98 protein-coding genes and 1 tRNA gene (2 of these 99 cut by a window edge) are annotated in these 112585 nt (G+C 72.1%); 51 read left to right on the top strand and 48 right to left on the bottom strand.

The features are described 5' to 3' along the window. Positions 1-490, top strand: the 3' portion of a protein-coding gene (locus tag AB0J71_RS06280; RefSeq protein ID WP_352318409.1) for an aspartate-semialdehyde dehydrogenase. The gene continues 572 nt to the left of window position 1, outside the view; 490 of the gene's 1062 nt are visible here — the last part of the coding sequence; the start codon falls outside the window, past its left edge; it ends in the stop codon at positions 488-490. 145 nt (positions 491-635) lie between these two features. Here the strand turns inward: AB0J71_RS06280 and AB0J71_RS06275 are convergent, their stop codons facing one another. Next, positions 636-1385 carry a hypothetical protein gene (locus AB0J71_RS06275; RefSeq protein WP_352318407.1) on the bottom strand — a complete coding sequence of 250 codons (750 nt, stop codon included), beginning with the start codon at positions 1383-1385 and terminating at the stop codon, positions 636-638. A gap of 319 nt (positions 1386-1704) precedes the next feature. Here AB0J71_RS06275 and AB0J71_RS06270 point away from each other — a divergent pair, with 319 nt between their 5' ends. The 4 genes from AB0J71_RS06270 (at position 1705) to AB0J71_RS06255 (ending at position 5255) form a co-directional block, all read left to right on the top strand. Further along, positions 1705-2373, top strand: a complete 669-nt coding sequence (locus tag AB0J71_RS06270; protein ID WP_352318405.1) for a TetR family transcriptional regulator — start codon at positions 1705-1707, stop codon at positions 2371-2373. Between the two features lie 79 nt (positions 2374-2452). Continuing rightward, positions 2453-3418, top strand: a complete 966-nt coding sequence (locus tag AB0J71_RS06265; protein ID WP_352318403.1) for an LLM class F420-dependent oxidoreductase — start codon at positions 2453-2455, stop codon at positions 3416-3418. Further along, positions 3418-4836: an amidase gene (locus tag AB0J71_RS06260; RefSeq protein WP_364413074.1), complete on the top strand. Its 1419-nt coding sequence runs from the start codon at positions 3418-3420 to the stop codon at positions 4834-4836. The genes AB0J71_RS06265 and AB0J71_RS06260 overlap by 1 nt, the downstream gene beginning before the upstream one ends. Positions 4837-4901: 65 nt before the next feature. Beyond that, positions 4902-5255, top strand: a complete 354-nt coding sequence (locus AB0J71_RS06255) for a YkvA family protein (RefSeq protein ID WP_352318399.1) — start codon at positions 4902-4904, stop codon at positions 5253-5255. Here AB0J71_RS06255 and AB0J71_RS06250 read toward each other — a convergent pair. The 4 genes from AB0J71_RS06250 to AB0J71_RS06235 all read right to left on the bottom strand — a co-directional run bounded on the left by AB0J71_RS06250 (position 5252) and on the right by AB0J71_RS06235 (position 8731). After that, the gene (locus tag AB0J71_RS06250; RefSeq protein ID WP_352318397.1) at positions 5252-6448 is read right to left on the bottom strand and encodes an amidohydrolase family protein; all 1197 of its coding nucleotides are present in this window, start codon (positions 6446-6448) and stop codon (positions 5252-5254) included. The genes AB0J71_RS06255 and AB0J71_RS06250 overlap by 4 nt on opposite strands. A gap of 158 nt (positions 6449-6606) precedes the next feature. Then, positions 6607-7350: a tyrosine-protein phosphatase gene (locus AB0J71_RS06245; protein WP_352318395.1), complete on the bottom strand. Its 744-nt coding sequence runs from the start codon at positions 7348-7350 to the stop codon at positions 6607-6609. Between the two features lie 10 nt (positions 7351-7360). After that, complete coding sequence (locus tag AB0J71_RS06240; protein ID WP_364413072.1) at positions 7361-8182, bottom strand: SURF1 family protein; 822 nt, start codon at positions 8180-8182, stop codon at positions 7361-7363. Between the two features lie 69 nt (positions 8183-8251). Further along, positions 8252-8731, bottom strand: coding sequence for a helix-turn-helix domain-containing protein (locus tag AB0J71_RS06235; protein ID WP_352318391.1), 480 nt, complete (start codon positions 8729-8731; stop codon positions 8252-8254). A 58-nt stretch (positions 8732-8789) separates the two neighbouring features. Here AB0J71_RS06235 and AB0J71_RS06230 point away from each other — a divergent pair, with 58 nt between their 5' ends. The 3 genes from AB0J71_RS06230 to AB0J71_RS06220 are packed head-to-tail and all read left to right on the top strand — an operon-like array spanning position 8790 to position 10909. Then, a complete protein-coding gene (locus tag AB0J71_RS06230) occupies positions 8790-9302 on the top strand; it encodes a GNAT family N-acetyltransferase (RefSeq protein WP_352318389.1) in 513 nt (170 codons plus the stop codon). Then, entirely contained in the window at positions 9299-9898 is a 600-nt protein-coding gene (locus tag AB0J71_RS06225) for a TetR/AcrR family transcriptional regulator (protein WP_352318387.1), read from the top strand. Before AB0J71_RS06230 ends, AB0J71_RS06225 begins: the two co-directional genes overlap by 4 nt. A 33-nt stretch (positions 9899-9931) precedes the next feature. Further along, complete coding sequence (locus AB0J71_RS06220; RefSeq protein ID WP_364413070.1) at positions 9932-10909, top strand: NAD(P)-dependent oxidoreductase; 978 nt, start codon at positions 9932-9934, stop codon at positions 10907-10909. Here AB0J71_RS06220 and AB0J71_RS06215 read toward each other — a convergent pair. Then, entirely contained in the window at positions 10881-11183 is a 303-nt protein-coding gene (locus tag AB0J71_RS06215) for a hypothetical protein (protein ID WP_352318383.1), read from the bottom strand. The two genes, AB0J71_RS06220 and AB0J71_RS06215, sit on opposite strands and share 29 nt — an antisense overlap. Positions 11184-11307: 124 nt before the next feature. Between AB0J71_RS06215 and AB0J71_RS06210 the strand changes: the two genes are divergently transcribed. Next, positions 11308-12720, top strand: a complete 1413-nt coding sequence (locus AB0J71_RS06210) for a methyltransferase (protein ID WP_352318381.1) — start codon at positions 11308-11310, stop codon at positions 12718-12720. A gap of 256 nt (positions 12721-12976) precedes the next feature. Here AB0J71_RS06210 and AB0J71_RS06205 read toward each other — a convergent pair whose 3' ends face one another. The 3 genes from AB0J71_RS06205 to AB0J71_RS06195 all read right to left on the bottom strand — a co-directional run bounded on the left by AB0J71_RS06205 (position 12977) and on the right by AB0J71_RS06195 (position 18309). Then, positions 12977-15982, bottom strand: a complete 3006-nt coding sequence (locus AB0J71_RS06205) for a BTAD domain-containing putative transcriptional regulator (protein WP_364413068.1) — start codon at positions 15980-15982, stop codon at positions 12977-12979. A gap of 254 nt (positions 15983-16236) precedes the next feature. Continuing rightward, on the bottom strand, positions 16237-16881 hold the full coding sequence (locus AB0J71_RS06200; RefSeq protein WP_352318377.1) for a GNAT family protein: 645 nt from the start codon (positions 16879-16881) through the stop codon (positions 16237-16239). 141 nt (positions 16882-17022) lie between these two features. Beyond that, the gene (locus AB0J71_RS06195) at positions 17023-18309 is read right to left on the bottom strand and encodes a pyridoxal phosphate-dependent aminotransferase (protein ID WP_352318375.1); all 1287 of its coding nucleotides are present in this window, start codon (positions 18307-18309) and stop codon (positions 17023-17025) included. 79 nt (positions 18310-18388) lie between these two features. On the opposite strand from AB0J71_RS06195, the gene AB0J71_RS06190 reads away from it, so the two are divergent. From AB0J71_RS06190 to AB0J71_RS06180, 3 genes are read left to right on the top strand one after another with little or no spacing between them, the layout of a single operon-like run. Then, entirely contained in the window at positions 18389-19324 is a 936-nt protein-coding gene (locus AB0J71_RS06190; RefSeq protein ID WP_352318373.1) for a LysR family transcriptional regulator, read from the top strand. Between the two features lie 10 nt (positions 19325-19334). Beyond that, on the top strand, positions 19335-20006 hold the full coding sequence (locus AB0J71_RS06185; protein ID WP_352318371.1) for a ribonuclease HII: 672 nt from the start codon (positions 19335-19337) through the stop codon (positions 20004-20006). A 17-nt stretch (positions 20007-20023) separates the two neighbouring features. Further along, on the top strand, positions 20024-21004 hold the full coding sequence (locus tag AB0J71_RS06180; protein WP_364413065.1) for an LLM class flavin-dependent oxidoreductase: 981 nt from the start codon (positions 20024-20026) through the stop codon (positions 21002-21004). 35 nt (positions 21005-21039) lie between these two features. Here the strand turns inward: AB0J71_RS06180 and AB0J71_RS06175 are convergent, their stop codons facing one another. The 3 genes from AB0J71_RS06175 to AB0J71_RS06165 form a co-directional block, all read right to left on the bottom strand. Then, positions 21040-21426: an SCO5389 family protein gene (locus AB0J71_RS06175; protein ID WP_352318367.1), complete on the bottom strand. Its 387-nt coding sequence runs from the start codon at positions 21424-21426 to the stop codon at positions 21040-21042. Between the two features lie 77 nt (positions 21427-21503). Further along, on the bottom strand, positions 21504-22433 hold the full coding sequence (locus AB0J71_RS06170; RefSeq protein ID WP_352318365.1) for an ATP-binding protein: 930 nt from the start codon (positions 22431-22433) through the stop codon (positions 21504-21506). A gap of 98 nt (positions 22434-22531) precedes the next feature. After that, on the bottom strand, positions 22532-23911 hold the full coding sequence (locus tag AB0J71_RS06165; RefSeq protein WP_352318364.1) for an LCP family protein: 1380 nt from the start codon (positions 23909-23911) through the stop codon (positions 22532-22534). Positions 23912-24038: 127 nt separating this feature from the next. Here AB0J71_RS06165 and AB0J71_RS06160 point away from each other — a divergent pair, with 127 nt between their 5' ends. Continuing rightward, complete coding sequence (locus tag AB0J71_RS06160; RefSeq protein WP_364413062.1) at positions 24039-24767, top strand: class I SAM-dependent methyltransferase; 729 nt, start codon at positions 24039-24041, stop codon at positions 24765-24767. A gap of 41 nt (positions 24768-24808) precedes the next feature. Then, positions 24809-26239, top strand: a complete 1431-nt coding sequence (locus AB0J71_RS06155; protein WP_352318361.1) for an MFS transporter — start codon at positions 24809-24811, stop codon at positions 26237-26239. Here AB0J71_RS06155 and AB0J71_RS06150 read toward each other — a convergent pair. The 3 genes from AB0J71_RS06150 to AB0J71_RS06140 form a co-directional block, all read right to left on the bottom strand. After that, the gene (locus AB0J71_RS06150; protein WP_352318359.1) at positions 26217-26777 is read right to left on the bottom strand and encodes a hypothetical protein; all 561 of its coding nucleotides are present in this window, start codon (positions 26775-26777) and stop codon (positions 26217-26219) included. The two genes, AB0J71_RS06155 and AB0J71_RS06150, sit on opposite strands and share 23 nt — an antisense overlap. Positions 26778-26825: 48 nt before the next feature. Continuing rightward, on the bottom strand, positions 26826-27500 hold the full coding sequence (locus AB0J71_RS06145; RefSeq protein ID WP_352318357.1) for a hypothetical protein: 675 nt from the start codon (positions 27498-27500) through the stop codon (positions 26826-26828). An 84-nt stretch (positions 27501-27584) separates the two neighbouring features. Continuing rightward, a complete protein-coding gene (locus AB0J71_RS06140) occupies positions 27585-28568 on the bottom strand; it encodes a polyprenyl synthetase family protein (RefSeq protein ID WP_364413059.1) in 984 nt (327 codons plus the stop codon). A gap of 124 nt (positions 28569-28692) precedes the next feature. Between AB0J71_RS06140 and AB0J71_RS06135 the strand changes: the two genes are divergently transcribed. Further along, the gene (locus AB0J71_RS06135) at positions 28693-29643 is read left to right on the top strand and encodes a serine hydrolase (protein ID WP_364413056.1); all 951 of its coding nucleotides are present in this window, start codon (positions 28693-28695) and stop codon (positions 29641-29643) included. 5 nt (positions 29644-29648) lie between these two features. On the opposite strand, the gene AB0J71_RS06130 is transcribed toward AB0J71_RS06135, so the two are convergent. Further along, positions 29649-30602 (bottom strand): zinc-binding dehydrogenase, encoded by a 954-nt coding sequence (locus AB0J71_RS06130; protein WP_364413053.1) that lies wholly within the window; start codon positions 30600-30602, stop codon positions 29649-29651. Between the two features lie 84 nt (positions 30603-30686). On the opposite strand from AB0J71_RS06130, the gene AB0J71_RS06125 reads away from it, so the two are divergent. Continuing rightward, positions 30687-31274 (top strand): helix-turn-helix domain-containing protein, encoded by a 588-nt coding sequence (locus AB0J71_RS06125; RefSeq protein ID WP_352318352.1) that lies wholly within the window; start codon positions 30687-30689, stop codon positions 31272-31274. 119 nt (positions 31275-31393) lie between these two features. After that, entirely contained in the window at positions 31394-36220 is a 4827-nt protein-coding gene (locus AB0J71_RS06120; RefSeq protein WP_364413050.1) for a hypothetical protein, read from the top strand. On the opposite strand, the gene AB0J71_RS06115 is transcribed toward AB0J71_RS06120, so the two are convergent. After that, positions 36148-37017, bottom strand: a complete 870-nt coding sequence (locus AB0J71_RS06115) for a LysR family transcriptional regulator (protein WP_364413047.1) — start codon at positions 37015-37017, stop codon at positions 36148-36150. The two genes, AB0J71_RS06120 and AB0J71_RS06115, sit on opposite strands and share 73 nt — an antisense overlap. Positions 37018-37088: 71 nt before the next feature. On the opposite strand from AB0J71_RS06115, the gene AB0J71_RS06110 reads away from it, so the two are divergent. Further along, the gene (locus AB0J71_RS06110) at positions 37089-37967 is read left to right on the top strand and encodes a 4-hydroxy-tetrahydrodipicolinate synthase (protein ID WP_364413044.1); all 879 of its coding nucleotides are present in this window, start codon (positions 37089-37091) and stop codon (positions 37965-37967) included. Here AB0J71_RS06110 and AB0J71_RS06105 read toward each other — a convergent pair. After that, positions 37929-38078 (bottom strand): hypothetical protein, encoded by a 150-nt coding sequence (locus AB0J71_RS06105; protein ID WP_352318346.1) that lies wholly within the window; start codon positions 38076-38078, stop codon positions 37929-37931. The genes AB0J71_RS06110 and AB0J71_RS06105 overlap by 39 nt on opposite strands. A gap of 195 nt (positions 38079-38273) precedes the next feature. Between AB0J71_RS06105 and AB0J71_RS06100 the strand changes: the two genes are divergently transcribed. Together AB0J71_RS06100 and AB0J71_RS06095 are read left to right on the top strand one after the other, a co-directional pair. Beyond that, positions 38274-38714 carry a MarR family transcriptional regulator gene (locus AB0J71_RS06100; protein ID WP_352318344.1) on the top strand — a complete coding sequence of 147 codons (441 nt, stop codon included), beginning with the start codon at positions 38274-38276 and terminating at the stop codon, positions 38712-38714. Between the two features lie 158 nt (positions 38715-38872). After that, the gene (locus tag AB0J71_RS06095) at positions 38873-40576 is read left to right on the top strand and encodes an ABC-F family ATP-binding cassette domain-containing protein (RefSeq protein WP_364413041.1); all 1704 of its coding nucleotides are present in this window, start codon (positions 38873-38875) and stop codon (positions 40574-40576) included. 152 nt (positions 40577-40728) lie between these two features. On the opposite strand, the gene AB0J71_RS06090 is transcribed toward AB0J71_RS06095, so the two are convergent. The 3 genes from AB0J71_RS06090 to AB0J71_RS06080 are packed head-to-tail and all read right to left on the bottom strand — an operon-like array spanning position 40729 to position 48192. Next, positions 40729-45543, bottom strand: coding sequence for a DNA repair ATPase (locus AB0J71_RS06090; protein WP_364413038.1), 4815 nt, complete (start codon positions 45541-45543; stop codon positions 40729-40731). 1 nt (position 45544) lies between these two features. Continuing rightward, complete coding sequence (locus AB0J71_RS06085; RefSeq protein ID WP_352318339.1) at positions 45545-47641, bottom strand: flotillin family protein; 2097 nt, start codon at positions 47639-47641, stop codon at positions 45545-45547. Further along, positions 47641-48192: a hypothetical protein gene (locus AB0J71_RS06080; RefSeq protein ID WP_352318337.1), complete on the bottom strand. Its 552-nt coding sequence runs from the start codon at positions 48190-48192 to the stop codon at positions 47641-47643. The genes AB0J71_RS06085 and AB0J71_RS06080 overlap by 1 nt, the downstream gene beginning before the upstream one ends. A 155-nt stretch (positions 48193-48347) precedes the next feature. Here AB0J71_RS06080 and AB0J71_RS06075 point away from each other — a divergent pair, with 155 nt between their 5' ends. Then, the gene (locus AB0J71_RS06075) at positions 48348-49262 is read left to right on the top strand and encodes an NADP-dependent oxidoreductase (protein ID WP_364413137.1); all 915 of its coding nucleotides are present in this window, start codon (positions 48348-48350) and stop codon (positions 49260-49262) included. 78 nt (positions 49263-49340) lie between these two features. On the opposite strand, the gene AB0J71_RS06070 is transcribed toward AB0J71_RS06075, so the two are convergent. Then, on the bottom strand, positions 49341-49862 hold the full coding sequence (locus tag AB0J71_RS06070) for a CGNR zinc finger domain-containing protein (RefSeq protein ID WP_364413035.1): 522 nt from the start codon (positions 49860-49862) through the stop codon (positions 49341-49343). A 97-nt stretch (positions 49863-49959) separates the two neighbouring features. On the opposite strand from AB0J71_RS06070, the gene AB0J71_RS06065 reads away from it, so the two are divergent. Then, a complete protein-coding gene (locus AB0J71_RS06065) occupies positions 49960-50820 on the top strand; it encodes an alpha/beta hydrolase (RefSeq protein WP_364413032.1) in 861 nt (286 codons plus the stop codon). Between the two features lie 12 nt (positions 50821-50832). After that, the gene (locus AB0J71_RS06060) at positions 50833-51480 is read left to right on the top strand and encodes an HPP family protein (protein WP_352318333.1); all 648 of its coding nucleotides are present in this window, start codon (positions 50833-50835) and stop codon (positions 51478-51480) included. A 4-nt stretch (positions 51481-51484) separates the two neighbouring features. On the opposite strand, the gene AB0J71_RS06055 is transcribed toward AB0J71_RS06060, so the two are convergent. Genes AB0J71_RS06055 through AB0J71_RS06045 form a run of 3 tightly spaced genes read right to left on the bottom strand, consistent with a single transcriptional unit; the run spans position 51485 to position 53838 of the window. Continuing rightward, the gene (locus AB0J71_RS06055; protein ID WP_364413029.1) at positions 51485-52402 is read right to left on the bottom strand and encodes an aminoglycoside phosphotransferase family protein; all 918 of its coding nucleotides are present in this window, start codon (positions 52400-52402) and stop codon (positions 51485-51487) included. A 34-nt stretch (positions 52403-52436) separates the two neighbouring features. Continuing rightward, positions 52437-53315, bottom strand: a complete 879-nt coding sequence (locus AB0J71_RS06050) for a 1,4-dihydroxy-2-naphthoyl-CoA synthase (protein ID WP_352318330.1) — start codon at positions 53313-53315, stop codon at positions 52437-52439. Between the two features lie 10 nt (positions 53316-53325). Next, complete coding sequence (locus tag AB0J71_RS06045; protein ID WP_352318329.1) at positions 53326-53838, bottom strand: PadR family transcriptional regulator; 513 nt, start codon at positions 53836-53838, stop codon at positions 53326-53328. 76 nt (positions 53839-53914) lie between these two features. On the opposite strand from AB0J71_RS06045, the gene AB0J71_RS06040 reads away from it, so the two are divergent. Continuing rightward, positions 53915-54478 carry a hypothetical protein gene (locus AB0J71_RS06040; protein ID WP_352318327.1) on the top strand — a complete coding sequence of 188 codons (564 nt, stop codon included), beginning with the start codon at positions 53915-53917 and terminating at the stop codon, positions 54476-54478. Here AB0J71_RS06040 and AB0J71_RS06035 read toward each other — a convergent pair. Next, positions 54471-54803, bottom strand: coding sequence for a metalloregulator ArsR/SmtB family transcription factor (locus tag AB0J71_RS06035; protein WP_090938046.1), 333 nt, complete (start codon positions 54801-54803; stop codon positions 54471-54473). The two genes, AB0J71_RS06040 and AB0J71_RS06035, sit on opposite strands and share 8 nt — an antisense overlap. A gap of 86 nt (positions 54804-54889) precedes the next feature. Between AB0J71_RS06035 and AB0J71_RS06030 the strand changes: the two genes are divergently transcribed. Beyond that, entirely contained in the window at positions 54890-55060 is a 171-nt protein-coding gene (locus tag AB0J71_RS06030; protein ID WP_352318325.1) for a DUF3073 domain-containing protein, read from the top strand. 188 nt (positions 55061-55248) lie between these two features. On the opposite strand, the gene AB0J71_RS06025 is transcribed toward AB0J71_RS06030, so the two are convergent. Then, positions 55249-56076: an alpha/beta hydrolase gene (locus AB0J71_RS06025; RefSeq protein WP_352318323.1), complete on the bottom strand. Its 828-nt coding sequence runs from the start codon at positions 56074-56076 to the stop codon at positions 55249-55251. A gap of 115 nt (positions 56077-56191) precedes the next feature. Between AB0J71_RS06025 and AB0J71_RS06020 the strand changes: the two genes are divergently transcribed. After that, complete coding sequence (locus AB0J71_RS06020) at positions 56192-56758, top strand: NAD(P)-binding domain-containing protein (RefSeq protein WP_352318322.1); 567 nt, start codon at positions 56192-56194, stop codon at positions 56756-56758. Positions 56759-56839: 81 nt separating this feature from the next. Here AB0J71_RS06020 and AB0J71_RS06015 read toward each other — a convergent pair whose 3' ends face one another. From AB0J71_RS06015 to AB0J71_RS06005, 3 genes are all read right to left on the bottom strand, one after another. Next, positions 56840-58249 (bottom strand): LCP family protein, encoded by a 1410-nt coding sequence (locus AB0J71_RS06015; RefSeq protein ID WP_364413026.1) that lies wholly within the window; start codon positions 58247-58249, stop codon positions 56840-56842. A 135-nt stretch (positions 58250-58384) separates the two neighbouring features. Beyond that, positions 58385-59056, bottom strand: a complete 672-nt coding sequence (locus AB0J71_RS06010; protein ID WP_352318318.1) for a response regulator transcription factor — start codon at positions 59054-59056, stop codon at positions 58385-58387. Continuing rightward, on the bottom strand, positions 59053-60183 hold the full coding sequence (locus AB0J71_RS06005; RefSeq protein ID WP_364413023.1) for a sensor histidine kinase: 1131 nt from the start codon (positions 60181-60183) through the stop codon (positions 59053-59055). The genes AB0J71_RS06010 and AB0J71_RS06005 overlap by 4 nt, the downstream gene beginning before the upstream one ends. Positions 60184-60349: 166 nt before the next feature. Between AB0J71_RS06005 and AB0J71_RS06000 the strand changes: the two genes are divergently transcribed. Next, the gene (locus AB0J71_RS06000) at positions 60350-61387 is read left to right on the top strand and encodes a carboxymuconolactone decarboxylase family protein (protein WP_364413020.1); all 1038 of its coding nucleotides are present in this window, start codon (positions 60350-60352) and stop codon (positions 61385-61387) included. Here AB0J71_RS06000 and AB0J71_RS05995 read toward each other — a convergent pair. After that, positions 61376-61858, bottom strand: coding sequence for an MSMEG_6728 family protein (locus AB0J71_RS05995; RefSeq protein ID WP_352318311.1), 483 nt, complete (start codon positions 61856-61858; stop codon positions 61376-61378). The genes AB0J71_RS06000 and AB0J71_RS05995 overlap by 12 nt on opposite strands. Positions 61859-61946: 88 nt before the next feature. Here AB0J71_RS05995 and AB0J71_RS05990 point away from each other — a divergent pair, with 88 nt between their 5' ends. Further along, complete coding sequence (locus AB0J71_RS05990) at positions 61947-64226, top strand: xanthine dehydrogenase family protein molybdopterin-binding subunit (protein WP_352318309.1); 2280 nt, start codon at positions 61947-61949, stop codon at positions 64224-64226. Positions 64227-64287: 61 nt separating this feature from the next. Beyond that, entirely contained in the window at positions 64288-64971 is a 684-nt protein-coding gene (locus AB0J71_RS05985) for a DUF2267 domain-containing protein (RefSeq protein WP_352318307.1), read from the top strand. Here the strand turns inward: AB0J71_RS05985 and AB0J71_RS05980 are convergent. Then, positions 64968-65255 (bottom strand): hypothetical protein, encoded by a 288-nt coding sequence (locus AB0J71_RS05980; RefSeq protein WP_364413017.1) that lies wholly within the window; start codon positions 65253-65255, stop codon positions 64968-64970. The genes AB0J71_RS05985 and AB0J71_RS05980 overlap by 4 nt on opposite strands. Before the next feature lie 195 nt (positions 65256-65450). Between AB0J71_RS05980 and AB0J71_RS05975 the strand changes: the two genes are divergently transcribed. The 4 genes from AB0J71_RS05975 (at position 65451) to AB0J71_RS05960 (ending at position 73925) form a co-directional block, all read left to right on the top strand. After that, the gene (locus AB0J71_RS05975; protein ID WP_352318303.1) at positions 65451-65918 is read left to right on the top strand and encodes an ATP-binding protein; all 468 of its coding nucleotides are present in this window, start codon (positions 65451-65453) and stop codon (positions 65916-65918) included. A 74-nt stretch (positions 65919-65992) separates the two neighbouring features. Next, the gene (locus AB0J71_RS05970) at positions 65993-69256 is read left to right on the top strand and encodes a BTAD domain-containing putative transcriptional regulator (protein ID WP_364388807.1); all 3264 of its coding nucleotides are present in this window, start codon (positions 65993-65995) and stop codon (positions 69254-69256) included. A 67-nt stretch (positions 69257-69323) separates the two neighbouring features. After that, a complete protein-coding gene (locus AB0J71_RS05965) occupies positions 69324-71048 on the top strand; it encodes an acetolactate synthase large subunit (protein ID WP_364413014.1) in 1725 nt (574 codons plus the stop codon). 90 nt (positions 71049-71138) lie between these two features. Next, positions 71139-73925, top strand: a complete 2787-nt coding sequence (locus AB0J71_RS05960; RefSeq protein ID WP_352318488.1) for a BTAD domain-containing putative transcriptional regulator — start codon at positions 71139-71141, stop codon at positions 73923-73925. Positions 73926-73995: 70 nt separating this feature from the next. Here the strand turns inward: AB0J71_RS05960 and AB0J71_RS05955 are convergent, their stop codons facing one another. Continuing rightward, positions 73996-75375, bottom strand: coding sequence for an MFS transporter (locus AB0J71_RS05955; protein ID WP_364413012.1), 1380 nt, complete (start codon positions 75373-75375; stop codon positions 73996-73998). An 85-nt stretch (positions 75376-75460) separates the two neighbouring features. On the opposite strand from AB0J71_RS05955, the gene AB0J71_RS05950 reads away from it, so the two are divergent. Next, positions 75461-76441, top strand: a complete 981-nt coding sequence (locus tag AB0J71_RS05950) for an Lrp/AsnC family transcriptional regulator (RefSeq protein WP_364413009.1) — start codon at positions 75461-75463, stop codon at positions 76439-76441. Between the two features lie 60 nt (positions 76442-76501). Beyond that, positions 76502-77476, top strand: coding sequence for a zinc-binding dehydrogenase (locus AB0J71_RS05945; protein ID WP_364413007.1), 975 nt, complete (start codon positions 76502-76504; stop codon positions 77474-77476). A 175-nt stretch (positions 77477-77651) separates the two neighbouring features. Here the strand turns inward: AB0J71_RS05945 and AB0J71_RS05940 are convergent, their stop codons facing one another. The 6 genes from AB0J71_RS05940 to AB0J71_RS05915 all read right to left on the bottom strand — a co-directional run bounded on the left by AB0J71_RS05940 (position 77652) and on the right by AB0J71_RS05915 (position 83847). Beyond that, positions 77652-79790 carry a peptidase domain-containing ABC transporter gene (locus AB0J71_RS05940; protein ID WP_352318496.1) on the bottom strand — a complete coding sequence of 713 codons (2139 nt, stop codon included), beginning with the start codon at positions 79788-79790 and terminating at the stop codon, positions 77652-77654. After that, a complete protein-coding gene (locus tag AB0J71_RS05935; RefSeq protein WP_364413004.1) occupies positions 79790-80023 on the bottom strand; it encodes a hypothetical protein in 234 nt (77 codons plus the stop codon). Before AB0J71_RS05935 ends, AB0J71_RS05940 begins: the two co-directional genes overlap by 1 nt. A 155-nt stretch (positions 80024-80178) precedes the next feature. Then, positions 80179-80865 carry a hypothetical protein gene (locus tag AB0J71_RS05930; RefSeq protein WP_364413001.1) on the bottom strand — a complete coding sequence of 229 codons (687 nt, stop codon included), beginning with the start codon at positions 80863-80865 and terminating at the stop codon, positions 80179-80181. Positions 80866-81016: 151 nt separating this feature from the next. Next, entirely contained in the window at positions 81017-82219 is a 1203-nt protein-coding gene (locus tag AB0J71_RS05925) for a cytochrome P450 (protein ID WP_352318501.1), read from the bottom strand. A gap of 9 nt (positions 82220-82228) precedes the next feature. Continuing rightward, the gene (locus AB0J71_RS05920; protein WP_352318503.1) at positions 82229-82888 is read right to left on the bottom strand and encodes a helix-turn-helix domain-containing protein; all 660 of its coding nucleotides are present in this window, start codon (positions 82886-82888) and stop codon (positions 82229-82231) included. Positions 82889-82968: 80 nt separating this feature from the next. Next, positions 82969-83847, bottom strand: a complete 879-nt coding sequence (locus AB0J71_RS05915) for an NAD(P)H-binding protein (RefSeq protein WP_364412999.1) — start codon at positions 83845-83847, stop codon at positions 82969-82971. Between the two features lie 111 nt (positions 83848-83958). Here AB0J71_RS05915 and AB0J71_RS05910 point away from each other — a divergent pair, with 111 nt between their 5' ends. The 3 genes from AB0J71_RS05910 (at position 83959) to AB0J71_RS05900 (ending at position 86888) form a co-directional block, all read left to right on the top strand. Next, complete coding sequence (locus tag AB0J71_RS05910) at positions 83959-84837, top strand: LysR substrate-binding domain-containing protein (RefSeq protein ID WP_364412996.1); 879 nt, start codon at positions 83959-83961, stop codon at positions 84835-84837. A gap of 81 nt (positions 84838-84918) precedes the next feature. Next, positions 84919-86250, top strand: coding sequence for a histidine kinase (locus AB0J71_RS05905; RefSeq protein ID WP_352318509.1), 1332 nt, complete (start codon positions 84919-84921; stop codon positions 86248-86250). Then, the gene (locus tag AB0J71_RS05900; protein ID WP_352318511.1) at positions 86235-86888 is read left to right on the top strand and encodes a response regulator transcription factor; all 654 of its coding nucleotides are present in this window, start codon (positions 86235-86237) and stop codon (positions 86886-86888) included. The genes AB0J71_RS05905 and AB0J71_RS05900 overlap by 16 nt, the downstream gene beginning before the upstream one ends. A 17-nt stretch (positions 86889-86905) precedes the next feature. On the opposite strand, the gene AB0J71_RS05895 is transcribed toward AB0J71_RS05900, so the two are convergent. The 4 genes from AB0J71_RS05895 to AB0J71_RS05880 all read right to left on the bottom strand — a co-directional run bounded on the left by AB0J71_RS05895 (position 86906) and on the right by AB0J71_RS05880 (position 91750). Next, the gene (locus AB0J71_RS05895) at positions 86906-88351 is read right to left on the bottom strand and encodes an MDR family MFS transporter (RefSeq protein ID WP_352318513.1); all 1446 of its coding nucleotides are present in this window, start codon (positions 88349-88351) and stop codon (positions 86906-86908) included. A gap of 875 nt (positions 88352-89226) precedes the next feature. Continuing rightward, positions 89227-90879 (bottom strand): transporter substrate-binding domain-containing protein, encoded by a 1653-nt coding sequence (locus AB0J71_RS05890; protein WP_364412993.1) that lies wholly within the window; start codon positions 90877-90879, stop codon positions 89227-89229. After that, positions 90869-91261, bottom strand: a complete 393-nt coding sequence (locus AB0J71_RS05885; protein ID WP_352318517.1) for a hypothetical protein — start codon at positions 91259-91261, stop codon at positions 90869-90871. The genes AB0J71_RS05890 and AB0J71_RS05885 overlap by 11 nt, the downstream gene beginning before the upstream one ends. Before the next feature lie 327 nt (positions 91262-91588). Further along, positions 91589-91750: a hypothetical protein gene (locus tag AB0J71_RS05880; RefSeq protein WP_352318519.1), complete on the bottom strand. Its 162-nt coding sequence runs from the start codon at positions 91748-91750 to the stop codon at positions 91589-91591. 152 nt (positions 91751-91902) lie between these two features. Here AB0J71_RS05880 and AB0J71_RS05875 point away from each other — a divergent pair, with 152 nt between their 5' ends. Both AB0J71_RS05875 and AB0J71_RS05870 read left to right on the top strand, forming a co-directional pair. After that, positions 91903-92529 (top strand): ATP-dependent Clp protease proteolytic subunit, encoded by a 627-nt coding sequence (locus AB0J71_RS05875; protein ID WP_352318521.1) that lies wholly within the window; start codon positions 91903-91905, stop codon positions 92527-92529. Continuing rightward, the gene (locus AB0J71_RS05870) at positions 92526-93116 is read left to right on the top strand and encodes an ATP-dependent Clp protease proteolytic subunit (RefSeq protein WP_091081201.1); all 591 of its coding nucleotides are present in this window, start codon (positions 92526-92528) and stop codon (positions 93114-93116) included. The genes AB0J71_RS05875 and AB0J71_RS05870 overlap by 4 nt, the downstream gene beginning before the upstream one ends. 26 nt (positions 93117-93142) lie before the next feature. Here AB0J71_RS05870 and AB0J71_RS05865 read toward each other — a convergent pair whose 3' ends face one another. Continuing rightward, positions 93143-93505, bottom strand: a complete 363-nt coding sequence (locus AB0J71_RS05865; protein WP_352318523.1) for a helix-turn-helix transcriptional regulator — start codon at positions 93503-93505, stop codon at positions 93143-93145. A gap of 539 nt (positions 93506-94044) precedes the next feature. After that, positions 94045-94130 (bottom strand) — tRNA-Leu (locus AB0J71_RS05860). 319 nt (positions 94131-94449) lie between these two features. On the opposite strand from AB0J71_RS05860, the gene AB0J71_RS05855 reads away from it, so the two are divergent. Together AB0J71_RS05855 and AB0J71_RS05850 are read left to right on the top strand one after the other, a co-directional pair. Further along, entirely contained in the window at positions 94450-95031 is a 582-nt protein-coding gene (locus tag AB0J71_RS05855; RefSeq protein WP_352318525.1) for a hypothetical protein, read from the top strand. Positions 95032-95283: 252 nt separating this feature from the next. Then, a complete protein-coding gene (locus tag AB0J71_RS05850; RefSeq protein ID WP_352318526.1) occupies positions 95284-97395 on the top strand; it encodes a chaplin family protein in 2112 nt (703 codons plus the stop codon). A 122-nt stretch (positions 97396-97517) separates the two neighbouring features. Here the strand turns inward: AB0J71_RS05850 and AB0J71_RS05845 are convergent, their stop codons facing one another. Next, on the bottom strand, positions 97518-97703 hold the full coding sequence (locus AB0J71_RS05845) for a DUF5703 family protein (protein WP_125641854.1): 186 nt from the start codon (positions 97701-97703) through the stop codon (positions 97518-97520). A 189-nt stretch (positions 97704-97892) separates the two neighbouring features. On the opposite strand from AB0J71_RS05845, the gene topA reads away from it, so the two are divergent. The 7 genes from topA to AB0J71_RS05810 all read left to right on the top strand — a co-directional run bounded on the left by topA (position 97893) and on the right by AB0J71_RS05810 (position 108632). Continuing rightward, positions 97893-100577: a type I DNA topoisomerase gene (gene topA / locus AB0J71_RS05840; RefSeq protein WP_352318528.1), complete on the top strand. Its 2685-nt coding sequence runs from the start codon at positions 97893-97895 to the stop codon at positions 100575-100577. 13 nt (positions 100578-100590) lie between these two features. Next, positions 100591-101820, top strand: coding sequence for a metallophosphoesterase (locus tag AB0J71_RS05835; protein WP_352318530.1), 1230 nt, complete (start codon positions 100591-100593; stop codon positions 101818-101820). Between the two features lie 72 nt (positions 101821-101892). Then, positions 101893-102465 (top strand): helix-turn-helix transcriptional regulator, encoded by a 573-nt coding sequence (locus tag AB0J71_RS05830; protein ID WP_352318531.1) that lies wholly within the window; start codon positions 101893-101895, stop codon positions 102463-102465. A 142-nt stretch (positions 102466-102607) separates the two neighbouring features. Continuing rightward, positions 102608-104644: a dTMP kinase gene (gene tmk / locus AB0J71_RS05825; RefSeq protein ID WP_352318532.1), complete on the top strand. Its 2037-nt coding sequence runs from the start codon at positions 102608-102610 to the stop codon at positions 104642-104644. A 9-nt stretch (positions 104645-104653) separates the two neighbouring features. Then, the gene (locus tag AB0J71_RS05820) at positions 104654-105832 is read left to right on the top strand and encodes a DNA polymerase III subunit delta' (protein ID WP_352318533.1); all 1179 of its coding nucleotides are present in this window, start codon (positions 104654-104656) and stop codon (positions 105830-105832) included. A 264-nt stretch (positions 105833-106096) separates the two neighbouring features. After that, complete coding sequence (gene ricT / locus AB0J71_RS05815; RefSeq protein WP_352318534.1) at positions 106097-106954, top strand: regulatory iron-sulfur-containing complex subunit RicT; 858 nt, start codon at positions 106097-106099, stop codon at positions 106952-106954. Between the two features lie 502 nt (positions 106955-107456). Next, positions 107457-108632, top strand: a complete 1176-nt coding sequence (locus AB0J71_RS05810; protein WP_364412990.1) for an AI-2E family transporter — start codon at positions 107457-107459, stop codon at positions 108630-108632. Positions 108633-108794: 162 nt separating this feature from the next. Here AB0J71_RS05810 and AB0J71_RS05805 read toward each other — a convergent pair whose 3' ends face one another. Next, positions 108795-109088 carry a hypothetical protein gene (locus AB0J71_RS05805; protein WP_364412989.1) on the bottom strand — a complete coding sequence of 98 codons (294 nt, stop codon included), beginning with the start codon at positions 109086-109088 and terminating at the stop codon, positions 108795-108797. 654 nt (positions 109089-109742) lie between these two features. Between AB0J71_RS05805 and AB0J71_RS05800 the strand changes: the two genes are divergently transcribed. Both AB0J71_RS05800 and AB0J71_RS05795 read left to right on the top strand, forming a co-directional pair. Further along, positions 109743-110261, top strand: coding sequence for a hypothetical protein (locus tag AB0J71_RS05800; protein ID WP_352318540.1), 519 nt, complete (start codon positions 109743-109745; stop codon positions 110259-110261). Between the two features lie 278 nt (positions 110262-110539). Continuing rightward, entirely contained in the window at positions 110540-111925 is a 1386-nt protein-coding gene (locus AB0J71_RS05795) for an MFS transporter (RefSeq protein ID WP_364412987.1), read from the top strand. A 14-nt stretch (positions 111926-111939) separates the two neighbouring features. Here AB0J71_RS05795 and AB0J71_RS05790 read toward each other — a convergent pair whose 3' ends face one another. Next, on the bottom strand, positions 111940-112585 hold the end of the coding sequence (locus AB0J71_RS05790; RefSeq protein ID WP_364412985.1) for a glycoside hydrolase family 15 protein. Its footprint extends 1187 nt past the window's final position; the window shows 646 of its 1833 coding nt (coding positions 1188-1833); its start codon lies off the right edge, out of view — the gene reads right to left on this strand; its stop codon occupies positions 111940-111942.

Genomic DNA, 112585 nt, shown 5'->3' with positions numbered 1-112585 from the left:
GCGCAAGGCGCTGGCCGGCAAGCTGCCCGACGAGTCGCCGTTCCCGGCGCCGATCGCCTTCAACGTGGTGCCGTGGGCGGGCTCGTACAAGGACGGCGGCTGGGCGTCCGAGGAGCTCAAGCTGCGCAACGAGTCGCGCAAGATCCTCGGCATCCCCGACCTGAAGGTCTCGGCGACCTGTGTCCGGGTGCCGGTGATCACCACCCACTCGCTGGCCGTGCACGCCCGCTTCGAGCGTGAGATCACGGTCGAGGACGCCCACCGCGTGCTCTCGGCGGCGCCGACGGTGGTGCTGATGGACGACCCGGCCAACGGCGTCTACCCGACGCCGCTCGAAGTGGTCGGCAACGACCCGACCTACGTGGGCCGCGTCCGCCAGGCGATCGACTTCCCGAACACGCTCGACCTGTTCGTCTGCGGCGACAACCTGCGCAAGGGCGCCGCGCTCAACGCGGCTGAGATCGCCGAGCTGGTGGCCTCCGAGCTGTAGCCCGGCCCGACTCCGTGGGGACGCCGTGCCTGTGTGCGGCGTCCTTCGCGTTTCCCGGAGAGTTCTGTCGCCTTCTCCGAGGAGCCGCGTTTCCCGGCGATTCGTGCATTCCCGGCGGATCACGTTCTCCCGCGGGCGGGGCCTGTCACCGGAAGAGGATGTCCCAGTGGCTGCTCTCGTTGGCGAAGACGGTTCCGGTGGCGGAGCGGTAGAGCGCGGCGCCGTCGCCGCGGACGCCCGCCTTGCGGTGGTGCCGGGTGATGTAGCGGTCGATGCACGCGTTGTGCGTGATGTCGAGCTTGTAGCCGTTTCCGTGGCTGTACTGGCCGGGCGCGTGACCCGCCTCGGTGCCGCCGGTCACCATGACCGGGCAGCCGCTGTCATGCTTGAGGTCGATGATCCGGGCGATCGTGCCGGCCCTAACGGAGTCGAGCGAGGTGCAGTGGTGCATGTGGCGGCTCGTACAGTGGCCCGACGACTTCGTGCGCAGGCCCGAGCTCTTGAGCCAGCGGGCGGCCAGGGCGTGGGTCATGTGCATGGCGGCCTGCCTGGGCAGCACCCGTGCCAGATCAAGCTGAGATCGCTGCTGCGACCTCTGCGGCCGGCTCCGGGGCCTCATCGCCTCCTCGACGCTCGCGGGCCTCGTGACGGCTTCTGGGCGCTCCGCGAGCTCCTGCGTGTCCGGCTGCGCGACGAACGCGTCCTCGGCCTCGGCCCAGGCGTCCTCCGTCTCCTCGGAGTCCTCCTTCGACAGCTGCGACTTGGCGGCCGCGGGGTCCGCCTGGTGCTGCTCGACCTGGTATGTCTCCGCCAGGGCCGCCGCGACGGCGGCCTGCCGGATGTTGGTCCACGGTCCGTCGATCCCCTCCGGGAACCACAGGGACAGGTCGAGCATCCCCCCGGTCTCGTCAGGACGGTTGAACGGTGTTGGCGCCTGAGCCCGCTCTCCACCTGATGGGTGGGAGGCGGCGGAAGCGGCCGACGCCAGCGCGATTATGGTGATCTGAATGCCGAGGAGCGCCACCACGAAGGTGCGCGCTGTTCCACGTATCCACATGTCGATGCCTTTTCGCGGAAAAGAGCCCTTCCGCCTGAAACGACAATCCCACCATTCCCAGGAGATAACTCATGTCTCATAGTCATCTTTGCCCTGTGGCGGCGATCACCGTGCCACTCCATGACCCACCACGCTTTCAAGACGTAAAGTGACGAACGTGTCCGAAGCCCGAAACAGAGGATCGGAGAGCACCCGAGAGGTCATCGTCGAGACGGCCTTGCGACTGTTCCGTGAGCGTGGCTTCGACGCGACGACCATGCGCGCCATCGCCGCCGAGGCAGGGGTGTCAGTGGGCAACGCCTACTACTACTTCGAGAGCAAGGAGGCGCTGATCCAGGCCTACTACGACCGCGCGCAGGCCGAGCACGAGCAGGCCTGCCGGGAGTTCCTGGCCACGGAGAGGTCGTTCGCCGCGCGGCTGAGCGGGGTGTTGCGGGAGTGGGTGCGCGTGTCGGAGCCGTACCACGAGTTCGCGGTGAAGTTCTTCAAGCACGCGGCCGAGCCGACGAACCCGCTGAGCCCGTTCAGCGCGCAGTCGTCGCCGGCGCGGGAGGCGTCCATCGGGATCTACCGCGAGGTGGTCGAGGGGTCGAAGGACCGGATGAACGCCGAGCTGCGGGCGGAGCTGCCCGAGCTGCTGTGGTTGTTGTCGATGGGCATGGTGCTGTTCTGGGTGCACGACACCTCGCCGGGGTGCGTGCGGACGTACCGGCTGATCGAGGTCACGGTGCCGCTGGTGGACCGGTTGGTGGGGCTGTCGCATCTGCCCGGGTTGCAGGGGATCACGAAGGACTTCATCGCGGCGGTGCACGAACTGCGGGCCTAGGGGGCTCCTTGCGGTGACATACCGCTTGGTATGGCCGCTTGGTATGGTCGGCTCACCGTCGCCGAACCGGAGGCCATGAATGACGCCGAACTGGGGCATGACCATCCCCTTCTACGACCGTTCCCTGGCCAGGTCGCAGGAGCTGATCGCGCAGCTGCCGGGCCTCGGCTACACCGACGCCTGGTCGGCCGAGGTCAACGGGAACGACGGCTTCGTCCCGCTGGCGATGGCCACGCAGTGGGCTCCGGGGATGCGGCTCGGGAGCGCGATCGTCCCGGTCTCCACGCGGGGGCCGGGGCTGCTGGCCATGTCCGCGGCCACCCTGGCCGACCTGGCCCCCGGCCGGTTCGTGCTCGGCATCGGCTCCTCCTCGCCGGCGATCGTCGAGCGGTGGAACGCCGTGGAGTTCGCCAAGCCGTACGCCCGCACCCGCGACACGCTGCGCTTCCTGCGGAGGGCGCTGGCGGGGGAGAAGGTCTCCGAGCGGTACGAGACGTTCGAGATCAAGGGCTTCAAGCTGGAACGGGCGCCGAAGACCGCCCCCAGGATCGTGCTGGCCGCCCTGCGGCCCCGGATGTTGCGCCTGGCCGCCGAGGAGGCCGACGGCGCGATCACCAACTGGCTCGCCCCCGAGGACGTGCCCAAGGTGCGCGCCGAGATCGGCCCCGACACCGAGCTCATCGCCCGCCTGTTCGTCTGCGTGAGCGAGGACGCCGACAAGGTGCGCGAGATGGCCAGGTGGATGCTGGCCAGCTACCTGACCGTGCCCGCCTACGCCGCCTTCCACGACTGGCTGGGCCGGGGCGAGGTGCTGCGTCCTATGCACGAGGCGTGGGCGGCCGGCGACCGCCAGGCCGCGCTCAAGGCCATCCCCGACGAGGTGGTCGACGCCCTCGTCGTGCACGGCGACGCCGCCACCTGCCGGGCCAGGATCCGCCAGTACGTCGACAACGGGCTCGACACGCCGGTGCTCGCGCCCATCCCCGGCGGCGAGGTGCCGATCGAGCAGGCCGTGCGCGACCTGGCCCCGGTCCGGGAGGGCTGATGGACGACGTGCTGCGGCTCGACGCCGTCGGCCAGGCCCGGGCGGTCAGGGACGGGCAGGTGTCGGCCCGCGAGCTGACCGAGGCCGCCATCGCCGCCGTCGAGGCCCACGACGGCGAGCTCAACGCCGTCGTCCACCGGCGGTTCGAGCGGGCGCTGGCCGAGATCGACGACCTCCCGGTGGACGCGCCCTTCCGCGGCGTGCCGATCCTGCTGAAGGACCTGGGCTGGCGGCAGGCCGGCGAGCCGTACGCCGCGGGCTCGCGGGTGCGCGACGACCTGGACGCCGCCGAGGACGGCCATGGCGTGGTCCGCCTGCGCCGGGCCGGTTTCGTGCTGCTGGGCCGGACGAACACCCCCGAGTTCGGCAGCACGATCACGACCGAGCCGGTGGCGTACGGCCCCACCCGCAACCCCTACGACCCGGCGTACTCGGCGGGCGGGTCGAGCGGCGGGTCGGCGGCGGCGGTGGCCGTGGGCATGGTCGCGCTGGCCACGGCGAGCGACGGCGGCGGCTCGATCCGCGTCCCGGCCTCGCTGTGCGGCCTGGTGGGGCTCAAGCCGACGCGCGGCCGGCTGAGCCACGGCCCGTCCATGGGCGAGGGCTGGAGCGGCTTCTCCTGCCCCGGCTTCGTGAGCAGGACCGTGCGCGACACGGCGGCCGCGCTCGACGCGGTCTCCGGCTACGAGCCGGGCGACCCCTACGACGCCCCCGCGCTGCCCGGCCCCCTGACCGCCGAACTGCACGCCGACCCGGGACGGCTGCGCATCGGCTTCCTGACCGCCCACCCGAGGCCGGACGTGCCCGCCGATCCCGACCTGGCCGAGGCCGTCACCCGGGCGGCGGCGCTGCTGGAGAGCCTCGGTCACGACGTGACCCCGGGCGGCCCGGCGGCGCTCGCCGAGCCGGAGTTCGCCCGGCATTTCGCCGCCATCGTCGCCAACAACCTCGCCGCGCACGTCGTGAGCCTGGGCGCGGCCCGCGGCAGGCTGGTGGAGCTGCACGAGCTCGAACCGCGCAACGCCGCCATGGTCGCCGCCGCCCGCGCCAACAGCGCGGCCGATCACATCCTGGCCACCCAGTGGGTGGACGGCTTCCGCCGCCGCATGGCCTCCTGGTGGGCCGGGGGCAACGACCTGCTGCTGATGCCGTCGTCGGGGGCGGCGCCGTTCCCGCTCGGCTGGATCCCGCCCGCCGACCTGAGCTCCGCCTTCGGCAGGACCGCGCAGGTGGTGGCCTACACCTCGCCGATCAACGCGACCGGCCAGCCCGCCGTCTCGCTGCCGCTGCACAGGAACGCGGCGGGCATGCCGGTCGGCGTGCAGCTCGTGGCGGCGGCCGGACGCGAGGATCTGCTGATCCGGGTGGCCGCGCAGATCGAGCAGGTCAGGCCGTTCGAGCACGCCGCCATGCGCTGATCGTCAGGAACCCCTCACCCGGCTGACGCGTTATGTCGTGAGAAGCCGGGGGTAGGAGGATCGTCATGATGGCGAAGGCAGCACGGGCAGCGGCGGCGTGGCGGACGTACCGCGAGGTGACCAAGCCTGGCACGCCGGGGATGATGACCAGGGTGCGGGCGATCCCGCGCATGATCGGCGCGGTCACCCGCGGCCGCTACGACGGCATGGGCAAGGGCAAGCTCGCCCTGATGGCGCTCGGCGTGGTCTACATCCTGTCGCCGGTCGACGTCATCCCCGACTTCCTGGTGCTGATCGGGGTGGCCGACGACTTCGGCGTGTTCCTCTGGCTGATCGCCTCGTTGCTCGGCGAGAGCGGTCGCTACGTCGAGCACGAGCGCAAGATCATCCAGGCCAGGCTGGTCGAGGACGAGCGTTAGATCTCCTCCATCCGCAACCAGGCGCGCGAGGGCAGCGGGTGCCCGAACAGGCGGGCGGCGTTGCCGTAGGCGACCCTGGCGATGTCGGCGGGCGGCAGCGCGCCGAGGTTCGCGGCCACGGCCTTCTGGGTGTCGGGCCACGTCGAGTCGGAGTGCGGGTAACCGCTCTCCTGGAGCACATGGTCGAGGCCGACCGCGAGGCGCACGCCGGACAGCGCGTGGTCGTCGAGCGTGCCGAAGAAGAAGTTGCGGCGCAGCACCTCGCTGGGCTTGAGTCCGCCGTCCCAGGCGGCCTCGCCGGCGACCGGGTGGTCGAGCGCGTAGTCGGCGCGCTCGGCCAGCATCGGCAGCCAGCCGACCCCGCCCTCGACGATGAGGATGCGCAGCCCGGGGAAACGCAGCGGCAGGCCCGACCAGAGCCAGTCGGCGCAGGCGAACATGGCGCTGGTGGGCATCAGCGTGGTGATCGCCTCGATGGGCGTGTCGGGCGAGGGCACGGGCGACCAGGAGGAGTCGCCGGTGTGCAGGGCCACGACCGTGCCGGTCTCCTCGCAGGCGGCGAAGAACGGGTCCCAGTGGCCGGTGTGGATCGACGGCAGCCTGAGCCTGGTCGGGAACTCGGGGAAGACCACGGCCTTGAAGCCGCGGGCGGCGTTGGCCCTGATCTCCTTGGCGGCGACGTCGGGATCGGGCAGCCAGGGCAGCTGCAGGCCGATGATCCGCTCGGGGTAGGTGCCGGCCCAGACGTCGATGTGCCAGTCGTTCCACGCCTTGACCAGGGCGAGGCCGAGCTCCTGGTCGCGGGTGCGGGCGAACGGCATGCCCGCCTGGCCGGCCAGCATGCCGGGGAAGCACAGCGCGGCCCAGATGCCGGCGACGTCCATGTCCTGGACGCGGGCCTCGATGTCGTGGCAGCCGGGACGCATCTGCTCGAACCTGACCGGATCCAGGGTCCACTGCTCGCGCGGCAGCCCGGCGCCCACGTCGATGCCCGCGCACGGGTACGTGGCACCGCCGTAGCGCCAGACCTGGTGACCGGCGTCCGTCTCCACGACCTTGGGCGCGACGTCGGCGTATTTCTCCGGGAGCCTGTCCTCGAAGAGGTCAGGAGGCTCGATCAGGTGATCGTCGGCAGAGATGATCACATAGTCGCGCCGCCGGGGGTCAGGGTCGGGGAGCAGCGGCGTAGTCACGCAGGTAACCGTACGACGGCGGCATAACGTCGAACAAGCTGCGACGTATCCGTTGGGTATCCATGCATTCGAACCCGGGACCGCCTGGAGGGGGATGAGGGCGATCCCGGGCTTGTGGGGTCCTTGAGGATGCTGCCCCTTGCGGACCCCGGCGGCTTCTACCCGCGGGAGATCGAATCAGTCAGGAGATTTTCGCGAAGTTCGGCGATGGTGGCCCGGTCGACCTGGAGCACGCCCGTGACGTAGCCCTCGACGGAGCCGTGCCGGTCGATCAGGTCGTCCAGGAACAGGCGCATGGCCCGGGCGGGGGCGCGGCCGAACCCCGGCCACAGCGGGGTGTCCGGGTGCCTCGTGCGCTGGTCGGCGATGAAGCGCTCGGTCGCCAGGCCGGTCAGGGCGTAGTCGGCGACGATGTCGTCCTCGGCGACGCCGACGAGCGAGAGGATCAGCGCGGTGAGCAGGCCGGTGCGGTCCTTGCCCACCGCGCAGTGGATGACGACCGGCGCGTTTTCCGCGACGGCGACCGTCTCCACGGCGGCGCGCAGGTTCTCCACGCCGTCCTCGGTCACCTCCAGGTACCGGTCGGCGAGGTAGCGCTCGACGCCGATCTCCTCGGTGAACCGGGCGATGTCCCAGGGGCGGCCCTCGATCGGCAGGTTGCGGTAGCGCAGCCCCTCGGTCTCCGGCACCCGGCCGGCCCGCTCGACCTCGGCGGGATGCCGCAGGTCGATCACGGTGCGCACGCGCAGCGCGTGGAAGGCCCGCAGGTCGTCGCCGGCCAGCCAGCCCAGGGAGTCGGCCCGGTAGAGCCGCTGCCATCGGACGGTGCGCCCGTCCTCGGTGGCATATCCACCTACGTCACGAAAATTGCGGAGATTGGCGAACTCAATGTGGCGGATCACCCTTCACACCTTAATTGGCGGCGGTTTCCGTCTCCTGGGCCGCCACCGTCTCACCGGCGGGCTTCCCCGACTTCTGCTCGGCCACCTCGCGCCGGATCAGCAGGATCCAGCCGCCGATCGCGATGCCGATGAACAGCCACCACTGGACCCCGTAGGCCAGGTTGAGGCCGCCGCCGGAGCCGACGTCGGGGGCGGGCACCAAAGCGGGCGCGGCGGCGGCCTGCGGCTGCTGCCCGGTGAGCTCGACATAGCCGCCCACCAGCCGGTACGGCATCCGCTGCCCGATCTTGGCCGCGTCGATCAGCAGCACCTGGCCGTCCGGCAGCCCGGACCGCTCGCGGATGCCGGTGGAGTCTTCGGTCTCGCTCTGACGTAGCCGCCCGGTGACAGTTACCTGTCCGGTGGGCGGGGCGGGGACCTCGGGAGCCGCGTCGGCGCTGGCGGCGGCCGGGATCCAGCCGCGGTTGACGATCACGGCGGTGCCGTCGCCGGTGACCAGCGGGGTCAGGACGTAGAAGCCGTTACGGCCCTCCTGCGGCCGGCGGCGGACGAGCAGGCCGTGGGCGGCGTCGTACGTGCCGGACGCGACGACCGTGCGGAACCGGTCGCCCTCGCCGACCTGCCGGCCGGGAGCCGCGAGCCGGTCGAGCGGGACGGCGGCGGCCTCGATGTTGGCCGTCACCCTGTCCTTGTTGTCGGACCGCTCCTCGAAACGCCCGAACTGCCACCTGCCCAGGAACACGAAGGCGGGGATGACCAGCAGCACCACGACGTGGAGCGCCAGCCATCGGGGCGTCAGCAGGAACCGGTACACGCCTTCAAGGTTAGGCACCGGGTCGGGTGCTCCCTCACGCGGCTCGCCCGCTCAGGGGTCGGGTGCTCCCTCACGCGGCTCGCCCGCTCAGACGGTGCGCAGCCCGGGGCCCGGGCCGGGGACCGGCGTGACCTCGCGCGGCCCGGCCACCTCGTGGCCCTCGGCGCAGCGGAAGCGCAGCTCGATGGGGGCGCCGCAGTCGCGGTGGGTGAGCAGCACCGGCGGGCCCTCCTCGTCGGCCAGGTATTTGTCACCCCAGTGCATGAGCGCGACGAGCAGCGGATAGAGGTCGCGGCCCTTGTCGGTCAGCCGGTATTCGTCGCGCTGGCGCTGGCCGGGCTCGCGGTAGGGCACCTTGCGCAGCAGGCCCTCGTCGACCAGCCGGGCCAGGCGCGCGCTGAGCACCTGGCGGGGGGCGCCGGTGACCGCCTGCATGTCGGCGAACCTGCGCACGCCGCTGAACGCCTCGCGCAGCACCAGGAAGGTCCACTTCTCCCCGACGATGTCCAGGGTGCGCTCGATCGAGCAGTTGTCCACCCGGAAGCCCAATCGGAACGGCACGCTCATCTTCGTATTATATCTGAGTTCGATTGACAGACTCAGCCCTGAGGGGCAGGCTGGGTCTATGCACGGAACCCAGATCCGCCCGGTCCGCCCGGACGACGAGGAACGGATCAGACGCTTCCTGACGGGGTTGTCGCTGCACACCCAGACGCTGCGGTTCTTCACCGCCCTGACCGTCCCGGCCGCCCACCTCGTCCGCGCCCTGCTGACCCTGGACGAACGCCGCGACGCGCTCGTCGTCACCGCCGGGGACGAGATCGTCGGGCACGCCATGAGCTACCGCGGCGGCTGCGCCGACGTCGAGGTGGCCGTCGTCGTGGCCGACCGCTGGCAGGGGAACGGGCTCGGCCCGCGGCTCGTCGACACCTTGCTGCTCAGGGCCGCCGTGCGGGGGGCGCGTACGGTCGGGATGGACGTGATGGGCGAGAACCGGCGGGTGCTCAGGCTCGTCCGCAGGCTGTGGCCGGACGCCGAGATGAAGGTCGCGTCGGGGACGGTCGAGGTGACCGCTATGATCGATCTGGCCGGAGTATTTGCGGAACAAGGTTCTGGTAGCACACCATTGACAGTGTGAAGAGTGTCAAGAACGGACGCGACGGCCGCACCCGCATCATCGAGGGCGCCCTCCGCCGCTTCAGCCAGGACGGTGTCTCGGCCACCACGCTGGCCAGTCTGCGCGAGGAGAGCGGTGTAAGCGTCGGCAGCTTCTACCACCACTTCGCCAGCAAGGAACACGTCTACGGCGTCCTGTACGCCGAGATCCTCGACGCCTACCAGCAGGAGTTCCTCGCCGAGCTGGTCCGGCACGACGACGCCCGCGCCGGCATCGAGGCCGTGGTCGCCTTCCACATGCGCTGGGCCGGCGAGCACCCCGAGCGGGCCAGGATCCTGGTCAGCGAGCGCCCGCCGCGCAAGCACGAGCCGGGCGGCGCCGAGGTGGCCGAGGCCAGGCGCGCGTTCTTCCGCCAGGTCTCCGACTGGTGGAAGCCGCACATGAAGAACGGGCAGCTCCAGCCCGTCCACGCCACCATGTGCTACGTCCTGTGGCTCGGGCCGGCGCAGGAGATGTGCCGCCTGTGGTTCGCCGGGGCGCACACCCCGACCGAGGAAGAGATCAAGGGCCTGGGCGAGGCGGCCTGGCAGAGTCTCCGCCAGCGCGGGGAGCAATGATCTGAGCACCGTCTGTGGTGTTATTGTCCAAATGTGAGAAGACCTCGGGCGCTCGTGCTGCCCGACCTGCCGGAGAGCGCGCTCGCCCGTCTGGGCGAGGTCGCCGACGTGGCCGAGGCTCCTCCCCGGCCGAGCGTCGGCTTCACCGACGAGCAGCTCGCCGACCTGGTCATCGAGACCGGCGCGAACGTGCTCATCACCGACGGCGACCAGGTTCGCACCTCGGTGCTCGGACTCCACATCGACATCGTGGCCAGCCTGGGCGCCCCCACGGGGGTCGACCTGCGCCTGGCCGCCGAGCGCGGGGTCACCGTCCTGCACGCCCCCGACCGCGACCCCGAGGCGGTGGCCGAGCTGACGCTCGCGCTGCTGTTCGCGGTCAGCAGGAACATCGTCACCGCCGACCGTGAGGTGCGCAGGGGCCGTGCCCATCGCGGCAGGGTGCCCCCCGCCCAGCGCCACCGCGGCAGACGGCTCACCGGACGCACGTTCGGCATCGTCGGCCTGGGCCGGGTGGGCCGGGCCATGCGCTGGCGCTGCCAGGGGCTGGGCATGCGGGTGGTCACCTGCGACCCGTACGTCCCCGAGGCCACGCACACCCTGCCCGCGCTGCTGGCGGAGGCCGACGTGGTGTCGCTGCACGTGCCGCTGACCCCGGACACGAGGGGCCTGTTCGGCTACAGCGAGTTCGGCGCGATGCGCCAGGGCGCGATCTACCTCAACACCTCGCGCGGCGCCCTGCACGACCTGACCGCCCTGGTGGACGCGCTGCGCCAGGGCCAGGTGGGCGGCGCCGGGCTCGACCACTTCGAGGGCGAATGGCTCGATCCGGCCCACCCGCTGACCAGGCTGCCGAACGTGGTGCTCACGCCCAGGCTCGGCGAGGCCACCGGGGAGAGCCTGGAGGAGCTGGCGGAGGCGCTGGTGGAGGACATCGCGCGACTGCTGCGGGGCGAGCCGCCCGCGTACGCGTGCGCGCCGGTCAGGCCGGTTGCCGGATCCGCGTCCTGACCTGCCAGCGGGAGCGGTCGAGGGAGATGTCCAGCCGCAGGTCGCCGCGCTGCCTGCGCAGGCCGGGCACGCGCAGCCGGTCGTGCACGTCGAACCTGCCGCGCGAGGGGTAGCCGAACCCCAGCTCGCCGGGCAGCACGCGCAGGTCGTCGCGGTTGCCGCAGCGCGGGCAGGTCCACGAGACCAGGTCCAGGCCCCGGTTGTAGTCGGAGCAGGCGTTGAAGTACTCGTCGGGCCCGAATCGCGACTCGCAGGCCAAGCAGGGGATCAGCATGGGGGCGCGCTCCTCGGTACGGCGTCTTGCACCCCTAGAGATACCGCCACCCACTTGTCCATGGCTTGCAGAACACTTGGGCGCGTAAGTAACAGTATGAGCACTGTCGGTGGCTGGTGAAAGGATGGTGTCCGTGGAACGACTGCGCCATCACCTCCTCGAAACCGGCTACACGATCGACGGCGTCCGCGACCGGCTCGGCGCCATGGCGGCCTCGGCCCTGGCGCGGGAGGAGCTCGTCCCGGCCCTGCGGGCGACCGCCGACGGCGACCCCTTGGGCACCCTGATCAGGCTCTGGTGGCTCGGCGTGCCGGTGCCGGCCAGATCCGTGCCGGCCGCCGTCCTGGAGTCGGGGCTGGTGTCGGCCGACGGCGACCTGATCAGGGCGACCGTGCACCTGCAGCCGTGGGAGACCGGTGGCTACGTGGTCTCCGACCGCAAGGTCAGGCCCGGCGACCCGGCGCTGCGGGCCGACCACGTCGTGGGGGCCGGGGGCGCCTCGGCCAACCTGGCCCAGCTCGTCAGCCGCCGGCCCGTCACGCGCGCGCTCGACCTCGGCACGGGCTGCGGCGTCCAGGTGCTCCACCTCGACGGGCGGGCCGAGCAGGTGGTGGCCACCGACCTCAACCCGCGCGCCGTGGAGCTGGCCCGGCTGAGCTGGCAGCTGTCCGGCGTGAGCGGCGTCGACGCGCGGGTGGGGTCGATGTTCGAGCCGGTCGAGGGCGAGCTGTTCGACCTGGTCGTCAGCAACCCGCCGTTCGTCATCGCCCCCGGGGCCGAGCGCACGCTGACCTACCGCGAGTCCGGCGGCGAGGCCGACGACTTCTGCCGCGACCTGGTCCGGCGCACCCCGCGCCACCTCGCGCCCGGCGGGCAGGCCCACTTCCTGGCCAACTGGCTGCACGTCGAGGGCGAAGACTGGCACGACCGGGTCGGCGGCTGGCTGCGCGAGACCGGCTGCGACGCCTGGGTCGTCCAGCGTGACGTGCAGGACCCGGCCGAATACGTCGAGCTGTGGCTCAAGGACGCGGCCGAGCAGGGCACCAAGGGCTACACCGACCACTACGACCGGTGGCTGGCCTGGTTCGACGAGCGCAAGGTCGAGGGCATCGGCTTCGGCTGGATCACCATGCGCAACTCCGGCACCCTCGACCCGGTCGTGCGCGTGGAGCACCTGCCCCACCAGGTGGCCCTGCCGGTCGGCGACTACGTCGACGACGTGCTCGACTCCATCGCCGCCGCCCATCGCGCCGCCGACCTCGACGCGGCGCTGCTGCGCACGGCCGAAGGCGTGCTGGACGAACGCGTCGGCCTGCCCGGCGCGGAGGACCCGATCCGCATCGTGCTGCGCCAGACGCAGGGGCTGCGGCGCAGCAGGGAGGTCGGCACCGTCGAGGCCGCCCTGGCCGGCGTGTGCGACGGCGAGCTGGCGCTCGGGCCGCTGCTCAACGTGATCGCCGAGCTGGTCGGCGACGGCGAGATCCCCAACGCCGACGCGGTCCGGCCGCTCATCGCCGAGGGTTATTTCCTGCTTTGATTCACCGTTGATCCGACGTTGACCGCGCCGGTGGAGGCTTCTGACCGAGACGCGGGCCTGGGGGGTTCGAAGGTCCGCGTCGAGTCCCGGCCGGTCGTCCGTGTGAGGCGGCTAGCCGTCACGCGAAGCATCCGGATGACCGGGCCCCCTGGCGACGCGTGGCGGTCAGGATGACCGGCCGGGCTGCCATCGGCATTGACTAAGGACAGCCTTGATCAACCATGTGTGGATGACACGTCTGGACGACGAGCTGTACTCAGGACTCGACGACGGACCGTTCGACGGCGACGCTGTCCAGCAGGAGCTTCAGGTCGCCGGCCTCGGGGGCGCCGAGCCGGGTGAAGACGTCGTAGGCCTGCCTGAGGCAGTCGAGGCTCCGGGCGGAGCTGCCCAGTCCGCGTAGCGCCCGGCCGAGCACGGTGAGCGAGAGCGCCTCTCCGTAGGGATGGCCGATCTCGCGCGAGACCAGGAGCGCCTGCTCGGCGTGGCGTACGGCGTCGGGGTAGCGCCCGGCGGCGATGAACGTCTCGGCCAGCCGGGAGCACACGCGCTGCTCCCAGACCCGCTGCTTGCTGGAGCGGAAGAAGGCCAGGCACTCGGCGTGGTGGTGCACCGCCTCGGTGAGCCGGCCGACCCGGCTGAGCACGATGCCCAGGTGGTAGCGGGCGCGGGCGGTGCCGGCGCCGCTGCCGATCTCGGTGAAGATGGCCAGGCCCTTCTCCGCCGCGGCGATGGCGTCGTCGGCGTGGCCGAGGCCCAGGTGGTCGCGGGCCGAGTAGCTGAGCACCAGGGCCTCGCCGGCGGGGACGCCGTTCTCACGGTAGTAGCGGGAGGCGGCGTCGAACAGGGTGAGAGCCTCGGTGTGGCGGCGTTGCCGGCCCACGACGACGGCCAGCGCGTTGAGCACCTCGCCGGTGACGATCTTCTCGCCGCGGGCGTCGGAGAGCTCGTACACGCGGCGGAAGTGGGCCTCGGACTCCGAGAGCTGGTTGCCGGCGAACAGCACCCGGCCCAGCACGTACCGGGAGCGCAGCTCGCTCGCCTCGTCGTCCAGGCCCAGCGCGGCGGCGAGCACCGCGCGGGTGCCCTGGTCGAACTCGCGGGTGTGGGTACCGGCCTCCAGCAGCGGTTCCATGGCCACCAGCATGTCGGCGGCGGGCAGGAGCTGCTCTCCGGCCGTGGACGTGGTCGCGGCCTGGTTGATGGCCGCGAACAGCGAGTCGCCCTCGGAGATCAGCCAGGCCACGGCCTCGTCGACGGTGGTGAAGGTGAGCCCGCTGCCGACCACCGCCAGGTTGTCGGGGATCATGCTGCCCTCGTAGGCCAGCCGGTGGGCCGACCGGGACGAGGCCAGGTAGAAGCCGAGCAGCCGGCGCAGCGCCAGCGTCTTGTCCTGCGGGCGCTCGGTCTTGTCCAGGACGCGCCTGGCGAACAGCCTGAGCAGGTCGTGGAAGCGGTAGCGGCCGGGCGCGGTGGCCTCCAGGAGGCTCATGTCGACCAGCGACTCCAGCAGCTCCTCGGCCTCGTACACGTTCATCGCCAGGACGGCCGCGGCGGCCCCGATCGAGATGTCGGGGCCCTTCGGCAGGGACAGCAGGCGGAACGCGCGGGCCTGGGCCGGTTCGAGCTGGCCGTAACCGAGCGCGAAGGTGGCCTCGACCGCCAGGTTGCCCACGCGCAGCTCGTCGAGGCGGCGCTGCTCGTCGGCCAGCCTGGGCACCAGCGAGGCAACCGTCCAGGAAGGGCGGGCGGCCAGGCGGGCGGCCACGATCCGGACGGCCAGCGGCAGGAAACCGCAGGCGGCGACCACGTCCATGGCGGCGCCGTGCTCGGCGGCCACCCGCTCGGGCCCGGCGACGGAGGCGAACAGCGACAGCGCCTCGTCCGGCTCCATGACGTCGAGGTCGATCAGCCGGGCCGCGGGCAGGTCGGCCAGCTTGGCCCGGCTGGTGACGATCGTCGCGCAGCCCGGCGAGCCCGGCAGCAGCGGGCTGACCTGGTCGGCGTCGCGGGCGTTGTCCAGCAGCACGAGGATGCGCCGGTCGGACAGCAGCGAGCGGTAGAGCGCCGACCGTTCGGCCAGGCCGTCGGGGATGACGTCGGGCGGGATGCCGAGCGCGCGCAGGAAGCCGCCGAGCGCCGACTCCGGAGCGGTCACCTCGTCGCTGTGACCGCGCAGGTCGGCGTAGAGCTGGCCGTCGGGGAACAGGTCGTCGGCCGCGTGCGCCACGTGGACGGCCAGCGTGGTCTTGCCGACGCCGCCGATGCCGCACAACGCCACCACCGGCACGCCCTCGGCCGACGACTGCGCGGACAGCAGGGTGTGGACGCGGACGGCCACCTCCTTGCGCCCGGTGAAGTCGCCGACGGCGGCCGGGAGCTGCGCCGGACGGGGCAGATCGAGCGCGGGCGGCTCCTCCTCGGCCGAGGGCTCGCCGGCGGCCTGCTCGGCCGGGACGGCGGGCGGCGGCACGAGGGTGAGCGCCGGGTCGGCGGCCAGGATGCGCTGGTGGAGCGCGGTCAGCTCGCTGCCGGGCTCGATGCCGAGCTCGTCGATCAGCGCCTGGCGGGTCTCGGTGAACACGTTGAGGGCGTCGCCCTGCCGTCCGCAGCGGTAGTAGGCGAGCATGAGCTGGGCGCGCAGGCGTTCGCGCAGGGGGTGCTCGGCGGTGAGCGCGATCAGCTCGGACACGACGGCGGCGTGCCCGCCCAGCTCCAGGTCGAGGTCCATGAGCGTCTCGATGACGCTGACGCGGCGTTCGGCCAGACGGTCGCGCTGGTGCTCGGCGTACGGGCCGACGGCGCCGGCCAGCGGCTCGCCCTCGAACAGGGTCAGCGCGGCCCGCATGCCCTCGGCGGCGGCGGAGAGCCGGCCGGCCTTGCGGGCGGCCTCGGCCTCGGCGATGCCGCGTTCGAAGCGGGTCAGGTCGAGGGCGTCGTCGGGCAGGCGGAGCGCGTAGCCCCGGCCGATGGAGGTCAGCAGCTCCGGACGGGAGCGGGCGGGCCTGTCGGGTTCGAGCACCGTGCGCAGGCGGGAGACGTAGGTGCGCAGCGCGCCCAGGGCGCGGGGCGGCGCGTCCTCGCCCCAGACGGCGTCGATCATCTCGGCGGGGGTGACCGCGCGGCCCTCCCGCAGGAGCAGCATGCCGAGGATCGAACGTTGCAGCGGGGTGCCCAGGTCGAGTTCCTGCCCCTCGCGCCACGCGCGGACGGGACCGAGCACGGCGAACCGCAGCCCGCCCTCAACGCTCTGACCAGCCATGCCGTCTGTCTCCCGGGCAATGGAACGATTTGTGTCCAAATGATAGATCCAGTACCGCTTACCACCTAGAACTGGGCTGATCGCCGGAACGAACCGTTGATCCGCCTTTGATCAGGTGTTGACCGTGCCTCCGCATGCTGATGGCAGGCCGTACATGGCGCACCGACACGGGGGCGTGTCATGTAGAGCCGATGGGGACGCAGAAAAATACAGGCCCCGCCCGGAAAGTATGGGCGGGGCCGTTGCCGATGTTCCTACGCTGCCTCTACCAGTCCGAGCCGCATGGCCAGCCGTTCTCGGACGAGCGGCCATTCGGAGTTCAGGATCGAGTAGAAGGCCGTATCTCGGACCGTGTTGTCGGCGCCTCGGCTATCCGCTCGCCGCACCCCGTCGAAGTGTGCGCCGAGGGCCTCGATGGCGGCCCGGGATCGGACGTTCCTGACATCTGCCTTGAGTGTGATGCGGTGGACGTTCCAGGTCTCGAAGGCGAGTGAGAGCATGAGGAACTTGCTCTCCCGGTTGACGCCGGTGCCCTGGGCGCAGGCGCCCAGCCAGGTGTAACCGATGTCCGCCACGGACGGGATGTCGCCCACCGCACCCCGTGTACCCGGAGGCCAGGGCATGGGGCCCTGCCAGTACTCCAGGTGCATGAGACGGGTGGCACCGACCACGCGGTCGGTGTTCAGCCACCGGATGGCGAAGGGCAGCGTGCGGCCCTCCGCCTGCTCAGCCATGGCGGCCTCCACATAGGAGACCATCTCGTCCCGGCCGTCCGGGACGCGAGTGAAGGCGTAAGTGGAGCGGTCTTCACTCGCCGCGGCGACGAGATCGTCGATCACCGCGTGGCTGAGAGGTTCCAGGCGCACGGAGCGCCCGGACAAGGTGACAAGAGCGGGCATGAGCACATGATGAGGCTCGCGCGGCGCGCGCGTAACCAGGCTCTCGAAGCCATCTTTCCCGGGTTTCTGGATGTGCGGTGTTTCCGCAGGTCAGAGGGCTGATTTGGTGGATGGTAAACCAGCTCTTGGGGAAAGATTCGCCTAACCGTGACATGGTGCCGGCACCAGCGCCGGGTGACGTTCACCCACGACGCCGTGACGGACCAGAGCGAGCTCCTTCAGGCCCATGGACAGATGGTTCAGATTCGCTGCGATCCATGGCAGTTGAAGGGGATCTGCGCTGTTCAGCGCGGTCAGTCGTTCTTCGGGTGAGTCGCCGTAGAGCAGGCTCACCGCCACGCGCACCCGGGCGGCCGACGGGTCGTCGCCGAAGGCGTGTCCGGGAAGGACGCCGATGCCGTGCTCGTCCAGCAGGATCCGGGTGATCTCGGCGGAGCCGCCGAGCCTGAGGTGGCTCAGGTCGGGATAGAGGTAGAAGCCTCCCTGAGGTCGCGGCACCGAGGCGCCGATCTCCGTGAACCGCTCGTGGACGGCCCGCGCCACGATGCCGTGCAACCTCCGGCTGCCGGCGACCCGGTCGGTCAGCTCACGCGGCTCGTCGAAGGCGTAGGACGCGGCCTCCTGGACGGGCGCGGCCGGCGCCGACCAGATCTCGCTGGCCACCGCCAGCAGCCGGGTGCGCAGCGCGTGCGCGCCCTCGGGCAGCCGGGCCACGCCGATCCGCCATCCGCCGAGCGCCAGGCTCTTGCTCAGCCCGGTGGTGATGATCGTGCGCTCGGGCGCGAGGTCGGCAGGCGAGGTGTAGCCGGCCGACTCGTCGTGGACCAGGTCGCGGTAGATCTCGTCGGAGATCACGATCAGGTCCAGCTCGCGCGCCACGGCCGCCAGGCGGGCGACGGTCTGCGGCGTGGCCAGCCGGCCGGTCGGGTTGTCGGGCAGCGTGACCAGCAGGGAGCTGACCGTCCTGCCCGCCGACCGGGCCCGGCGGACCGCCGCGACGACCAGGTCGGGGTCGGGCACCCCGCCCTCTCCTGGCGGTGCGGGCACCAGGATGGGACGGGAGCCCACCAGATCGGCCTGCGCGGCGTAGCTGACCCAGCTGGGCATGGGCAGGACGATGTCGCCGCCGATCGCCAGGAGCAGGCCGTACAGCAGCGACTTGCTGCCAGGTCCGCAGACGACCAGCTCGGGGTCGGTCAGGAGCCCCCGTCGTGCCCAGTAGCCCGCCGCCGCGGCCCGCAGCCCGGACGCGCCCGCGACCGGCCCGTAGCCGTTGCGCTCGGAAGCGGCGGCCAGCCTGTCGCGCAGCGCCGGGTGGACGGGCAGACCGGCCTCACCGAAGGCCAGGTGCAGCACGCGTTCCCCGGCGCGCCGTCTTCGTTCGATGTCTTCGTTCGCCGCCAAGGTGGCGGACAAGGTCACGGTCATGTTTGTCACGTTCCCAGGGTGGTTGTATGAAGGCATCAGTACAAGCGAGGCTTTTTGTGGGTAGGTGTAAGGAAGTCTGATGCTCGAATTCCGGCGTCTGGCGCTGATCTGTGAGTTCGCTCGCCGGGGCAGCATCGCGGCCGCCGCCGAGTCGCTGGGCTACAGCCCCTCGGCCGTCTCCCAGCAGCTCGCGGCGCTGGAACGGGAGACCGGCACCGCGCTGATCGACAGAACCGCGCGCAGCGCGGAGCTGACCGACGCCGGACGCCGGCTCGTCCAGCACGCAGAACGCATCCTGTCAATGGTCGAGGAGGCCGAGTCCGACCTCTCCGCCCATGCGGGCACCCCCTCGGGGCGCGTCGTCGTCACCGCCTTCCCCACAGCGGCCGTGGCATTCGCGCCCGCGCTGGCGCGTTCGCTGCGCCGCCACACCGAGCTGACGCTCCGCCTGGGCCAGAGCAGGTCGGGGCGGGGCATGCGGGAGGTCCAGTCGGGCGAGGTGGACATCGCCCTCGTCGACGACTGGTACGGGTCGGTCCGGGAGAGCGAGAGCCTGCGGGCCTTCCCCCTGCTGCGCGACCCCATCGTGCTCGTCGTGCCGCGCAGGCACCGGCTGGCCGACCCCGGCGTGCCGCTCGACCTGCGCGAGCTGCGCGACGAGCCGTGGATGGCCACCCCCGACGGCGAGCCCTCGCGCCTGGCCGTGGACCGGCTGTTCGTGGACGTCGGCGGCACCCGGCCGACGCCCTGGGAGTTCGAGGGGCTGGGGACGATCCTCTCCCTCGTCGCCAAGGGCATCGGCATCGCCGCGGTGCCCGCGCTCGCGCTGGCCGCCGGGGTGCGCGGCCTGGCGGTCAGGGAGTTCCCCGGCAACCCGGTCGGCCGCGACGTGATCGCGGTCGCCCGCAGGTCCAGCGTGCACCGGCCGTCGGTGTCGGTGACGTTGCGGGCGATCCACGTGGCCGCCCGGTACATCGCCGGCGATCTGGAGCCGGTGACCCCGGCCGAGCGGTAGCGTCTCGCCCATGGCGCCGACGTACGAGATCGAGCAGCTCCTGCTGTCCATGCCGAGCACCCGCACGGTCGCGGGCGTCGACGAGGTCGGCAGGGGCGCGTGGGCGGGGCCGGTGACGGTCTGCGCCGTCGTGACGGATCTGTCCGAGCCGCCGCCCGGCCTGACCGACTCCAAGCAGGTCTCGGCCGCCAAGCGCGGCCCGCTGGCCGGCGAGCTGACCGCGTGGGCGGCCGGCATCGGGTTCGGCGAGGCGAGCCACGCCGAGATCGACGCGCTCGGCATGACCGAGGCGCTGCGCAGGGCCGCCCGCCGGGCGCTCGAAGCCCTGCCGGTGCGCCCCGACGCCGTGATCCTCGACGGCAAGCACGACTACATCGGCGCTCCCTGGCCGGTCCGCCTGGAGATCAAGGGCGACGCGGCCAGCGTCTCGGTCGCGGCGGCCTCGGTCCTGGCCAAGGTCCGGCGGGACGCCTACATGGGCACGATCGGGCATGAGGAGTACGGCTTCGCGGAGAACGCCGGATACCCCTCGCCCGCGCACCAGGACGCCCTGGCCCGGCTCGGCCCCACACCGCACCACCGGCTCTCCTGGTCCTACCTGGACGACCTGCCGCAATGGCGGCATCTGAAGCAGGTCAGGGATCCGCTCGTGGGTGAAGGGCAGGCCGCGCTGTTCGGCTGAGCCGTAGGATCGGGGGAGTGCGGATCGGGATCTTCGTCATCGCGGCCTGCTTTCCCGGCCAGGATCCAGGGCAGGTCCTGCGGAACTCGGTGGAGCTGATCGAGGCCGCCGAGGCGGCCGGGTTCCACGACGCCTGGATCGCCGAGCACCACTTCATGTCCTACGGCGTGTGCCCGTCGGCGGTCACGCTGGCCGCCGTGGCGGCGGGGCGTACCAGCCGGATCGGGCTCGGCACGGCGGTCAGCGTGTTGTCGTCCCAGCATCCCGTGGCGCTGGCCGAGCAGGCGGCCATGCTGCACCACCTGTCGGGCGGGCGGTTCACGCCCGGCGTCGGCAGGGGCGGCCCGTGGGTCGACCTGGAGGTGTTCGGCACCGGGCTCGACCGGTTCGAGCGGGGCTTCGCCGAGTCGCTGGACCTGCTGGTCGAGGCCCTGTCCGCGGGGTCGGTGGCGGCCGAGGGGGAGTTCTTCCGGTTCAGGGAGGTCGCCCTGGTGCCGCGGGCCCCGCTGCGGCCCGTGGTGGCGTGCACGTCGGGCTCGACGGTGGCGCTGGCGGCCGAGCGCGGGCTGCCGATGCTGCTCGGCATGCACATCGGCGACCACGACAAGGCCCTGCTGGTCGCCGAGCACGTCGCGCGCGGCGGGAGCCCGGCGGGGCACCTGGCGGCCGGGGTGGCGCACGTGGCCGACTCGACGGAGGCGGCCGTCCGGGAGCTCAAGGAGTCGATGCCCGCGTGGCTGGGCCCCGGGCTGGCCGGATACCTGCCGGTGGACGGCCGGCCGCGCCCCTCGCGGGACGTCGCCGCCTACGTCGACCTGCTGACGCGCATCCATCCGGTCGGCTCGCCGGCCCACTGCGCCGAGGTGCTGCTGCGCACGGCCGAGAGCACCGGGATCGAGCACGTCATCCTGACCGTGGAGGGCATCGGCGACCACCGGCGGGCCCTGGAGGACGTGCGCCGCATCGGCGCCGAGGTCCTCCCCCTGTTGACGGGCTGAGGGGCGAGCCGGGACGGCCCGGCTCGCCCGTGGGTTCAGCAGTCGACCAGCTCCGGTTTCTGGTTGAGGATCTGGGCCCGTGGGGTGACGAACTCGTCGAGGGCCTTGGTGGCCGACGGGTCGAAGACGGCGACCCGGTGGCAGTTCTGGAAGGCCAGCCGTACGCCGAAGTGGCGTTCGAGCGCGCCGCGCATCGCGTCGCTCGCCAGACACCGCAGGAGCTGGCCGCGTGCCTCCTCGGACGGCGGTGGCACCTGGTTGTCGGCGAACTCGGCTCCGCTCTGCGCGCGCTCGGCGACCAGATCGCTGATCAGCGACCACGCGTAGGGGAGTGAGTCGCGGACGCAGGCGACGAACGCGGCGTCGTCCACGTCTCCGGCTCGGGCCTGGTCCAGCAGATCGTTCGGGACGGTCAGCGACATGCTGTCTCCTCTCGAAGGGGATCGAATCTGACGTTATGTGGGGGAAGTGGGTAGCTCCAGAGGCCTGGAGGTGCGTTTTAGGGGCCGTAGACGAAGTCAGGATCGATCTGCTCGGCCAGGTCGGCTCCCGTTCGGGCGTTGGCCCACGCGCGGGCGTTGCGCAGGTGGAACTCGGCGGTCTGGCGGCCGAAGCGCGGCCAGTCCTTCTCCTGCGCGTCGAGGGTCTTGCGCAGGACGGCCAGCGCCTCGGTGTTGGCCGGCTCCAGGTCGTCGAGCGTGAAGTGGCGGCCCTGCTCCATGGCGCGCACCGCCGAGGAGTGCTCCATCCAGGTCAGCAGGTCGTCGCCCACGTGCGCGCGGAGGAACTCCACGTCGGACGGGCCGTGGACCTTGTTGCCGACCACGGCGAGCGCGACGTCGTACTTGGCGGCGTGGTCGCGGTACTGCTGGTAGACGCTCACGCCCTGCCTGGTCGGCTCGGCGACGAGGAAGGTCAGGTCGAACCGGGTGAACAGCCCGGAGGCGAAGGAGTCGGAGCCGGCGGTCATGTCGACCACGACGTATTCGCCCTGGCCGTCGACCAGGTGGTTGAGCAGCAGCTCCACCGCGCCGACCTTCGAGTGGTAGCAGGCCACGCCGAGGTCGTCGTCGTCGAACGGGCCGGTGGCCAGCAGGCGCAGGCCATGGGGGGTGGTCACGGCGTAGTCGAGCGCGGCCAGGTCGTCGAAGCTCAGCAGGCGCGAGCCGCGGCCCGGCGGGGTGGTCTTGACCATGGTCTCGGCCGAGGCGATGCGCGGGTTGTCGCCGCGCAGCAGGTCTTTGATCTCGGTGAGGTGGGCCCCGAGCGGCTCGGGCTGGGCGTCGAGGCCGAGCACCAGGGCCAGGTGCTGGTTGATGTCGGCGTCCATGACGACCACCGGGTCGCCCTGGGCCGCCACGTGCCGCGCGAACAGCGCCGAGATCGTCGTCTTCCCGCTGCCGCCCTTGCCGACGAATGCCACTCTCACGTGCGCTCCTGAAATGACGATGAAAATCGTTTCCGTTGGGCTCGCGCACCATCATGCCACACTCCGTGCTCGGGAGATGGCTGTCGGGAAAGTGAGAGTCAGCCGCAGGCGGCGTCCAGGTTGACCGGGGTCTCCGGGTCCTGGGTCGGGGCGGCGGAGTGGTGCGCGCTCGCCGACCGGTTGGCCGGGCGCTCGTCCAGGGCCTCGGAGACCTTGCGCCTGATCAGGTACCAGTCGGGCGTGACGGTGCTGATCAGCGGCGGCACGAAGCTGAGGCTCCGGATCCTGGTGTCCTTCACCTTGTCCGACAGCTCGATCAGGGCGGGCAGCAGGTCCTGGGGCACGTCGCTGGAGATGGCCCGCTTGGTGGCCGCGGCCAGCTTCTCGAAGCTCTTGAGCACGGTCATCGGATCGGCCTGCTTGGCCACCGCGTTGAGCAGGCACTTCTGGCGGCCCATGCGGACGTAGTCGTCGCTGTCGGTGCGGGAGCGGCCGTACCAGAGGGCCTCCTCGCCGGACAGCTTGCGGGTGCCGGCTGGCAGCAGGCCCTCGCGGTACCTGCCGTACACGATGGGGTCCTTGACGGTGACCCGGACGCCGCCCATCGCGTCGACGATCTCGGCGAAGCCCTTCATGTCGACCATGGCGTAGTAGGTGACCGGGATGCCGAGGATGTCGCTGACCGTGCGCTTGAGCAGCGACGGGCCGCGCTTGCCCTTGCCCGCGCCGGGGACCATCTCCGGGTGGTCCTCGGCGTACTGGAAGATCTCGTTGAGCAGGCCGGGGGTGCTGGGGCCGTCGCCGGTGAAGCCGAAGGGGAAGCGGCTCCTGGCCGGGCCGTGCGGGAGCTGGACCCGCTGCAGGTTGCGCGGCAGGCCGAACAGGGTGGTGGCACCGGTCTCGGTGTCCACGCTGGCCACGGTCATGCTGTCGGTGCGCACGCCGGGGCGGCCGGGGGCGGCGTCCGCGCCGATCAGCAGGAAGTTGACGCGCTTCGCGCCGTTCCACGGGTCCTGGGCGACGACGGGGGCGCTGCCGGTGGTGGTGGCGAAGACGTGGCTGACGACGTCGCGGGACAGGTAGGCCATGCGGGTGGCGTACGCGGTGGGGGCCAGGACGAGCGCGCAGAGGGCGGCCGCGAGCGTGGTGGTCAGGAAACGTCCGGCCGTGTCGGAGGAGTCGGGACGGACGAGCAGGAACGACCGGATGATCACGGCGGTCCACGCCAGCGCGATCCCGACCAGCGCCACGGTGAGCACCGTGAGCCAGCCGGGCTGGACCGCCAGCGACAACAGACGGGTGCTGAACGCCGTGAACACCGTCAGGACGCCGGCGAGCATCAGCACGTAGGCCGCCATGAGGGCGATGCCCATCCGGTGACGGTGGGTGGCCAGGTGCGCCACCCCCCACAGCGCGGCCGACGCCACCGTCAGCGCGATGCTCGCTCCTAGGCCGAATTCGCGTTGTTTCCCTGTCATGCCTGGTCAAACCCCCAATGCCAGCCCATCCAAGTCACCATAGTTATTGCGTTGCGGGCTATTTGAGGGTGAAGGGGAAGTGTTTGCTCAATTCCCGGTCAAGACCCTCTTGAGATATAACGTGAACGTGAGCACTCGACACGGTAGCTACGGATTCGACGCACCGTGGGCCCTCGGCGGACTGCTCTTCGGGGCGATCGTCCTGCTGGCTCTCGCGGCGGTCTCCTTCGTGCTGGACATCCCCGCCGCCGGGATCGCCTTCGCCTTCGGCGGGCTCTACACGCTGGCCAGCGCGGCCAGCTACCTCTACACCACGCGCCGGGGCAAGTTCGCCGTCTGGGCCGAGCTGCTGGAGCCGCTCGAAGGCGGTGAGCGGGTGCTCGACCTCGGCTGCGGGCGCGGCGCGGTGCTGCTGGCCGCCGCCGCCCGGCTCACCACCGGACGGGCCGCCGGCGTCGACCTGTGGAGCTCGAAGGACCAGTCGGGCAACGCCGCGGCCGTCACCCTGGCCAACGCCGCGGCCGAAGGCGTCGCCGACCGGATCGACCTGGTCACGGGCGACATGCGCGACCTGCCGTTCGAGGACGGCGCGTTCGACGTCGTCGTGTCGAGCCTGGCGATCCACAACATCCCCGCCGCCGAAGGCCGCCGGCAGGCCATCGGGGAGGCCCATCGGGTGCTGCGGCCCGGCGGGCTCATGCTGATCGCCGACTTCCGGTACGCGCCCGACTACGAGGACGCCCTGCGCGACCTGGGCGTGATCGACATCCGCCGGCGCGACCTGGGCGCCCGCCTGTGGTACGGCGGCCCCTGGTTCGGCACCACCCTGGTCGAGGCCAGAAAACCTGCCTTGTAGGGAACGTTTGCCGTCCGTTTACCGGGTACCCAAGTGCCCTTATGAGCGACGTGGATACCGGCACGGTAACTACCAAGGTGCCCGCACGGCTGGACCGGCTGCCGTGGTCCCGCTGGCACTGGATGATCGTCATCGGTCTCGGCACGGTATGGGTGCTCGACGGGTTGGAGGTCACCATCGTCGGCAACCTGTCCGGGCAGCTGGCCAAGCCCGGCAGCGGCCTGGACATCACCCAGGCGCAGGTCGCCGGCCTCGCCGCGGCCCTCTACGTGGCCGGGGCCTGCGTGGGGGCGCTGTTCTTCGGCTGGCTGACCGACAGGTTCGGCAGGAAGAAGCTGTTCCTGCTGACGCTCGTGGTCTACCTCGCGGCGACGCTGATGACCGCCCTGTCCTTCGACGCCTGGTGGTTCTTCCTGTTCCGCTTCATGACCGGTTTCGGCATCGGCGGCGAGTACGCGGCCATCAACTCGGCCATCGACGAGCTGATCCCGAGCCACCACCGGGGACGCATCGACATCATCATCAACGGCAGCTACTGGCTCGGCGCGGCGGGCGGCGCCCTGCTGACCGTGCCGCTGCTGAACGACCTGCCGGTCAACATCGGCTGGCGGGTGGCGTTCGGGCTGGGCGTGGTGCTCGGCCTGGCCATCCTGCTGGTACGCAGGAACGTCCCGGAGAGCCCCCGCTGGCTGTTCATCCACGGACGCGACCGCGAGGCCGAGCAGATCGTGGACGACATCGAACGACAGATCGGCCGGGACCTGCCCGAGCCGCAGGAGTCGATGACCATCCACCAGCGCAGGTCGATCGGCTTCCTGAAGATCGCGCACACGATGGTCGCGCTCTACCCCAAGCGCACCGTGCTCGGGTTGTCGCTCTTCATCGGCCAGGCGTTCCTCTACAACGCGATCACCTTCGGCTACGCCCAGATCCTGACCACGTTCTTCAAGATCGACTCGCACACGGGCTACTACTTCGCGATCATCGCGGTCGGCAACTTCCTCGGCCCGCTGCTGCTCGGCAGGCTCTTCGACACCGTCGGCCGGGTTCCCATGATCTCGGCCACCTACATCGGCTCCGGGGTGCTGCTGCTCGGCACCGCCTGGCTGTTCAACCAGGGCGCGCTGACCGCGATGACGCTGACCCTCTGCTGGTCGGTGGTGCTCTTCGTGGCCTCGGCGGGGGCCAGCGCGGCGTACCTGACGGTGAGCGAGATCTTCCCCATGGAGACCAGGGCGATGGCCATCGCGTTCTTCTTCGCCATCGGCACGGCCGCCGGCGGCATCGCCGGCCCGCTCGTGTTCGCCTCGCTGGTGGAGAGCGGCGCGCCGGGCGACACGGCGCTGGCGTTCTCGATCGGCGCGATCGTGATGATCGTCGCGGGGCTGGTCGAGCTGGCCTTCGGGGTCAAGGCCGAGCGCAAGGGGCTGGAGGAGATCGCCGCGCCGCTCACCGCCGCGCGGGCCGCATGACGCGCAGCACCTGGGTGCTGTCGGCCAGGTACAGGTGCGGCACGTCCACGAACACCCGCATCGGCCCGCGGTCCAGGTCCAGGTCGCGGGCCATGGACGCGTGCACCTCGGCGAGCGGCAGGTAGTTGAGGTAGCTGGTGAAGGCGTTCTGTGAGCGGAAGGTCGCGGTCATGGCGAGCGCGCCGTCCCGGATCCGGAACGCCACGCCGATCAGGCAGGGCACCGCGTCGTACGGCTCGCCGGGGATGGTCAGCGAGATCCACGCGCTCTTGCTGTACGGCTTGACCCGCAGCAGGTCGGCCGCCCAGGCGAGCTGCCCCCTGATCCGGGCGCCGTAGCTGTACTTGAACGGCGGCACGATCGTGTCCTCGCTGAACTTCCTGCTGTAGAGGGCCAGCCGCTCGGCGTCGCCGTACCGCGCGATGATCGGGTCGTCGCCCCGCACCTCGGCGATCTCGAACAGCACGGACGGGGCCTCGATCACGGGGCCGCGGTCGTCGTCGGCGAGTGTGCCCGCCGTCCAGACATGTCGCATCATCCACATCCACGCCTCCCCACATGACGCCCATGACGCAGGGCCGGGCATTCAGGTCTCCTGATCCGGGTACTCGTAGGGGTCGCGCGGGCGCCGGCGCCGCCTGGTCACGTTGCAGCGCACGTAGTAGACGGCGTAGTGGACCAGCGTGACCAGGAGGATGCCGAAGGCGAGCAGGAGCAGGTTGGGCGCCTGCCCGCACAGGCCGGTCAGGCCCACCGTCAGGTAGGTCGAGTTCGCCAGCGCCAGGGTCGTCACGTTGATCCCGGGCCAGGCCAGCGGCGCGTACGTCTCCGGGAAGCGGGGGTCGATCGGCAGGTTCGGGCTCCAGCCGAGCCGGTCCTTGAGCCTGGTGGCGTACAGCAGGCGGAAGTTGTTGATCGCGCGGGCCGTCCTGGCGTGCGCGCGGACCGCCTCGATCAGCCGCAGGAACGGCAGCACGCTGAGCACCCCGAACGCCGTGACCAGGGCGAACAGGTACCACGGCACGCGCTGCCAGTCCGTGAGACTTTGCGGGTCCACCACCTTGGCGCTGGTCAGGGCGATGGCCGCCAGGAACGGCCCGGACAACAGGCTCATGGCGAGCCTGGTCATCTTCAGCCGTTCTTCCTTCGCGGCCAGGTGGACCGCATAGATGCCGGTGAAGTCCACGGCGGCGAGCTGGAGGAAGTGACTGGACTCAAGCCCGTCGTCCCGGATCATCATGCGAGGGGGGATCTTTCGCATGTGCGCTCCTGTAGTGCGTGACTCCAGTATTAGCGCGATTCGCCGGGTTGTGGAGGCGATTTCTACCAATTGTTCCAACAAATCTCAACTGACGCTCGTCAACTGCGACGACACCCCCGCGACGTGGTCGATGTAGGCCGTCGGGAGGCCGTACAGCAGGGCCGCGATCTCGCTGTCGTGGATCACCGGGAGGGCGGCCAGCGCGTCCGAGGCCAGGCCGCGGCAGAACTCCAGCGTGTTGGCCACCAGGTCGCCCGCGCGCAGCCGGCGCAGCGCCTCGTCCACCTGCTCGTCGCTCATGTCGCGGCCGAGCAGGTCGCCGAGGTCGGTGCCGGACAGGAGCAGCGGCAGGCTGTAGACGCCCTGCCGCAGGTCGTTGCCGGCCGGCTTGCCGAGCTGGGCGCTGGAGGCGGTCAGGTCGAGCAGGTCGTCCAGCACCTGGAAGATCAGCCCGAACTTCTCTCCGTACGCCGCCACGCGCGCCCGGTCCTCGGTCGAAGCCCGCGCGCAGACGGCCGCCGCCAGGCAGCCGGCCCGGAACAGCGCGGCGGTCTTGCCGGTGATCGAACGCAGCGCGCTCTCCCTGGTCCTGGCCGGGTTGAACAGGTCGCTCGTCTCCAGGTACTGGCCCTCGGCCAGCTCCACCACGGTGGCCGCGAGCACCTCGGCGACCGGCCTGGACACCGCGGTGATGGCCGCCAGCCCCGCCCTGGCCAGCATGAAGTCGCCGATCACCAGGGCCTTGCCGTCGCCCAGCTCGGCATTGAGCGTACGGGTGCCGCGCCGCTCGGTCGCCCGGTCCATGAGGTCGTCGTGCACGAGTGAGCCGGCGTGGATCAGCTCGACGCACGCGGCGGCCGTGACCACCCGGCGGTCGGGGGCCTTGCCGAGGGCGAGCGAGGTTGCCAGCGTCAGCGCCGGACGCAACCGCTTGCCGCCGGCGCTGACGATCCGACCGGCGCCCGCGTTGATCCCCGGCAGCGCCGACGAGCCGCTGAGCCGCCTGATCCTGGCCTCCACCTTGCGCAGACCTTGGGCGACGGCCGGGCTGTTCACGAGTTGCTCCATGGGGCCAAGCCTGCTCCCGCGTCGCTGTGCCGCTCCTGAGAGACGCTGAGGACGCTCTCAGCCCTTGACCCTGACATCGTGTGAGCGGGTACGAAAGGATGTCCCCCGGGCCTAGGAGGACATCATGGGAATGGCGGAGCGGGTCGAGGCGGTCCTGAAGGCCGGCACGGCGCCCAATCTGCACGCGGTCGTGGTCATGCGCGGCGGCGAGGTCGTCGTCGAGCACTACGGCGCGGGCGTCGACCAGCGGATCACCGAGGAGCCCCGGCACGTCGTGTTCGACCGCGACACGCCGCACGACGTGCGGTCGGTCACCAAGAGCGTGGTCGCGCTGCTGTACGGCGTGGCCCTGCGCGACGGGCTGGTGCCGCCGCCGGACGCGAGGCTGGTGGAGCAGTTCCCCGAATATCCGGATCTGGTGGCTGATCCGGCCCGGGCGCACCTCACCGTCGCGCACGCGCTCACCATGACGCTCGGGATCGACTGGAACGAGGACCTGCCGTACACGAGCCCGGCCAACAGCGAGATCGCGATGGAGCTCGCCCCTGACCGGTACCGGTTCGTCCTGGAACGCCCGGTGGTCGAGGAGGCCGGGAAGCGGTGGCGGTACTGCGGCGGCGCCTCGGCCCTGCTCGGCGGGCTCATCGCGCGGGGCGCCGGCGAACCGCTGGCGGAGTACGCCGCCAAGGCGCTGTTCGAGCCGCTCGGCATCACCAGAACCGAGTGGGTCAAGGGCACGGACGGCGTGGCGATGGCCGCGGCCGGGCTGCGGCTGCGGCCCCTCGACCTGGCCGCGCTCGGCCGGCTGGTGCTCGGCGGCGGGCTGGGCATCGTCCCCGAGCAGTGGGTGCGCGAGATGACGCGGCCGCGCGTCGTCATCGACGGCGACTTCCGCTACGGCTACCAGTGGTACGTCAGCACCGGCGACCGGCCGTGGACCGAGGCGATCGGGAACGGCGGCCAGCGGCTGCTCGTGCTGCCCGGCGAGGAACTGGTCGTCGCGGTGACGGCCGGCGACTACAACGCCGAGCAGGTCAGCGCCACGGCCGTGCTGGACGCCGTCCTGGACCACTGAGCCGCTCACGGCACCAGCAGGACGCGGCCCGTGACCGCGCGCGACTCCAGGAGCCGGTGGGCCTTCGCCGCCTCGGCCAGCGGCAGGGTCTCGTGGACGACGGCGCGGCTGCGTCCTGAGCCGAGCCGGGCCAGCATCTCGGGATAGTGCGTGCCGAACACCTGGCCGGCCCAGCCGGGGCCGCTGCAGCCGACGACGGTCACGCCGCGTTCCATCAGGTCGGCGGCCGTGACGGCGGCGGGCTCGCCGCTCAGCATGCCGTAGAACAACATCCGTCCGGTGCCGGGCACGAGCCGGTCGAGCACCCGCCGGGCCGACGTGCCGCCGATCGACTCGAAGGCCACGTCGACGTCCGGCAGCGCGTCCGGCCAGCCGGGGTCGCCGTGGTCCAGGACCTGGTCGGCGCCCAGGTCGAGGGCCCGCTGCCGCTTGGCGGGCGAGCCCGCGGTGGCGATCACCCGGGCCGCCCCGAACTCCTTGGCGTGCGCCACGACGTAGCCGCCGACCGCGCTGGCGCCCGCCTCGACCAGCACGGTCTCCCCGCCGCCGAGCCCCGCCCGGTGCAGCAGGGCGAGGGCGATCGCGCCGGGCGCGGCCCCGGCCAGGGCCTCCAGGGGCGGCACGTCCTCGGGGACGGGGCAGGTCAGGGCGGCGGGCATGGCCACGTACTCCGCGTAGGCGCCGAGGCCGCCGGTCACCCCCACGCGCACGGTGCCGAGCAGGCCGTCGTCCACGCCCTCGCCGAGTTCGACGACCTCGCCGACCGCCTCCGCGCCGGGCACGACGGGCAGCGGCAGCGGGAACGGCAGCGCGCCGGAGCGGATCTGCGTCTCGGCGTAGCTGACGCCGATCGCCCGCGCGCGGAGGAGGACCTGGCTGGCCTCGGGACGCGGGCGGGGCAGGTCCACCGGCCGCAGGGTCTCGGGGCCGCCGATGGCGTCGAGCTGGATGGCACGCATGGTTGTTCCCGTCTCTATGTGAACCGTTGGTCCAGTTAATATATGGACCGCTGGTCAAGTTTGTCGATGGGCAACAATGACCGGATGGAACGTCAAGAGCGGGCCGACGCCGCGCGCAACAGGCGGGCGATCCTGCGGGCGGCGGAGGAACTGCTCCGCCGCCACCCGCCCGAGCAGGTCTCCGTCGAGCGCGTGGCGGTGGCCGCCGGCGTGGGCAAGGGGACGGTGTTCCACCGGTTCGGCAGCCGTACGGGGCTGATGCGGGAGCTGATGAGCGAGCGGGCCCGCGAGCTGGACAAGGCGGTGGCCGAGGGCCCGCCGCCGCTCGGCCCCGGAGCGCCGCCCGTCGAGCGGCTGGTCGCCTTCCTGGGCGCGGTGGCCGAGCTGGCGGCGCGCAACGGCAACCTGGTGGCGGCGCACGAGCACGCGGTCGCGACCAGCAGATCCGAGCCCCGGGAGACCAACCCGATCTACACCGGCTGGCACCGGCACGTCACCGCGCTGATCACCGAGGGCCGCCCCGACGTGGACGCGGACGAGATCGCGCACCTGCTGCTCGGGTCCCTGCACATGGAGCCGATCGCGAGCCGGTTGCGGGCGGGGGACAGCGCGCGGCTCGCCCGCAGCTTCGCCGCCCTGGCCGAGGGCCTGCTCGGCAGGCCCGCCCGCTAGGCGCCCCGGCCGCCGCCCGACCGGCACAGAGCTGTCGGACGGCCTGGCGTGCAACACTTCGCGCACCTTCGCGATAACCCCGTGAGAGGCGAGAACGCGAACGGGGGTGACGAGGGTCCATGCCGGGGCGTCGAGCCAGCCGGAGGGCCGCCGCCCTGGCCGTTGCCGCGGTGGGGATGGCCGCGCTGTCCGCCCTGCTGACGAACTTCGCCACCGCCGGCCCCCCGCCGGAGCCGTTCGCCTCCCGCCCCTGGCTGACCTACGTGGCGCTGGCGGCCGTCACCGTGATCAGCGCGACGCTGGCGGTCCGCCTGCTGGCGACCGGGGAGCGGTCCCCGGCCGAGGACGGTGACCCGCCGGCGTCGAAGGCCCGTGCCCGCGCGTTGGACGACGTGCGCCGCGAGGCGTCGGAACGCCTGGAGCTCGGACTCCCGCCCCTGCGCCTGCGTTTCCGCGAGGCCCCGGAGCTGGTGCTCGCACCGGTGGAGGACGCCGGGCACCGGGCGCTTCGGCCACGGCCGGAGGCGGAGGTCGTCTCGGTGTTCGACGACCTTCGCGGGTCGATGCTGCTGGTCGGCGCGCCGGGAGCGGGCAAGACCACGGAGCTGCACCGCCTGGCGCTGGCCCTTGCCGAGCGGGCCGAGCGGGCCGAGCCCGAGGACCGGGAGCCGGTTCCGATCGTGCTGGCCCTGGCCAGCCATTCCGGGCTGCGCGGCGACGTCTGGCCCCGCCGCCGGCTGCCGGCCGTGCCGTGGTCGCGATGGCTGCGGCGGCTCTCCGGCTGGTCCCGGGGGTGGCGGCTGCGGAGGGAGGAGCGCAACAGCCGGCAGCGGCCCGCCGAACCGCCGGCGCTGACGGTGGAGGACCTGAAGGAGTGGATCGCGCGGGCCGCGCGGGCCCGCTACAAGATCCCGGCCGGCGTCACCAAGCGCTGGCTGGCCGACGGCGCCCTGGTGCTGCTGCTCGACGGCCTGGACGAGATCCCTCCCGAGGAACGGGAGGTGATGGTGCGACTGGTCAACGAACTGCACGCGGGCGATGCCGCTCCACCCGTGGTCGTGACCTGCCGCAGCGGCGAGTACGAGGGCCTGGACACGCGCCTGCGCCTGGAGGGCGCCGTCCGCATCGAAGCGCTGACCATCGAGGAGGTGCGTGCCTACGCGGAGGCGGGCGACGAGCGCTTCGAAGCGCTGCGTGCGTTGTTGCGGCGGGACAGCGACCTCGGCGCGCTGGTGACCACGCCCCTGTGGTTGCAGATCGCCGCCGACGCGAGCACCGGCGGCTCCGCCGCCGGACTGCCGGGCCGCGCGCTGCCCGGCGAGCTCCTGGCCCTGTACGAGCAGGCCATGATCGCCTCACGTCCGTCGCCGCGCATGCCGCCGGCCAGGGCGCGCCGCTCACTGCGCCGGCTCGCGGCCGTGGACGGGGAGGACGATCTGCGCACGGTGTACCGCTGGATCGTCCCGTCCCCCGAGGCGAGGGCTCTGACGCTGCTGCACGGTCTGCCCTGGGCGGGAGCGGCCCTGGCGGCGGTCGGCCTGGCACTGCCGCTGGCACGGCACCTGGGCAGCGCCGTGGGCGGCGTGGCCTACTTCGCCGCGATCGCCGTGCTGGTGGGCGCGTCCCGGGAGGTCTTCGCCGGGCTGCCGTACGCGCCCGGCTCACCGTCGGCGGGGATGCGGCACCTGATCGCGGTGCACGCGGCCGGCGCGGCGCTGGGGGTCACCTCGGGCGGCGTGCTGTGGCTGGCATCGTGGGGGTTGACCGAGCTGGCACGCCCGCTGCCCGCGCCTGTCCACTGGTTGTTGATGCTGTCGGCCCTGCTGGCGGCGGCGGGGTGGAAGGTGGTCGCCTCACCCACGCCGGCGGGCAGGGCCGTGGCGGGCGTCATCCTGGCGAGCCTGGTGACGGCGTGCTTCCTGCTGCCCGCCCCGCCCATGTCCTATGTGGAGATCTACGCGGTCCTGCTGGTGGCGTTCCTGGCCATGATGGTCCTCGTCGCCGCGGTCATCCTGCTCGTCCCGCCGGCCGGTGCGGGGGAGAGGGACGGCCCCGGGCGCGCCGCCGATCCTTTCCCCGAGGCGGTGACCAGCCGGAGCATCCTGCAGAACGCGGTGACCAAGCGGGTCGCGGTGCTGACCGCGGCGGCGGGCGCGGCGCTGATCCTGACGACGGATGCCGGCGACTTCGACGGAGAGACCGCACTGTGGTCGCTCGCGATCCTGGCGCTGGCCGCCTCCTGGCTCGCTCCGATCGCGATGACCGAGCCGAGGCCCTTGCTCAGAGCCCTGCATCACCTGATCATGCGGATCGCGTTGCCGCTCGGCGGCTGGCTGCCGTGGCGACTGATGCCGGTCCTGCGCTTCGGCGCCGAGCGCGACCTGCTGGTCGGCACGCTGGGCCAGTACCGGTTCCGCCATCCGCTGATCAAGGAGCATTTCGCCGGCGCGCTCGATCGGCGGGCCGCCGAGGACGCGGCCGGCTACCCGGCCGATCACGCGCTGCTGGCCGCCCGGGTCCGCGACCTCCTGGCGGGGCGGGAGCGGCTAGGGATGCTCGTGACGCCGCGCTCACCGGGGCGGAGGCCCGGCGAGCTGATCCCCGTGGGCGACCTGCCGACCCGGCTGGAGGCGCAGACGCTGCTGGTCGGGCCGCCCGATGGCGGCGGCCGGATCGTCCTGGCCGAACTGGCCGCCGCCCTCCTGCACCCCGCCGACGCCGCGCCCCCGGACGCCGCGGTGCCGGGCGGGTTGCCCGTCCTGGTGGATGTCGGCTCCTGGAGGCCGACGCCGGAATGGAGGCGGGGCGAGAGGGCGGGCAATCCGCTGGTGGCCTGGCTGGCGGCGCGCATCGCCGCCGACCACCGGATCCCGCGCGACATGGCCGGCCGGTGGCTGCGCGCCGGACGCCCGGCCCTGCTCATCGACGGCCTGGCCACGTTGTCCGAGCGACGCCGCAAGGCGCTGCTGGCCCTCCTCGCCGACCTGTGCGAGCGGTACGAGCTGAGCTACGCCGCCCTGTCGGCCACGGTCGTCAGGGGGCCGGCGGCGTTCGCCATCCTGCCGCTGCCCGGCCCGGTCCGTGCCGCCCACCTCACGCCGGAGCTGCTCGCCGTCGCCGCCCGCGACACCGGCGTGTGGGAGCTGCTGATCCGGCCGGACTGGCTGCTGCCGATTGCCCGGGGCGCAGGCCGGCATCCGGCGCGCTACGGCTTCCTGGCCGGTTTCGTGGCCCAGGGCCTGGCCCGCCGTCCCGGTGACGATCCCGTGCGGACGCTGCGCTCCTTGTCCCTGGCCGCCCGCGCGCCCTTCCTGTCGATCGCGCTGTCGCCGGTCAGAGCCGACCTGGTCCGGCGTCTTTGCCTGCCGGTCGTGTACGTCGCCGCGGTGCTCACCGGGCTGGGGCTGCCCCTGGCACACCGCTACGGATGGCCGGCGGCGGCCACCTGGACGCCCCTGGCGGCGCTGGCCGCCTGGCTGACGACCGCCTCCATGCTCCGGCCGCGGTCGCGCTGTCCGATCGGCACGGCGGGCCGGTGGCGGCGGATCGTGTACGGCCTGTGCGGCGTGCCGCTGGGAGTGGCGGTGGGCCTGCTGGTGGCGCCTTTGGCGCAGGGACTGGGGGTCGCGATCCCGGCCGTGACCGGGTTCCTCACGGGCGAACCCGATGTCGTCGCGCCCCTCCTGAACGTCTTCCGCACGGCCTTCGCGGCCCTCGGCTGGACGACCGCGGAGATCTCCGCCTGGACCGGCCCGGATCTTCGCGTGCTGGTCATGCTGCTGTACTGGGTCTTGGTCCAGGACTACGCCGACCTCTTCCCCGGCCGACGGAAGGATCTCGGCGCCCAACTGGCGGTGCGCCTGCTGCTGCTGGGCGCGGTCTTCCTGGTGTTCGACGGGACGTCTCCGGCGCAGCTCACGGGCACATTTTGGTGGGGTGTGGCGTTCGGCGCGTTCATGGTGCTGCCCGCTCTGTGGCTCAGGCTGGCCGAGGGCGAGCAGTCCGGAGCGTCGGACCGGCCGCGGGTGAACCGGTCCGTGCTCGCGGCGCTCCTCACGATCCCCCTGCTCGCCGGGGCCGTCGAGCTGGGGCTGCTGCCTGCCGTGCCCGGTCATGTGCGCCTGCTGCTCCTGGGCGTCCCGGTCGGCGGAGTCGTGGCGCCGGTGCTGATGGCCCCGGTCATCCTTGTCGGCGACATGATGACGGGGGGTCTACCGTGGGTGCTGTGGTTCCGGTCCAACCGGTTCGTGGCCGCGATGCACGCGGAAGGGCTGGACCTGAGCAATCCGCCGATCCACGCGTTCGTGCGGCGCATCGATCCGGACGAGGGGCTGCCGCCGCCGGACGGGCACGACACCGCCGTTCGGGAGCAGCTGATCGCGAGTGTGCGGGCCGGACTGCGGCAGGCGCCCGCCGATCCCGGCCTGGTACGGCGCTTCGACGCCGCCGGCGGCGCCCTCACCCTCACCGGCACGCGGCACGACGGGCACCAGGCGCTGTACGCGCTCGGCGCCGAGCTGCTACGGCGTGCCGAAGCCGAGCCCACCGCCCCCGTACCCGTCCTGCTGGCGCCGCGCGCCTTCCCGCACAGCGGCCCCGCGCGCCGCCGGGTCACGTCCTGGGTCGCGGGACAGTTGGCCCGCGAGCACGGCATGGACGTGGAGACCGCGATCCGGTGGCTGGGCGAGAAGCGGCTCGCGCTCCTGATCGACCTGGGCCCGTGGACGCCGATCCGCCTGCGGCGCCGGCTGCGGCTGGTCACCGAATGCGTCACGGCGCTCGACCTGCCGTACGCGCTGACCGCGGAGGCGGCCCCGCGCCGGCGACTCGGCTCACGCGAGCGGGGACTTCGGAGGGCCCGCGGGCGGGACGGTCAGAGGGGGAGGGTGGTGGCGGCGGTGTGGAAGGCGGCGACGGCCGCGCGGACCGCCGGATGGTCGCCGTAGCCGCGGCGGAAGGCCGCGCGCGTGCGGCGGCTCAGGGGCAGGCGGGTCAGCGGGACGCCGTCCGGCGGGGTGAGCGCCGCCAGCCGGGGCACGAGCGCGACGCCCTGACCCGCGGCGGCGAAGGCGAGCACGGTGTCGAAGTCGTCGATGTGGTGCCGGACCCGGGGTTCGAACCCGGCCGCCTGGCAGGCCCTGATCGCCATGGTGTGGCAGAGCGTGCCCGGCTTGCCCATGATCCACGGGTCGTCGCGGGCGTCGAGGACGCGGGCCCGGACGGTCAGGTACATCGGCTCGGTGAACAGCGGCTCGGTCTCGATGGAGGCGTCGGTGACCGGGGGCACGAAGTCGTACTCGTGCACGAGGGCGACGTCGAGCTCGCCCGCCCGCAGCGCCGCCGAGACGTCGGCGGGGTCGATCTCGGCCACCATCGGCTCCAGCCCCGGACAGTCCGCGGCCAGGCGGGCGAGCGCGGGCGGCAGCAGCACGCGGGTGGCCGTCGGGAACGCGCCGATCCGCAGCGGGCCCGACGGCCCGCCCCGGGCGGCGGCGAGCGCGGCCGAGGCGCGTTCGAGCTGTTCCAGGACGGCCTGCGCGTGCTCGACCAGCAGCAGCCCGGCCGGGGTGAGCGTGACCGTGCGCCCGGTACGTTCCAGCAGCGGCACGCCCGCCTCCCGTTCGAGGGCGCTGAGCTGCTGCGAGACCGCCGAGGGGGTGAACGTGACCGCCTCGGCCACGGCGGTGATCGTGCCGCGCCTGGCCAGCTCGCGGAGCAGGTGGAGCTTGCGTGGGTCGAGCATAAGTTCATCTTAAGCTTGAACGAAGAAATCCGAACTAGACCTAACAGGTCGGCGGGCGGCAGGCTCGAAGCATGCTGAGAGGAATCCACGTACCGCTGGTCACGCCGTTCACGTCGTCGGGGGAGGTGGCCGCCGACGCGGTCGAGAAGCTCGCCCGGCAGATGCTCGACGAGGGCGCGGCCGGGCTGGTGGCGCTGGGCACGACGGCCGAGGTGGCCGCCCTCGACCCCGGCGAGCGGGCCCTGGTGGTCGAGACCTGCGCACGCGTGTGCGCCGAGCGCCGGGCACTGCTCACCGTCGGCGTGACCGGGAACGACACCCGCACGACCGCCGCCGCGCTGCGCGAACTGCCCGCCGGGGTGGACGCGGCCCTGGTGACCGTGCCGTACTTCCTGCGGCCCGGCGAGCGCGGCGTGATCGCGCACTTCAAGGCGCTGGCCGAGGCGTCACCCGTGCCGCTGGTGATCTACCACATTCCCTACCGGACCGGGCAGGCCGTGGGTGCCGCGACGCTGCGGGCCATCGGGGAGCACCCGAACATCGCGGGCGTCAAGTACGCCGCCGGCGGCATCGACCAGGACACGGTGGACCTGCTCGCGGACCTGCCCGACGGCTTCGAGGTGCTGGGCGGCGACGACGCGTTCGTCTCGCCGCTGCTCGCGCTCGGCGCCACCGGCGGCATCCTGGCCTCGGCGCACGTGCTGACCAGGAGCTTCGTCGAGCTGGTCGACGCCTGGCTGGCCGGGGACGTGGCCACCGCGCGCCCGCTCGGGCACCGGCTGGCCCAGGTCTCCCGCGCGCTCTTCGCCGAGCCCAACCCGACCGTGATCAAGGGCGTCCTGCACGCCAGGGGCCTGATCCCGACGCCGGACGTGCGGCTGCCGCTGCTGCCCGCCTCCGCCGCCGCGGTGTCACAGGCCGACCTGGTGGCGGTACATCCAGGCCAGTGACTCCTGGCTCGCGCTCCGCTTCAGGAACATCGGCAGCATCAGGTCGCGGAGGACCCGGCCGACCGGGCCCGCGGCCTTGCTGTTGCTGATCGTCCTGGAGTAGGCCACCACCCGCTCGACCCTGGGCCGCCGCTCGGCCTCGAACCGCTCGAACGCCGCCGGCCGCCTGAAGGGCCATCGCCGTGACGGGACCGCCGATGCCGCAGCCTATGACCAGAGCCTTCATGTATCCTTTCGTTCGGTCGAACGAAATATATGAGCACGGGTGGCGGTATGTCCAGGGATATTTCGGAGCATCGAAAGAAATTGTTGGACGAACTGGTCGAGGCGGGCCGGGAGAGCAGCAACGCCGCGGTCATGTACCACAGCGCCATGGGCGAGCGGCTGGGCCTGGGGATGACCGAGGAGAAGACGCTCGACCTGCTCCAGCGCCTCGGGCCGCTGACCGCCGGGGAGCTGTCCCAGCACACGGGCCTCGCCCCGGCCTCCGTCAGCGGGCTGATCGACCGGCTGGAGGCCAAATGGCTGGTCCGCCGGGTGCGCGACACCAAGGACCGGCGCCGGGTCATCGTCGAGATCAACTGGGAGCGGCTGGCCGGCTTCGGCGAGCTGTTCGAGCCGTTCGTGGCCGCGATGTCCGGCCTGTACGACCGCTACACCGACGACGAGCTGGCCCTGATCGTCGACTTCCTCCGGCGGTCCACGGCCCTGCAACGGGAGGCCACCGCGTCGCTGCGCACCGAATAAGGGGCTGTACACAATCCCGTTTCTGGGCTACGGTGTCCGGCGCTATGGGTTACTGCTTCCTGTGATTCTCACGCCCGAGGCGCGCACGCGTTGAGCCGACCGCTCCGCCGCGCCTCGTACCGGTCATATCCGCGTTGAGACAAGGAGGTGGAGCCTCTATGCGTACCGCTGCCCAATTGGCGCTGAACGAGATCACCAAGCGTTACGACACCCGCGTCGTCCTGGACCGGGTGTCGCTCACCGTCCGGCCCGGCGAGAAGGCCGGGGTGATCGGCGACAACGGCTCGGGCAAGTCCACGCTGCTCAGGCTCATGGCGGGCGTCGAACGTCCGGACAACGGCGAGCTGACCGTGACCGCGCCCGGCGGCGTGGGGCACCTGCCGCAGTCGCTGGAGCTGCCGGCGCACGCCACCGTGGCCGACGTCGTCGATCTGGCCCTGGCCGAGCTGCGCGAGATCGAGGCGCGCATGCGCGCGCTCGCCGGCACCGACCTGGACGCCTACGCCGCCGCCGTCGCCGAGTTCGAGGCGCGCGGCGGCTACGAGGCCGACACCCGGGTGGACGTCGCGCTGCACGGCCTGGGCCTGCCCGGCCTGGACCGGAGCCGCCCGGTCGCGACGATGTCGGGCGGCGAGCGGTCCAGGCTCGCCCTGGCCGCGACGCTGGCCGCCGCCCCGGAGCTGCTGCTGCTCGACGAGCCGACCAACGACCTGGACGACCAGGCCGTCGCCTGGCTCGAACAGCACCTGCGCGAGCACCGCGGCACGGTCGTCGCGATCAGCCACGACCGCGCGTTCCTCGACCGGGTCACCACGGTGATCCTGGAGGTCTCCGACGGGCGGGTGCGCCGCTACGGCGACGGCTACTCGGGCTACCTCGCGGCCAAGGCCGCCGAACGGGCCGCGCACGTGCGGGCCCACGAGGAGTGGCGGTCCGAGCTGGCCCGGCACGCCGGGCTGGTGGCGGCCAACGCGGGGCGGCTGGCGGCCATCCCGCGCGCGATGGTGCAGGCCGGGATGGGCACCGGCGCATGGCGGGCGCGGTCGCGTACGCACGGCGCCGCCGGGCGCGTCCGGCAGTCGCGCGCGCGGATGCGGTGGCTCGAAGAGCACCCGGTCCCGCCGCCCCCCGTGCCACTCCGCTTCACCGCCGCCATCACCGCCCCGCCCCCCGCCGACGTGCACCTGCCGGAACATCCCGACGTGGTCGTCCCGGCCGATGTGCGTCTGCCGGAACGCCTCCAGGGCGGGGCCGATGCGGGCGGGGTGGGGCCGCGGTCCATGGTGGTCGTGCTCGACGGGGTGCGGGTGGCGGGGCGGTTGCGGATCGACGGGCTCGCCGTACGGCGGGGGGAGCGGCTGCTCGTCACCGGGCCGAACGGCGCGGGCAAGACCACGCTCATGCGGGTGCTGGCCGGCGAGCTGCGTCCCGACGCGGGGACCGTACGCCGGACCGGACGGGCCGGCCTGCTGCGCCAGGAGGAACGGGCGGCCCGGCTGGACCGCACCGTCCTCGCGGCCTTCGCCGAGGGGCGGCCGGGCAGCCCGGACGAGCACGCCGACCGGCTGCTCGGCCTGGGCCTGTTCCGTCCGGACGACCTGCGGCGGCGGCTGGCCGACCTCTCGTACGGGCAGCGCCGCCGGGTCGAGCTGGCCCGCCTGGTCACCGACCCGGTGGACCTGCTGCTGCTCGACGAGCCGACCAACCACCTGTCGCCGATGCTGGTGGAGCAGCTCGAGGAGGCGCTGGCTCACTACGAGGGCGCGCTGGTGGCCGTCACCCACGACCGCCGCCTGCGCGCCGCCTTCACCGGCACCCACCTGGAGCTCACCCCGGCCCCGCCCAGCGACCGGACCCGCTGACAGCCGGGCCCGCTCCGCTCAGGGAACGGGCCCGTGACGTCCGGGCCCGCTCCGCTCAGGGAACGGGCCCGTGACGTCCGGACCCGCTGCACTCAGGGCCTCCTGACGGCCGGGGCCGCTGGGCTCAGGGACCGGGCCGTTGACGGTCGCGGTCAGCGGTCCGACTCCCTGATGGCCGTGCCCACCTCGCTCACCCGGTCGGCGAGGAGGCCGAGGGCGCCCACGGCCCTGGTCATCGGGTCGTCGCCGGATCCGCCGAGCGCCCTGGCCCTGAGGTAGGCCGCCTTGATCTCCGCCCAGCGTGCCGCCTGGGCGGGGGTCAGGCGGCCGCGCAGCTCGGCCAGCTTGAGCAGGTTGGCCTCGGCGTCCTGGGTGAGGGTCTGCGCCTCGCCCAGGTAGTGGTCGTCGATCACCGCCTCCAGCTCCTCGTCGTTCATGGCGGGCACGATGCGCTCGGCCAGCTTGTTCATGTTCCGGTACGACCCCTGCAACCGGTACGGCGGCTCCGTCCTGGACGCCTCCGCCTGGGACGCCGACGCGATGTAGGCCGCGTTGTTGGCCAGCACCACCTCCTGCGCCCGCACCAGCTTGCCCAGCACGCCGAGGACCTGCTCCAGCTCGGCCTTGCCGTACGGGTGCCGCAGCTGGTCAGGGCGGACGGCCGGGTCGCCCTTGGCCAGGCGTACCAGGAGCTCGACGTCGGCCCGGTCGCGGCCTGACAGGGGGGCGAGCACCGGGTTGGAGGTCAGCGCGTTGTCCACGTAGCTCAGCGCGAACAGCTCGTCCTTGCCGGAGAGCACGTCGCCCAGGTTCCACACGTCGGCGCGGTTGGCCAGCATGTCCGGGATGCGGAAGCGCTGCCCGGACTCGGTGTACGGGTTGCCCGCCATGCACACCGCGAAGCGCTTCCCGCGCAGGTCGTACGTGCGGGTCCGGCCGTTCCAGACGCCCTCGATGCGGCGCTGGGCGTCGCACAGCGAGATGAACTTCTGCAGCAGCTCCGGCGAGGTGTGCTGGATGTCGTCCAGGTAGAGCAGGGTGTTGTTGCCGCTCTCCAGCGCGAAGGAGATCTTCTCGACCTCCTGCCTGGCCGTGGCGTCGGGGGCGTCGGCCGGGTCGAGCGAGGTGACGCCGTGGCCGAGCGCCGGGCCGTTCACCTTGACGAAGACCAGGCCGAGGCGGCTGGCGACGTACTCCATCAGCGTGGTCTTGCCGTAGCCGGGCGGTGAGATGAGCAGCAGCAGGCCCATCTGGTCGGTGCGCTTGCCCGCGCCCGCCGCGCCGAGCTGCTTGGCCAGGTTGTCGCCGATCAGCGGCAGGTAGACCTCGTCCAGCAGCCGGTTGCGGACGAACGCGCTCATGACCTTGGGCCGGTACTCCTCCAGGCGCAGCCGGCGGCGTTCCTGCTCGATCAGCTCGTTGCGGCGGCGCTGGTAGGCCCGGTAGGCCGGGACCCGGTCCTGCCTGAAGGCGCGCGCCCTGGTCAGCAGCTCGTCGAGCCTGACCCGCAGCCTGCGGTCCTGCACGCGCGGATGCGCGCCGAGCAGCCCCTCGACGGTCTCCTCGACGGCGGCGCCGGAGTCGTGGCGGGGCAGGTCGCACAGGAGCACGGCGACCGCCTCGGCCACCTCGGGGCCCTCGCGGTAGGCGCCGATCCAGGCGTGGGCGAGCTGCAGCCGCTCGGGCAGGGGCAGCGCCGCCAGCTCCTCCTCGAACTCGCGCGTCCTGGCCGGGCCGAGCGCCTGCCTGAAGCCGTCGAGGAGGTCGCGCGCCGCCTTGCCGGTCACGAAGCCGGACGGCGTCGCGCCCAGCTCCTCGACCAGGTACTCACCGGCCAGCGCGGCCGTGCTCTGCCCGGTGTCCCGGCCGATGCCCTGGGCGGGGGAGAAGGCGGCGATCCGGGCGCCGAGTTCGGCGGCCAGCGCCTCCAGGGCGGGCGTCCGGCCGAAGACCGCGCGGGCGCGGACCAGGGAGGCGGCCCTGGTGGCCAATGTTTTACGTGAAACCTCGTCCGTGCCGAAGGCCCAGAAGAGCTGCGCGGCCGCGCGGGCCTCGGGCGGGTAGCGCAGCAGGCCGGCGCCCTCCCGCAGGCGGATCAGGCTCTCCAGGACGAGGATCGCGTCGTGGTCGTGCACGCCGCGCTCGTAGCCCTCGTCGTAGCGCTGCTCGGCAGCCTGGCGTACCAGGTCGGCCAGGGCAGCGCCGGGCTCCGCGGAGTCCAGGAGCGAGGCGGCCAGGTGCTCGGCCCGGTACATCTCCGGCGTCTCCGACACCAGCAGCTGATCCCAGAACGGCCGCGTGTCGGCGAAGGACGCCGGCACGGGCGCGCGGTAGTCGGTGCCGGTGATCGCGAAGTGCATCTCGCCGTCGTGCGGGACCAGCGTCAGGTCGATCGGCTGGGTGTTGACGGCGAACAGGTGACGGCCGAGGCGCAGCGTCTCGCCGCCGTCGGTGAACAGGTCCAGCCGGTCCCGCAGGGCGCGGCCGGCCTCCTGCTGGGCCGCCTTGACCCGGCCGTCCAGCTCCTCGGCCCGTACGGCGTCGCCCAGGGAACGCAGCTCGGCCGCCGCAGTACGGACCCTGCCGACCATCGGATCGGTGGCGAAGTACGTGTTGACCTCGTCCATCGAGCCCAGCGACGCCAGCCGCCTGGTCACGCTGCCCAGGATGCGCTCGGCCGAGGCGAAGACCCGGTCGGCCCGCCGGGCCAGGCCGTCGAGCTGGGTCTGCTTCCTGGCCGAGAACGCCTCGTAGACCTCGTCCCGCTTGCCCGCGAGCTGGGCGGCGAAGTCGTCGAACTCGCCGAACCGCGCCTCCAGGTTCTCCACCTGGAGCATCAGGCGGCCGAGCTGCTCGTCGCACTTGTCCGGCGTGTCGGCCATCGCCAGCGCGCCCGAGACGGCCTGCCCGAACAGGGCGAACTCGGCGGCGAAGGCCGCGCGGCCCTCCGAGCCGAGCAGCTCGCGCCGCCGCCCGTCGAGGACGGCCCGCGCCCGGTTCACCCCGGCCAGCACCTCGGCGATCCGGCCCAGGATCGACGTGCGGACCGTGGCGTCGGCGATCTCCAGCGAGCCGACGACCTCCGTCACCACCTCCAGGCCCTCCGCCTGCTCGGCCAGCCGGTCGGCGACCGGCGCGGCCTCGGCCACGGTCGCGATCGCGGCGGCGTCGGCGGCCAGCCGCTCGACCGCCACGTGGTAGGCGGTGAACGCCTCCGCGCCCTCCAGGAAGGCGACCGCGCGCCTGCCGGTCGCGGCCAGCTCCGCGGTCACGGCGGCGGACAGCTCGTCCAGGCGGGCGAGGTCCAGGTAGCGGACGTCGCGCAAAGTCACCAGGCGGCCCTGCTGCCGGCGCAGGCCGGCCAGCGTGGTGACCCAGGCGTCGGCGCCGGCGGGGGTGTCGGCGGCGGCCGCGCGTACCAGATGGGTGGTCTCCTCGGCGGCCGCGGCCAGGGTGTCGGCGGCCTGGCGGGTGAGCTGCTCGACGTTCTCGTACTCGTCGAGCACCTGCTCGGCGGTGGCGCGCACGTCGGCGAGCGGCGCGGCGAGCCCGTGCTCGCCGAGCCAGTGGTAGGAGTCGGCGGCGCGGGTGCACGCGGCGATCAGGGCCTCGAACGTGGCCTCCGAGGCCGCCATCTCCTCGACCATGCGAGCCACGGACAGGCAGTCGGAGATGCCGCGCACCAGCTCGGCGTTGCCGATGCGCTCCAGGGGCCCGGTCCCGGCGGGCTGGGCGGCGGCGTAGGTGTCGGACACGTACGGCGTCTGCCACACCTGCATCGGGTGGACCCGGGTCGGCTCCTCGGAGAGGGCGCGGAAGACCACCATCGTGCCGTCGTCGAACAGGGAGTACCCGTGGCAGACGATGGGGTTGGCCACCTCCTTCCTGATCACGTTGTACGGCAGCAGCAGCGAGCGGCCGTCGCCGCGGGCGTGGAAGACGTACAGGACGTCCTCGCCGTTGGGCGAGCGCACGACCCGCTCGAACTCCAGGTCCGTCACGTCCGTGTCGAAGGTCTTGCTGATGCCGGTGGCCAGGTAGTAGCCGCCCGGGAAGATCAGCCCCTGGTCCTCGGGCAGCCGCTGGCAGGACTGGCCGATGCCGTCGAGCCTGGTCACCGCCTTGGTACGGGTGTTGAACACCAGATGCCGCCAGTCCGGCTCCTTGTACGGCCTGATCCGCATGAGGACGAGCGGCCCGACCCTGGCGTACTCGACGTCGGCGTCGGCCAGCGACTGGAGGCGTTCGGCGACCGGCTCGGAGTAGACGCCGGCGCCGGTCTCGGTGTTGTTCTCGACCTTGATGGTGAGGTCGCCGCCGATCGTCTCGACGAAGACCTCGCCCTCGATGGAGATGTGCGGATGGCGGCCGAGCACGTGGTCGTCGCGGGTGGTCGGCGTCCACTCGAAGTCGTGGGACGGGGGGAAGACGTGGTCCCGCTCACCCCTGTTATCCAGATATTTCGGGACACCGCCGTTGCTGACCGTCCACCTGAGCACCCGCGTGTCGGCCGGGCCCGTCCGGAACACCGCCAGCAGCTTGCCCTCGACCCGGCGCAGCTGCTGGAGCCTGGTCTCCTTGTAGTACCGGTACAGCTCGGCGAAGTCCTTCCTGAACGCCGGCTCCTCCAGCGTCTCCAGCTTCCCGGTCTCGAACGTGAACGCGTCCCCGTCCCTGGTGAAGCGGTGCACGGCGAACACGTCGGCCACGGTCGTCTCGGGCTTGAGCCCGATGAAGACGTTGTAGCCGAACAACATCACCTCGCCCAGCGAGACGATGTCCCTCGGGACGCAGTTGTTCTCGGTCCTGATCCGCTCGGTGCCGAGCAGGCGCAGCTCCGCGCCGCCGAAGACGCGCAGCCGCTGCCCGTTGACCTCCTCCGCCGCCACCGCGAGGGCCTTGGCCTGCGCCTGGAGACGGTTCCGGAGAACCTCGTAGGTCCCGGCCTCCAGCTCGGTGGTGCTCACGTCAGCCCTTCGCCGCCGCCAGCGCGGCCACGGGGGAGTCGGCCACGCCCAGCCGGCGCGCGGTCTCCAGCAGCTCGCCGAGCGCCGACGACTGGGGGCCGCCGTCCTGGATGAGCCGCATGAGCAGGGCCGAGACGGTCAGGTTCTTGATGTCCTCGGTGCGCACCCCGCCGACCACGCTCGCGATGTCCGCCGCCAGGCTGGCCGTCCCGTTGAGGTACGGCGCCGCGAGGGCCCCGGCCACGGTCGAGTGGCCGACGAAGCCGTCCACCGCCTTGCCCGTGGTGATCGAGCCGACCACCTTGTCGAAGAACATCGTGTCGCCGCCGACGATGTCGATGTTGGCCTTGGCCAGCCCCGCCGCCAGCACGCTGGCCTGCGACTCGGCCACCTGGCGGGTGACGTCGATGTGCTTGAGCCTGATCTCCTTGTCGGCCTCCAGGCGCAGGCGGTACTCCTCGTGGCCCCGGCTGGCCTCGTCCAGGGCGGCCATCGCGGCGGCCTTCTGGGTCAGGCCCTCGGCCTCGGCCTTGAGCTTCTCGCCGATCGCGGTGGCGCCGGCCAGCGCCATGGCCTGCTCGCCCTCGGCCTGCGCCTTGAGCCGGTCGCCCTCGATCAGCGCCATGGCCCGCGCGCCCTCGGCCTCGGCCCGCAGCTTCTCGCCCAGGGACAGGGCCTCGGCGCGGCCGACCTTCTCGATGGCGTCCGCGTCGCGCTCCTTGACCTGCACCTGCGCCAGCCCGGCCGCGGCGGACTCGGCCTGCACGCCCTCCGCGAGCCGGATCTTGGCCCGCGCCTCCAGCTCGGCGGCCTGCTGCCGGGCCTCGGCCAGCACCAGCTCCTCGCGGGCCCTGAACTTCGAGGCAGCCTCCGCGGCCTCGGCCGCCTTGATGTCCTTGACCAGGTTCTCCTGCGCCTCGGCCTCGGCCGCGATGATCACCTGCTGACGGGTGCGCTCGGCCTCCTCGACCACCCGCAGCCGCTTGATGCTCTCCTCCTGCTCGGCCACCGTCTTGTCGACCGCGATGCGCTCCCTGATGACCTCGGCGATCGACCGCTTCTCGGTCTCGACCTCCTTGTCCTTGGCGATGCGCGACAGCTCGGTCTCCCGCTCGCGGGCGATGACCTCCAGCAGGCGGTCCTTCTCGATGCGCTCGCTCTCGATCGCGATCACCCGCTCGCGGTTCTTCTCGGCGACCGCCACCTCGCGGGCCTGGTTCTCGCGCTGCACGCCGATCTGCTCGTCGGTCTTGATGCCGGCCGTCTGCGCGCGCAGCCGCTCCTCGGCCTGCACGCGGGCGATCTCCGCCTCCTCGCGGGCCTTGACGGTCTCGATCTCGCGGCGCTGCTTGAGCTCGGCGTCGGCCTGGCGGCGCTGGAGCTCCAGGATGGCCTCGCGGGCGTCCACGTTCTGGCGGGTGATCTCCTTCTCCTCGGCCCGCTGGAACTCGTTGGTCCGTACGTGCTCCAGCGCGGTCAGCTCGGTGATCTTCCTGATGCCCTGGGCGTCCAGGATGTTGCTGGAGTCGAGCTGGGTGAGCGCGGTCTGCTCCAGGTAGTCGATGGCGGCGTCTTCGAGGCTGTAGCCGTTCAGGTCGGTGCCGATGAGCCGGATGATCTCGTCGCGGAACTCGTCCCGCTTGGTGTAGAGGTCGACGAAGTCGAGCTGCTTGCCGGCCGTCTTCAGCGCCTCGGAGAACTTGGCGCTGAACAGCTCCTGGAGGGTGTTCTCGTCGCTGGCCCGCGCGGTGCCGATGGCCTGGGCGACCTTGATGACGTCCTCGGCGGTCTTGTTCACCCGGACGAAGAACGTGATCTTGATGTCCGCCCTGATGTTGTCCCGGCAGATCAGCCCCTCACGGCCGGTACGGGTGATCTCGATGGTCTTCACCGAGATGTCCATGGTCTCGGCCTTGTGGACGACCGGCAGCACGATGGCGCCGGTGAACGTCACGTCCACCTTGTTGACCTTCGACACGATCAGCGCCTTGCCCTGTTCCACCTTGCGGAAAAGGCGGCCGATGATGACCAGCAGGCCAATCACGATGACCAGGACGACGGCGAGAAATACGCCGAAGCCCGTGGAGATGACGTCCATCAGATCTCGCTTTCGTAGGGCATGACCCAGAAGAATTCGCCGTCTTTGTCGTATTCGAAGATGAGTGCTTTGTCGCCGCGGCCCAGGCGGTCCCGTCCGGTCGTCCGGACCTGGACGACCGCGGTCGAGCCGTCCTCGGCGGTGACCTCGGCCTGGCCGAAGTCGGGGGTGGCGGCCCCGGTGCGGATGACGCACGGGCGGCCCACGAGGTCGCCGCGCGAGTGCTGCCCGCCGTCCTGGAACGCCCTGCGCAGCGGCCTGATCAGGGCGCGCGTGGCGAGCCAGCCGCCCGCCGCCGCGGCGAACGGCACGGCGGCCAGCGCGGCGTCCGGCAGCACCTGGCTGCCGACCAGGCTCAGCAGCCACGCGACCGCGACCAGCAGGGAGATGACGATCCCGGCGGGGACGCCGCCGAACCCCAGCCATGGCGCGTCGTGGTCGAGATCCAGCAGGCCCGCGATGACGGCCAGCCAATAAGCCAGGACGGCCGCGAGGAGGAAAGTGAAAATGACGGTCGGAAAGCCCAGAGCGGCGTGGAAGAACTCGGTCATCAACCCTCGGTTTGCCCCATCCCCCGGTGTGTCCTGACGGACTATATACATATAAAGCGCGACTAAAGGGGAAAGTTCCCGACTTCATATCGAAAGTTGGCCGACTTGACCTCAAGGGCGGTTGAGGTAGCACGCTCGACGACATGACTGACGTGATGAGGGCGGCCGCGTTCGCCGAGCCGGGCGGCCCCGAGGTGCTGAAGGTGATGGAGGTGCCCGCGCCGCAGGCGGGCCGGGGACAGGTGCGCGTCCGCGTGCGGGCGGCCGGCGTGCAGCCGTTCGACACGGCCGTACGGGCGGGGTGGCTGCCGCCGTACCTGGGGGAGGTGCCCTGGCCGCGCATCCCGGGCAACGAGTTCGCCGGCGTGGTCGACCAGGTGGGCGACGGGGTCGCCGGGGTGTCGGCCGGGGACGAGGTGCTGGGGTTCTCGCGCCTGTTCGCCTACGCCGAGTACATCGTGGTCCCGGCGGCCGACGTGGCGCCCAAGCCCGCCGGGATCCCCTGGGAGGTGGCCGGCGGGCTGACCTCCGGCGTGCAGACGGCCGAGCTGGCCCTCGACGCCCTGGCGGTCGGCGCCGGCGAGACGCTGCTCGTGCACGGCGCGGCCGGGTCCGTGGGCACGGCGGCCGTGCAGATCGCCCGCATGCGCGGCGCCACGGTGATCGGCACCGCCCGCGAAGCCAACCACGACCACCTGCGCGACCTCGGCGCGATCCCGGTCGCCTACGGTGACGGGCTCGCCAACCGGGTGCGCGCGCTCGCCCCCGGCGGCGTGCACGCGGCCCTCGACGGCGCCGGCGGCCACGCCCTGGAGGTCTCGCTCGACCTGGTCGCCGACCGCGGGCGCATCGTCACGCTGGTCGAGCACGGCCGGGCGGCCGAGCTGGGCGTCAAGGTCGTCCAGGGCGAGCGCACGGCCGAACGGCTCGGCCGGTACGCCGCCCTGTACGCCGAGGGCCGCTTCGCCTTCCCTGTGCGGCGGACGTACCGGCTGGAGGAGGCCGCCGACGCCCACCGCGAGATCGAGACCGGCCACGGCCGGGGGAAGGTCGTCCTGGTGACGGACTAGAGGTCCGCCCCGATTTCCGGGCGGGCCGGTTCGGACGGCGTTCCTGTGACGCCGGTCGAGCCGGCCCGCCTTCGCGGTTCAGACGGCGTTCCTGTGGCGCTGGTTGAACCGGCCCGCCTTCGCGCGGTTGCCGCACACCTCCATCGAGCACCACCTGCGGCTGCCGTTCTTGCTCACGTCGAGGAACCACAGGACGCAGGCCGGGTTCGCGCACTTGCGCAGCCGTTCGGGACGTTCGCGCAGGAGCCGGACGAAGTCGGCGGCCCCCGTCCAGGCCGCCTCCCAGGCCGGATCGCTCACCACGACGGTCTCGCGCGGCCCGTCGTCGTCCATCCGCGGCCTGGTCGAGCCCTCGGCGAGCACCGCGTTGAGCGCGTCGTGCCCCCGGCCTTCGAGCGAGCCGCGCAGCGCGTCCCGCGTCCGGACGAGCCGGTCGCGCACCCGCTCCAGGTCGTCCTCGCCCGGCAGGCCGTGGTCGCCGAGCCAGGAGCGCACGCCTTCCAGGTCGTCGAACTGGTCGAGCAGGGCGCCGTGCTCCACCCAGACGGTGTCGACCAGGTCGAGCGCCATGGGCTCGTCGCGAAGCGGCCGTATCCTCACTGCCTCTAACCCCCCAAAGCGATTTGACCGGTTATCCATCGCCATGCTATCACTTAACCAGCAAAACGGACTTAGCCGGTTATAGCTGGAGGATGAGATGAATGTTCGGTACCGCACCGCTGTGGTGGACGGCCTCGACGTGTTCTACCGGGAGGCCGGTGACCCGTCGGCGCCCACGCTGGTGCTGCTGCACGGGTTCCCGACCTCGTCGGTGGCCTACCAGGAGCTGATCGCCGACCTGGCGGACGAGTTCCATCTGATCGCGCCCGACTACCCGGGCTTCGGCCACAGCTCGGCCCCCGCGGCCGACGAGTGGGAGTACAGCTTCGACCACCTGGCCGACGTGGTGGACACTCTCCTGGACACCCTCGGCGTCACCAGGTACGCGCTCTACGTGCACGACTACGGCGCCCCCGTCGGCTTCCGCCTCGCCGTCCGGCACCCGGAGCGCGTCACCGGCATCGTCACCCAGAACGGCAACGCGTACGAGGAGGGTCTGACGCCGTTCTGGGAGCCGCTGCGCAAGGCGTGGGCCGACCCGTCCGAGGAGAACACCTCCGCGCTGCTCGGCCTGCTCACCCCCGAGGCCACCCACTGGCAGTACACGCACGGCGTCCCCGACGCCGCCATGGTCAACCCGGACAAGGCGGCCCTCGACCAGGCCCGTCTCGACCGGCCCGGCAACCACGCCGTCCAGCTCGCCCTCTTCGTGGACTACGGCCGCAACCCGGGCCTCTACCCGCAGTGGCAGGAGTACCTGCGCACGCACCAGACGCCGGTGCTGGCCGTGTGGGGCCGGCACGACGAGATCTTCGGCCCCGACGGCGCCCTCGCCTTCGACCGGGACACCAAGCGCGCGCAGATCCAGCTCCTGGACGCCGGCCACTTCGCCCTGGAGACGCGCGGCCCGCAGATCGCGGCCCTGGTCCGCGACTTCCTCCGCCGCCTCTCCGACTGACGGGAGCCTCCGATGAGCCAGCCCCGCCGCCGCGGGAACACCACGGCCCGCACCGGCCTGTCCGCCGCCGCCGTCCACGCGCACCGATCCCTGGGCTCCCGCCCCGCCCCCGCCCCCCACGGGCGCGCGGCGGGCCCGGCGGCCGGGCCGCCGCCCTCCCGGAGGCGGGGGTGGGCCGGGACGTCGGGGGCGCCCGCCCGGCCGTCCGCCAGGGCGGTGGCCCTGGCCACCGCGGCGGCGCTGGCCGGACTGTCCTTACTGGCCCTGCTGGCCGGCCTCACCGGCATGGAGCTGTTCGCGCTGCCGTTCGCCGCCTCCGCCGGGATCGTGGCCCTGGCGCCCGCCGCGCCGTTCGCCCAGCCGCGCAGCATCCTCCTCGGCCACCTGAGCGCCGCCGCGCTCGCCCTGGCGCTCACCGCCCTCACCGGCCCCTCGGTGTGGACGGCGGTCGCCGCGGCGGCGCTCTCCACGGCCCCGATGTTGCTGCTGCGGGCCCCTCACCCGCCGGCCGGGGCCACGGCGGCGCTGGTCGGGCTCACCGCCCCCGACCCGGTGTACCTGCTCGACCCGGTCCTGGTCGCCAGCCTCGTGGTGATCGTCGCCGGGGTGGCGCTCGGAAGGGCGCTGCCGGGCCGCCGATACCCCGCCTACTGGCGGTGACCCGTCACTGGCGGCGGCGCATGGCCTCGGCGATCACCAGGGCGACGTCGTTGAGCTCGTGCTCGCCGTCCTCGACGTCCCAGAGGGCGTTCTGCAGGATCCGGCCGAGGGTCCAGCCGGCCGCCCTGGCGGGGTCGAGGCCCAGCCCGTCCGCCATCAGGTCGAACCGCCGCAGCACGCCCCTGACCGGGTCGCCGGTGGCGACGACGGCGTCCCAGCGGTTGTCCAGGGCGGGCCACAGGTCGAAGCCGGGGTCGCCGGCCAGCGGCTTGGGGTCGATGGCGAGCCACGGCTCCCGCTCGGCGGCCAGCACGTTGTCGTAGTGCAGGTCCCAGTGCAGCAGCCGGTCGCCCGGCTCGCCGACGAGCTCGGCGACCGCGTCGGCGCACCAGCGCAGCCAGTGCCTGTCCTGCTCGCGGGGCAGCGCGGCCGCCGCGCGGTCGACGTCGGCCAGCATCTGCGCGGCGATGTCGCCCAACCGGCGCAGCCCCGGCGGGGCGGGGAAGGCGGTCAACCGGCCCAGCAACCCGGTCAGGATCGTCAGCGCCTCGGTGTCGTCAGGGACGGCCGACAGCGGGCGGCCGGAGTCGAGGCGTTCCAGCAGCAGGGCGCCGGTCTCGGGGTCGTCGTCGAGCAGCAGCACCGAGCCCTTCCCGGCCCACGTGCGCAGGCCCGGCGCCTCGGTGGCGTTCTCGTCGGTGACGGGCTGGAGCTTGAGCGCCGCCCTGGTGCCGTCCTCCCGCACGACGGGCAGCACGAGGGAGACCACGCCGTGCATGGGGCGGCCCTCGTCGAGCCGCAGCCCCCACTCCTCCAGGTAACGCTCGGCCAGCGCGGGCAGGCCGGCCGACCAGGCCCGCCCCCGCTCGCCGTCGATCTTCACGTGTGATGCGGTCAACGCCTCGGGAACCATGATCCTCATCGCCCCAGTCTGCCTCCGGCCGGGGCGCCCGCGGCTAGAAGTGCCAGGGGAAGGGCGACCAGTCGGGCGCCCGCTTCTCCAGGAAGGAGTCGCGCCCCTCGGCCGCCTCGTCCGTCATGTACGCCAGCCGCGTCGCCTCGCCCGCGAACACCTGCTGCCCGACCAGCCCGTCGTCGATCATGTTGAAGGCGAACTTCAGCATGCGCTGCGCGGTGGGCGACTTGCCGTTGACCTTGCGCGCCCACTCCAGCGCCGTGGCCTCCAGCTCGGCGTGCGGGACGACGGCGTTGACCATGCCCATGCGGTGGGCGTCGGCCGCGCTGTAGGTGTCGCCCAGGAAGAAGATCTCGCGCGCGAACTTCTGCCCGACCTGCCGCGCCAGGTAGGCCGAGCCGAAGCCGCCGTCGAAGCTGGCCACGTCGGCGTCGGTCTGCTTGAAGCGGGCGTGCTCGGCGCTGGCCAGGGTGAGATCGGCCACGACGTGGAGGCTGTGCCCGCCGCCCGCGGCCCAGCCGGGCACCACGCAGATCACGATCTTGGGCATGAAGCGGATCAGGCGCTGCACCTCCAGGATGTGCAGCCGCCCGGTGGCGGGGGTGCCGTCGGCGTACTGGTAGCCGTCCTTGCCCCTGATGCGCTGGTCGCCGCCGGAGCAGAAGGCCCACCCGCCGTCCTTGGGCGAGGGGCCGTTGCCCGTGAGCAGCACGCAGCCGACGTCGGTGGCCTGCCTGGCGTGGTCGAGCGCCCGGTAGAGCTCGTCGACCGTCTGGGGCCTGAAGGCGTTGCGCACTTCGGGCCGGTTGAACGCGACCCGCACCGTGCCCTGGTCGAGGGCCCGGTGGTAGGTGATGTCGGTGAAGTCGAAGCCCTCGACTGCCTGCCACATCTTCGGATCGAACAGCTCGGAGACCATGGAGGCGAGCCTAACGGATCTGCCCCTCGGCCCACTCGGCCCACGCCTTCTGGGCGGCCCCGAGCCGCAGGCCGTACTCCAGGGCGAGCCGGCCGTAGACCGACAGGTTGTCCTGGCCGCTCTCGACGAAGCCCTTGATGGCCTCCATGTGCTCCATGTGCTTGCCCACCACCTCGGCCTGCCGGCGCAGGTAGGCGCGGGCCTGCTCGGGATCGACCTGGCCGAGGAAGAACACGCGCAGCAGCATGTCGCTGCGCCCGACCCGGACCGGCTCGACCTCGATGATCCAGCGGCGCAGCTCGGCCCGGCCCTCCTGGGTGATCGCGTACTCCTTGCGGCCGCGGGGGCCCTCGGCCGCGACGCTCACGAGCCCGGCGTCGGCCAGCTTGCCGAGCTCGGCGTAGAGCTGGCTCTGCGTGGCCGGCCAGACGTTGGACAATGAGACGTCGAAGGTCTTCAGCAGGTCGTAGCCGCTGGCCGGGCCCTCGGCGAGCAGACCAAGCACGGCGTGTCTCAAGCTCATATTCCTATATTGACATATCTCCACAGGAGGTTCTACATTCGACATGTCTACATAGGAATGTCAAAGGAGTTGCGCGATGCGCGGTCTGCTCGGTTTCCTCCCCTGGGTCGTCTACGCGGTCATCGCCACCGGCGACGAGTGGCGCTGGGGCGCCATCACCGGCCTCGTGATCGCCCTCGCCCTCGTGGCCATCGACCGCCGGTCCGGCCGGGCCTGGGACGAGATCGTCATCGAGACGAGCGCCGCCGCCTTCTTCGCCCTGCTCACGGTGCTCTCCCTGGCGGCCCCGCACTCGCCGCTCACGCCGTACGGGCCCGCGCTGGTCAACGTGTGGCTGGCCGGCACCGCCTGGGGCTCGCTGGCCATCGGCAAGCCGTTCACGCTGGGCATCGCGCGCACGATGGCGCCGAAGGAGATCTGGGAGACCCAGGCGTTCCGCCGCGTCAACGTGGTGATCACGACGGTGTGGGCGGCGGCGTTCACGCTCGCCGCCGTCTCGCTGACGTTCGTGCTGGCCGCGGCCCCCCACGCCACCACGGTCGTCATCGCGATCAAGGTGCTCTCGTTCGTCGTCCCCGCCGTCTTCACCGCCCGGTACCCGAAGGTCGTCAGGCGCCGCGCCGAGGCCGCCGCTAAGTGACCTCCGCCCGCAGCTCGGCCAGGAGCTCCCCCTGGTCGGCCAGCATGTCGGTGAGGATGCGGCGGGCGGCGCCGAGCAGGTCTGCCAGCTCGGGAGTGGCCAGGGTGTAGACCACCGTGCTGCCTTCGCGGATTGCGCTCACGATCCCGGCCCTGCGCAGGACCGCCAGCTGCTGTGAGAGGCTCGACGCCTCGATGTCGATCTGGGCCAGCAGGTCCCTGACGGGCAGTGGACCTTCCTGGAGTAGCTCCAACACTCTGATGCGAGCGGGGTGGCCGAGTGTCCGGAAGAAGTCGGCCTTGGCCTGGTGGACCTCCACGTGCATATTGCAAGACTAATCGAGCGCAGTTGCATAATTCTTCAAGTCACCATGTTGTTGGATAGCATGACAGCGGGGACTAGGGAGTAGCCATGGGCCGAGGAAGAGCCAAGGCGAAGCAGACGAAGGTCGCTCGCCAGCTGAAGTACGCCAACCACAACATCGACTACGACCGGCTGCGCGAGGAGCTGGGCGCGGACTCGCCACGCGAGGAGATGTACACGTCTACGGCGCCCGAGCAGGAGTCCGAGCGCGCGCAATGACGCGCGCCGGCTTCGCGGGGGCGTCCGCGACGTTCTCGGGCCGCCTGGCCTCCGGCGCCTGACCGGTCGCCGCGAGTTCCAGGCGGTGTTGCCGTGCCCGATGTCGTGCCTGATCCCGGGCCCGATCCCGTGCCCGCCCGGCGGCGTGCCGCAGGGTGCGGGGCGGGCCGCAGTGGTCCGGCGGGCTGCTAGCCCGTCACCGCTTCGAGCAGCCGGCGCGCGTCGGCGAGCAGGCGGCCGGTGGCGGCCTGCGACACCGGGTCGGCGTTCTGCTGGAATCCGTGCGTGAGGCCGGGCTCCCTGCGGCACGTGACCGGCACGCCCGCCTCGGCCAGCCGGCGGGCGTAGGCCTCGCCCTCGTCCCTGAGGGCGTCGTGCTCGGCGGTGACCACCAGCGTGGCGGGCATCCCGCTCAGGTCGGGCACGAGCAGCGGGCTCAGCCTCGGGTCGCCGCGCCGCGCCGGGTCGGGCGCCCACTGCCGCACGGCCCAGGCGAGGAAGCTCTCGTCGAGGCCGTGACCGGTGCCCTTCTCCCGCACGCTGGGGCAGGAGAGCGTGAGGTCGGTGTTGGGGCAGACCAGGATCTGGGCGGCGGGCAACGGGTCGCCCGCGTCCCGCAGCGCCAGGCAGGCCATCGTGGCCAGGTAGCCGCCCGCGCTGTCCCCGGCCACCGCCACCGGACGGGCCGCGCGCAGCACGTCCACGACGTCCTCGACGGCCGCCGGGTACGGGTGCTCGGGCGCCAGCCGGTAGTCCACGGCCAGCACCTCCACCCCGCACTCGCGGGCCAGCAGGCGGCAGATCCGGTCGTGCGTGTCCAGGCCGCAGAACACCCACGCGCCGCCGTGCACGTACACCACCAGCGGCCGCCGCTCCCGCGCGGGCCGGTAGTGCCGCAGCGGCAGCCCGCGCGGCCCGGCCAGGTCGCTCACCCGCGGCAGCTCGGGCCCCCGCGCACGCAGGTGCGCCCGCTCGGCGCTGCCCCTGCGCAGCTCGTGGACGTCGGGATCGTTCATGGACGACGAGTGTAGGGATCACCGGCGGGCAAAGATCTCGCGGCGCAGGCGAAAAGCCAGGCATGCGGGGAAGGCCGATGGGCAGGTGCCGATCGGCCGACAAGGAGATCCAGACATGCGCGTAGGAATCGTGGGTTCGGGCCGGCTCGGCGCGCCGCTCGGCCGGCTGTTCGCGGCGGCCGGCCACGACGTGCTCTTCAGCGACGCCCGGCCGGCCCTCGCCGAGGAGGCCGCGGCCGCCGCCGAGGGGCAGTCGGGCGTCGGTTCGCCGATCGAGTCGGCGCGCTTCGGCGAGGTCGTCGTCATGGCGGTGTGGTGGGAGGCGTTCCCGACCGTGGTCGAGGAGCTGGGCGCGGCGCTGGGCGGCAAGATCGTCATCGACCCCAGCAACCCGATCACCCGGCTCGACGGCGCCGAGGCGGTGGTGGCCGTGCCGGACGGGCTCACCAGCCCGCAGTACCAGCAGCACGTGCTCGGCCGCGAGGTGCGGCTGGTGCGCACGTTCAACACCAAGTACCCCAACGAGCTGCTGGACCTGGGCACGGCCGGGCAGCGGGGCGGCCCGCGGGCCGACATGCCCTACTGGGGCGACGACGAGGCCGCCAAGAAGGCCGTGGTGCCGCTCATCGAGGACGCCGGCTTCACCGCCATCGACGGGGGCGGCCTGGCCGACGCCCTGTGAGCCGGGCCGGGCCGAGCGGGGCTGGGCCCGGCCGGCCCTGCGTGAGCCGGGATGGGCCTGAGGGAGCCGAGGGTGGGCCGGTCAGGCCGCGCAGGTGTCGTGGGTGGCGTCGAAGCCCTTGATCGCCTCGGTGTCGTCGGCGCGCAGCGGCTTGAGCCCCTTCCAGTCGTCGCCGAGCACCAGCACCAGGTGGTTCGTCCGGGCGCCGGCGACCAGCTTCGGCGTGGCGGCGAGCAGGTCGTTGGTGAGGGTGGGCACCCGCGTCTCGGCGTTGGGGCCGTAGAGCAGCGTGGTCTTCGCCTGCGGCTTCCTGGCCGTGTCGCCGATCTTGCTGATGTGGTAGCCGCGCTGTTCCAGGAACGCGGCCACCTGCGTGCCGAGGCCGCCGCGGTAGGTGCCGTTGCGCAGCTCGACCTGGATCTTCGACCGCCCCACCTTGGCCTGGCCGCCCTTGACGCCCTGGACGCTCTGGTCCCTGGCGACGATCTGGAACAGCCGGCCCGCCTGCGGCTGCACCCACTCGACCCGGCCCGGCTGGGTCAGCGAGTAGTGCCAGGGGGTGGTGATGAACCGGATCTGCCCGGCGTTGAGGCCCTGGAGGCTGGTGGCGAGGTCCTTCATGACGCCCACCGACAGGTCGTCGTCGACGGTCACCGACTTGGTGCCGGCGTCGAGGAAGCCGAACAGCTTGGACGGGTCGGTGAGCGTCTCGCCGCTCATCACCTTCTTGAGCATCGAGGCGATGAACATCTGCTGCCGCTGGATGCGCCCGATGTCGGAGCCGTCGCCGAGGCTGTAGCGGGCGCGGACGTAGCCGAGCGCCTGCTCGCCGTTGAGCGTCTGCCGCCCGGCGGGCAGGTGGAGCAGGGCCTTCTTGTCGTTCACCGGCGAGGGCAGGCAGACCTCGACGCCGCCCACGGCGTTGACCATGCTCTTGAAGCCGGTGAAGTCGACCTTCACGAAGTGGTCGATGTGGATGCGGGTGAGCGACTCGATCGTCTTCCAGGTGCAGGCGATGCCCCCGGAGTTGAACGACTCGTTGATCATGCCCAGGTGCGGCTGCTGGCCGGGCAGGCCGCCCGTGGCCCGGCAGGCGGGCAGCTGGACCAGCGAGTCGCGCGGGAAGCTGATCACCATGGCGTTGTCCCGCTTGGACGACACGTGCGCCAGCATGATCGTGTCCGTGCGCTCGCCCGCGATGCGGCGGCCGTACCTGGCGTTCTTGCCGTCGCGCTGGTCGGAGCCCACGATCAGGACGTTCATCGCCGAGGTGGCGACCTTGGGGGGCCGCGTCTCGCCGAGGTCCTCCTTGGTGACCGTGGAGCGCTTGAGGTTGCCGCTGAGCTTGGCGGTGACGCCGACGGCCACGCCGGCGACCAGCAGGACGACGGCGACCGCGATCGCGATCACCCAGCGTAGCCAGCGCCGGCGGCGCCGCTTGGGGGCGCCGGGGTCGCTGGAGGGCGGAGCATCGACAAGCCCGCTGCTCACGTGACTCCAGAGGGACGGGGGCCGAGGGGCCACCGCCCCGGGCCAAGAGCCTCGCCGTACAAGTCTCGGCCGTTGAACGTGCCCGAGTGTACTCAGTCCGGGACGGGTATGCGGAGGGACCGTGTTCCTTGACGGTCAAGCCTCGCGTCCGCGCTCGCGCGGGGTCACCAGGCCGGACTCGTAGGCGAAGACCACGAGCTGGGCGCGGTCGCGGGCGTGCAGCTTGGTCATGGCCCGGCTGACGTGCGTCTTGGCGGTGGTCGGGCTGATCACCATCTGGGCGGCGATCTCGTCGTTGGACATGCCGCGGGCGACCAGGGCGGTCACCTCGCGTTCGCGGTTGGTGAGCACGTCCAGGCCCTGGGGTTCTGGTTCGGGGCGGCGGGCGACGTACTCGCCGATCAGGCGGCGGGTGATGGCGGGGGAGAGCAGGGCGTCGCCGCGGGCGGCCACCCTGACGCCCTGGAGCAGGTCCGCGGGCTCGGTGTCCTTGACCAGGAAGCCGCTCGCGCCGGCGCGCAGGGCGTGGAAGACGTACTCGTCCAGGCCGTAGTTGGTCAGGATCACCACGTGGACCTCGGCCAGGCGGTCGTCGGCGGCGATGCGCCTGGTGGCTTCGATGCCGTCCATGACGGGCATCTGCACGTCCACGAGCGCCACGTCGGGGCGGTGTTCCAGGGCGAGGGCGATCGCCTGCTCCCCGTTGGCGGCCTCGGCGACGACCTCGATGTCGTCCTCGGCCTCCAGCAGGGCGCGGAAGCCGCCGCGGATGAGGGCCTGGTCGTCCACCAGCAGCACGCGGATCACCGGGCCTCCTGCAGCGGCAGCTCGGCGCGCACGGTGAACCCGCCCTCGGGACGCGGCCCGGTCGCCAGCCGCCCGCCGAGGGCCGTGACGCGCTCGCGCATGCCCAGCAGGCCCACGCCGGGGTCGCAGGGGCCGCCGTTCGCGCGGCCGTCGTCGTCCACCTGCACGATCAGCTCCTCCTTGCCGTAGTCGACGCGTACCGAGGCGGTGGCGGGCCCGGCGTGCTTGGAGACGTTGGTCAGCGCCTCCTGGACGATCCGGTAGGCCGCCCGGTCGACCTCGGCCGGCAGGTCGCGGCGGTCGCCGGTAACCGTCACCGTGGCCGGGACGCCGGTCGAGCGGGCCCGTTCGACCAGGTGGGTGAGCCGGTCGAGGCCGCTGGCGGCGGGGGCGTCGTCGTCCTCGCGCAGCACCTCCAGCGTGGCGCGCAGCTCGCGCATGGCCTCGCCGCTGGCCTCCTGGATGGCCAGCAGCGCCGCCGGCACCTCCTCGCCGCGCTTGCGCGCGAGGTGCACGGCCACGCCCGCCTGCACCTTGATGACCGAGATGGTGTGGGTGAGCGAGTCGTGCAGCTCCCTGGCGATGCGCAGCCGCTCCTCGCCGGCCCGGCGCAGCGCCGCCTCCTCGCGGGTCCGCTCGGCCTCGGCGGCCCGCTGCTCGACCTGCACGAGGTAGGCCTGCCGGTGCCGGGTCACGGTCGCGGTCACCCCGGCCGCCAGGAACCAGCCGAGCAGCAGCGTCGTCTTCTGCACGATCTCCTGCGCGGTCTGCCCGTCGGGGGAGGCCAGGTTGACCGCCAGGGTCCCGCCCAGGAACAGCGCGCCGGCCGCCGTGGCGAGCGCCCGGTGACCGGCCCTGACCGTGGCGAACACGGTCACCATCACAGGGAAGGCGGCCGGCGGGCCGGGCTGCGCGTGCGCGGAGTAGACCAGCATGCACAGCGTGGTGACCAGCAGCGCCGGGATCGGCGCCCGCCGCCAGGCGACGAGCGCGAACGACCCGGCGAGCACGGCGGCGTAGTCCGCGGGCCCCGCGTCCGGCGTGGCCACCACGGTCGCCGTCAGCAGCACGGCCACCACGGCCGCGAGCGCCGCGTCCATGACGGCGGGGTGCCATCGCAAGCTCATGCCAAGCACAGTAAAGCCTGATGTGTCGATAATCGTCCTCACGTGGGCGGAATGGGGGACTACTCCCGCCGTCGTACTCCGCCCGCCTCTGCGCCCCGTGCCGTAGCCGCGGAAGTCATCCCGGGCAGGACGACTCCGGCCCGTCCCGCGCCCCACCATGGCGGCCATGAACACGACGCAGACGCCCGCAGGCCAGTTCCGCTACGTCACGCCCGTCCGGCCGCAGGACGCCACGGGCCGGGTGGCCCAGGTCTACGCGCGCCTCGCCGACGACTTCGGCATGGCCCGCATGGCGGTCTTCCTGACGTTGTCGCCCGCCCCCGCCGTGCTGGCCGGGACCTGGGCGCTGCTGCGGGAGTCGCTGCTGGCCGGGCCGGGGTCCAGGACCGGCAGGGAGGTGGTGGCGCTGGGGGTGTCGCTGGCCAACCGGTGCCCGTTCTGCGTGGCCGCGCACACGACGCTGCTGCACGCCACCGGCGACCACAGGCTGGCCGAGACCGTCGCGGCCGGGGGCGTGCCGGCGGATCCGGAGCACGCCGCGCTGCTGCGGTGGGCCAAGGACCGGCAGGTGCCCGCGCCCTTCCCCGCGGACCAGGCGCCCGCGTACGTCGGCACCGCGCTGACCTTCCACTTCGTCAACCGGATCGCCTCGTCCCTGCTCACCGAGAACCTGCTGCCGGGCAACCTGCAGAAGTCGCGCCTGGTGCGCAGCGTGGGCGGCCGGGCCATGTCCCGGACGGTGCGCAGGCAGCTGCCGCCCGGCGCGGGCCTGGACGTGCTGGACGGCCTGCCCTCGTCCGCCGAGCCCGCCTGGGCGGCCGGCACGCCGGTCGGCACGGCGTACGCCACGCTCATGGCCGTCGCGGGCACGGGCGGGGAGCTGCTCGGCGAGGCGGCCAGGACGGCCGTCACCGAGGCGGTCGCCGCCTGGGACGGCGAGCACCCGCCGATGGGCGGCGACCGGCTGTCGGGCCCGCTGGCCGGCGTGCCCGACGACGAACGGCCCGCAGCCAGGCTCGCGCTGCTCGCCGCCCTCGCGCCCTACCGGGTCACCGACGCGGACGTCGCCGCCTGGCGCGGCGCCGCGACGACGGACGAGGACCTGGTGCGGCTCGTCGCCTTCGGCGCGGCCACGGCGACGCGGCACGTGGAGGCCGCACTCACCGGGACCCGCCTGGACGCCGGAGGGCGGTCAGGTCGGTAGGCAGGCGGGCGGGCGGCCCGAGACGGGCCAGACGTATGCGAGGTCGTCGGGCTCGTCGCCGAAGAGGGGGCGGTAGTGGCCGGGGTCCTTGCGCAGGAGGGCGGAGCGGTGGCTGCGGTGGAAGGCGTCGTCGCCGAGCCAGGGCGGCAGCTCGCCGGCCGCCGCCAGCTCGTGCTGGGTGCGGATGACGGGCGTGCCGCAGGCGCGGCCCAGCTCGACGGACATCGTGGCCGCGCAGGTGTCGGCCCGGCCGGTCGAGCACCAGCGGTCGCAGACGTCGAGCCCGTAGCGCACGAGGGCCTCCTCGTAGCCGGCCCACATCTTGACGGCGGGGTGGTGGCGCCAGCCGTAGCCGGGGACGATCAGGGCGCGCAGCACCTGCAGGGCCTCCACCCGCTGCTTGCCCAGCCGCAGCGCATCCAGGACCCCAGCACTGGCCGTGAAATCCGGATATGGAAGAAAAGTCTGCATCGACGCCCCCGCTGACCTGGTCTTTCTCGCCTGCCGCCCCGCGAGATCGTATATGGACCGCACGCCTCGCGGCGCGCACAATCGGCCCATGGGCTATGTCGGCGCGCGGACGCCTCGCAGGGAAGACGCCAGACTGCTGACCGGAAAGGGGAGATACGTCGGCAACGTACGCCTGCCTGGCATGGCGTACGCGGTGGTGGTGCGCAGCCCCGTCGCGCACGGACGGCTCCTCGGCTGCGACGCCAAGGCGGCCTGGACGGTCGAGGGGGTGCTCGACGTGATCACCCCCGCCGACGCCGCGGAGCTGCTGCTGCCCTGCGTCACCCTCGCCCCCGGCCAGCGGCTGACCTCCTACCGGGTGCTCGACGACACGATCAGGTACGCCGGCCAGCCGCTCGCCGTCGTCGTGGCCGGCACCCCCGCCACCGCCCGCGACGCCGCGGACCTGCTGGACCTGGAGCTCGACCAGTCGCCCGCGACCGTCGGCGCGGAACGCGCCCTCGACGAGGACGCGCCGCTGCTCTACCCCGAGTGGGGCACGAACCTGGTCACCGACTTCCTGCTCGGCGACGCCGACTGCGCGGAGTTCGTCGAGTCCGCCGAGCACGTCGTCGAGATGACGTTCAGGATGGGCCGGATCTCGCCGCATCCCGTCGAGCCGCGCGGCGTCGTGGCCTCCTACGCCGACGACGAGCTGACCGTGCACCTCTCCTCCCAGGCCCCGCACCACGTGCGCGAGCACCTGGCCGACGCGTTCGGGCTCACCCACGACCGGGTACGCGTGATCAGCCGGGACGTCGGCGGCGGGTTCGGCGGCAAGGAGCACGTCTACCCCGACGAGGCGCTCGTCTGCCTGGCCGCGATGCGGACGGGCCGCCCGGTGAGCTGGACCGAGTCGCCCGGCGACCGGCTGTCGGCGACCCTGCCCGCGCGGGCCGCCGTCCACCGGGCCAGGCTGGCGCTCGACGGCCGGGGCAGGTTCGTCGCCCTGGACGCCGACATCCTCGGCGACCTCGGCGCCCATCCCTCGAACGTGGGCATCTCGCCCTTCGCGGTCTCGGCCACCCTGCTGCCGGGGCCGTACCGGTTCGAGCGGGTCGGCGTACGGGTGCGCGGCGTGGTCACCAACACCACCCCGACCGGCTCCTACCGCGGCTTCGGGCAGCCGGAGTGCACCTGGACCAGGGAGCGCCTGATCGACGAGGCGGCCCGGCGGCTCGGCCTCGACCCGGTCGAGCTGCGGCTGCGCAACATGCTGACACCGGACGAGCTGCCGTGCACGAGCCGCGTCTACCAGCAGTACGACTCCGGCGACTACCCCCGAGCCCTGCGCACCCTGCGCGACCTGGTCACCCCGGTCACCGGCGTGGACGACGGGCGCCGGCGCGCCATCGGCTACTCCTGCCACGTCGAGACCACCGGCCTGGGCCCGTCGATGGAGATGAAGGCGTCGGGCATCCAGGCGGGCGGCTACGAGACGGCCGTGCTGCGGATGGAGCCGGACGCGTCGGTGGTGGTGTCGGCCGGGGTGGTCTCGATCGGGCAGGGCATCGAGACCGCGCTGGCCCAGGTCGCGGCCGACCGGATGGGGGTGCCGATCGAGCGGGTGCGGGTGGTGCTGGGGGACACGGCGGCGACGCCGTACTCGTCGATCGGGTCGATCGCCAGCCGGTCGCTCGCGGTCGGCGGCGGGGCGCTCGTCCAGGCCTCCGCCCGGCTGCGGGACAAGCTGCTGGCCATCGCCGCCCACCGGCTGGAGGCGGCGCCCGGCGACCTGGAGATCGCCGAGGAGTGCGTGCGCGTCAAGGGCGACCCGCGGGCGTCGGTGTCGCTGCGGGAGCTGGCCACGTCCGCCTGGCGGGCCTGGGACCTGCCGGAAGGCGTCACGCCCGGCCTGGAGGAGCGGGTCAGCTACGACCCGGCCGCCTACACCTTCGCCTACGGCGCGCACGCCGCCGCCGTCGCCGTGGACCCCGAGACCGGCGCGGTCGAGGTGGAGCGCTACTGGGTGGTCAACGACGCCGGGACGCTGGTCAACCCGGCCGTGGTCGAGGGCCAGATCCGCGGCGGGGTCGCGCAGAGCATCGGCATGGCGCTGACCGAGGAGATCGTCCACACCGAGGACGGGCAGCCGCTCGCCGAGTACCTGCTGCCGACCACCCGCGAGGTGCCCGACATCGAGGTCGTGCTGCTGGAGACCCCCTCGCCGCTCACCCCGGGCGGTATGAAGGGGGCCGGCGAGGCGGGCACGATCGGGCCGCCCGCCGCCATCGGCAACGCGGTCGCCGCCGCCATGCCCGAGCTGGCCGGACGCCTCACCGACGTGCCCCTCACCCCCCAGGTGGTGTGGAGGTGTCGGCAGCCCTGACCTGGGCACGAGGAGCCTGAAGGTTCGGATCGGGGGACGAATCATGGAATATCGTGCACTCTTGGCGTCCATCGGCCGCATGACGGGCCTGGGCGCCGGCCCGGCCAGAGCGGCGGCGGAGGCCACGCTGACCACGCTCGCCCGCACGCTCGACGACGACGACCGGCGCGAGCTCATCGACGCCCTGCCGCCCGAGCTGACCGACGACTTCCCCATGGACCATCCGCGCAACGACGGCACCGAGGAGGGCTTCGTCCGGCAGGCGGCGCTGCTCGGCCGCCGTCCGCCCGAGCAGGCCAGGATCAGGGCCCAGGCCGTGCTGGCCGCCGTCGCCGAGCAGGATCCCGAGCTGATCGCCCGGCTGCACATCCCCGAGCAGGTACGCCCCCTGTTCGACCCGCCGGACAGCGGCGGCGGCATCACCGGCCCCAAGGGGCACGCCGCCCCGCTCACCGCCGACGAGGTCGCCGCGGCCCTCGCCACCCTGCCGCTGTGGTCGGGCGACCGCTCGGCGCTGCGCCGGGAGATCTCCCTGCCGCGGGAGAACCTGCGTGCCGTCCGCCGGGCGCTCGACCGGCTCAAGACCACCTACGGCCGGCAGCCCCAGCTCCACGACACCGCGGACGGCCTGGCCATCGTGGTCAGGACCGTCTCCGTGGGCGCGGTGACGGCCCTCGACGTCCAGCTGGCCCGGCGGGTGGACGACCTCATCGAGGAGGTGGGCGCCGGCATCGGCCGGCCCTAGCCGCGGGCCCGGCCGGTTCCGGGGCGCGGGCCGGCCCGGTGCCGGTCGGGCGCCTCGCCGGTCAGGTCCTCCAGGTGTTTGCCCGACTGCGACAGGGCCTGTTCCAGCGCCGCCTGCCCGGCGGTCCTGTGCCCCGCCGGGCTCCTCCCCGCCTCGCCCGCCTTGCCGGGCCGCCCGGCCGCACGTTCGGCCGCACGTTCGGCCGCACGTTCGGACGGACGCCTGGCCGCGTCGGGGAGCGGCTTGGCGTCGGTCTTGGGGGTGCTCTCGTCAGGACTGCTCATGGCCCTGTCCGTACCCGCTGACCTGGGGAGACATGTCGAGCTGCGAAGAAAGTCAGGATTTCTCGGAAAACGTTCGACCCGAACCGCCCTTCCGTGCGTACAGGTTTGGACAGCCGCATGTCCGACAAATCGGAGGCAGGTCTCGTGTTGACTGAAACGAGCATTCGTCGCCGCCCTTCCCAGGATGGAGAGGCCATGTCCAGGCTGCGGTCGGCCCGGCGGAGCCGGATGCAGTACGTATGGCCGTTGCGCCCGGACGCCCGGACCGTCGGCCACGCCCGGTCGATCATCCGGGAGGAGCTGTCCGGGCTCGACCTGCACGACGACGTCGTGGACGACGCCGTCCTCATGGTGAGCGAGCTGGTCACCAACGCGTTCATGTACGGCGAGGGCCCCTACGAGCTGCTGCTCCACGTGGACGCCAAAGAGGTCATGTGCGTCGTCGTGGACGCCGGGCCGCCCCTGCCCGCCCCCTCGGTCCCCGACCCGTCCGCCGAGCACGGACGGGGGCTGCGCATCGTCGCCCGGCTCTCCGACGGCTTCTACGGCTGCCATCCCCAGCGTTACCTGACCCACCCCGACCTGGTCGGCAAGGCCACCTGGTTCGCGCTGCCACGCCGCGGCGGGCCCGGCAACGTCGTGCCGATCAGGGCGGGCACGTAGAGGGCTTCCAGTCTCCTGCAAGTCGGCCCGACCATACTGTGATCAATTAGGACGAAGCCGATGAGTGGGACAACGTGGAATTCCGAGTTCTGGGACCGCTGGAGGTCCGCGACGCCGACGGGGGCGTGGTCGGTCTCGGCGGCCCCCGTCCGCGAGCCGTGCTGGCCCGGCTGCTGGTCGCGCAGGGGGCCGTGGTCCCCGCCGAGACGCTGATCGACGACCTGTACGGCGACGCCGCCCCGCCCAGCGCCCTGCCCACCCTGCACTCCTACGTCTCCAACCTGCGCCGCGCGATCGAGCCGGACCGGGGGCCGCGCGCCCGGCCCAGGACGCTGGTCGCCCGCCCGCCCGGCTACCTGCTGGCCGCCGCCGACGTGGACGCGCTCCGGTTCGCCGAGCTGGTGAACCGGGCCGAGTTCCGGTCGGCCGAGGAGGCGCTGGCCTGCCTGGAGGAGGCGCTCGGGCTGTGGCGCGGCTCGCCGTACGAGGAGTTCCAGGACGAGCCGTGGGCGATCATCGAGGTGAGCCGCCTGCGCGAGCTGCGCCTGGTCGCGGTCGAGCGGCGGGCCCGCGCGCTGCTCGACCTGGGCCGTCCCCAGGCACTGATCACCGAGCTGGAGGCCGAGACCGTCGCCAACCCGCTGCGCGAGCGCCTGTGGTGCCTGCTCGCGCTGTCCCTGTACCGCACCGGGCGCCAGGCCGAGGCGCTGGCCGTGCTGCGCACGGCGGCCAGGCGGCTGTCCGAGGAGCTGGGTCTCGACCCCGGGCCGGAGCTGCGGTCGCTGGAGTCGGACATCCTGCGCCAGGCCGGCTCGCTCGCGCCGGTGGACGACACCCCGGCGCTGGTGGCCGCGCCACGCCCGCCGGACGTCCCGCACGGGCGGGAGGCCGAGCTGGCCGAGCTGGTGGCGGTGGCCGAGCGGGCCACGCCCGCCGGGCTCGCGGTCGCCGAGGTCAGTGGCGAGCCGGGGATCGGGAAGACGCGGCTGCTGGAGGCGTTCGGCGAGCACTGCGCGCGGCTCGGCCGGCTCGTGCTGCGCGGACGCTGCCACGACGCCGAGGGCACGCCCGCGCTGTGGCCGTGGACGCAGGTGTTCCAGGCGCTGGAGCCGCACTGCCCGCCGCCGGACCGCGAGCCCCTGTCCGGCCTCCTCGACGCCCGCCCCGAAGCGCCGCCGGACGCCGGGGGACCGGCCGAGGCGTTGTTGTCGCGCCGGAACCAGGCCGCCGCCCGGTGGCTGGTCACGGCCTCGCGCGCCCAGCCGCTCGTCATCGTCCTGGACGATCTCCAGTGGGCCGACCCCGCCTCGCTCGACCTGCTCAGGCACCTGGTCATGCTGCTGCGCGGCGGCGCGGTCACGCTGGTCGCGGCCTTCCGCACCGGGACCGGCGACGTGCTCGGGCGGCTGGTCCGCTACGACCTGTCGCGGCTGCGCCTGACCGGCGTCGGCCCCGAGGCGGTCCGGGCCATCGCCGCCGACCTCGGCGTCGAGCTGGACGACGAGTCGTGCGCCAGGATGGCCGACTGCACCGGCGGCAACCCGTTCTTCCTGCGCGAGAGCCTCAGGCTGCTGGCCCAGGACCCGGATGTGAACGAGGTGCCCGAGGCGGTGACCGAGCTGGTCCGCCTGCGGCTGGACGCGCTCGCCGGGGTCACGGACGTGCTGGCGGTCGCGGCGCTGGCCGGACGGGAGTTCGACCCGGCCGTGGTGGCCCGGGTCGCCGGGGAGGAGGCGTACGGGCCGCTCGACCGGGCCGTGCGCGGCGGCCTGCTGGCGGCGCGGGCCGGCGGGCGGCTGGCGTTCGTGCACGACCTGGTGCGCGAGGCGCTCGTCAGGGATCTGCCGCCGCTGCGCAAGGCCGCGCTGCACCGGGACCTCGCCGCCGCGCTGGCCGCCCGTCCGGCGACCGACGTCGAGGTGATCGCCCACCACGCCGTGCAGGCCGGGCCGGTGGCGTACGCGGAGGCGGTGCGGTGGGCGCGGGCCGCGGCCGAGCAGGCCGAGCTGCGGCTGGGCTACGCCGAGTCCGCGTCCTGGCTGGGCCACGCGGTGACCGCGCACGACGCCTGCGGCGGCGACCCGGCCGAGCACGTGGAGCTGCTCCTGCGGCAGGTGCGCGCGCTGCTCGCGGCGGGCGAGCCGGCCGGCGCCCGCCGGGTCAGGGACCAGGCCGTGCGGGCGGCCGACCGCATCACGGAAGGGGGCGCGGCGCTCCGGGTCCGGGCACTGACCTCGTTCGACACGCCGTCGATCTGGACGCTGCGCGACCCGTACGGCGCGGCCGACCCGCTGCTCGTCCGCCGCTTCGAGGACGCGCTGCGCGAGCTGCCGGAACCGGACGGCCCCGAGCGCGCGATGCTGCTGGCCGGGCTGGCGCAGGAACTCTACGACGCCTCCGGCGACCCGCGGGCCGACGAGCTGTCCGCGCAGGCCGTGGCCATGGCCCGGCGGCTGGGCGACCGGCGGCTGCTGATGCGCGCGCTCAACGCCAGGCACCTGTCGCTGCCGCGTCCCCTGCACGTGCACGAGCTGGCCGACCTCGCCGCCGAGCTGCACGAACTGGCGGACGGCGAGCCGGCCTACCAGCTGCTGGCGAACATGATGGACACCCACAACCGGCTGGAGCTCTTCGACGTCACCGGTGCCGACCTGGCCGCGGCCCGCTGCGACGACCTGCTCGACCGGCTCCCGCTGCCCTGGCCGCGCTTCCAGCACACGCTGTGGCGGGCGGGCCGGCTGGTGCTCGGCGGCCACTTCGACGAGGCGGACGACCTGTACGCCGACGCCGCCGACCAGGCGACCGGCCTCGGCATCTGGCACGCCGCCCGCGCCGTGACCGCCGGCCGCCTGGCCCTGGACTACCACCGGGGCACGATGGCCGCCGCGGGCCCGCTCATCGATGTCCTGCGCGGCGCGAACCACGCCCTCGACCAGGCCGTGCGGACCCTCCACCGGCACGCCCAGGGCCGCATGGACGAGGCCCGCAAGCTGAACGGCCAACCGCTGCTCGACCGGTCGCGCCCGTCCACCCTGTGCCTGCGGGCCGCCGCCGCGGCGGCGCTCGGCCGGGTGCACGAGTGCCGCCTGCTCTACGAGGCGCTGCTGCCCTTCGGCGGCCGGATCACCGTCCTGTCGGCCTGCGCCTGGGTGGGGCCGGTGGACTGGCACCTCGCGCTGCTGGCCGAGGCGACCGGCCGGCACGAGAGCGCGGTCCGGCACCTGACCGAGCTCGAACGGCTGGCCGCCCGCAACGGCCTGACCTGGTGGCGCGACCGGGCGGCCGAGGCCCGCCGGGGGCCCGGCCGCAAGCACCTGCAACTGGCCACCAGCGGATGACAAGGGCTCCCTGGTCGACTCTCCTGACGATCGCCAGGGGAGCCGATCGCCGGGAGGGGAGTGCGGGATGACGGGTGCGCAGGCTTTGGTGCGGGCGCTTGAGCGGGTCGGCGTGGACACCGTGTTCGGCATCCCCGGCGGCGCCGTCCTGCCCGCCTACGACCCGCTGTACCGCTCGACCTCGATCAGGCACGTGCTGGTCCGGCACGAGCAGGGCGCCGGGCACGCGGCCGAGGGTTACGCGCAGGCCACCGGCAAGGTCGGGGTCTGCATGGCGACCAGCGGCCCGGGGGCCACGAACCTGGTGACGCCGCTCGCCGACGCCTACATGGACTCGGTGCCGATCGTCGCGATCACCGGCCAGGTGCCCAGCTCGCAGATCGGCACGGACGCCTTCCAGGAGGCCGACATCACAGGCATCACCCTGTCGATCACCAAGCACAGCTTCCTGGTCACCGACGCGGCCGACATCCCCCGCACGATCATGGAGGCCTTCCACATCGCCTCCACGGGCCGTCCCGGGCCGGTGCTGGTGGACATCACCAAGGACGCGCTCCAGGCCGAGACCGCCTTCGTCTGGCCGCCGGTCATGCGGCTGCCCGGCTACCGCCCGGTCGCCCGGCCGAACGCCCGGCAGATCAGGGCCGCCACCGAGCTCATGGCCGCGGCCCGGCGGCCGGTCCTGTACGTCGGCGGCGGCGTGCACAAGGCGGGCGCGTCCGCCGAGCTGCTGCGCCTGGCCGAGCTGACCGGCATCCCGGTCGTCACCACGCTCATGGCCCGCGGCACGTTCCCCGACAGCCACCCGCTGCACATGGGCATGCCCGGCATGCACGGCTCGGTCGCGGCCGTCGGAGCCCTCCAGCGGGCCGACCTGATCGTCGCGCTCGGCACCCGGTTCGACGAGCGTGTCACCGGCGACCTGGGCACGTTCGCGCCGCACGCCAAGGTCGTGCACGCCGACGTGGACCCGGCCGAGATCTCCAAGAACCGGCACGCCGACGTGCCCGTCGTGGGCGACTGCAAGGAGGTGCTGACCGAGCTGACGGCCGCCCTGGACGCCCTGGCCCGCCGGCCGGGCGACCGTGCGGACTGGTTGCGCACGCTGGAGGGCTACCGGCGCACGTACCCGCTGGGCTACGAGACGGTCGAGGGCACGCTCGCCCCGCAGTACGTCATGCAGCGGCTGAGCGCCCTGGCCGGTCCCGAGGCCATCTACACCTCCGGCGTGGGCCAGCACCAGATGTGGGCCGCCCAGTTCATCAACCACGAGCGGCCGGGCTCGTTCGTCAACTCCGGCGGCGCGGGCACGATGGGCTTCGCGGTCCCCGCCGCGATGGGGGCCAAGATCGGCTGCCCGGACCGCACGGTGTGGGCGATCGACGGCGACGGCTGCTTCCAGATGACCAACCAGGAGCTGGCCGTGTGCGCGCTGGAGGGCGTGCCGATCAAGGTGGCCGTCATCAACAACGGCAGCCTCGGCATGGTCCGCCAGTGGCAGACCCTCATGTACGGCGGCCGCCACTCCAACACCGACCTGCGCGCCGCCCGCCGCATCCCCGACTTCGTCGCGCTGGCCGAGGCGTACGGCTGCCACGGCCTGCGCTGCGAGCGCCCCGAGGACGTGGACGCGGTCGTCGAGAAGGCCATGGCGATCGACGACCGGCCGGTGGTGGTGGACTTCGTCGTGCACCGGGACGCGATGGTGTGGCCCATGGTGCCCGCCGGCACGAGCAACGACGACATCCGGATCGCCAGGGACCTGGCTCCGAACTGGGGAGATGACGAATGAGTCAAGTCGCAACAAAGCAGCCAAAGGTGCCGAACCTCATTTAAGCTTCCTTGACCCGGGGTGGCCCGGGCCGCGGAACCGAGGTGGAAAGTGGCGCTGCGCGTCAAGGTGCTGGGGCCCATCGTGGCCGAGATCGACGGGGTGGAGGTCGCGCTCGGCGGCCCGAGACAGCGCGCGGTGCTCGCCGTGCTGGTCGCGGCGCGCGGGCAGGTGGTCTCGGCCGAACGCGTGCTCGACGCCGCCTGGGACGAGGGCGAGCCCGCCTCGATGCCCACCCTGCACTCCTACATCACCAGGCTGCGCAAAGCCCTCGAACCCGACCGGACCAGCCGGTCGCCGGAGAGCGTGCTGGCCCGCGTCGGCAACGGCTACACGCTGCGCGTCGAGCCCGACGCCGTGGACGCCGAGCGGTTCGCCCGCAAGGTCGCCGAAGGGCAGCTCCTGCTGGAGTCGGGCGACCACAGCTCGGCGCTGGCCGTGCTGAGCGAGGCCGTGGAGCTGTGGCGCGGGCAGCCGTACGGGGAGTTCGCGGGCGCGGCCTTCGCCGTGCCGGAGATCGCGCGGCTCCAGGGGCTGTTCCTGTCGGCGCGGGAGAGCCTGTTCGCCGCGCAGCTCGCACTCGGACGGCACGCGGTCGTCGTGCCGGAGCTGGAGAAGCTCACCGCCGAGCAGCCCATGAGCGAGCGCGGCTGGGAGCTGCTGGTGCTGGCCCTGTACCGGTCGGGCCGCCAGGGCGACGCGCTGGCCGCGCTGCGCTCCGCCCGCCGCGTGCTGGCCGAGGAGCTGGGCATCGACCCGGGGCCGGGGCTGCGCGAGCTGGAGGCGGCGGTGCTGGCCCAGGACGACGCGCTGCGCCCCGGCGTCGCCGCGCCGCTGCCGGAACGCGGCGGCAACCTGCCCTTCCCCGTGACCGCGCTGGTCGGCCGGACGGCCGAGGTCGAGCAGGTGGCCGCGCTGCTCGACGGGCACCGGCTGGTCACGCTCACCGGGCCGGGCGGCATCGGCAAGACCCGGCTGGCGCTGGAGACCGCGCGGGCCAGGGACGACGCCGACGGGCCCTGGCTGGTCGAGCTGGCCGGGCTGGCCGACCCTTCGCTGGTGGCCGGGGCCATCGCCCAGGTGCTCGGGCTCACCGGGCCGGTCACCGGGCAACGCCTGGCGTACGCGCTGCGCGGCCGGAGCCCGCTGCTCGTGATCGACAACTGCGAGCACCTCGTGGCGGCCGTCCGCGACACGGTGTCCGAGCTGCTGGCCGGGACGGGCGGCGTGCGCGTGCTGGCCACCAGCCGCGAGACGCTCGGCGTGCCGGGCGAGGCCCTGTACGACGTGCCGCCGCTGTCCACGGCGGACGCCCGCGACCTGTTCCTGAGCCGGGCCAGGGCCGCCGCGCCCGGCTGGCAGCCGACGCCCGCCGAGCTGGCCAACGCCGAACGCCTCTGCCTAGGTCTGGACGGGCTGCCCCTGGCGGTCGAGCTGGCCGCCGGGCAGTGCCGCATGTTGTCGGTCGAGCAGATCCTCACCTCGATGGACGACAGGTTCAGCGTGCTCACCGACGGCGCCGGCCCGCAACGGCACCGCACGCTGGCCCGTACCGTGGAGTGGAGCTACGACCTGCTCGAACCAGCCGAACGCGAGCTGTTCCACCGGCTCGGCGCGTTCGCCTCCGGCTTCGACCTGGACGCCGCGGCCGCGGTGTGCGGGCGGCCGGTCCTGGGCGGCCTGGGCGCGCTGGTGCGCAAGTCGCTGGTCTCCGTCGAGCCCGGCACCTCGCCGCGCCGCTACCGGCTGCTGGAGACGATCAAGGAGTTCGCCCGCGCCCGGCAGGACCCGGCCGAGCTGGCCGAGGCCCAGGCCGCGCATCGTGCCTGGGTGCTGGCCCGCGCCGAGGCCGCCGACGCCAGGATCCGCGGCGAGGGGGCGACCGCCGCGATGGAGGTGCTCCTCGCCGACCAGGCCGAGCACCGGGCCGCGTTCACCTCGGCGATGCTGGCCGGGGACGGCGGGTACGCGCTGCGGCTCACCGGCCTGCTGTCGTGGTTCTGGTACCGCAGGGGCCATGTGGCCGAGGGGCTGGCCAGCCTGTCGGCGGCCATGGAGCTCTACCCCGACGCCGAGCCCGGCGTGCGCTCCCAGGCGCTGATCGGCATGGCCGGCCTGCACTACCTGGCCGGCGACTTCGTCGCCGCGAGCCGGCGGGCCAGGGAGGCGGCCGAGATGGCCCGCCTGGCCGACGACCTGGTCGCCGAGGGACGCGCCCTGACCTACCGCGCGCTGTTCGGCGGCCTGTGCGGGGCGCCGAACGCCCTGGCCGACGCCCGTGCCGCGCTCGACCTGGCCGAGGTGGCCGGCATGGAGTGGCTGCACGCCGAGGCGCTGATGGTGCTCGGCATGCTGCTGGTGTTCGCCCGGGAGACGGGCGAGGCGGCCGGCTGGCTGACCCGGTCGATCGAGGTGGCCACCAGGACGGGACACCGCTTCGTCACCGCCTCCTCGACCTGGCTGCTGATGAAGATCGACCTGCTGAACGGCCGTACCGACCGGCCGCTGGCGTCCGGGCTGCCGATCCTGCGCATGCTCGACGAGGACAAGGACGTCACGTCCTGGCTGGTCATGGCGCACACGCTGGCCGGGGTGCTCACCGCGGGCGGGCTGCCGCGCGACGGCGCCCGCCTGCTCGGCGCGGTCGAGGCGGTCGGGGCCCGGGTCGGCTTCTCGCCGCCGGAGCTGGACCCGGCCGACGGCGCCGAGCGGGAGGCGCTGATCCGGGGCGCGCTGCCCGCCGCCGAGCTGGCCGAGTGCCTGCGCGAGGGCGCCGCCCTGTCACCTGCCCAGGTGCACGGCCTGCTCGACCGGCTGATCCGGAGCCGCGTCCACTGACCGGGGATCCCGCTCTCACCTGACCGGGGATCCCGCTCTCGCCTGGCCGGCCCGCGAGCCGCCGCCCCGCTCACGCCGACCGCGCGGGCCGGACGGCGGCCAGCACCAGCAGCCCGGCGAGCAGCCCGGCGACCGCCGCGGCCAGGTAGACGGCGTTCAGCGCCGCAGGGAACGAACCCGGCCCGGTCATGCCGTCCTGGAACAGGATGCCGAAGGCGGCGACGCCGAGGGCGTACCCGAGCTGCCGGACGGTGTTGACCGCGCCCGCCGCCATCCCCGCACGGTGCGGCGGGACGTGCGCCATGGCGGCCGAGCTGAGGGCCGGGATGGCCAGGCCGACGCCGATCCCGGTCACCACCAGGCCCGGCGCGAGCGACGTCCACGTGGAGTGCTCGTCGAGCATGCCCTGCAACAACGCGCCCGCGGCGATCAGCAGCAGCCCGCCGCCGACCGCGGCGCGCGCCGTCAGCCGGGGGAGCAGGCGGGCGACGGCGACCGAGACGACCAGCGAGGTGCCGGCCATCGGCGTCAGCGCCAGGCCCGCCTGGACCGGCCCGAGCCCCAGCCCGCCGGCCTGCTGCAACCAGAGCGAGGTGAAGGCCAGGCAGGCGAACGCGGCCGGCATGAGCAGCCCGGCCCCCGCCATGATCCCGCTGAACGCCTTGTCCGCGAACAGCCGCAGGTCCACCATGGGATGCGCACTGCGCGACTCCACCAGCACGAACGCGGCGAACGCGAGCACCGCCACGGCGAGCGGCGCCAGCGTGCGCGCCGACGTCCAGCCGTGCGGCCCGGCCTCGATCAGCCCGTACGTGAGCGCGCCCGCCGCCAGGGTGAACGTGCCCATCCCGGCCACGTCCGGCCGGCCCCCGCCCGGCAGGCGGGACTCGCCGACCGTGCGCCAGGTCATCCAGGCGGCGGCCAGGCTGATGGGCAGGTTCACCAGGAAGACCGCCCGCCAGTGCAGGTGCTCGGTGAGCAGCCCGCCGAGCACGGGGGCGAGCGCCGCGGCGGCCCCGTTCACGCCGCCCCACACGCCGAACGCGATGCCGCGTTCCCGGCCGTGGTAGGTGGCGCTGATCAGGGCCAGCGTCGTGGCCATCATGGCGGCGCCGCCCGCCCCCTGGAGCACGCGGGCCGCCAGCAGCAGGCCCCCGGTGGGCGCGAGTCCGCAGGCCAGGGAGGCCAGCGCGAACACGCCCAGGGCGATCAGGTACACCTTGCGCCGCCCGGCGTGGTCGGCGACCGAGCCGGCCGCCAGCAGCAGCGCGGCCAGGGCCAGGGCGTAGCCGTCCAGGAGCCACTGGGCGTCGGTGAAGGACATCTTCAGGTCGGCGGTGATGCCGGGCAGGGCCACCATGACGATGGTCACGTCCACCAGGAGCATGAAGGCGCCCAGGCAGGCGGCGGCCAGCGGCCACCAGCTCGTACGGGTCAATGTCGTGTTCATGGCGGCAAGAATCCGGCCCCGACGGGGGATAACCCTAGCCGCCGAAGCAGTTCTGCCGGTTTTCCGCGCTCTGTAGCCTTCTCTGGTGGAAAACGTCACGCTCGACGAGGTCGACCGCGGGCTGCTGCACGCGTTGCAGGTGGACGGGCGGGCCTCGTTCAGCCGGATCGCCGAGGTGCTGGGGGTGTCCGACCAGCGAGTGGCCCGCCGCTACCGGCGGCTGCGCTCCAGCGGCGCGGTCCGGGTCGTTGGCGTGGTGGACCGGCAGCGGCTCGGCCACCAGTCGTGGGCCATCCGGTTGCGCTGCACGCCCGACGCCGGCGCCTCGATCGCCGAGGCACTCGCACGGCGGCCCGACACCTTCTGGGTGCATTTGCTGTCCGGCGGCACCGAGATCTCCTGCGGCGCCATCCAGCGCCTCGACCGGGAACGCGAGCCGCTGCTGCTGACCAAGCTGGCCAGGACCAACCGGGTGCTCGCGGTGTCGGCGCACCGGACCCTGCACATGTTCGTCGGCGGCCGCATCGGCTGGGCCGGGCTCGCCGCGCTCTCCGCCGACCAGGTCGCCCACCTGCGGGCCGGCCGCGTGTACGGCCCCCGCGACACCGGCGAGCACGTGACGCTCGGCCCCGGCGACGACGCGCTGCTGGCCGAGCTGTCCCGCGACGGCCGCACCGGCCACGCCGACCTGGCGGCGGCGACCGGCTGGTCGGAGTCCACGGTCAGGCGGCGGATGGACCAGCTCTGCGCGGCCGGCGCCCTGTTCTTCGACATGGACGTGCTGCCCCAGCTGCTGGACTACCGGGTCGAGGCCCAGCTGTGGATGTCGGTGCCGCCCGCCGACCTCGACGCGACCGGCCGGGCGCTGGCCGAGCACCCGGAGGTCGCCTTCGCCGGGGCGACCACGGGCCCGACGAACCTCGCGGCCAGCGTGGTGTGCCGCGACGACACCGCCTTCTACCGCTACCTCACCGACAGCCTGGGCGCGCTGCCCGCCATCCGGCACATCGAGACCGCGCCGATCATCAGGACCATCAAGCGGGCGGGCGCCGGGCTGACGAGTTGACCTCAAGTCGTCTTGAGGTTGCACGCTGGTCGTGGAAGTCGTTGCGGATGAGGAGTGGTCATGAGAGTGGTGCAGGTGACGCGGTTCGGCGGGCCCGAGGTGCTGGAGACGCGGACCGTCCCGGACCCCGTGGCCGGGCCGGGCGAGGTCGTGGTGCAGGTCGGCTTCGCGGAGATCAATTTCATCGAGACGCAGCTCAGGCGGGGGTTCACGCCGGGGCCGCCGCTGCCGGAGCCGCCGTACGTGCCGGGTGGGGGCGTGGGCGGGCTCGTGCTGTCCGTGGGCGATGACGTCGATGCCGGGCTGGTGGGGCGGCGGGTGGTGGCCCGTACGCCGGGCTTCGGCGGCGGGAACGCCGAACTTGTCGTGGTCAGGGCCGCGGACCTGATCGAGGTGCCGGACGGGCTCGCGCTGGCCGACGCCACGGCGCTGCTCATCGACGGCAACACGGCCGTGGGCCTGTTCGCGAACGCCGCGATCCGGCCCGGCGAACGGGTGCTCGTCCAGGCCGCCGCCGGCGGGCTCGGCAGCCTGCTCGTGCAACTGGCGCGCGGGGCCGGCGCGCGGGTGGTCGGGGCGGCGGGCGGCGCGGCCAAGCTGGCGGTGGTCGCCGGGCTCGGCGCCGAGGCCGCCGTCGACTACTCGCGTCCCGGCTGGACCCAGGAGGTCCTCGACGCGACCGGGGGGCGCGGGCCCGACGTGGTCTTCGACGGCGTGGGCGGCGAACTCGGCCGCCAGGCGTTCGAGGTGACCGCGCGCGGCGGGCGGTTCTCCGTGCACGGCGCGTCCAGCGGCAGCGCCACGACCGTCGATCCGGCCGAGGCCGAGCGCCGGGGCGTCACCGTGCTCGGCCTGGAGCAACTGTTCGCCCTGGGCCAGGACGGGAACGAGCGGACCGTGCACGCGCTCGCCGAGGCGGCGGCCGGACGGCTCAAGGCGGTCGTCGGGCGCACGTTCCCGCTGGAGCAGGCGGCCGAGGCGCACGCGGCGATCGAGGCGCGCGCGGTGAACGGCAAGACCCTGCTGGAGGTCTGACCCACCCACGGCCCCCGGCGGGGTGCCGGGGTCATAATCGAGGCGTGCACCGGCCGTCCAGGCGACTCCTCCTCCAGGCGGGCGGCGACGGGCGACCGGCTGAGGCTCGCCTTCGGGGCGACGGCCGCGCTGGAGGGTGCTTCGGTGACGGTGACCGTCCGGCTGTCGTGACGGGTCAGGAGAGCACGGCCTGGGCGGCGACCAGCTCGGCGTACCTGCCGCCCATGGCCGTCAGCTCGTCGTGGGTGCCGCGTTGCACCACCCGGCCCGCGTCGATCACGAGGATCAGGTCGGCGTCCCTGACCGTGCTGAGCCGGTGGGCGATCACGATCCGGGTCTGGACGAGCCGGCTCAGGTTCGCCTCGATGGCCGCCTCCGTGGCGCTGTCCAGGTTGCTGGTGGCCTCGTCGAGCAGCAGCACCTTCGGGCGCGACAGGACGGCGCGGGCCAGCGCGAGCCGCTGCCGCTGCCCGCCGGACAGGCCGCCGCCGTCGGTGAGCATCGTCTCGTACCCCATGGGCATGTCCATGATCTCGTCGTGCAGCGCCGCCAGGCGGGCCGCGGCGACCACCCGCTCCAGGGACGCGCCCGGCTCGTTCAGCGCGATGTTCTCCCTGATCGAGCCGCTGAACAGGGACGGGTCCTGGGTGACCACCCCGAACTGGCGGCGCAGCGTGCGCAGGTTCAGCTCGGCGGCCGGGACGCCGTCGTAACGGATCTCGCCGAGCACGGGCGTGTGCAGCGCGAGCAGCAGCCGGGCCAGCGTGCTCTTGCCCGAGCCGGACGCGCCCACCAGCGCGACCTTCTGACCGGGACGGATGGAGACCGAGACGTCGCGCACGGTCCAGGGGGCGCGCGGGTCGTGCCGGAAGCTCACCCCGCGCAGCTCGACCGCGCCCCGCAGCCGCAGCACCTCGATGCCGTTGCTCGGCTCCGGCTCCGAGGCCAGGATGTCGGAGAGCCGGTCGAAGTGCGCGCCCGCCTGCTGGAGGCTCTGCAGCCCGGTCATCAGCGAGCCGAGCGGGGTCAGCGCGCCGAGCGCGATGGCGTTCAGCGCCACCAGCGCGCCCACCGTGAGCTGCCCGTCGAGCACCCGCCAGGCGCCCAGCCACAGCAGCCCGAGCGGCGCCGTCACCCGGATCGCGGCCAGCGCCGACTCCAGCAGCCCCCTGGTCAGCCCGGCCCGCACGTCCGCGCTGAGCTGCCTGGCGAAGTGGGACGACCACTGGTCCACGGCCCGCTTCTCGGCGCCCGACGCCTTCAGCGTCTCGATGCCGGTGATCGTCTGGATCAGGCTGGTCTGGGACGCCGACAGCGCCGTCAGCTCCTGCCGGGTGAGCGTGGCGATCCGGCTGGTCGTGGCCAGCAGCAGGACTGTCTGCAGCACGGCCAGCCCGGTCAGCGCCAGCCCGAACACCGGGTCCCACAGGTAGACCAGCACCAGATAGCCCACGGCCAGCGGGCCGTCCAGCAGCGCCGCCACGACCTGCCCGGTGAGGATGTCGCCGAGCGTCGAGACGCTGCCCGCCCTGGTCACCAGGTCGCCCTTGCCGCGCTGCTGGAAGTACCGGTACGGCAACGTCACCAGATGGCTGACCAGACTCTCGGTGAGCTCCTGGTCGGCACGGGCCCGTACGGCGACCAGCAGCGCCGCCCGCAGGTACCCGATCACCAGCTGGGCCGCCCCCGCGAGCAGCACGGAGACGCCCAGCAGGGACAGCACGTCCACCGCCCGCCTGGGCACGATGGAGTCCAGAAGGAGCTGCGAGAACATCGGCAGCGCGAGCCCGAGCACCTGCAGCAGCAACGAGGCCGCGATGAGCTGCGCGAGCAGCCCCCTGCGCCGCCGGAACAGCGTCCGGACGAACTCCCTGCGCCAGGCCCCCGCCGCCGACGTCGTGCCGCGCCGGAACCCCTCGCCCGGCTCGAACACCAGCAGCACGCCGGTGAACCCGGCCCCGAACTCCTCCGGCGTCAGCCTGCGGCGGCCGTGCCCGGGGTCGACGACGTCCACGCGGTCGGGGGACCAGCGTTCGACCACGATGAAGTGGTTGAACTCCCAGTGCGCGACGGCGGGGAGCGGCACGCGGGCCAGGTCCTCGGGGGCCAGGGAGAAGGCGCGGGCCTTGAGTCCGTGGTCGCGGGCGCCGTCCACGATCGCCTTGGCGCTCAGGCCGTCGCGGCCGATCTGGAGGCGCTCGGCGACCTGGTGCAGCGTGGTGCGCTGCCCGTGGTGGCACAGCACCATGGCCAGGCAGGCCGCGCCGCACTCGGTGTCGGTGTTCTGGAGCAGGACGGGCAGGCGGCGCAACATCAGGCGACCGCCTCGACCGCGGCCATGGTCAGCAGCAGGCCGGTGGCGAGGAGCACGGCCACCAGCAGCCACAGCGCGAGGAACGACGGGGTGCTGATCACCGGCGGCGTCCGGGTGACCCGCGACATCGCCCGGTGCCGCAGCGCCTCCTCCCGGTAGATGCCCTGTCCGTCCCGCGCGGGGGGCGCCGCGTGGCGCGGGGCAGGGCGCGTCCTGCCGTACGGATCGGTCATGGCCGGCGCTCCCCGCCCGGAACCGTCACCCGCCACCCCCATGGCTCACCTGCCTCTCCACTCAAGTCCCGGCAAGCCTAGGAACGGCTACTTGGAAGCCACTTGGGATCCACTTCTCGACGCACCGCCCGCCGGACGTGCGCCTGACAGGCGGGTCAGCGGAAGAGCAGGTCGCCGAAGTTCGGGTCGGCCGGCTCGCCCGGGTCCCTCTCGCTCGGCGAGGGCAGGGCGGTGGGGGCGGGGTCCGAGGGGGTGGCGTCCGGCGTGGCCGTGGGGGAGGGGCCGGCCGAGCCCGTCCCGCCCGGCGTGGGCGTCGGCGTGACCGTGACCGTCGCGGACGGCGTGGGCGTCGCGGCCGGGCCGGTGGACGGACCGGGGGACGGCGTCGGGCTCGGCGGCCGGGTCGCCCGACGTTCGTGCCGCGGCTCGCCGGCCGCCCGCCCGTCCCGGCGGTCCTTGCGGCCGGGGGCCCTGCCGGCCTCGCCCGGGGCCCGTCCGGCGACCTGGTCGGCCACCGTGCGGTCCGCGATGATCTCGTAGATCACGATGCTGCCCATGCTGACGGTGAACACCAGGGCCGCGGCCCCGCCCACCCTGGCCCAGCGCGGCCTGCGCCCGCGCAGGGCGACGGCCGTGCGCCGCTTCACCCTGTCGCCCGTGCGCTTGAGGTAATGCGTGTAGACGTCGGCGATGACGGTGCTGGCCACGCTCATCATCGCGGCGCCGATCACCGTCCCCGCCGTCCCGAGGTAGGAGGCCGCGACCGCGGCGGTGACCGCGGCCAGGGCGCTTCCCACGATCTGCGGCACGCTCAGCTCCAGCTTCCGCTGCTTGCCGCTCATAGCCAGGATCGTCCCCTCTTGTGGTGCGACGAAGGTGAACAAGCCACCTTGGCCCCCACGGGACGGGACGCCCACGGCGACGCGCGGCAGTTTGCCGCGTCCTGGACCCGCGCTTGACGAGGGCGGGAACCGGCCCGAGCGCGGCGGCGGGTCACCGCACGAGCGGAAGCCGGTTCACCCCCGTCATGGTCGGCGTGGGCATGAAGACCACCGGGTCGCCGGGATCGGTGCGCAGGACGCCGACCCGGTCGAGCAGGATGTTCAGCGCCACCCGCCCTTCCAGCCGGGCCAGGGGGGCGCCCAGGCAGAAGTGGATGCCCCGGCCGAAGGCGAGATGCGGGTTGGGGTCGCGGCCGGCGTCGAAGACGTCGGGGTCGGGGAACTGCCTGGGGTCCCGGTTGGCCGCGCCGAGCCAGAGCATGACCATCTTGTCGGCCGGGATCGTCGTCCCCCCCAGCTCGACCTCGCGGGTGGTCGACCGGGCCAGCCCGGCGAACGGGGTGAACAGCCGCAACGACTCCTCGATCACGGCCGGCACGGTGGAGCGGTCGGCCCGCACCTTGTCCTGCTGCCCGGGGAAGGCGTCCAGGCACACGACCGTGTTGCCGAGCAGCATCGTCGTGGTGATGTGCCCGGCCAGCAGCAGCAGTATCGCGAAGTTGACGACCTGCTCTTCGGGCAGGCGCTCGCCGTCCACCTCGGCCTCGACCAGCTTGGTGAGCAGGTCGGCGCGGGGCCGCGTGCGGCGCTCCGCGGCGTGCCCGGCGAGGTACTGCGTCATCTCCCGCCATGGTTTGAGGGTCTTCGCCACGTTCGCGCTCTGGTCCTCCACCGGCTCGGCGAGCGAGACCTTGGCGTCGCGCTGGAACAGCCCGTCGGCCCACTGCCTGAACAGGGCCCGGTCGCTGCTCGGCACCCCCAGCAGCTCGGCGATGACGATGACGGGGAGCGGGTAGGCCAGGTCGCCCACCAGCTCCAGGCGGTCGCGTCCGTCGGCCGCGTCGAGCAGCTCGTGGGTGAGCTCGGCGATCCGCGGTTCGAGGTCCGCGACGACCTTGCGGGTGAACGCGCTGCTGACCAGCTTGCGCAGCTTGCCGTGCTCCGGCGGGTCGATCTGGGTGATGAACCCCGCCAGCGAGAAGTCCTCGCCCTCCGGCAGCACCCCCTTGGGCACCAGCCGCATGGTGTCGGAGGAGAACGTGCCGGGGTCGGCGAGCACGTCGTGCACTTCCTGGTAGCCGTAGACGTTGTACATCCCGGCGGCGGCGTCGTACTCGACGGACGGGCCCGATCGCGGCCCGTGCAGCCAGAAGTGCTGCTTGGAGATGTTGTACCGTTCGACGATGTCGGACATCGCCTCTCCTTAGTCGTAGATCCACTTTCGGTAGGGCGGGATCAGTTCCTCGAGAATTGCGACGTACTCCGCCGCCGCCGCCGCCAGAACCTCGGCGGACGGCTGCACGGCGGGCTCGAAGGCGTGGCGCACGGTGAAGGCGAGCGCGTCCGCCTGCTCCTCGACGCTCAGCTCCGTCCCGACGGTGTCGATGCCGTCGAGCAGGTAGAAGCCCGTGGACGCGGCGCTCAGCGTGTACCGGGGGTGTGGCATGTCGGGTCTGAGCAGGCCGTACCGGTCGGCCACCCGCTGGAAGCGCTCGGCCGCGAGGAGGTCGTGGCTGCGCAGCGGGTGCTTGGCCAGTTTGCCCAGCAGTTCGATGTCGGTGGTGAACAACGCCCGCAGCAGCGGCCGGCGGCTCATGGAGACGAAGGCCGCCCGCGAGAACCGATGCGGCAGCACCTGGGCGGGATCGCGCCGCAGCAGCGCCGCGAACTCCTCCACGACCTCGATGGACTCCCGCAGCAGCAGCGCCTCGAACAGCTCGTTCTTGGTCCGCCAGTGCAGGTAGATGGTGCCCTTGCCCACCCCGGCGCGGGCCGCGATGTCGTCGACGGTGACCCTGCGGTAGCCGTGACGCAGGAGCAGCTCGCCGGCGGCGTCGAGGATCCGGTCGGCCCTTTCCACCATGCGCCCCCACCTCGTGACTAGATATGAAATCTGGTCATCAGTCACGGTACGCCGCGCCGGGGCTCCGCACAAGGGATCGCTCAGCCCAGGACGGCCGGCCGCAGCTCGTCCTCGCACCACTGACGGAAGCCGGTGGGCGTGGTGGCCTGCGCGGTACGCGGCTCGGCGTTGTCCAGCCCCTGGTTCTTGGCCTCCATCATGTCGGCCATCCCCTGGGCCATCGCCTCCGACCAGCCCTGCTCGGCGATCACGGACCGGAACGCCGCGATCGGCACGTGCCGCAGCCCGACCGGCCGTCCCAGCACCTCGGACATGATCCGCGCCATGTCCTCGCCCGACAGGTCCTCCGGGCCGAGCACCGGGACGTCGGCCCGCCCGGTCCAGTCGCGGTCGAGCAGCAGCCCGGCGGCCACCGCCGCGATGTCACGGGTGGCGCAGGCGGGGGCCTTCAGGTCACCGTGGATCGGCGAGAAGAACACGCCCTGGTCCCTGATCACCGCCGCCTGGTCGAGCAGGTTGTCCATGAACGAGGGCAGCGTCAGGGCCCGGTAGTGCACGCCCGTGGCGGCGATCAGGTCGTCCATGGCCAGCGAGGCCGTCACGAGACCGGCGTTCAGCGGCAGGCCGCGGCCCAGGGCCGAGACCCCCACCACCCGGCCGACCCCGTGGCGCACGAACGCCTCGCACGCCGGCCGGCTGAAGTCCAGGTAGGCGGCGTCGAGGCCGGCGGCCCGCGGGTTCGGCGGAACGACCCAGAACACGGCGTCGGCGCCCGCGAACGCCTCCTCGACGACGCGGGCGTCGCCGTGCGAACCCGGCACGACCTCCACCCGCTCCCGCACGGCCGCCGGCAGCCGGGCCGGGTCCCGCACGACGACGCGGACCGGCTCCTCCGCGGCCAGGACGAGGTCGAGAACCTGCCGGCCGATCCGGCCGGTGGGCGTGGTGATGACGATCAAGGAGAACTCCAAGGAGAATCGGGGATGTCGTGCTGGGGGGCCACGGCCAGTCAACCGATCGCGGCGGCGAACCTGAAGGACCGATCCGATCGCCATTGATACCCTGCGGATATGAATGACCTGGAGGTCCGCGAGCTCCGCTACTTCGTGGCCGTGGCCGAGGAGCTGCACTTCGGGCGGGCCGCCGAGCGGCTGGGCATGGCGCAGCCCTCGCTGTCGCGGGCGATCCGCGAGCTGGAACGCCGGCTGGGCGTGCGCCTGCTGGAGCGCACCACGCGGCAGGTCACGCTCACCCCGCCGGGCGAGGTCTTCCTGCGCGACGCCAGGACCGCACTCGACGCGGTCGCCGCGGCGGCCCGCCGGGTCCGGCACGCGGCCCGTCCCGAGCCGGGGCTCCGGGTGGCGCTCAAGGCCGACTACGACGCCGGGCTGCTGCCCAGGATCCTCGCGGCCTACCGCCACGAGGACGGCGCGCTCCCGGTCGAGCTGCTGCTGGGCGGGCGCAACGAGCAGGCCCCCGCCCTGCGCGACGGCCGGGCCGACGTCGCGCTGCTGACCACCCCCTTCGACGACCGCGACCTCGACACCGAGCCGCTGCTGAGCGAGCCCCGCCTGGTCGCGCTGCCGGCCGCCGACCCGCTGGCCGCCCGGCCCGTGCTGGCCATGGCCGACCTGGCCGGCCGGCCGCTGCCCGACGGCACCCCCGCCGAGCGGGACGGCGCCGAACCCCTCCCCGGCCACCCGCCGCGTCGCACCGGCCTGGACCTGGCCCAGGTCTGCAACCTGGTGGAACTGGGGAGCGCCGTCTGGTTCGTCCCCGTCTCGGTGGCACGGCGGCACCCCCGGCCGGGCATCGCCTACCGAGAGGTCGCCGACCTGCCGCCGTCCGAGCTGGCCGTGGGGTGGCCGCAGGGGTCCCGCTCGCCGGCCGTGGCCGCGTTCGTCCGCGCCGCGGTCGCCGTCGCAGGCCCCCTTCGTACGGGGGCGTAGCGGGATGCCGGGGGAGGGCCCCGGCCCTCGCCAAAAGGGGCAGCCTGGCACAATTGGCGCCGTGCCGAAGGACGCTGGCAGGTGAGGTCGCCCGGGAGGGGCGGGCCCCTGCGCTGGGGCGCCGAGATTGTGCTCGGACTCTGCCGCTCGGCCGTCCTGGTCCTGCTGACCTGCCTGATGCCGATCGTCGGCGTCGTCGTCGGCCACTTCGGCGCCGAGCTGGCCTACTCCTGGTCGGCGAACCTGACCGCGCCCCCGTTCGTCGTGGCCCTGGCGCTGCTGGGCGAGACGCTGCTGGTGATCCTGTGGATCGCCGTGGCCCTGTGGGTCGTGCACCCGCTGACCAGCCGCGCCTTCAGCCAGGCCGCCCGCCGGCTCGCCGCGCGCTGGCTCGGCCTGCGCATCGAGGTCGCCTACCGCACCCCCTCGCCGGTCACCCGCATGGCCACCGGCCACTGGTGGGACGGCGAGGAGTACCACAAGTCCGAACGGGAGGCCCGCCGCCGCGCCCGGATGAACGCCCGCTTCCACGACCCCCAGCTGCACTGGGACGGGCTGTGGTGCCTGCTCGCCGGGCTGACCGTGCTGCCGGTCGCGGCCCTGCCGCTGATCGGCCTGGCCGGCGGCGGCTACCTGACGCTCGTCCCTGACCTCCGCGGCCTCGGCCTCGCCCTGATCGTGGCCGGGCTGGCCGCCGCGCCGTTCGCCTGGCGCGTCCTCGGCCCCCTGGCCGGCCGTTTCCTGGGCCCGATCCCGGACTCGCGGCTCGGCCGGCGGGTGGCGGAGCTGGAGTCCGTGCGCGCCGACCTGACCCAGACCCAGGCCGCCGAGCTCGAACGCATCGAGCGCGGCCTGCACGACGGGGCCCAGGCGCGGCTGGTCGGCATGGGCATGTCGATGCAGGCCGCCGAACACCTCCTGGAGAGCGACCCCGCCGCCGCCCGCGCCATCCTGGCCGACGCCCGCGCCTCGTCGATCGCGGCGCTGGCCGAGCTGCGCTCGCTGGTCCGCGGCATCAACCCGCCGGTGCTCACCGAGCGCGGCCTGGTCGACGCCGTCCGGGCCCTGGCGCTAGACGCGCCCGTCGAGGTGGACGTACGCAGCTCCGTGCCCGCGCGGCCCGAGCGTCCGGTCGAGTCCGCGGTCTACTTCGCCGTCGCCGAACTGCTGGCGAACGTGGCCAAACACGCCCGCGCCACCCGGGCGACCGTCGAGCTCGGCTACGAGCCGCAGGCGCGGACCCTCACCGCGACCGTCACCGACGACGGCGCCGGCGGGGCGAGCGCGTCCGCCGGCTCCGGGCTGGACGGCGTCAGACGCCGGATGGCTGCCTTCGGCGGCCGTCTGGACATCGACAGCCCCCTCGGGGGTCCCACCCGCGTCTCAGTGGCGGTGCCGTGCGACTTGTCATAGCCGAGGATCTCTTCCTGCTCCGCGACGGGCTCGTCCGGCTCGTCCAGGCGTACGGGCACACCGTCGTCGCGGCCGTCGACTCCGGGCCCGCGGCGCTCGAAGCGCTGGTCGGCCACCGTCCCGACGTGGCGATCGTGGACGTGCGGCTGCCGCCGACCTTCTCCGACGAGGGGCTCCAGGCCGCGCTCGCCGCCCGCCGCGAGGTGCCGGGCCTGCCCGTGCTGATCCTCTCCCAGCACGTGGAGCAGCTCTACGCCCGCGAACTGCTGGCCGACGGCCAGGGCGGCGTCGGCTACCAGCTCAAGGACCGCGTACTCGACGCCGGCCAGTTCATGGACGCGCTTGCCCGGGTCGCCGACGGCGGCACGGCGCTCGACCCGACGGTGGTCGCGAAGCTGCTCGGCCGCCCCGCCCACGCCGACCCCCTCGCCACCCTCACCGAACGCGAACGCTCGGTGCTCGAACTGATGGCCGAGGGCCTGTCGAACGCGGCGATCGCGGCCCGGCTGTTCCTCAGCGAGGGCGCCATCAGCAAGTACACGACCACGATCTTCGCCAAACTCGGCCTCGCCGCCGACGACGACACCAACCGCCGGGTGCGCGCCGTCCTCACCTACCTGGGCGCCACCGCCCCCTAGCGCTCGACGGCGCGCTGCTAGTGCTGCTCGACGGCGCGCTCCGCCCGGGACGGCAGCAGCAGCGCGGTCACCACCACCGCCACCGACAGGACCGCGCCCACCACGAACGCCAGCCGCATGCCGCCGAGCGTCGCCAGCGCCTGCGTGAGGCCCTCGGCCCGCAGGCTGTCGGCCCGCGCGCTCATCACGGTGATCACCATCGCGGTGCCGATCGCCGCGGCGACCTGCTGGAGCGTGCTCAGGATCGAGCTGCCGTGCGAGTACAGGTGCGGCGGGACCGCCCCCAGGCCGAGCGTGAAGACCGGGGTGAAGGTCGCGGCCAGGCTCACCATGAGCAGCGCGTGCAGGCCGAGCAGCTGCCAGTACGGCATCGTCATCGTGACCTGGGTGAACCCGGCCAGCGCGAGCATGATCCCGATCGCGCCGGGGATGACCAGCACCCGGCCGCCGTGGTTGTCGAACACGCGGCCGACGGCTGGCCCGAGCAGGCCCATCGCCAGGCCGCCCGGCATCACCAGGAGCCCGGTCTCCAGCGCGCTGAGCGCCCGGACGTTCTGCAGGTAGAGAGGCAGCAGGATCATCGACCCGAGCATCGCCATGAAGGCCACCGACATCAGGACCAGCGCCACCGTGTACGTGCGGTGGCGCAACGTGCGCAGGTCCATCAGCGGCGCGCCGCGCCTCTGCAGCACGAGCTGGCGCACCACGAAGACGGCGATGGCGGCCAGCCCGGCCGCCGTGATCGCGGCGGCGACGCGCACGTCCCCGCCCTCGAACCGGCTGAGCCCGTAGACCAGCCCGCCGAAACCGGCCGCCGCCGTCACCACGCTGAACCAGTCGATGGTGCTGACCTCGGGCTCGCCGGTGTTCCTGAGCTGCCTCAGGCCGCTCCACGTGATCAGCCCGGCGATCGGCAGCACCACCGCGAACAGCAGCCGCCACGACCCGAAGTGCAGGATCACCCCGGAGATCGCCGGGCCCATGGCCGGGGCGACGGAGATCGCCAGCGTCACGTTGCCCATCACCCGCCCGCGGTCCTTCTCCGGCACGACCTGCATCAGCGTGGTCATCAGCAGCGGCATCATCACGGCCGTGCCGGACGCCTGGATGATCCGGGCCCCCAGCAGCACCCCGAACACCGGCGCCACCGCGGCCAGCGCCGTTCCCAGCAGGAACAACCCCATGGCGGTGGTGTACGCCGTGCGGGTGGTGACCCGCTGCAGGAACCAGCCGGTGATCGGGATGACCCCGGCCATGGTCAGCATGAAGGCCGTGGAGAGCCACTGGGCGGTCTGCTCGGTGATGTGCATGGCGTCCATCAGCCGGGGGATCGCGTTGATCATGATCGTCTCGTTGAGCACGACCACGAACGTCGCCAGCACCAGCAACCGGATCACGGCGGGCGTACGGCCCGAACCGGCGGACACGCCCTTGGCGGATGATTCGAGCTGTGGGCTGGACACGGTACCTCTATCGGTCTCGGGCCTGACCTTGTCACGGCCGGCCGGGCGGTCTTGGGTCTCGCCAGTAGTCCTCGTCACCCCCATACTGACCACCCCCACCGACGAAACTCATCGCCGCACCCCCGCCAACCGCCCCCACCGCGTCGCCGCGCTGGTCAGACGCCGGAACCGTTGGCGGGGAGGGGAAGCTGAACGCCGCTTACGGTGGCGCAGCGCATCACCGTCATGGAGAAGAGAGTCCGGGGTCCCAAGGATGTGGGGAATTCGTGTACTGCCCCAGAAAGCAGAATGTGGAGGCCCGGTTAACCGGTGCCTCCACATGTGTGCGGTGTGTGTCCGAGGACTGAGCGCCACCGGACGCACATGGCCTGCCGCTTCCGCTGTCCTCAGCCTCGTACATCGCATCCGCATGACGTGATTCTGCTTGCTGTCTGTGCATGCCAATCGGTCTGTCGAGCGAAGGTCGAGTGGGCACACGCAGAGCTTGTGCAGTCGAATTCGTACGAGACCGAGGACCGCGGAGCCATGGTCAATACCTGTGGATCACGGATTCCTGGGCGGCTGTGGGGACGGGTGATTCTGAGGGGCGTTCGACGTCCAGGCCGTCGATGCTGTCTGCTCCCGCGAGCATTCCGACCACGATGCTGGTGACATTGACGTCCGCTGGGCACCCCCACTGTTCATCGTCCCGCTCGACTCCACCTTGTCCGCCATCAGACGGGCGAGCCCGCACCGCTCGGCAACTCGCATCACCGGAACCAGCCCGGCGCACGTACTCATGTCATCGAACGCGGCGGACACCGCCGTAGCAGCATGGGAGATCTCAGAAATGCCTTGTTGATCGCGCGTGAAGAACTCACGTCGTTGCAGGCCACTCAGTCTGCTGCGCTTGCTCGGCAGGACACTTCGTTGATCTGTTCCAGAGTGGGTTGCGCTTCGAGAAAATCCTGCTTCAAAGGCAGGCGTTCACTGAAGTGTTCCCGCCAATCCTTGCTGCCGACGTATTTTTGCAGGGCGATTCGGAGGCGTTCGCAAGTATCATGATCACCCTTGGGTATCGCGAATCCGATGGATTCGCGAGGGCCGAACCTGATCCCATTGACAAATTTAGTGCCTTGTTGCTCTGCTAGGTCTATGCCGGCGAGTGTCAAGCGGTCTCCGACGATCGCGTCCACGGCATGTTGATACAGCCTGGTTAGGCAGTCGCCAAGGCTCCGTTGCGCGGTGATCATTACCCCCATTTCGTTCTTCAAATATTCGAGTGTCGTTGAACCGGCAACCGTGCATACACGCCGCCCGGAAAGGTCGGAAGTTTTTTCGACACCTCTTTCTTGGTGGCGAACCAGTACGCCCAGTCGCGCGGACGCGAGCGGGCCGACAAAGTCGACTTGGCTTTCTCTGGATGCGGTTATGCCCAGCGTGCCCGCGATGTGAACACCGTTACTCACAAGTGTTCTTATCGCGTCTTCTCGCGCCACCTTCTTGAAGGTGATATCTCTCTTGAAGCCAGCGAGAGCAAGCAATCCCCTGATCACATCTTCGTTGTAGCTCGAATCTGCTGCGTTATTGCGATTTCCATCGTCTTTCCAGACTCCGGCCACTACGCGCGTGGCATCGAGGAATGAGTCCGGCGCCTCGGGCGCGTAGGTGCTGCCCGGGAGCAGAACGAGCGGCAACATCGCGAGCAGGGCACGGCCAGTCTTCGCCGTAGCGCTCGGCGCCTTCTTGTGGGAGCGGGAAGTGGCCGGACGAAGTCCTTGTCGAGAAGACAGTTCGGCGACAGCAGGCGGGGGCGGGGGTTTGATCGGCCCCCGTGTCACGGTGAGATTTCCGGCGGTGCCGACGGAGCGGCGTTGCGGGCGGGGGAGGCCTCGGCCAACCAGTTCTTGGTCGATGTGACGGTGGATCTGATCCAGGGTGAGCGGGCCGGGCATGCGTAGTGCGTTCAGCAACGCTCCGGTGAAGGCGGTGTTCCGGGCACCAAGTGGGGCGTGAGAGAGAGCGGTCGCAGGCGTGGACGTCAAGGTGTAGGTGCCCGTCAGATCAAGCTGCCCCAGGGCGAGGCTCCTCCGGTTGCTCATGACTGTGACGGCTTGGCCGGAGAAGCAGCAGTCCAGTAGGAGCACGCGAGCTTTGGCGCGAGCGCTGCCGACCATGCGTTTGACAAGGTCTACGTGGATGGCAGAGAAGCCGACGTGTTCGGCATCCGTGCCGGTCAGAGCGAAGTGCAGTACGCCGGTGTCGTCGAGGACTCCGTGTCCACAGTAGTAGACCAGCAGCAGATCCTCCGCCTCACGGACAGCGGCGGTCAGGGCCACGCCGACAGCGGCCTGGTCTGCGGGATCGGCCAATATCTGACAATGATCGGCTGTCAGGAGACCATGTACGGGATGCGTCAGCACTTCGCGCAGGTCTTCCAGATTCCTGCGCACAGCCGGAATGTCAGGCAACTCCGGGTCGTGGAAGGTACCTGCCCCGATGAGTACCGCCCGGCTGCCCCCGCCGTCCAGGAGCGGCTTACGACTCACTCTGCCGCTCGACAGCCGCCGGGAACTGTTCCGCCACCTCCCGCAGCACCGCCGCCGGGTCCGCAGCACGACGGATATCCACCTCGATACGCCGCCCGTCGGCAGCAGTGACGATGACCTTGACGTCGGTACGGCGGGAGGTGAGCCAGGTGCACACCGATTGGATCAACACCGCCACCGCGCCACCGGAGCCCACCGCCACCGTCAGCAACTCCACCGACGCGCCCATCTCTCCTGGCTCTGGCGCTCGCCGTTGAGGCCGTACCCGCCCTCGCAGTTCATCCTCCGAACCAAGCCAGTTGAACAACTCCACAGCGTGGAGCGCGGCCTCCGCACCCTCGACGACTACTTGCAGGTCCACTGCATCGGACAGCTCAGACACGAGGCCACGTCCTTTGAATTACGGCTACTTGGTATAGATCATGCTAACGGCCTGGATGTGCCTGAGCCTTGTCATGTCGCTGATCGAACGGCCCGCAGCCTCAAGTGATCTGCGCCAGACCAGATTGACAGCGGCCACGACATCTCTGCTGGTGTGTCCAGTAAACGGCTCATCCAAGAGTCCGGAGGTGACGGACAGTCACGCGAGGAGTATTCGCTTTCGGAGGAGGGCGAAGCCGACGCGCCCGTACATCTGTCGTTTGATCATTTCGTCTTGTTGACGACGCCCCGGTGGGTCCATTGCTGTAGAGCATGGCGAGCCCGGCGGCTACGGAGCGTCGTGGTCGATGAGCAGCCCTTCGGCGAAGGACCGCAGGGCAGGAACGGTGGTATCGGCCTGCGTGGCGGTGATCCACTCGTCCAGCCGGCCGGTGTGAGTGTCGAGGTCGCCGTCGTGGCCAGCGGTGAGCAGGGCGGCGAAGGCGCACACGTGACCAACGGCGGTCGTCAGTTCAGGGCGCCACCTTCCCCAACCCGTTGGCCGCCAAGTCGTCCCAGCTCAGGAGATCGATCAGCTCACAGCAGATCTGCCCCAGGCAGATCGCGTCACCCCTGGTCCGAATCGCTGCACATGATGGACGCATGAGCGAAGAATCAAAACTCCCGCTGTTGAACGCGCAGGTAAGACGCGAGCTTTATGAGCAGCGTGTTCTCGTTCTCGACGGCCCTCTCGACGATGACAACGGGACGCTGCTGGCCACGCAATTGATGACACTCGCCACGCAGGACGCGGCGACCGACATCGCATTGTGGATCCACTCCCCGGGCGGCTCGGTTCCCTCGATGCTGGCGATTCGCGACGTCATTCGACTCATTCCCTGCGACGTATCGACCCTCGTGTTGGGCATCGCCTACAGCGCCGGGCAATTCCTGCTGTCCTCGGGAGCCCGCGGGAAGCGCCGCGCCCTGCCGCACTCACGCGTCCTGATGCACCAGGGCTCGGCGGGAATCGGCGGCACCGCGGTTGACATCGAACTGCAGGCCAACGACCTTCGGCATACGCGCGACACGGTGCTCGGCCTCATTGCCGAGGACACGGGACAACCCGTCGGGCGCATATTCGAGGATTCCCTGCACGATCGTTGGTATACAGCGCAAGAAGCACTCGACTACGGCTTCATCGATGCGATCGTGCAGAACTTCGGCGAAATCGCGCCCCACCATCGCCCGCGGCCTGGATTCGGCATCACCGAAGGAGTCGGCAAGTGACCTCATATACGATCCCGAACGTAATCGCCCAGAATCCTCGCGGCGAGCGGATCATGGATGTCTACTCGCACCTGCTCACCGAGCGCATCGTTTATCTGGGCACCGCCATTGACGCGGGCGTTGCGAACGCGCTCATCGCGCAGCTGATCTTTCTGGAGTCGGACAACCCGGATGCTGAGATCCAGTTCTATATCAACTGCGAAGGCGGCGACCCGAGCGCGATGCTCGCGATCTACGACACGATGCGTCATATCCGCCCGCGGGTCTCGACCACCTGCGTCGGACAGGCCGTCGCCGTGGGCGCTGTCCTTCTCGCCGCAGGCGCCGAGGGAAAACGTGCCGCTCTCCCACACGCACGGGTGATCTTGCACCAACCGGCCGCTCAAGGACGCGGAACGATCCCCGATCTCATCTTGCAGGCTGACGAGGTCGTACGTGTCCGGGCGGACATTGAGCGCATCCTGTCACGCCACACCGGCCAGACGATCGAGACCCTACGCGCCGACACCGATCACGATCGCGTGTTCACCGCGACCGCGGCCTTGGAGTACGGGCTCCTCGACCAGATCATCGAGGAGCACTCCTAACCCCGTGGACACCCCGGCAAGCCGCGCTATGCGGCCAGTGCGTACGTCGTCGCCGCCGAGCAGGTGGCGCCTCTTGACACGCTGTGCTGAGCGGGGCGCAGGCTCTCGGCCACGGCAAGGGTCAGATCGACCAGGGTCACATCCAGCGCTCCGGCGACCGCAGCGATCATCTCGCTCGACGGCTCTTTGAGCCCTCGTTCTATCTCGGAGAGGTATTGCGGTGAGACTCCGGCGCGACTCGCCGTCTCGCTCAACTTCTCGCCTCGCTCGTGACGAATGCCTCGCAGACACTCACCGAGCACCTGCCTCCACAGCCGCTCGCGAATCGGAGAGAACTCGGGGGCGGTCCGATCGATCGCCGGACGCAGCGGCGGGATGGAGGAGGCCATGCCTACACCATAGGGAGACCTCACGTTCGAGTCCTGGCGGCTTCGCGTAGAGCAGAACCAGTGACTGGCCCCTCCGCCGGCCCTTAGGGCGCCTCCGCCCGCTCACGAGTGGGCGCTGCGGCGGCGACCACTCGGTGACACCGGTCACCCGGCCACGTGACCAGGGCGCACACCGCGCTCTGCAAGGTGAGGCGGGGTCCGGAAGCTGGGTTGCGGTCCTTCCAACGCCAGGCCGGCCACTCGTGTGAGGCGCGGGCATCCTGAACGCCATGTCCGTCGCCGGTGCCGACCGCCCCTCCCGCACTCGCCGTACCGACCCCCAGGCCCAGCACCTCGGCGCTTCAGGACCCGAGGTGCTCAGCCCGCCGCCAGCTCTTCACCGACGGCGTACTGAGGGCCATGGGCTTACCGTGCATGTCGGAGGGGGAGATGAACCCCCATACGCCTGGCCTGGGGCTATAAGTTCCCCGACTTGAACCCTCAGCGCCAAGACAAAGCAAAAGCGCCAGGTCAGAGACCTGGCGCTTTTATATGACCGGTGTCCGAGGGGGGACTTGAACCCCCATGCCCATCACTGGGCACTAGCACCTCAAGCTAGCGCGTCTGCCTATTCCGCCACCCGGACTTGGTGCCTGCACGCGGGACCGTCATCTCGCGTCGGCTCCGTAAGGTTAGCAAACTCTGGGGGGTGAGTCATACCAAGTATCGGCACAGGGGAGAGACACCGCCTCTCCGGCGGCCCGCCGGCGGACCCGCCGGACCGTCCTGATGACCCTCCCGGGTGCCTTCCGTGAAGCGGACCCGCGTGTCCTTGGCCTTTTTCGGGGTCTCTGCTGAAAAGCCCTTGCGGCAACTTTGAGTGCTGCTACGGTTACGGATCGTTGAGGGGTGAGTCCACGGACCGGCCTCACGACGTGAGGCCGGTTCCGAAGCTGGGAGGTCACGTGGCACGCACGAAGGTCGGGCAGTCGAGGGCGTCGTCCCTCGCTGCGCGCCGCGTGCCCACGACGCTCCCGGAGCAGGACACGACCGCCGAGCGGGCCGACCGGATGGCGCGGTTCGCGGCCGGTGCCCGCAGGGTTGTCGTGCGAGCAGTCGCGATGGGCGCCCTCGTGGCGGCCGGATGGCTGCTCGCCGTCGTGTTCGGAGCCATGTCCGCCGCTCCGGCGGCCGCGGACGCCACCGCGGCCACCACAGGAGCCGCCGACGCGGCCCCCGCTCCCCTTTCGGTCCCCGGCTACCTCTCGGCGTCGGACAACGCCGAGGCGATGGCGGGCCGCACCGTGGACGGTCTCAACAGCCAGCAGGATCCTGGTCTGCCACCACCATCCTCCGCCGGAAAGATCTTGGACACCGATGGACTGGTGCCCAACGGTGGTGGCAGTGGCCCGTTCGGGCCCGGTATGGGGGATGTCGCGAGGTCCGGTGTCGACCCGCGGCTGCAGTACCAGTCCGCCGTCATGGCGCGAGTGCTGCCCCCCGTCGTCCGCACAGCGGCGGACGACCCTTCCTTCTCACCTGACTGATCCCGCCATCTCGACACGCCCCGGACGTCCCGTCCGGAGAGCGACGGCGGAGCGTGGTCAGATCCCCTCCGCCGGCGGGTGAGACGTCAGTCAACCTGTTCGCGAATCCGAGGTCACCGTTGTGTGCGACCTCGCACGGCCTCGGCTGCCCGCGAACCGTTTCAGGTATCCCCCCAAGAACCACTAGGAGCATTCACCATGCGTACGTGGGCTAGAGCATCTACTCCCGCGGCCCTTTTGGCGGTCGCGGTCATGTCGTTCGGCAGTGGCGCGGCCTTCGCCGACACCTCGGGCAACTCCTCCGTCGGCGGCGGCAACCAGGTCAACCTGCCGATCAACCTGCCCATCGACATCAGCGGCAACGCCGTCGGCGCGGCCGGCCAGTCGTCCGCCGGGTCCCAGGGCGGCGCCTCGGTCGAGAACGCCGGCCCGAGCGACATCCCCAACCGCACCTCAGGAAACTCCAGCGTGCTGGGCGGCAACCAGGTCAACGCGCCGATCACCGCGCCGCTGAACGCCTGCGGCAACGCGGTCTCCCTGTTCGGCAAGTCGGACGCGGGCTGCCGGGGCGGCGCGACCGTCCGCAACAGGGGCAAGGGCGGCGCCGGGGGCAACCAGACCTCGGGCGACTCCAGCCTCATCGGCGGGAACCAGCTCACGGCGCCGATCACGGCTCCGATCAACGCCTGCGGCAACGCGCTGGCCATCTTCGGCGACGCCACCGCGGGCTGCAAGGGCGGCGCCTCCGTGCACAACAGCGGCGTCGGCAACGCGGGCGGCAACCGGACGTCCGGGCGGTCGTCGGCGCTGGGCGGCAACCAGGTGATCGCGCCGGTCAACGGGCCGATCAACATCTGCGGGAACGCGGTGGCGGTGTTCGGGCGGGCGTTCGCGGGCTGCCAGGGCGGCGCCAGCGTCACCAACTCGGGCGGCGGCGGCTGGCTGCACCACATGGCGGCGCCGGGCTCCACGGGCAACGACACCGACGGGCGTTACGGCGCCGGCAGCGGCAACCAGGTGATCGCCCCCGTCAACCTGCCCATCACGGCCTGCGGCAACGCCGTCGGCAACGCGGTGGCCAACTGCCGGGGCGGCGCGACGGTGCTGAACACCCGCGCCGGTTCCGGGGCGGGCGGCAACACCACCTCCGGGCGTTCGGGCGTGCTGAGCGGCAACCAGGTGATCGCGCCGATCACCGCTCCGCTCAACGTGTGCGGCAACGCGGTGGCCGCGTTCGGCAAGGCGTTCGCCGGGTGCCGGGGCGTCGTGTCGGTCAAGAACGGCGGCCGGGGCGCCGGCGGCAACCACACCTCCGGGCAGTCGGGCGTCGGGGCGGGCAACCAGGTCGTGGCTCCGATCACCGCGCCGCTCAACGTCTGCGGCAACGCCGCCGCGGTGCTCGGCGCCTCCAACGCCCACTGCAAGGGCGGCGCGGCCGTCTGGCCGCACAACGGTGTGGGCGGCGGCGGCAACACGACCTCCGGGCGTTCGGGCGTGCTGAGCGGCAACCAGGTGATCGCGCCGATCACGGCTCCGGTCAACGTCTGCGGCAACGCCGTGGCCGTGCTGGGCGACGCCGCGGCGGGCTGCCTGGGCGGCGCGCACGTCGGCAAGCCGGGCAACCCGGGCGGATACGGCCAGTTCCTGCGGTCCACCGGCCACCAGGCCGCGGCCAAGAGCGGGCTGCTGCCCGCGGTGCCCGCCGTCCCGGCGCTCAACGGTGTCAACGGCACCGGCGGCGTGCCCGGGCTGCCGGACGTCGGCGGCCTGTCGAAGGCGGGCGGCCTGCCGGTTCCCGGCAACGTGACGCAGCAGCTCCAGAGCTCAGGCCTGCCGCTCCCCGGCAATGTGACGCAGCAGCTGGGGGGCTCGGGCCTGCCGGTCGGCGGCGGTCTGTCCTCGCTGCCGCTCGTGGACGACGCGTCCAAGACCCTGGGTCTGCCCGCCCTGCCCGAGCTGCCCGGCCTGCCCGGCCAGGCGCAGGCTCCGGTGCAGGGTCCGGCGCAGGCCAGGCCCGGCGAGGTCGACATGCCGGCCAAGTCGTGGGAGAAGCGGGTGCCCGTCCGGCCCGGCAAGCGTCACATGGCCGACAGGACCGACCACGTGCGCAGGGCGCCGGCCCGGCCCTCGTCGCCGCTCTCCCCGGCCACCGACCTGCTCTCCTCCACCCCGGTCGGCGGCGCCGTCACCTCCGCCACCGGCGGCCTGCCGGTCGGCAACCTGGGCCTGATGAGCGCCGCCCAGCCCGCCGGTCTCACCGGGATGAACTCCAGCTCGCTGCTCGCGCTGCTGCTCGGCTCGATGTTCGCCGCATCGGCCACGCTGTTCGCGACCGCCCGCCGGTTCCGGTTCGGCCGTAAGTAGATATACGGCATAGGTCGGTAACCACAGATACCGCTACCGCTCCACCGCCTGGGAGCGGTAGGCGATAGATGCTTTGCCCGTTCCGGGGGCGCGGCCCGGAGCGGGCAAAGCCATGTCCAGGCTCAGAGCGTGCTGCGGACACGGATGACCTTGCGTCGCAGCCGTACGTGCCGGCTCCCGTCGGGGTGCACCCGCACCCGGGCGAGCTCCCACTGGCCGTACTCTGCGTGTTCGGTCAGCAGTTGACGTGCGGCTTCGCGAGTGAGGTCGCGCGGGATGAAGATATCCATGTAGGAGTAGTCGAGCACAACGATTAGTCTCCAGGGTGAGTCAGGGCGCCATGCCGCTCGATGGGGCTTATTCTGCGTGCTTGTGGGTGGACCCGGAAGCTAGTGGGTAGCCCGGGGGAAGGAAATTTCCGCGAGTCGGGTTACCTTTCAGATCTATGCCGACTCCCGGCAGGGGGATTGCAAGCGAACAGTGAGGTAGGAAGCAGCGTGCCAGCCAAGAACGGCAGCTCCGGCGGAACACGCCTGGTGATCGTCGAGTCGCCCGCCAAGGCGAAGACGATCGAGAAATACCTCGGCGCCGGCTACACGGTCGAGTCCAGCATCGGCCACATCCGTGACCTGCCGGAGCGGGCCGACGACATCCCCGAGGCCTTCAAGAAGGAGTCGTGGGCACGCCTTGGCGTGAACGTCGAGCACGAGTTCGAGCCGCTGTACGTCGTCAACCCCGACAAGAAGGCGCAGGTCAGCAAGCTGCGTCAGCTGTTGAAGGGTGCTGACGAACTCTACCTGGCCACTGACGAGGACCGGGAGGGCGAGGCGATCGCCTGGCACCTGCGCGAGGTGCTCAAGCCGACCGTGCCCGTCCACCGCATGGTGTTCCACGAGATCACGCCGCAGGCCATCCGCGACGCCGTCGCGAACCCGCGCGATCTCAACCTCCGCCTGGTCGACGCCCAGGAGACCCGCCGCATCCTCGACCGGCTCTACGGTTACGAGGTCAGCCCGGTCCTGTGGAAGAAGGTCAAGCCGCGGCTGTCGGCGGGCCGGGTGCAGTCGGTGGCGACGCGGCTGGTGGTCGAGCGCGAGCGGGAGCGCATGGCGTTCACCTCCGCCCACTACTGGGACCTGCAGGCGCTGTTCGACTCCGGCAAGCCCGAGGAGCGGCCGCGTGACTTCACCGCGACACTGACCTCGGTCGACGGCAAGAGGGTGGCCCAGGGGCGCGACTTCGCCAGCACCGGGCAGCTCAAGACGGCCGACGTGCTGCACCTGTCAGAGGCCGCCGCCGGTGAGCTGGCCGGCCGGCTCCAGGGCACGTCGTTCGCGGTCAGGTCCGTCGAGCGCAAGCCGTACACGCGCAAGCCGTACGCGCCGTTCCGGACGACCACATTGCAGCAGGAGGCCAGCCGGAAGCTGGGCTTCTCCGCCAAGTACACGATGCAGGTCGCCCAGCGGCTGTACGAGCAGGGCTTCATCACCTACATGCGTACCGACAGCATCACGCTGTCGGAGACCGCGATCGCCGCCGCCCGCTCGCAGGCCATCAAGCTCTACGGCGCCGCGTACGTGCCCGACAAGCCGCGCGTCTACACCAGCAAGGTCAAGAGCGCGCAGGAGGCCCACGAGGCGATCCGGCCCTCCGGCGAGGAGTTCCGCACGCCGGGCGAGACCGGGCTGTCCGGCGACATGTTCCGCCTGTACGAGCTGATCTGGCAGCGCACCGTCTCCTCGCAGATGAAGGACGCGGTCGGCGAGTCGATCAGCGTCAAGGTCGGCGGCCGTTCGGCTTCCGGCGAAGACGTCGAGTTCAGCGCCTCGGGCCGGACGATCACCTTCTACGGGTTCCTCAAGGCGTACGTGGAGGGGGCCGACGATCCCTCGACCGACCGCGACGACTCCGAGAAGCGGCTGCCCAACCTCGCCGAGGGCGACGCGCTGACCGTGTCGCGGCTCGACGTGGCCGCCCACTCCACCAAGCCGCCCGCCCGCTACACCGAGGCCTCGCTGGTCAAGGAGCTGGAGGACCGCGAGATCGGGCGGCCCTCGACGTACGCGTCGATCATCGGCACGATCCTCGACCGCGGCTACGTGTTCAAGAAGGGCACCGCGCTGGTGCCGTCCTTCCTGGCCTTCGCCGTGGTCAACCTGCTTGAGCAGCATTTCGGCAACCTGGTCGACTACGACTTCACGGCCGAGATGGAGAAGGTGCTCGACGACATCGCCAACGACCGCGCCGAGCGGGTGCCCGAGCTGCAGCGTTTCTACTACGGCGCGGGCGACGGCGACGAGGGCCTGAAGGAGATGGTCACCGACCTCGGTGACATCGACGCCAAGGAGATCAGCTCGTTCCCGATCAGGGGGACGGACATCGTCCTGCGGGTCGGGCGTTACGGGCCGTACCTGGACAGAGACGGCGCGCGGGTCAACGTGCCCGAGGACACCACGCCCGACGAGCTGACGGCGGAGAAGGCCGAGGAGCTGTTCTCGCGCCCGACCGGCGACCGCGAGCTGGGCAAGGACCCCGTGACCGGGCACACGATCGTGGCCAAGGACGGCCGTTACGGCCCGTACGTGACGGAGATCCTGCCCGAGCCGGCCGAGGACGAGACGCCGAAGAAGCGGACGAAGAAGGCAGACGCCCCCAAGCCGCGCACCAGCTCCCTGTTCAAGACGATGTCGCTGGACACGATCACCCTCGACGACGCGCTCAAGCTGCTGGCCATCCCCCGGGTGGTGGGCGAGCTCGACGGCGAGGAGGTCGTGGCGCACAACGGGAAATTCGGGCCGTACATCAAGAAGGGCACCGACTCCCGCTCGCTCACCTCGGAAGAGGACCTGCTGACGGTCACGATCGAGCAGGCCAAGGAGCTGTTCGCGCAGCCCAAGCAGCGCGGCCGGCGGGCCGCGGCGGCGGCGCCGCTGCGGGAGCTGGGCGACGATCCGGTGTCGAAGAAGCCGGTCGTGGTCAAGGAGGGGCGTTTCGGCCCCTACGTGACCGACGGCGAGACGAACGCGTCGCTGCGCAAGGGCGACACGGTCGAGGACATCACCATCGATCGGGCCGCCGAGCTGCTGGCCGAGCGCCGCGAGCGGGCGCCCGCGCCGAAGAAGACCACGCGGAAGGCCCCGGCGAAGAAGACGACCGCGAAGAAGCCGGCGGCCAAGTCGTAAGTAGCATCGACGTGTGATCGTGCTGGTCTTCGTCGCTCTCGTCGTGGTGGCGCACCTTTATCTGTGGCATCGGATGGTGCGCTCCGCGACCCGCCCCGGGCGCGTCCGCAAGGCGCTGACCTGGGGCCTGGTGGGGCTCGTCCTGCTCGTGGTGGCCGCGTTCGCGGGCACGCGGATGGAGCTGGGCAACTGGCTGGCCTGGCCGGGTTACCTGTGGGTGGCGCTGATGTTCTACCTCGTGGTGTTCCTGCTCGTGCTGGAGGTGCCGCGGGCCGTCGCGTCGATGATCATCCGCAGGGGCGAGCGCGGGCCGGTGGCGGTCAAGGAGCCGGTTCCGGTCGCGGCGGTGACGTCCGCCGGCCCGCCGTCCGGGCCCGCCACTGAGCCTGTTCCCCCTACCGTGCCGCCCATGAGCAGGCGGCTCTTCCTGGGGCGCACCACCGCGGTGGTGGCCGGGGTCGGCGCGCTCGGCACGGTCGGTTACGGCATGACCAGCGCCCTCGGCGACCCGGTGCTGGAGCCGGTGCGGGTCCGGCTGCCCAAGCTCGACCCGAGGCTGAACGGCCTGCGCTTCGCCGTGGTGAGCGACATCCACCTGGGCCCGCTCACGGGCGTCGGCCACACCGAGCGCATCGTCAGGATGATCAACGCTCTGCGTCCCGACGTGGTGGCCATCGTCGGCGACCTGGTGGACGGATCCGTGGCCCAGTTGGGCGCCCTCGCCAAGCCGCTCAAAAGCCTTGAGTCCCGCTACGGGGCATATTTCGTGACCGGTAACCACGAGTACTACACCCAGAACGGCCCCCAGGAATGGATCGAGGAGCTCGACCAGCTCGGCGTTCGCTCGTTGCGTAACGAGCGCGTGGAGATCAGCCACCAGGGCGCCGTACTCGACCTGGCCGGGGTGAACGACCTCAACGGCGAGGCCGTCGGCGACGGGCCCGACTTCGCCAAGGCGCTCGGCGGCCGGACGCCGGGGCGGTCCACCGTGCTGCTCGCGCACCAGCCCGTGCAGGTGGACCAGGCGGCTGAGTTCGGCGTCGACCTGCAGTTGTCGGGGCACACGCACGGCGGGCAGATCGCGCCGTTCAACCTGGTGGTGGGCCTGCAGCAGCCCGTGGTGTCGGGTCTGGCCACGGTCGACGGCGTGCAGGTGTACGTGACCAGGGGCGCCGGGTTCTGGGGGCCGCCGGTACGGGTCGGCGCGCCGCCGGAGATCACTATGCTTGAGCTGCGTTCCTGACTTTGCGCGACGCGGTCGCCACGTGGTGTCATCTTGGCGTAGTATCCGACCGGATACTCGTAGGAGGTGAACATGGTGTCCTCCCCGGCCGAAGGGGCGTTGCGTCAGGCGGCTTCGCTCGCGCCCGACGTCGCCTTCTGGGCCAGGCGCGGCGGGCTGCTGTTCAGGCAGGCGCGCCACGCGGCGAGCATGAACCAGAGGGCGCTGGCCAGCAGGAGCGGCACCTCGCGCACCACCCTGTCGGCCTACGAGCACGGCAGGAAGTCGCCGACCCTGGAGACCGCCGGGCGCATCCTCGACGCGGCCGGGTTCCGGCTGGCCCTTGAGCCCAAGGTCGAGTTCGCCGTGAAGTCGGCGGGCGGGCGCAGCTTCCACGTCCCGAGCCGGCTGCGGCGGCTGCCGGTGGCCGCGGCCCTCGGCGTCCTGCGGTTCGGCGGCCGGGTCTACGACCTGGCCGACCGCGACCAGCGCCGGGCGGCCTACTCGGCGCTCCTGAGCGAGGGCGGCCCCGCCGACCTGCTCGACCACGTCGACGGCGCGCTGCTCGTCGAGCTCTGGGGCGAGCTGGCCCTGCCGGCCGCCGTCCGCGCCGCCTGGGCGCCTCTGGTGGCGGAGATCAGGCAAGAGGCCGGAGTAATGAATTGACGACGTTTTCGACGGCCTATTCCATGCGGGTAACCTGCACGCCCACCCGCGAACGTAATACCCTCAGCCACGGACAAGCGGGTAATTTCCGCGTTGTCTCCTGCCTTCCCATGTCCGGCCGACACCTGGATACGCTGAAATCATGACTGCCCCTAGGCGCGCCGCACATGTGCTGGCCCATGCGCCGTTCCGCCGGCTCTGGACGGCCATGTCGGTGTGCAGTCTGGGCGACTGGCTCAACATCCTGGCCCTGACCGCCCTCGCCGGAAACCTCAACCAGGGCGACTACCGCATGCAGTCGCTGGCCGTGGGCGGCGTGTTCATCGCCAAGATGTTGCCCGCGGTGCTGCTCGGCCCGCTGGCCGGGGTGTTCGCCGACCGGTTCGACCGGCGGCTGACCATGTTCACCGCGGACCTGGCCAGGTTCGCGGTCGTGTTGTCGATCCCGGTCATCGGCACCTACCAGTGGGTGATCGTCGCGACCGTCCTGGTCGAGTGCGTCAACCTGTTCTGGGTCCCGGCCAAGGACGCCACGGTGCCCAACCTGGTGCCCAAGGACCAGCTCGAATCAGCCAACCGGCTCAACCTGCTGGTCACCTACGGCAGCGCGCCGATCGCGGCCCTGCTGTTCGCCGCGCTGTCCCTGGCCGGCGACATGGGGCGCAGCGTCCTGCCCCTGCTGAGCGGCATGGACCCGACCGCTCCGGCGCTCATCGTCAACTCCCTGGCCTACCTGGTGTCGGCCTTCCTGATCTTCACGTTGCGCGGCATTCCCAAGCGCGACGGCGCGATCTCGACGCCCTCGGTGCTCAAGCAGGTCGTCGAGGGCTGGCGCTTCGTGGGCGGCAACCGGCTCGTGCGCGGCCTGATCATCGGCATGCTCGGCGCGTTCGCCGCGGGTGGGGCCGTGGTCGGCGTGGCGAAGATCTACGTGGTGGCCCTCGGCGGCGGCGACGCGGCCTACGGCGTCGTGTTCGGCGCGGTCTTCGTCGGCATGGCGCTGGGCATGTTCGTCGGCCTCAGGCTGCTGCGCGGGCTGTCGCGGCGGCGGCTGTTCGGCCTGGCCATCACCGTGGCCGGGGTGGTGCTCGTGGCCATCGCGCTGATCCACAACCTGCCGATCGTGGTCATGCTGACCGTGCTGCTCGGGGCGTGCGCGGGCATCGCGTGGATCATCGGCTACACCTTGATCGGGCTGGAGGTCGAAGACGCGCTGCGCGGGCGCACGTTCTCGTTCCTGCAGTCCACGGCGCGGGTCACCCTGCTGCTCGTGGTGGCGGTGGCCAACCCGCTGGCGGCGCTCTTCGGCGCCCACGAGTTCGGCCTCGGCGCCATCGCCTACCGCTTCGACGGCACCAACCTGGTGCTGGTCATCGGCGGCGGGCTCGCGATGGCCGTCGGGATCCTGGCCCTGCGCCACATGGACGACAGGCAGGGCGTCTCGCTGTCGGCCGACCTGCTCGCGGCGGTGCGCGGCGAGCGTTACCCCGCCGAGCCGGCCGAGCACGTGCCGGGGCTGTTCCTGGCGTTCGAGGGCGGCGAGGGCTCGGGCAAGACCACCCAGTCGCGGCTGATCGCCATCTGGCTGCGCGACCAGGGCTACGACGTGGTCCAGACCCGGGAGCCGGGCTCCACCAAGATCGGCATGCGGTTGCGGGCGATCCTGCTCGACGCGGCCGAGCGAGGTCTGTCGGCCCGTTCGGAGGCCCTGCTCTACGCGGCCGACCGGGCCGAGCACGTCGAGAAGGTGATCCGGCCGGCGCTCTACCGCGGCTCGCTGGTGATCAGCGACCGCTACGTCGACTCGTCCCTGGCCTACCAGGGCGCCGGCCGGGCGCTCGATCCCGAGGACGTCTCCAGGATCAACGCCTGGGCGACGGGCGGCCTCGTACCGCATCTGACCGTGCTCATCGACACGCCGCCCGAGGTGGGGCTGACCCGGCTGGGCGGGGCGGCCGACCGCATCGAGTCCGAGCCGCTGGAGTTCCACCAGCGGGTGCGCAAGGAGTTCCGCGCGCTGGCCGCCGCCGATCCCGGCCGCTACCTCGTGGTCGACGGCACGATGCCGCCCGAGGTGCTGACCCGCCAGATCCAGGACCGCATCCGCGAGATCCTGCCCGACCCGGTGCCCCGCGAATCCGAAGACGCCACGGGCACGATGCCCGCCATCCGCGACTAGCCTTACGCCGTGACAGTTTTCGATGACCTCGTCGGGCAGGCCCAGGCGATCTCCGTGCTGTCGCGGGCCGCTGCGGCGGCCGGCGAGGCCGTCAAGGGCGGTCGCGGCGCCGGCATGACGCACGCCTGGCTGTTCACCGGCCCGCCCGGCTCGGGCCGGGAGGAGGCCGCGCGCGCCTTCGCCGCCGCGCTGCTGTGCCCCGACGCCGGTTGCGGCCACTGCGACCAGTGCCACCAGGTGCTCATCGGCTCCCACCCCGACCTGGAGTCCGTACGTCCTGAGGGCCTGTCCTACAGCGTCAAGCAGACCCGCGAGCTCATCCTGCGGGCCGCGGGCGCCCCCACCCAGGGCCGCTGGCGAGTCATCCTGTTCGAAGACGCCGACCGCGCCACGGAGTCGGCGGCCAACGCCCTGCTCAAGGCCATCGAGGAGCCCCCGCCGCGCACGGTCTGGCTGCTGTGCGCGCCCGCTCCCGACGACCTCATGATCACCATCAGGTCGCGCTGCCGCCAGGTCACACTGACCACGCCGTCCACCGAGGCCGTCGCGCACGTGCTGGCCACGCGCGACAGCGTGCCGTGGGAGACCGCCGCGTTCGCCGCCCGGGCCGCGCAGGGGCACATCAGCAGGGCGCGGTCGCTGGCCCTCGACGAGGGCGCCCGTCACCGGCGGGAGGCCGTGCTCGGCATCCCGCGCTCGCTGACCGGGGTGGGCGAGTGCGTGTCCGCCGCCGAACGCCTGGTCAAGACGGCCGAGGAAGAAGCCGCGGCGGCCACGGCGGCGCTCAACGAGAACGAGACGGCCGAGCTGCGCAAGATCTACGGCGAGGGCTCCACGGGCAAGGGGCTCAACCGGGGGCTGGTGCGCGGCGGCGCGGGCGCACTCAAGGAGCTGGAGGACCGGCAGAAGTCCCGGGCCACCCGCATCAAACGCGATTCGCTCGACGCCGCGCTGCTGGAGCTGGTGTCGTTCTACCGCGACGTGCTGGCCATGCAGTTCGGGGCGGGGGTGGAGCTGGCCAACGACGACATCCGGTTCGATCTCGACCAGCTCGCCAGGTCGTCCACGCCGGAGGAGACGCTGCGGCGGATCGACGCGATCATGCGGTGCCGGGAGCGGCTGGGGGCCAACGTCAATCCGCAGATCGCGGTGGAGGCGATGATGTTGTCGCTGCGCGGGGCGGCCTGAGCTGATCCCGGCCGCCGCCTGTGGTGGCTGCGTGGGCTGCTTGAGGCTTCGCCTGCGGTGGCTTGCCTTGGGGGCCGGCTGCGATGGCCTGCGGTTTCCGCCTTCTCGCTGCCGAAGGGCCAGGACTGCCGGACGGGCGGTTGATTCAAGATCGGGCCCGGTGCCCCTCACGCTCACCGGGCGGACACACGTAGTGTGGCAACGGTAGGCCGTAACAACCCCCGAGGCCGTCAGGGAGGCGAGCTCTAGCCCATGGGAATGATCATGGCCGTGAGCTTCACGCGCTACGGGAGGCTCTACTACCTCGATCCGGGCGGGCACACCTTCAAGGTCGGCGACAAGGTGCTGGTGCCGACCGACTCGGGCCCCGAGGTGGCGGAGTGTGTGTGGGCGCCGCAGTACACGAGCGAGGACATCGACGGTCTGCCCGTGTGCGAGGGTCCGGCGGGCGAGGAACACCTCTCGCGTGACGAGTCCAACAAACGCCGCAGGGCCGAGGCCCGCAGCGTGTCCAAGAAGCTGATCAAACGGCACACGCTGCCGATGAAGGTCGTCGGCATCGACTATCTCGACCAGGACAACGTCTACACCGTCTACTTCTCGGCCCCTCACCGGGTCGACTTCCGGGCCTTGGTCCGCGACCTGGCCCGTAACCTGCGGGCCAGGGTCGAGCTGCGGCAGATCGGCCCCAGGGACGAGGCGCGGCTGCAGGGCGGCATCGGTCCCTGCGGCCGTGACCTGTGCTGTGCCACGTTCCTGAAGGATTTCGAGCCCGTGTCCGTGCGCATGGCCAAAGACCAGGACCTGCCGGTCAACCCGTTGCGCATCGCGGGGGCGTGTGGGCGGCTCATGTGCTGCCTGAAGTACGAGCACCCGTTGTACGTCGAGAGCCGGTACAGAATGCCTCGCGCGGGGAGCCGGGTCAGCACGCCGCAGGGCGACGGGGTCGTCACCGGGCACAACGTCCCCGCCGACACGGTGACGGTGCGCCTGGACGACGGTGGCAGGCGCTGTGCATGCCCTTCGGCGTCGGTGTGTTCCCCCCGCATCCAACACGACACGATGTACGGCAGCCGGGAGGAATCGCCCGACCACACGCCTTCCGGCGGCGAGGACGTCTAGACAACGTTCTGGCCCGGGGGCGCACATGGCCGGTCGGTAACCGGCTGACGGCCTCCCGGAAGGCGACGGGAGGCCGTGGGGGCTACGTTCGGGGGCTGCGGCCAGCGCCCAACCAGCCACACCGGAATTCCAGGCCCACCTGAGGCGTCAGGCGCTGGGTTCCGGAGGTCGTCTGAAGTGGCGAAGCAAGGCGTTAGCCCCGCCCGCGCCCCCTGCCTCGCGTCCCCCCGTCCCGGTGCGGGGTGGTGCGCGAGGCGGTTCGGCAGGAGTGGGTGGTGGTGGACAAGCCGGTCGGGCAGTAGATGCCGGGCTGGAGCGGCTGGTCGTCGTACGTTGGGTGCGTCACTTCCATGTAGGACGCGGATCGGGCCGCCGGCTCCATGGGGCGAACGTGCGGAGGGCTGGTGTCCGTGCGCCTGGGGTGAGGGCCGGACTCGTCGTCTTCTGCGGTCTCGTCGGTCACCGTGGTCGTCGGAGGTGAGATCTAGATCTCTGGAGAGTCATGAACAAGCCGGTGCAGTCGAGCGACGGCGGGCCCGCCGTGCAGGTGATGCTCTCACCTGCCAACGTCTGGCGTGCCGGGCTCGCCATGGCGGCCGTCGTCGCGGTGGCGTTCTTCGTCCGGTTCGTGATCACGGACGCGGGTGCGCTGGTCGCCATGCTGGTGATGGCGTGGTTCCTCTCTCTGGCCATGGAGCCCGCCGTGCGGCGCATGTCGCGGCACATGCGCCGGGGAAGGGCGACGCTGCTGGTGATGACGCTGTTCATCCTGGCTTTCGTGATCTTCATGATCCTGTTCGGCAGCATGTTCGTGCAGCAGGTCGCGGTGCTGCTGAAGGCTCTGCCCGACGTCGTCGCGGCCGTCGTGGAGTGGGTCAACGCCCGGCTCGGCACCCGCTATGAGATCTCCGACATCCTCAAGTCCATCAAGCTCACCCCGCAGCAGGCGGCCGAGTACGCGCAGGGCGCGCTCGGCGGGGTGCTGGGTCTACTGGGCACGGTGACCGGAACGCTGTTCAACCTGTTCACCCTGGCGCTGCTGACGTTCTATTTCTCGGCCGACGGTCCGAGGCTGCGCCGGTGGCTCGCGCAGTTGCTGCCCGGCCGGTTCCAGCAGGTCTTCCTCAGCGTCTGGGACGTCTCCACCATCAAGACCGGTGGATACGTCTCGTCCCGGCTCATCCTGGCCGCCATCAACGGCACGGCGTCGGCCCTGGTGTTCCTGCTGCTGGACATGCCGTCCTGGCTGGCCCTCGGCGCCTGGACGGGGCTGGTCGCCCAGCTCGTGCCCACCATCGGCACCTACATCTCCATCGCTCTGCCGGTGGTGGTGGGACTGGTCTCGTCACGTCCCTGGGTCGGCGTGGCGGCGCTGGCGTGGGGTGTCCTGTACCAGCAGGTGGAGAACCTGACGCTGGAGCCGAAGATCAGCTCACGGGCGGTGGACATCCATCCCGGGGTGTCCTTCGCAGCCGTGATCGCGGGGGCGTCGCTGTTCGGCGCGATGGGCGCACTGCTGGCCATCCCCATCGTGGCCATGCTGCTGTCGCTGATCGACACGTTCGCCACCCGTCAGGAGCTGCGAGAGGCCATGGCCGCCGAATCCCCGCCGCCGAAGGGCGGAGACGGGGGAGCGTCTTCGAAGGGGGACGGCCCCGGCTCGCCGCCGCCGAAGTGACGTGGACCCGCGCGGACGGACGATCGTCCCGGCAGCGTGGCGGACGGGGGCGTCGGAGCAGGCCTGGAAGTCGGAGCAGGCCTGGAAGGGGTGCCGGGCGGAGGCCGATGCGGCCCTCCGGCACGGTGGCACGTGGGCGGCGGTACGGACAGTGGCTGCCGGTCAGCCGCGGGGATAGCCGGGGATCTGGCGACGCTGGCTCGCGGTGCCGATCCAGTGGAAGAGGTCCAGCAGGACCGAGAGGGCGATCCAGAACCAGTCCGCTCCTCTCAGCCCGACGCCGGGGACGTACAGGATCACGTACATCAAGGTGGTGAACGGCAGGAAGATCAGCCCGAGGAGAGGCCAGATCCACGTGTGGAAAGCGGCGCTCACCAGAGCGGGCCGCGCCACCCAGATGATGAAAACGGCAAGTCGCGGAAAGAGGCCCGCGAAGATCGCGAACAGACATCCCATGGCGGCCCACGTCCCTCCATCACGCCTGGCCGGAAGGTCGGCGAAGTGGATGGTCCCCGCAGCCGGGACTGCTCATCCTCGACGTTGTGCATGGAGAGTCCCTGATTTGATTTGCCCGCCGAGTGCTTTCTCGGCGCACTGAGGGCTGTTTTCGAAAAAATGCACAGATCTGCCGGGGGAAATCTTTGCCTTATCGCGGTGGCCGCCCGATCGGGAACAGGGGATCAGAAGCATGGACGGCGGCTTGGCAGGACGATGCCGCCATATGTGCCGCTGTGTGCCGTGATGCGGCCGTTGCGGGTCTCCACTGGGAGTCCCGGGTCGATGCGGGCCCGTCCGGCCGGGAAGCGGCACAACCGCGCGAGATGATGGAGGGGATCGGCGCCCGGTGAACAGAATGCCGCACACCGCCACGGATCCGCGGCGCGCACGGCTGCGCCTCGCCGACGGCGCGGCGGCCATGCGCCCAGCCGCGCCGCGTGAGCGCAGCGCGCCCGCCCCGCCGCGTGAGGGCGCGATGCAGCCCGTCCTGTCGCGTGAGGGCGCGATGCACCCGTCTCGTCGCGTGAGCGCGGCGCGGGCGCTTCGTCGTGAGTGTGAGGGTTGAGGGCCCTTTGTTCGAGGATGGTGCGGTCGCCACCAAGAGAGGTCGTCATGGGGAAGGTGCCCGATCCGGCCGACGGTCATCGGCCGCCGGCCGATGGCGCCCACAGGGACTACACCGGTGCGGTCTACGGATCACTGCTCGCCGCCTCCGTGGTGGCCGGCGCCGCGTCGCTCGGCAGGTTCCCGCGGCTGGAAATGATCATTCTGCTGCTGGGGACCAGCACGGTGTTCTGGGCCGCTCATGTGCACGCCCGCCTGTTCGGCGCCCGTGCGGTCTTCCAGAGCATGAGCGTGGCCGACATCCGCCGGGCCTGCGCCGAGGAGTGGCCGATCGTCACGGCGGCCGTTCCGCCGGCCGTCGCCGTGGCCGTCGGGCCGCTGCTGGGCCTCGAACCGCAGGGCACCGCCTGGCTGGCCCTCGGGGTCGCGGTGGCCGGGCAGGTCGGCTGGTCGGCTGCGGCGGCCGTGGGGATCGGCGCCTCCTCCCGGATGGTGCTGGTCACGAGCTTGATCAATCTGCTGCTCGGGCTGGTGATCGTGGTGCTGAAGGCCGCGTTCCACCATTGACGGGACGCCCGCCGGGACGCCCGCCGGAACGCCCGCTGCGGCCGCGCAGGCGGCTGGTCATCCGCGGCGGCCGCGGAGGCGGCCGGTCATTCACGGCGGTGGCGGCTTGGCCGAAGGGGACGAACATCATGCCGGTTTCACATCGAGGTGGTCATGCGCAGGTGGATGATGTGCCGCGGCGATCCCGTCCTTGAGCGGGCCGGCGCCGGTCCGTACGGCGAAGGCGCCGACCCCGTGGCCACCGATGGAGCTCGACGAGCGCGACGGCGGGGCGGACCATGACCGGACCCGCAGCCCCGGGGAGCCCGGCCGCCTTCTCGAAGAGCCCGCTGGCCCCGCTGGCCCTCGCCCAGTTCATCTGCAGCTTCGCCGGCTCGAACATGAACGTGATGATCAATGACATCGGCCGGGACCTGAACACCACGGTGCGGGGCGTGCAGAGCACGATCACGCTCTTCCTGTTGATCATGGCCGTGCTGATGATCCCGTGCAGCAAGCTGACCGACCGCTGGGGCCGCAAGAAATGTTTCCTCGCGGGCCTCACCCTGTACGGGATCGGCGCTCTGACCAGCGCGTTCTCGCCCAGCCTCGGGGTGCTGATCCTCGGCAACTCGGTTCTCGAAGGGGTGGGGACCGCGCTGCTGATCCCGCCGGTCTACATTCTCGCGACGATGGCCTTCGACGATCTGCGGTCGCGGGCCCGCGCCTTCGGCCTGATCAGCGGGCTGGGGGGTGTCGGCGCGGCCGCGGGCCCGCTGATCGGCGGTTTCATCGCGACGGCGATCACCTGGCGCGCGGCGTTCGTCTTCCAGGCGGTGGTGGTCGCGGTGATCGTCTTCCTCAGCCGCCGGATCGCCGATCCGGTGCCGCCGGATCCGGCCCGGCCCTTCGACACCGCCGGCGCGGTCCTGTCGGCCGTCGGCATGTTCTGCGTGGTGTTCGGGATTCTCCAGGCCGGCAAGAACGCCGTGCTGATGACGACGTTCCTCGTCGTCGGAGTGGGATTCCTGGTCTGGTTCTTCCTGCACATCCGGGCCAGGGAGCGTGCGGGGAAGGAGCCGTTGCTCACGACGCGTCTGTTCCGGAACCGTACGTCCGATCTCGGCCTCGTCACGCAGAACATGCAGTGGCTGGTCCTCATGGGGACGTCGTTCGTCGTCGCGGTCTTCCTGCAGAAGGTCCGCGGGTACAACGCCATCCAGACGGGTGTCGTCTTCACCGCGGCGACCGCCGGGATCCTGGTGAGCTCCCTGGCGGCGGAGCGGCTCGCCAGGAAGCACTCCCAGAAGAGCCTGATCTCGGCGGGTTTCGCCATGACCGTGGCCGGGATCGCCGTCCTGCTGGCCCTGGTCGAAGCGTCGTCGCGAGTCGTCGCCTTCGTGCCGGGGCTGCTGCTGATCGGGCTGGGCGTGGGCGTGATGCTCACGCCGTCGGTCAACGTCGTGCAGTCCAGCTTTCCCGAGGAACAGCAGGGCGAGATCTCCGGATTGTCGCGCAGCGTGTCCAATCTCGGCTCGTCGTTCGGGACGGCGATCGCCGGCACGATCCTCGTCGCCGGGCTGGCCGAGGGGAACCGGTCCTATGCCCTCGCCATGATCGCGCTGGCCGTCTTCGCCCTGGTGGGCCTGGGCGCGGCGATCCGGCTCCCCGCCGACCCCAGGTGACCCCGGCGCGGGGTCTACCGCCCGTACGGTTCGGCGCGGTCGAGTTGTTCGTCCAGGGCGACGGCCGCTGCGATGAGCGCCAGATGGGTGAACGCCTGCGGGAAGTTGCCGAGCTGCGCGCCTGACGGGCCGATCTCCTCGGCGAACAGGCCGACGTGGTTGGCGTAGGTGAGCATCTTGTCGAAGGCGTAACGGGCCTGCTGCAGCCGTCCGGCGCGGGCCAGGGCCTCGACGTAGAGGAAGGTGCACAGGTTGAACGTCCCCTCCGACCCGCGCAGGCCGTCGGGGGACGCGGCGGGGTCGTAGCGGTAGACGAGGCTGTCGCTGACCAGCTCCTCGTCGATGGCGTCCAGGGTGCTCAGCCAGGCCGGGTCGCGGGGGGAGATGAAGCCGACCCGGGGCATGAGCAGCAGCGAGGCGTCCAGCACGTTCGTGCTGTAGTGCTGGACGAAGGCCTGCCGGTCAGGGCTCCAGCCGCGGTCCAGGATCTGGTTGAAGACGGCGTCCCGGACACTCATCCAGCGCACGAGGTCGGCCGGACGCGAGTGGGTGGTGGCCATCCGGATGCCGCGATCGAAGGCGACCCAGGTCATCAGCCGGCTGTAGGTGAACTCCTGACGTCCGCCGCGAGTCTCCCAGATGCCTTCGTCGGGACGGTCC

The sequence above is a fragment of the Nonomuraea sp. NPDC049637 genome (assembly GCF_040675235.1).
Taxonomy (GTDB): domain Bacteria; phylum Actinomycetota; class Actinomycetes; order Streptosporangiales; family Streptosporangiaceae; genus Nonomuraea.
Note: the sequence above shows the minus strand (reverse complement) of the source record. Positions and strands in the feature narration are given on the sequence as shown.

Excerpts from the sequence above, each read along its gene's own strand:
- AB0J71_RS06275 (WP_352318407.1), bottom strand. The coding sequence starts at position 1,385 with ATGCTCGACCTGTCCCTGTGGTTCCCGGAGGGGATCGACGGACCGTGG.
- AB0J71_RS06265 (WP_352318403.1), top strand. The coding sequence starts at position 2,453 with ATGACGCCGAACTGGGGCATGACCATCCCCTTCTACGACCGTTCCCTG.
- AB0J71_RS06260 (WP_364413074.1), top strand. The coding sequence starts at position 3,418 with ATGGACGACGTGCTGCGGCTCGACGCCGTCGGCCAGGCCCGGGCGGTC.
- AB0J71_RS06255 (WP_352318399.1), top strand. The coding sequence starts at position 4,902 with ATGATGGCGAAGGCAGCACGGGCAGCGGCGGCGTGGCGGACGTACCGC.
- AB0J71_RS06235 (WP_352318391.1), bottom strand. The coding sequence starts at position 8,731 with ATGAGCGTGCCGTTCCGATTGGGCTTCCGGGTGGACAACTGCTCGATC.
- AB0J71_RS06230 (WP_352318389.1), top strand. The coding sequence starts at position 8,790 with ATGCACGGAACCCAGATCCGCCCGGTCCGCCCGGACGACGAGGAACGG.
- AB0J71_RS06215 (WP_352318383.1), bottom strand. The coding sequence starts at position 11,183 with ATGCTGATCCCCTGCTTGGCCTGCGAGTCGCGATTCGGGCCCGACGAG.
- AB0J71_RS06210 (WP_352318381.1), top strand. The coding sequence starts at position 11,308 with ATGGTGTCCGTGGAACGACTGCGCCATCACCTCCTCGAAACCGGCTAC.
- AB0J71_RS06205 (WP_364413068.1), bottom strand. The coding sequence starts at position 15,982 with ATGGCTGGTCAGAGCGTTGAGGGCGGGCTGCGGTTCGCCGTGCTCGGT.
- AB0J71_RS06200 (WP_352318377.1), bottom strand. The coding sequence starts at position 16,881 with ATGCCCGCTCTTGTCACCTTGTCCGGGCGCTCCGTGCGCCTGGAACCT.
- AB0J71_RS06195 (WP_352318375.1), bottom strand. The coding sequence starts at position 18,309 with ATGACCGTGACCTTGTCCGCCACCTTGGCGGCGAACGAAGACATCGAA.
- AB0J71_RS06190 (WP_352318373.1), top strand. The coding sequence starts at position 18,389 with ATGCTCGAATTCCGGCGTCTGGCGCTGATCTGTGAGTTCGCTCGCCGG.
- AB0J71_RS06185 (WP_352318371.1), top strand. The coding sequence starts at position 19,335 with ATGGCGCCGACGTACGAGATCGAGCAGCTCCTGCTGTCCATGCCGAGC.
- AB0J71_RS06175 (WP_352318367.1), bottom strand. The coding sequence starts at position 21,426 with ATGTCGCTGACCGTCCCGAACGATCTGCTGGACCAGGCCCGAGCCGGA.
- AB0J71_RS06165 (WP_352318364.1), bottom strand. The coding sequence starts at position 23,911 with ATGACAGGGAAACAACGCGAATTCGGCCTAGGAGCGAGCATCGCGCTG.
- AB0J71_RS06155 (WP_352318361.1), top strand. The coding sequence starts at position 24,809 with ATGAGCGACGTGGATACCGGCACGGTAACTACCAAGGTGCCCGCACGG.
- AB0J71_RS06150 (WP_352318359.1), bottom strand. The coding sequence starts at position 26,777 with ATGATGCGACATGTCTGGACGGCGGGCACACTCGCCGACGACGACCGC.
- AB0J71_RS06145 (WP_352318357.1), bottom strand. The coding sequence starts at position 27,500 with ATGCGAAAGATCCCCCCTCGCATGATGATCCGGGACGACGGGCTTGAG.
- AB0J71_RS06140 (WP_364413059.1), bottom strand. The coding sequence starts at position 28,568 with ATGGAGCAACTCGTGAACAGCCCGGCCGTCGCCCAAGGTCTGCGCAAG.
- AB0J71_RS06135 (WP_364413056.1), top strand. The coding sequence starts at position 28,693 with ATGGGAATGGCGGAGCGGGTCGAGGCGGTCCTGAAGGCCGGCACGGCG.
- AB0J71_RS06130 (WP_364413053.1), bottom strand. The coding sequence starts at position 30,602 with ATGCGTGCCATCCAGCTCGACGCCATCGGCGGCCCCGAGACCCTGCGG.
- AB0J71_RS06125 (WP_352318352.1), top strand. The coding sequence starts at position 30,687 with ATGGAACGTCAAGAGCGGGCCGACGCCGCGCGCAACAGGCGGGCGATC.
- AB0J71_RS06120 (WP_364413050.1), top strand. The coding sequence starts at position 31,394 with ATGCCGGGGCGTCGAGCCAGCCGGAGGGCCGCCGCCCTGGCCGTTGCC.
- AB0J71_RS06115 (WP_364413047.1), bottom strand. The coding sequence starts at position 37,017 with ATGCTCGACCCACGCAAGCTCCACCTGCTCCGCGAGCTGGCCAGGCGC.
- AB0J71_RS06110 (WP_364413044.1), top strand. The coding sequence starts at position 37,089 with ATGCTGAGAGGAATCCACGTACCGCTGGTCACGCCGTTCACGTCGTCG.
- AB0J71_RS06095 (WP_364413041.1), top strand. The coding sequence starts at position 38,873 with ATGCGTACCGCTGCCCAATTGGCGCTGAACGAGATCACCAAGCGTTAC.
- AB0J71_RS06085 (WP_352318339.1), bottom strand. The coding sequence starts at position 47,641 with ATGGACGTCATCTCCACGGGCTTCGGCGTATTTCTCGCCGTCGTCCTG.
- AB0J71_RS06080 (WP_352318337.1), bottom strand. The coding sequence starts at position 48,192 with ATGACCGAGTTCTTCCACGCCGCTCTGGGCTTTCCGACCGTCATTTTC.
- AB0J71_RS06075 (WP_364413137.1), top strand. The coding sequence starts at position 48,348 with ATGAGGGCGGCCGCGTTCGCCGAGCCGGGCGGCCCCGAGGTGCTGAAG.
- AB0J71_RS06065 (WP_364413032.1), top strand. The coding sequence starts at position 49,960 with ATGAATGTTCGGTACCGCACCGCTGTGGTGGACGGCCTCGACGTGTTC.
- AB0J71_RS06060 (WP_352318333.1), top strand. The coding sequence starts at position 50,833 with ATGAGCCAGCCCCGCCGCCGCGGGAACACCACGGCCCGCACCGGCCTG.
- AB0J71_RS06055 (WP_364413029.1), bottom strand. The coding sequence starts at position 52,402 with ATGAGGATCATGGTTCCCGAGGCGTTGACCGCATCACACGTGAAGATC.
- AB0J71_RS06050 (WP_352318330.1), bottom strand. The coding sequence starts at position 53,315 with ATGGTCTCCGAGCTGTTCGATCCGAAGATGTGGCAGGCAGTCGAGGGC.
- AB0J71_RS06045 (WP_352318329.1), bottom strand. The coding sequence starts at position 53,838 with ATGAGCTTGAGACACGCCGTGCTTGGTCTGCTCGCCGAGGGCCCGGCC.
- AB0J71_RS06040 (WP_352318327.1), top strand. The coding sequence starts at position 53,915 with ATGCGCGGTCTGCTCGGTTTCCTCCCCTGGGTCGTCTACGCGGTCATC.
- AB0J71_RS06035 (WP_090938046.1), bottom strand. The coding sequence starts at position 54,803 with ATGCACGTGGAGGTCCACCAGGCCAAGGCCGACTTCTTCCGGACACTC.
- AB0J71_RS06030 (WP_352318325.1), top strand. The coding sequence starts at position 54,890 with ATGGGCCGAGGAAGAGCCAAGGCGAAGCAGACGAAGGTCGCTCGCCAG.
- AB0J71_RS06025 (WP_352318323.1), bottom strand. The coding sequence starts at position 56,076 with ATGAACGATCCCGACGTCCACGAGCTGCGCAGGGGCAGCGCCGAGCGG.
- AB0J71_RS06020 (WP_352318322.1), top strand. The coding sequence starts at position 56,192 with ATGCGCGTAGGAATCGTGGGTTCGGGCCGGCTCGGCGCGCCGCTCGGC.
- AB0J71_RS06005 (WP_364413023.1), bottom strand. The coding sequence starts at position 60,183 with ATGAGCTTGCGATGGCACCCCGCCGTCATGGACGCGGCGCTCGCGGCC.
- AB0J71_RS06000 (WP_364413020.1), top strand. The coding sequence starts at position 60,350 with ATGAACACGACGCAGACGCCCGCAGGCCAGTTCCGCTACGTCACGCCC.
- AB0J71_RS05995 (WP_352318311.1), bottom strand. The coding sequence starts at position 61,858 with ATGCAGACTTTTCTTCCATATCCGGATTTCACGGCCAGTGCTGGGGTC.
- AB0J71_RS05990 (WP_352318309.1), top strand. The coding sequence starts at position 61,947 with ATGGGCTATGTCGGCGCGCGGACGCCTCGCAGGGAAGACGCCAGACTG.
- AB0J71_RS05980 (WP_364413017.1), bottom strand. The coding sequence starts at position 65,255 with ATGAGCAGTCCTGACGAGAGCACCCCCAAGACCGACGCCAAGCCGCTC.
- AB0J71_RS05975 (WP_352318303.1), top strand. The coding sequence starts at position 65,451 with ATGTCCAGGCTGCGGTCGGCCCGGCGGAGCCGGATGCAGTACGTATGG.
- AB0J71_RS05965 (WP_364413014.1), top strand. The coding sequence starts at position 69,324 with ATGACGGGTGCGCAGGCTTTGGTGCGGGCGCTTGAGCGGGTCGGCGTG.
- AB0J71_RS05955 (WP_364413012.1), bottom strand. The coding sequence starts at position 75,375 with ATGAACACGACATTGACCCGTACGAGCTGGTGGCCGCTGGCCGCCGCC.
- AB0J71_RS05945 (WP_364413007.1), top strand. The coding sequence starts at position 76,502 with ATGAGAGTGGTGCAGGTGACGCGGTTCGGCGGGCCCGAGGTGCTGGAG.
- AB0J71_RS05940 (WP_352318496.1), bottom strand. The coding sequence starts at position 79,790 with ATGTTGCGCCGCCTGCCCGTCCTGCTCCAGAACACCGACACCGAGTGC.
- AB0J71_RS05935 (WP_364413004.1), bottom strand. The coding sequence starts at position 80,023 with ATGACCGATCCGTACGGCAGGACGCGCCCTGCCCCGCGCCACGCGGCG.
- AB0J71_RS05930 (WP_364413001.1), bottom strand. The coding sequence starts at position 80,865 with ATGAGCGGCAAGCAGCGGAAGCTGGAGCTGAGCGTGCCGCAGATCGTG.
- AB0J71_RS05925 (WP_352318501.1), bottom strand. The coding sequence starts at position 82,219 with ATGTCCGACATCGTCGAACGGTACAACATCTCCAAGCAGCACTTCTGG.
- AB0J71_RS05920 (WP_352318503.1), bottom strand. The coding sequence starts at position 82,888 with ATGGTGGAAAGGGCCGACCGGATCCTCGACGCCGCCGGCGAGCTGCTC.
- AB0J71_RS05910 (WP_364412996.1), top strand. The coding sequence starts at position 83,959 with ATGAATGACCTGGAGGTCCGCGAGCTCCGCTACTTCGTGGCCGTGGCC.
- AB0J71_RS05875 (WP_352318521.1), top strand. The coding sequence starts at position 91,903 with ATGAGCGAAGAATCAAAACTCCCGCTGTTGAACGCGCAGGTAAGACGC.
- AB0J71_RS05865 (WP_352318523.1), bottom strand. The coding sequence starts at position 93,505 with ATGGCCTCCTCCATCCCGCCGCTGCGTCCGGCGATCGATCGGACCGCC.
- AB0J71_RS05850 (WP_352318526.1), top strand. The coding sequence starts at position 95,284 with ATGTCGTTCGGCAGTGGCGCGGCCTTCGCCGACACCTCGGGCAACTCC.
- AB0J71_RS05830 (WP_352318531.1), top strand. The coding sequence starts at position 101,893 with ATGGTGTCCTCCCCGGCCGAAGGGGCGTTGCGTCAGGCGGCTTCGCTC.
- tmk (WP_352318532.1), top strand. The coding sequence starts at position 102,608 with ATGACTGCCCCTAGGCGCGCCGCACATGTGCTGGCCCATGCGCCGTTC.
- ricT (WP_352318534.1), top strand. The coding sequence starts at position 106,097 with ATGGCCGTGAGCTTCACGCGCTACGGGAGGCTCTACTACCTCGATCCG.
- AB0J71_RS05810 (WP_364412990.1), top strand. The coding sequence starts at position 107,457 with ATGAACAAGCCGGTGCAGTCGAGCGACGGCGGGCCCGCCGTGCAGGTG.
- AB0J71_RS05805 (WP_364412989.1), bottom strand. The coding sequence starts at position 109,088 with ATGGGATGTCTGTTCGCGATCTTCGCGGGCCTCTTTCCGCGACTTGCC.
- AB0J71_RS05800 (WP_352318540.1), top strand. The coding sequence starts at position 109,743 with ATGGGGAAGGTGCCCGATCCGGCCGACGGTCATCGGCCGCCGGCCGAT.
- AB0J71_RS05795 (WP_364412987.1), top strand. The coding sequence starts at position 110,540 with ATGACCGGACCCGCAGCCCCGGGGAGCCCGGCCGCCTTCTCGAAGAGC.